Genomic DNA, 108129 nt, shown 5'->3' with positions numbered 1-108129 from the left:
AATTCCCACGGTGCGCTGACGGCCACGGCATCACGCTGATAACGCCCGGCTTCCTCCGTATTCAACACGCCACGGCGCAGGGCCGCGGCGATGCACACCACGCCGTCGAGGTTTTGTTCGGTGATAAAGGTTCGCCACTGCTTGGGCAGGTCCAGCTCGTCCTGCGGCGTGACCACGGCGTCGGACGCGTTGTGGACCCCGTCCTGATAGAAAAACAGCCGGACAATTTCATGCCCGCCGGCCAGCGCAGCCTGGGCGAACAGCAGGGCGCGGCGCGAGGAGGGCGCATGGGCGGCGGAAAACAGCGCAATGGCGAACTTCATGACGGACTCGATCAGCAAAACTGCGGCCATGATAAAGCTTTCTCGGCGGGGCGGCGAAGCGGATGTTTCCCGCGCCCGTCTCGATGCGAGCAGGTGTCCTTCAGCGTGGCATGTAGCCCAGTTGCCAGCGCCGCGGAATCTTCAGGGTCAGCAGCCCCAGTACGGCGGCGAACAGACCGCTGACCAACATCGCCTTGAGTCCCAGATGATGTTCCAGCACCGCCCCCAGAATGGCGCCGACCAGCATCCCGCTCCACGGCACCAGTTGCACCCGCCAGCCACTTCGCCGTTCGCCGAGCACCCACCGGCCCAATCCTCGACCGAATCGGGACAGGGCGCCGGTGACGTACGTCAGCCCGACCGGCAGACCGTTCACTTCTTCCACCGCTGCGTTGAGCATGCCCATCGCAATGATCGCCGCCAGCAGGGCCGGCAGTTGCGTGTCAAAGGGCCAGGCTGCCAAACAGAGCAGAGCGGCGATGGATAGCAGCAACGGCAGCGCCCGCCGACCACCCAGCCGGCTGACCACGACCCCGAGGGCATTGCCGACAATGAACGTCGCGACCAGCAGGATCAGCCTTAACGTCAGTGCGCTGTCGCCATCGCTGATCGCCACCGCCAGCCGCGTGGTGTTGCCGCTCATGAAGGAAACGAAATCGCCGCTGGCCATGAAGCCGATAGCGTCGGTCATGCCGGCCAGTACCGACAGGCTGGCAACCAGCGCCAGGCCTACACGGCCGCGCCATTTCTGTATATGAAGATGTCCGGGGCTGGCGCGGTGGGTCGAGGTGGAAGGCAGCATCGAGGCAGCATCCTTGAGCGGGGTTTACGGTTCTATGCCATACAGATCGCAATATTCCAGCCAGTCCATGCCGGCCATTTCCGCCACTTCGCGATGCACTTCCAGGCGTTGCGCCTGATACTCCTCGGGCGTCGCGGCGGTGAGTTGCAGCGTCAGTTCCCAGGCGAACAAACCCTGGCTTTCGGCCTCGGCTTCGAAGGCTTCGTGCAGACGTTCTTCGCGGTACTGCGCCTGGGTTTCGCCCTTGGCCTGGGCCAGCAGCGGGTTGAGGTGGTCAAGGGCTTCGCGCAGTTCCGGGCGCGCATCGAGAAACAGTTTCAGGGCCTGTTCGTGTCGCTGGTCAGTAGGCGCCATGGGCTTTCCTTGTAAGGCTGATGACCGTTAATGTGCCGCAGCGGCCGGCATGTGTCGCGCTCTAAATGCAGTAAAGCAGAACGATTTTTGGCGTTGCGGTGATACAGTCCGCTTTTTTCCGAATGAGCGAATGCAATGCGAATGCTGATGGTAGCGCTGGCGGCAACCCTGCTGGCCGGTTGCGCGGGTTCGGCGATGGAAGACGCCCGCACGCAAACCCCTTACAAGACCCTGAATTCGGACAAACCCGAAAAAGTCGTGGCCCAGTGCGTGCAATTCGCCTGGCAGGACGAAGCGGTGTTCGGTGTGGACGCGGCGGCGTATCTGCAACCGGGCAAGAAGGGCGGTTCGACGGTCTATACGCGCTCGGCGGAGTCGTTTGTCGACTTGACCACGGATGCGTCCGGCACGGTTTTGAATTACTACGCGCAGAAGGATGATTTTGTGGCCCAGCGCCGCGTGGCGGTGGGGGGCGGGGGCGACCTGTCTGTAACGGGCGGCTGAATGCGTTGACGCTACGCGACCCTCGCCAGCCTGCGGGCGAGGGTCGCTGAATTCAATCAATCAAACGCTTCTGGAAGAAGTGCCGCTTGTGCCCCAGCGGATAATCCACAATCTCGCCACACTCGGTATACCCCAGTTTTTTGTAGAACCCGGGCGCCTGAAAATCAAAGGTATCGAGCCAGATCCCCACGCAGTCTTTTTCCCGAGCGAATTCCTCGACCATGTTCATCAGCTTCGAGCCGATGCCCTGTCCCCGGCCTTCTTCCGGCACCGCCAGCAACTCGATAAACAGCCACCGATAGAACGTGTGCCCATAAAGGCCACCAAGGATCGCGTCGTTATCGTTGCGCACCAGCAACGCGACCGGTTCGTACAGCGAAGGCCCGGCTTTGGCGATGTTGTGGGCACGCAGGGGCGCCAGGATGGCTGCGCGCTGTTCTTCGGTAGGGTCCTGTGACAGCTCGATCCGCAACGTCATGTTGTCTTCCTTGTAGTAATGAATCGGCAGCCTAGCGCGCCGCAGCCGATTGAAGCAATCGCTTGGAACCGTCGCTGCTGCGCCGGGGTCTAGCCCTTTAGGGCGTCCATCCGGAACGCGTTTGCCTGGGAGATTCCATGAACATTTTCGAAGCCCTGCGTGAAAGCCACGATCGTCAGCGGACCTACGCGAAATCGTTGATCAAGACCAGCGGTGACACCCCGGAAAGGGTCGAGGCCTACAAGCAACTCAAGGCTGAGCTTCAGGCTCACGAAACGGCCGAAGAGCGCCATTTCTATATCCCGCTGATGGAGTTCGACAACGGTGTCGACCTCAGCCGCCATGCCATCGCCGAGCACCATGAAATGGACGAAATGATGGAAGAGCTCGACGAGACCGAGATGTCCAGCCCGGCCTGGCTGGCCACGGCGAAAAAGCTCTCGGAGAAGGTCCATCACCACCTGCAGGAAGAGGAGCAGAAATTCTTCCAGATGGCCGGCAAGCTGCTCGACGACAAGCAAAAGGAACAGCTCGCCGGGCAGTATCAAAAGGAGTTCGAGGCGCAGCTTCCCTGAGCCGGTGAATGCAGGTTTTTGTAATGACGCGGTGTAGTCTTTTTGCCATGCGACGGGTGAGCGTCGTCGCAATGTACTGTGTTTATATACAGTGTTTTCGGCGTTTTTCGAGTTTCGTCGAGGCAGACTGCGACAAAACCGCCGATGGACAAAAAATCCCCCTCCGTTAGCTTGAAGGCCTCTCCTCGGACAGGAGAGTTCTTAAATCAACGGAGTGAAAAACATGAACCAACCACAAGCTCAAACCCAACTGCGACACGGTCGCGTCATTTCCCCTGCAAGCCGCGGCGCGGTGGCCATCGAGCAAGGATTGCTCGGCGGCTGGCAGGTCAATGAAATGGAAGGCGGCAAGAACTTCCCGGCACTCGCGGCCGGTCCGTTCCCGGCGCCCTTCGAAAGCGACAACCCGAGCGTCGTACCGCCGGCTGACGGCTATATTCTCAGTGGCGGCAAGAACGACGCACGTGACTGTGTGAACTTCACCGCAGAAGAAATGAGCAAGAAACTCGGGCGTCCGTTCTCCTGGCCGCTGCTCAATGTCACCCCCGGTCAGACCCTTGAGGTCAAGTGGGAGTACACCGCGCCGCACACCACCCGCGGTTATCGCTGGCTGATCACCAAGGATGGCTGGGACCCGAAACAACGCATCAGCCGAGCGCAACTGGAGGCGCAACCGTTCGCCGAGGATTTCTATCCGCAAGTGCCGTACTACAGTCATTCGGCGGAATTGAAAGCCAAGGTCAACCACGCCGTGAAACTTCCGGACAACAAGCAGGGTCATCACGTCATCGTCCTGATGTGGATCGTCGCCAACACCGGCAACGCCTTCTATCAGGCCTTCGATGTGGACTTCAAATAAGCCCGCAACGTCAAACCCACACGTTCTGAAGGATTAGAACATGTCAAACATCGACTTCACCCTAATGAAAAACCAGGCCAGCGACGCGGCGTCGCTGATGCCAAGCCTTGCCGGCAAGAAGATCCTCATGGGCTTCTGGCACAACTGGCCGGCCGGCCCGAGCGACGGTTACCAGCGCGGTCAGTTCGCCAACATCGCTCTGGAAAACGTGCCGAAGGAATACAACGTGGTCGCGGTGGCCTTCATGAAGGGCAGCGGGATACCGACCTTCAAGCCGTTCAACGTTTCCGATGCCGAGTTCCGCCGTCAGGTCGGCGTGCTCAACAGTCAGGGGCGGGCCGTGCTGATTTCCCTGGGCGGTGCCGATGCGCACATCGAGTTGCGCGCTGGTCAGGAGCAACCGCTGGCCAATGAAATCATCCGTCTGGTGGAAACCTACGGCTTCGACGGCCTGGACATCGATCTTGAACAGAGCGCGATTGATTTCGCTGCCAACAAGACCGTCCTGCCGGCCGCGCTGAAACTGGTCAAGGATCACTACGCAGGCCAGGGCAAACATTTCATCATCAGCATGGCACCGGAGTTTCCGTACCTGACCGCCTCCGGCAAATACGTCGGTTACCTGCAGGCGCTGGAAGGCTACTACGACTTCATCGCTCCGCAGTTCTACAACCAGGGTGGCGACGGGGTCTGGGTGCCGGAAGCCAATAACGGCAACGGGGCGTGGATCGCCCAGAACAACGACGCGATGAAAGAGGACTTCCTCTATTACCTGACCGAGAGCCTGGTGACCGGTACTCGCGGCTTCACCAGGATCCCGGCAGACAAGTTCGTCATCGGCCTGCCGTCCAACGTCGATGCGGCCGCCACCGGTTACGTGATCGACAAAACCGTGGTCGGCAACGCGATGAAACGCCTGGCGGTCAAAGGGCATCCGATCAAGGGCCTGATGACCTGGTCGGTGAACTGGGACAACGGCACCAGCAAGGATCGCGTGCCGTACAACTGGGAATTCAGTCGGCGTTATGGACCCCTGATTCACGGGGCGCAGTCTGCGGCGCAGGGCACTGATACAGCAACGGTGAACGTGGCGCATCAGTAGTCAATGAAGGAAAAGCCCGGTAGCGCTGCCGGGCTTTTTTTTCGTCGGCGGTTCGCATCATTTCACCTACCATGGCCATCTTCCGATGACAAAAAAGGATCAGGCGTCATGTCCAATACAGCCGAGCGGGTCAACATCGTCGATACCCAGGTGTTGTCCCACGACTGGTATCTGCTGAAGAAAATCACCTTCGACTATCACCGCAACAACGGTGACTGGCAGCGTCAGACGCGCGAGGTCTACGACCGTGGTAATGGCGCGGCAATTCTGTTGTTCAATCGTGAAAAACGTACGGTAGTGCTTACTCGACAGTTTCGCCTGCCGGTGTTCGTCAACGGTCACGACGGTTTGCTGATTGAAGTGGCGGCCGGACTGCTCGAAGGCGCGGCGCCGGAGCAGCGCATCCGCGACGAGGCGGAGGAGGAAACCGGTTATCGCGTGCATGACGTGAAGAAGGTCTTCGAGGCTTACATGAGTCCGGGTTCGGTGACCGAGAAGTTGCACTTTTTCATTGCCGAGTACGATGCTTCGTCAAGGGTCAGTGAAGGGGGCGGTCTGGAAGAGGAAACAGAAGAACTTGAAGTGCTGGAGTGGCGTTTCGACGACGCGCTGGCGGCGTTCCAGCGGGGTGAAATCTGCGATGCCAAGACCATCATGCTGTTGCAGTATGCGGCGATGAATAACCTGTTTGGCGGTTAGAACAAGTCACCGGTTTTACCGATGTCTGACCACTGGCCACCTTCCAGGGTCAGCAGACGCTCCTTGGCTTCCAGGCCTCCGGCAAAACCGGTCAGTTTGCCTGAGGCGCCGATGACCCGATGGCACGGCGCAATGATCGAGATCGGATTGCGCCCGTTCGCCGCGCCGACGGCGCGCACCGCACTCGGGTGGCCGATCTGTTCGGCGATCTGGCTGTAGGTGCGGGTTTCGCCAAACGGAATGGTCAGCAGCGCGGCCCAGACCTTTTTCTGGAACTCGGTGCCGGCAAAGTCCAGCTCCAGATCGAACGCGTTTCGCGTTCCTGCAAAATATTCTTCCAGCTGTCGCGCGGTTTTCATCAACACCGGATTGTCCGGTGCTTCGCTCATCGGTCCCAGTCGCACCCGGTTCGGTTTGTCGTTTTCCCAGAGGATGGCGGCCAGACGTGAGCCGTTCGCGACCAGCTTCAACTCGCCGACGGGCGAGGGCAGGGTGATGAACGTGTAGGCCATGGGAAAAACTCCGGTACGGGGGCGAAAACTGCGCCCAGCATACTGCCGGATCAGGGAGGCGCAAACCGTAATCGCGACCATACTGGCTGATGCTCTTGAAGCGCTTTCCTACCTTATAAAAAGAAGAGACCGACTCATGAAGTACGAACCTTTTGCCAAATCGCTGATTGCGACCTCGTTGGCGCTCAGTTGCCTAATGGCCCACGCCGCCTCGGTTGCCCCGGTTGCTGCCGAAAACGGCATGGTGGTCACCGCCCAGCACCTGGCCACTCACGTGGGTGTCGACGTGTTGAAAAGTGGCGGCAACGCGGTGGATGCGGCGGTCGCCGTGGGCTATGCACTGGCGGTGGTTTACCCGGCGGCGGGCAACCTCGGTGGTGGTGGTTTCATGACCATTCAACTGGCGGACGGGCGCAAGACCTTCCTCGACTTCCGCGAAAAAGCCCCGCTGGCCGCGACGGCCAACATGTACCTCGACAAGGACGGCAACGTCATTCCGGACCTGAGTACCCGTGGCCACCTCGCGGTCGGCGTTCCGGGCACTGTGTCCGGCATGGAGCTGGCGCTGAGCAAGTACGGCACCAAACCGCGCAAGGAAATGATCGCCCCGGCCATCAAACTGGCCGAAGACGGGTTCGAACTGGAGCAGGGCGACGTCGAGCTGCTGGAATACGCCACTGACGTGTTCAAGAAGGACATCAAGGATTCCGGTGCGATCTTCCTGAGCAACGGTGAGCCGATGCAAGTCGGGCAGAAACTGGTGCAGAAGGACCTGGGCAAAACCCTGCGCACCATTTCCGAAAAAGGCGCCGACGGTTTCTATAAAGGCTGGGTGGCCGACGCCATCGTCACGTCCAGTCAGGCCAACAAGGGCATCATCACCCAGGCCGATCTCGACAAGTACAAGACCCGTGAACTGGCCCCGGTGGAGTGCGACTATCGCGGCTATCACGTCGTATCGGCACCGCCGCCAAGCTCCGGCGGGGTGGTGATCTGCCAGATCATGAACATTCTCGAAGGCTATCCAATGAAGGATCTGGGCTTCCATTCGGCCCAGGGCATGCACTACCAGATCGAGGCAATGCGCCATGCGTACGTGGATCGCAACAGCTATCTGGGCGACCCGGATTTCGTGAAGAACCCGATCGAACACCTGCTGGACAAGAATTACGCGACCAAGCTGCGTAACGCGATCCAGCCGCAGAAGGCCGGTGTGTCGGCGGAACTCAAACCCGGCGTCGCGCCCCATGAAGGTAGCAACACCACGCACTATTCGATCGTCGACAAGTGGGGCAACGCTGTATCGGTCACCTACACCCTCAACGACTGGTTCGGCGCGGGCGTGATGGCGAGCAAGACCGGGGTGATCCTCAACGATGAAATGGACGACTTCACCTCCAAGGTCGGCGTGCCGAACATGTACGGCCTGGTGCAGGGCGAAGCCAACGCCATCGCTCCCGGCAAGGCGCCGCTGTCTTCGATGAGCCCGACCATCGTCACCAAGGACGGCAAAGTGGTGATGGTGGTCGGTACGCCGGGTGGCAGTCGCATCATCACCGCGACCCTGCTGACCATGCTCAACGTCATCGACTACGGCATGGGCCTGCAGGAAGCGGTCGATGCGCCGCGCTTCCACCAGCAGTGGATGCCGGAGGAAACCAACCTCGAAGACTTCGCCGCCAGCCCCGACACGAAGAAGATTCTCGAGAGCTGGGGCCACAAGTTTGCGGGCCCGCAGGACGCCAACCACATCGCCGCGATTCTGGTCGGTGCACCGTCGTTGGGTGGCAAACCGGTCGGCAAGAACCGCTTCTACGGCGCCAACGATCCACGGCGCAACACCGGGTTGTCATTGGGTTACTGAGCAGAGTAAAAAGGGGGCGGGCACACGTCCGCCCCTGTCTCAAGGACCGATCAAGGAAGGCTCACCATGACCACAGCATTGCTGATCATCGATGTCCAGCGCGCCCTGTGCACAGGCGAATACGAGTGCCACGACGCAAAACGGGTAATCGACACCATCAACGGCCTCAGCGCCCGCGCTCGCAAGTCGGGCATTCCGGTGGTGCTGATCCAGCACAACGAAAAGGATAGCCCGTTCGCTCACGGTGCCGAAGGCTGGCAACTGGCTGACGGCCTGGTCACCGCGCCCGGCGATCTGCGCGTCGACAAGACCGCCAACGACTCGTTCTACCAGACCAATCTGCAGAAACTGATCCCCCGGGAAGACTTCGACCGCCTGGTGATCTGTGGCATGCAAACCGATTACTGCGTCAACGCCACCGTGCGCCAGGCCCATCAACTTGGCTACGACGTGGAGCTGGCGGCCGACGCCCATACGACGGTCGACAACGGCAACATGAGCGCCGAAGACATCATCGCCGAACACAACAAGGACTGGGCGCACCTGACCGGTTCCGTGGCGCGGATCGATGTTAAGCCGGCGACCGAGATCACATTCTGATGCTTGCTTGTACAAGAGCCCGGTTGCCCGCGAGCAAGCAGTGAAAAATCCAGAGCATCGATAGCCCGGGCCCGGCATACTGCCGCCGCCTCAGGAATGGAATCTGTCGATGCTCGTTTTCAATCTCTGTCACGCCTTGCTGCTGACGTCTTTAGTATTTGCTACCGCCTCCCACGCTGCCAGTTTTGACTGTGCTGGCGCTTCCGGCCCGGTTGAAAAAGCCGTTTGTGCGGATCCGTATACTTCGAGTCTCGATGAGAAACTCGGGGCGCTCTGGCGGACAACGTTGGCGCAGGTGGCTGACCCGCAAGCGCTCAAGGCCGATCAAAGAGCATGGTTGAAGAACCGCAGCCTTTGTGGCGCTGACCCGGCGTGCTTGGCTCGTGAATATCTGATGCGCCTGACTGAGCTGAAATATGCACCCAGAACGTTCTCATGGGATGCCACCTGGCAGTTGATTCCTCACGGGGTGAACTCGGCATCCGAAGTGATCATCAAGCGTCAGGACGCCATACACGTCCGCTTTGGGATTTCAGCACAGGAGGGCGCCAACTCTGGTGAACTGGAAGGTGTTGCTGTGTTGAACGGTGATGAAGCCCGTTTCGAAGAGGGTAGTTGCACGCTTGTTTTTCGAGCGATCAATGGTGTACTGGACGTCACACAGAATGGCGATGACGTTGATTGCAGTGCCGGTATGGGTGTCTTTTACTCAGGTCGTTATGTGGCGGCTGACAAACCACTTTCGATGAATTACAACCTGTTGAGCCTTGGACTTGCTCGTACGCAGCAAGAGGATCAGGCGATGCATAAACTGCTCAACGGTGATTATCAGACGCTGGTGGACCGTACGAGTACCATGACCGTCGGCGACCCGGCGGTTGACGTGCCTGATGCAGAGGTCATCGAGATGTGGGTGCGCGGACTGGGCAATATGAACGCGGCCATTCTGATGCGTGCGGCCAGTCACCGTTTCTGGGTGCTGATGTTGGTATCTGATAAAGAGGGCCGCACGCGAGCCCGTTACTACGCCAATGTACCGGAATGGAAAAAGCGCCTGCCTGCTCAGTTCCAGGCATGGTACGAGCGGATGGAAGGCGACCGCGCACTGCCGCTGGATTTCATGCCCTGACGCTTCAAGTCGCAAACAGTACGCCGCGGATTTCCCCCGCCCGCGGTGCCACTACCCCCTCCAGCACCAACCGCGTAATCGTCTCCGCCGCCACCGCATAATCCTCATCCTGCGGCACCTCCCGTCCGGTGATACGGCCCATCTCCCAGCCAATGTTGGTGTAGGTGCGCGTCGCCGACCAGATAAACAGCATCAGATGCTCGGGATCCACCGGCGCCAGCAGCCCGCGGTCGATCCAGCTGCGCAGGCACTCGACATTGCGCCGGGCTTCGCCGTGCAGCAGGTCGCGGCATTCGTCGGGCAACTGGCGGCCGCCGAGCAGCAACTCACCACTGAAAACCTTGGCGATTGCCGGATGCTCGCGGGCGATGCGGATGCGGGCGGCAACGTAGGCGCGCAGGCCAATCAGTGGGTCGTCGCTTTCGCGCAGCACCGCCGAGGCTTCCAGCAACGGTTCGACGAAGCCGAGCAGCACTTTGCCGTAGAGGTTTTCCTTGCTCTGGAAGTAGTAATAAAGATTGGCCTTGGGCACACCGGCGCGGGCGGCGATGTCGCGGGTCTGGGTCGCGTCGAAGCCGTTGGCGGCGAATTCTTCACTGGCGGCGGCCAGGATCAGTTGCTGGTTGCGTTCGCGGATGCTGCTCATGGACGGCATGGAGGGTCTGGCCATTTCGGGTTCGCAATATACAAAACTATATAGCGATTAGGCCAGCGAACTCGCTCCTCAGCGCTATGCTGGTTTCAATTTCAGTAACCTCAGGAAAGTGACAATGACCCTTCAGGCACTGCGCGCCACGACGATTCACCTCGACGCGGTGGCGAAGCTGTTCGACGGCTATCGCGGTTTTTATGGCCAGCCGTCAAATCTCAAGCAATCGCGGGCCTTCATCGCCGAACGCATGGCCCGCAATGAATCGGCGATTTTTCTGGTTGAGGATGAAAGCGGTGAGGCGCTTGGATTCGTCCAGCTATACCCGACGTTTTCTTCGATAGACGCCCATCGCACCTGGCTGCTCAGCGATCTGTTCACTACGCCAGCCGCCCGGGGCCGTGGAGTGGGGCGATTATTGATGAACACCGCCCGCGACTTTGCCATCGAAACCGGCGCCAAGGGCCTGGTGCTGGAAACCGCCACCGACAATTTCACAGCCCAGGGTTTGTACGAATCACTCGGTTGGATACGTGACACTGGCTATTACACCTACCTGCTGGACTTGCGGCAGGGGTGATCCGGTCTCAGCCGACCTGAGCCAGCAACCGCTCGATCTGCGCCAGCTCCCAGGTGCTGAGCAGGCTGACCGGGTCGGTGCCGAAACGCTGAGTCGTGTCGAGTCGCCACACCCGATCTTCCGGGCAGCGGCATTGCAGGCAGTGGTGCAGGCGCTGACCGTCAAAGTCGAGCAACAGCTGCCAGCCGTCGATCTCGACCGAGATCTGGACGGGCCCGGATTCCTGCGCAATATGCTGTAGCGCGCAAACCTCCAACGCCGCATCGCGCAAGCGCTGGCAGACTTCGCGAGTGGATAGCGGTGACATGTTCAAACCCGTTGCTCGATGAAGCGCGCAAGCATAGAGCGCCAACCCGTTCCTGTCAGCGATCACTGGCCCACGCCGGTGCATTTGCGTAACATCTGCAACCCTCTTTTTCCGCGGCGCTCTTTTGCGCCAATGCATGCGGCCGCGCCCGTCGGCCGCTCTGTCAGGTAAGCCATGAAACCGATTCGTCTGCGCGCCGATGTCCTGGCCGGACTCACCACCTCGTTTGCCCTGTTGCCCGAATGCATTGCGTTTGCGCTGGTGGCCCACCTCAATCCGCTGATGGGCCTGTACGGCGCCTTCATCATTTGCACGCTGACCGCGCTGTTCGGTGGCCGGCCGGGCATGGTGTCCGGAGCGGCCGGTTCGATGGCGGTGGTGATCGTCGCGTTGGTGGTGCAACACGGTGTGCAATATCTGTTAGCGACGGTGTTGCTCGGTGGCTTGATCATGATGGCGTTCGGGCTGCTGCGGCTGGGCAAACTGGTGCGCATGGTGCCGCACCCGGTGATGCTCGGGTTCGTCAACGGTCTGGCGATCATCATCGCGCTGGCGCAACTGGAGCATTTCAAGAGCGGTGAACAGTGGCTCAGCGGCACGCCGTTGTACCTGATGACCGGGCTGGTGCTGCTGACCATGGCCATCGTATATATATTGCCGCGCCTGACCCGCGCCGTGCCGCCGGCGCTGGTGGCGATTCTCGGCGTCGGTTTGCTGGTTTACCTGCTCGGCCTGCCGACCCGCACCCTCGGCGACATGGCGCACATCGCCGGCGGCTTGCCGACCTTCGCGCTGCCGGACATCCCGTGGACGCTGGACACCCTGCGCATCATCGCGCCCTACGCGATTCTGATGGCGCTGGTCGGCCTGCTGGAAACCCTGCTGACCCTCAACCTCACCGACGAAATCACCGAAACCCGTGGTTATCCGGACCGCGAATGCGTGGCGCTGGGCGCGGCGAACGTGGTCTCCGGTGCATTCGGCGGTATGGGCGGCTGCGCAATGATCGGCCAGACCGTGATCAACCTCAGTTCCGGCGGGCGCGGGCGTTTGTCCGGGGTGGTGGCCGGGGTTTTGATTCTGCTGTTCATTCTGTTTCTGTCGCCGCTGATCGAGCGGATTCCGCTGGCGGCGCTGGTGGGCGTGATGTTCGTGGTGTCGCAGCAGACGTTTGCCTGGGCCTCGTTGCGGATGCTGAACAAAGTGCCGCTCAACGATGTGCTGGTGATCATCGCGGTAACCACCATCACGGTGTTCACCGATCTGGCCACGGCAGTGCTGTGCGGGATCATTATCGCGGCGCTGAATTTTGCCTGGCAGCAAGCGCGCGAGCTTTACGCCGATGAACATCTGGAAGCGGACGGCAGCAAACTCTATCGCCTGCACGGTACGCTGTTCTTTGCCTCGACCACGCCGTTCCTCAATCAGTTCGACCCGGCCAGTGACCCGCAACGGGTGACGCTGGATTGCCGGCACCTGAGCTTTGTCGATTACTCGGCCATCGCCGCGCTGAAAACCCTGCGCGAACGCTATGCCAAGGCGGGCAAGCAGTTGCAGGTGTTTCACCTGTCAGAGCGCTGCAAGAAGTTGCTGAAACGCGCCGGGGTCGATCACGACTGAGATCGACCCCGATCACTGGTCAGGCATCGATGGCGGGGAAGTCGATATCGGTCAGCGCCACGTTGTTCAGGTAGTTGGTGAGGGTTTGCGCGGCGATGACGGCGATCACTTCGATGATCTTCTTGTCGTCGATGCCGGCAGCGCGGGCGGCGGCAATCTGCTCATCGTTCAGATGACCACGGGTTTCGGTCAGTTGATGGGCGAGGGTGGCAAAAGCATTCAACCGACCGTGACGCGCTTCGATGATTTCTTCTGCTGCCAGCCCGGCCTTGCTGGCGAACAGGGTGTGCGCCGCCAGGCAATAGTCGCAACCGTTGACTTGCGAGGTGGCCAGATACACCGCCTCTTTTTCCTTGGCGCTCAGTGAGGTCTTGCCCAGAGTGGCGGAGATTTGCACGTAGGCATCCAGCGCGACAGGTGCGACGGCGAGGGTCTTGAACAGGTTGGGCAGGAAGCCGATTTTTTTCTGCACGCCTTCGAGTGTCGGGCGAGTGGCGTCGGTGGCGGTTTCGAGGCTGAGAGGGGCGATGCGGCTCATGGTGATTCTCCGAAATTCCGGTGCGAAGTGCGCCGGGGATGGAGTGAATGCTACGGAGCGCGGCTGGTGCTTTGGGTGCAAATCGTCGAGGATATGCGACAGATCGTCCAAACCTGTCCTTGCGAGAATCAGTCATGGATCGCCTTTCTACGTTGCTCAGCCACTTCGGCGTCAATGCCGGCACCTTCCACAGCGGCACGTTCTGCGGGGTGAGCGCCTACGGCGGCGATCAGGTGTGCGGGCATGTGCACCTGTTGCAGGCGGGGGAGCTGTTGCTCAAACCCGGGAGTGATCCTGAAATTTCGCTCAACGAACCGACCCTGATCTTTTTCCCCCGTCCCATGGCCCATCGCTTGTTCGCCGATGAAGGCATGGGCACGCAACTGGTGTGCGCTTCGCTGACCTTCGACGGCGGTGCGGGCAATGCTTTGGCGGCAGCGCTGCCGGATTATCTGGTGCTGAAACTCGCCGACCTCCCGGAAATGGCCAACACCCTGGAGTGGCTGTTCAAAGAAGCTTTCGACGGACACTGCGGGCGCGAAGCGGTGATGGACCGATTGTTCGAATTGCTGGTGATTCTGTTGTTGCGCCATTTAATCAGCAGTCGCAACCAGCAGCCGGGCATGATGGCCGGGCTGGCCGATCCGAAGATTTCCCGAGCCTTGAACCTGATGCACGACCAGCCGGCCAAGGCCTGGAGTGTCGCCGAGCTGGCGAGTGCCGCCAATCTGTCCCGCGCCGGTTTCGCCGAACACTTCCGGCGGGTGGTGGGGCAGACGCCGGTGGATTATCTGGTGAGCTGGCGGATCAGCCTCGCGCAGAAACGCCTGCGTGAGGGACGGCCGATTGCGTTGATCGCCGAAGAGGTCGGTTATGAAAGTCCGTCGGCGCTGGCCCGGGCGTTTCGGCGCAAGACCGGACTCAGCCCGCGAGAATGGAAATCCGGCGCGAGCTGAAAACTATTTGGCGAATTTCTTCGCCCCGGCCACGCACAGGATCACCCCCAGCGTCACCACCAGCATGCTCACGCTGACATGTTCATGCAGCAAGGTCGCGGCCAGTGCCAGGCCGAAAAACGGCTGCAGCAATTGCAGCTGCCCGACCGCCGCAATCCCGCCCTGAGCCAGCCCGCGATACCAGAACACAAAACCGATCAGCATGCTGAACAGCGAAACGTACGCGAGGCAAACCCACGCCGACACGCTGATACCGCTGAACGAGGCGGGCGCCAGCCATACGCTCAGCACGGCCATCACCGGCAACGACAGTACCAGCGCCCAACAGATCACCTGCCAGCCGCCGAGGGTGCGCGACAGTTTTGCGCCTTCGGCGTAACCGAGGCCGCAGGCGAGGATCGCTGCCAGCATCAATAGATCGCCGGTGGGCGAGGCGGTCAGCCCTTGTGAGATCGCAAAACCGACCACCAGCGAACTGCCCAACACCGAAAAAATCCAAAACACCGGACGTGGCCGCTCACCGCCGCGCAGCACGCCGAAAATCGCCGTCGCCAGCGGCAGTAGTCCTACAAACACAATGGAATGCGCCGACGTCACGTATTGCAGCGCCAGGGCTGTCAACAACGGAAAACCCACAACCACGCCCAGTGCGACGATCAGCAATGACAACCACTGGTCCCGCGCCGGACGTCGTTCGCGAAACAGCCACAACAGGCACAACGCCAGGGCGCCGGCGATGGTCGCGCGGATGACGGTGAGAAACACCGGGTCGAATTCCAGCACCGCCAGCCGCGTGGCGGGCAGCGAGCCGCTGAAGATCACGACGCCGATAAAGCCATTGATCCATCCGCTGGTTTTTTCCAGGGCCGGGGTGCCGAGTTGGGTGGTTCGTTCCATACGCATTGCGCTCAGTGGTGGGTTGCGTTGAAACAATCCTAGGGACGAGAATCAGCACAATCAAAGAATTGTCATGGATACAGCCCCACATGCCGCGCTCCCGTTACAAGACCCTCGTCGACACCTATGCCGCCGACATTCGCTCCGGTCGCCTTTTGCCCGGCACTCGCTTACCGACTCACCGGCAACTGGCAGCGAACGAAGGGCTGGCGCTGGTCACCGCCTCGCGCGTATACGCCGAGCTTGAGGCCATGGGCCTGGTCAGCGGCGAAGCCGGGCGCGGCACGTTTGTGCGGGAAACGTCGTTGTTGCCGGGGCAGGGCATCGACCAGAAAGACGTCGCGGTCGGCATGATCGATCTGAACTTCAACTACCCGTCATTGCCGGGGCAGGCCGAGCTGCTGCGCACCGCGTTGCGGCAACTGGCGCTGTCCGGCGACCTCGAGGCGCTGCTGCGCTATCAGCCCCACGCCGGTCGCCAGCATGAACGGGCCTCGGTGGCGCGGCACCTGCAAACACGGGGTTTGAGTGTCGACGCCGAGCAGGTGTTGATCGTCAACGGCGCCCAGCAAGGGCTGGCGGTAACGCTGATGGCGCTGCTCAAACCCGGTGATGTGATCGCCGCCGACGCCTTGACCTACTCCGGATTCAAAGTACTGGCCGAAGCGCTGCACCTGGAAGTGGTGGCGATTCCCGTCAATGAGCAGGGCCCCGATCTGGCGGCCCTCGACAAACTCTGCCGCCAACGACCGGTGCGTGCCGTGTACAGCATGCCGACCCTGCACAATCCATTGGGCTGGGTAATGCCTCTGGCACAGCGCGAGGATTTGATCGCGATTGCCCGCCGGCATGATCTGACGATCATCGAAGACGCGGCCTACGCCTTTCTGGTCGATAACCCGCCGCCCCCGTTGGCCGATCTCGCGCCGGAACGCACTGTCTACGTGTCGGGCCTGTCGAAAAACATCGCCACCGGCCTGCGTGTCGGCTTCATTGCCGCGCCGGTCGAGCAGGTGGCGGCGCTGGAGCGGATCATCCGCGCCACCACCTGGAACACCCCCGGCGTGATGACCGCTATCGCCTGCGGCTGGCTCGACGACGGCACCGTCACCTTGCTTGAAGCGCAAAAGCGCAGCGACGCCCAGGCTCGGCAAGCTCTGGCTACGCAGATTCTGGAAGGCCTCCCAACCGTGGGCCATTCCTCTTCATATTTCCTTTGGTTGCCGCTGCCGGAAGACGTGCGGGCCGACCACATCGTGGTCGAGTTGATGCACGAGCAGGTTTCCGTCACCACCGCAGAACCCTTCACCGTGTCCACCCATGTGCCGCACGCGATTCGCCTGGCGCTGGGATCGGTGGACATGCTTGCCCTGCGTCAAGCCTTGCTCAAAGTTCGTCAGGTCGTGGGCGCCTACCTGTAGCGCAACTTGCCGCGCACGATTACCCTTGGCGCCGCCGAAGATCTGGAATTCCCCGATGAAAAACGCTGCATTAACGCTCGCCCTGATCCTCAACGCAGGCCTGCTCAGCACGCCAGCACTGGCTGCCGGTGACGCCGAGGCCGGCGCCAAAATCTTCCCGCGCCTGTGCGGCGGCTGCCACCAGGTCGGCGAATCCGCCCGCCCGGGTTTCGGCCCGGAACTCAACGGCATCATCGGCCGCCCGGCGGGGACGTCGGCGAATTACGTGTATTCCGACGCGATGAAAAACTCCGGCCTGGCCTGGGATCGGGAAACGCTGACGAAGTATCTGAAGGATCCGAAGGGCGTGGTGCCGGGGACGCGGATGATCTTTTGGGGGCTGAGTGATGAAGAGAAGATCGATAATTTGTTGGCGTATCTTCAGACCTTTTCTCAGCAATGAAGCGTCTGTGCGGGAGCTGCGCAATGCAGTTCCCGTTCACTGTGAAGAACTGCCAGCAGCGATTGCCCGGTTGATGACACGGTTCTGGACCCGGTTGAAGACCAACACCTGATTCAATCGCGGGTCAGCCGAGTCCGTTAACTTCGGTGAGTGACGTCTGGCAGGCTACGCGATTACGACCCTCGGCTTTCGCCTGATACAACTGTTGATCAGCACGTTTGAGCAGTGCTGTCGGAGCGTTGTCGGCCGGGTCGGCCAGGCCGACACCGATGCTGACCGTCACCGCGCCGACCGCTGGAAAGGTCGCTGCGGCAATCGCTGATCGAATCTTTTCGGCGACGATATCGGGCGTATCGGGCTTGGCGATTTCCGGCAGCAGCACCGCAAATTCTTCGCCTCCGTAACGGGCGACAAAATCCGTGCTCCGGATGCTGATCTGGATCAGCTGCGCCAGTTGCTGCAGTACGTCGTCGCCGGCCGCATGGCCGTGAGTGTCGTTGATGTGCTTGAAGTGATCGGCATCAATCAGAAGCAAAGCAAACGGCCGCCCGGTACGACGAAACAACAGGCTGTATTCTGTGAGTTTTTCGTCGAAGCGGCGGCGGTTGTAGACACCGGTCAAGCCATCGTGAGTAGCGAGGTTCAGCAGCTCGGCGTTGGCCAGGGTCAGGGCCGCCGTGCGTTGGGCGACGGTGGCTTCGAGCGATGCGTTGGTCTCCTGCAGCTCACGTTCCTTGGCGAGCAGCGACTGAGTCATGGCATCGATCGACTGGCCGAGCTGGGCAATTTCCCGCACGGGATGCCGGAGCGGAAAGTCCGCACCAGGCTGGTTGTTCTGCACTTTTTGGGCTGAACGCGCGAGGTGCTCGATGGGTCGGCTCAGGTACAGCGCCAGGTAATACGCAACCAGTCCGAATGCCACGGCGGCGAAAACCCCCAGCAACAGCAATTTATAAAACAGCAGTCGCGCCGGTTGCAGCGCAGTGTCCAGTGGTTGACGCACGGCAATCGACCACGACAGCGCGGTGCCCGTAGGCGTCGGCACAGTCACCTCGCTGGTCAGGTACCCGTTGCCGACGACCCAGCCCGGGGACTTCTGATCCTTGGCCGGCATTTGTTGACCAACCAGCGCTTCCGGGTACAGCACCTTGCCGTCGTGATCGATGATCAGCGCTTCGATATCCGGCTCCGCCCCCTTGTGCGACATCGCTGCCGATTCGACGATGTGCGTGACCCAGCTCCAGTGCGCATGGGCGCCGAGCACACCGATCACCTGGCCATCGGCGTTGCGGATGGGCGCGGCGAAGTCGATGAAGCGCAGTGGCTCGCCGTTGGGCAGACCCGGCAACAGTTTCGCCAACAAAACGGCTTCGTGCGGATCGCCGGTGTATTCCCCGCGCAGACCGGCCTGAAACCATGGGCGCTGTAGCACGACCTGACCTACCAGCAAACCGTTGACTGCCTGATGCACACGCCCCTGAGCATCGGTCACCCCCATCCACGCATATTCGGAGCGGGCTTCGGTGCGCAGCTGCATCGATTTGAGAATTGCCGGATTGTCCAGATCGCCGCGTTCCAGATGCGGCGCCCGGCTGAGCAGATAGACCTCCAGTTGCCGCTCGCGCAACTGCTCGCCCAGCAGCGTCGCCGCCGACCGCGCGGTACTCAGCAGCGCATTGCCGCTGGCGCGTTTCATTTGCTCAGTGGCGATATCACCGACGTAAAAGCCCACGCTCAATAGCGTCAGCAGAGACAAACCGGCAAACCAAAGGGTCAGGTGGCTGCGCAGACTGGCTTTGAGCATGGAGAAATGTCTGTTTTTATTGAAGTGGCGCCATGGTATGCGACATCGCGGACGGGCTGCCAGCAAGGCGTTTAATGAAAATCTGCCGAGGCTGATGTCAATGAGCTACTGCGTTCGGTAAAGTGTGCCCCGCCCGAGAGACGGATCCCGGGCGTTTACCCATGGAGTCTTGCAGTGAAATACCTCAGCAAAGTCGTCGCCGCCGCACTGTTCGGTGTGGTTCTGGCAGGTTGCACCGGCACCCCGATGAACACCAGACAATACGACAGCAGCCAATACACCGTGATTGGCCACAGCGAAGCCACCGCCACCGGCCTGCTGCTGTTCGGCGTCATCCCGATCCAGCAGAACAACCGCTTCGTCCGCGCCCAGACTGCCGCGATCAAAGCCAAGGGCGGCGACGCCATGATCAACACCCAGGTTCAGGAAAACTGGTTCTGGGCATGGGTCCTGACCGGTTACACCACCAAGATCTCCGGTGACGTGGTCAAACTGAAAACCGTGCAATAAGCGCCGGTTGGACGTGAAAAAGCCCGGCTGATCAGGCCGGGCTTTTTGTTTGTGCAGCGGTAGAGCATTTGATTCATGCGACGCGGCGTTCGATCAAACGGTCGGAACCACCTTCAGCGACGCGGCGTTCGATCAAGCGATCAGCGCCACCTTCAGCGACGCGGCGTTCGATCAAACGGTCGGAACCACCTTCAGCGACGCGGCGTTCAATCAGACGATCGGAACCACCTTCAGCAACACGACGTTCGATCAGACGATCAGAGCCACCTTCAGCAACGCGGCGTTCGATCAGACGGTCGGAGCCACCTTCAGCCACACGACGTTCGATCAGACGATCCGAACCACCCTCGGCCAAGCGACTTTCAATCAACCGGTCCGAACCGCCTTCGGCGATCATGGTGTGGGCGGGTTTGGCTGCAAAAGCGTTGACTGCAAGAACCGAGAAAGCGATGCCGAGAAGGATTTGGCGTTTCATGATCGTGTGCTCCGGGGTGTTGTTTGTTTGGTATGGAGCCGATGTTACGCCGCGGATTTTTGATGAGAACTTCATTGAGCTGATGGTGACTATCGACGCCAGCAATGAATGCCAAGACCCTTGTTCTAGGGCACCAGCGGCCGAATGCACAGCTCTCCGGTGGCGCGGGTCAGGGCCAGATCATGCAGCGCATCACGGGTCAGGCCGGTACGCGCCTTGGCCAGCCACGCCAAGCAGTTCGGATCGTGACGGTAGGGTGTGAAGTCGGCGTATTGCTGCAGCAGACGGGTTTGCAACTCGTCCAGACGCGGGCGAATCTGCGTGCCCAGATCCGGTCGCGGCGTGTCCGGCGCGGCACCGGCCGCTTGCCATTGTGCGAGCAAACCGTACTGCACCAGTTTGTTGGCCTCCATCTGCGCGGCAATCAATTGCGCGACGTCTTCCGGATCGAGCTTGCGTTCGGCAGCCAGCTTGCGGGCGTTGTCGATCACCTGCGCCTCACGGGGACTGTCCTGGATCGGCTTGCCGCTGTCCCATTTGGTCAGGGCGACGAGGTCGCCGATGTTCAGGCGTTCGTTCAGGGTGTTCACCAATCCTTGCACCACTTCGGGCGAGGGCGCGGGGCCGGCGTGGACGCTCGTCGCCAGAGCGGTCAATAAGGTGCAACTCAGCAGAAACGGGGAACGGCGCATGGGAGGGATTCACTTCCTGTCGTGATGGAGAGGCTTTGCAGATTGGTCGGGGTGCAGATTACGAAGTTTTAATGCAAACGGGTACGACCTGAACGGCATTGCATACCTTAGACTCTGTCATCAGCTCCCACCCGAGACGGACCCTCAATGCAAACCCCCGCTCAATCCCCCCTCTGGAAAACCTACCTGCTGTTCCTGGCCCCGATGGTGCTGTCGAACTTCCTGCAATCGATGTCGGGCACGGTCAACAGCATCTACATCGGCCAGATGCTCGGTACGCAGGCGCTGGCGGCGGTGTCGGGGATGTTTCCGATCATCTTTTTCTTTATCGCGCTGGTCATCGGTCTGGGCGCCGGGGCAGGGGTGTTGATCGGTCAGGCGTGGGGGGCGCGTGAGTCGCACATGGTCAAGGCGATTGCCGGTGCGACGTTGTTGCTGGGGGTGTTGATCGGGCTGGTGGCGGCGGTGCTGGGCAGTGTGTTTGCGCGTGAGGCCTTACAGGGTTTGGGCACGCCGGCGGATGTGCTGGATGATGCGGTGGCCTATGCCCGGGTGATGATGTGGACCTTGCCGGTTGTGCTGGTGTACGTGTTGTTCACCCAGTTGTTGCGCGGGGTGAGTGACACGCTGTCGCCGATGCTGGCGCTGTTGCTGTCGACCGTGGTCGGACTGGCGCTGACCCCGGCGTTCATTCGCGGCTGGTTCGGCTTGCCGCAACTGGGGATTCAAAGCGCGGCGTTCGCCGGTCTGGCCGGTACGCTGGCGGCGATGGCGTGGCTGTCATGGAGCCTGATCCGCAAGGGCCATCCGCTGGCGCCGGATCGCGAGTTCTTCGCGGCGCTGCGACTGGACGGCGCGATTCTCGGCAAGGTGTTGCGCATCGGTCTGCCGACCGGGGTGCAGATGATCGTGCTGTCGCTGTCGGAGCTGGTGATTCTGGCGCTGGTCAACCAGCACGGCTCGCAGGCGACGGCGGCGTATGGCGCGGTGACGCAGATCGTCAATTACGTGCAGTTTCCGGCGCTGTCGATTGCGATCACCGCGTCGATCCTCGGCGCCCAGGCGATCGGTGCCGGACGGCTTGAGCGGATGGGGCCGATCCTGCGCACCGGGCTTTGGATCAACGTGTGCCTGACGGGTGGTTTGATCCTGGCGGGTTACCTGTTGTCGCACTGGTTGCTCGGGCTGTTCCTGACCGAAGACTCGACCCGGGTGATGGCCGAGCATCTGTTGCACATCATGTTGTGGAGCCTGCTGATCTTCGGTTTCCAGGCGATCATCGGCGGCATCATGCGCGCCAGCGGCACGGTGCTGGTGCCGGTGGGCGTGGCGATCATCTGTGTGCTCGGCGTGCAGTTGCCGGCGGCCTACTGGCTGGACGGGCAGTTCGGTTTGCAGGGCGTGTGGATGGCGTTCCCGATTGCGTATCTTGGGATGCTGGTGCTGCAGACGCTGTATTACACGCGGGTCTGGAAGCACCAGAAGATCGAGCGGTTGGTGTGACGGACTGATCCGGTTGGGCGTTGGCGGAACTGGCGCAAGTGACGGATGTTTGCTTAAGTCATTCGAGCCCCATCGGGCGCCGGAGCATTGCATGTCGATTCGATTGTTGTTGGCGGCCGCGTCTTTCCTGACCTTCATCCCTGCTGCGAATGCGGTGGAGTACACCCGGGTCAACACCACCGCCAGCCAGATCAGTTTCACCTACAACCAGATGGGCTCGCGGATGTACGGCACCTTCGGCAAGTTCGACGCGATGCTGGATTTCGACAGCGACAACCTGGCCAGCGCCCGCACCACGCTGCACATCGACCTCACCAGCATCGACGCCGGCAGTGAAGATGCCAACACCGAGCTGGTGAAACCGGCATGGTTCGACACCGAAAAATTCCCGGTGGCGGTGTTTGAATCGACCCGCTTCAGTCCGGCCGGCGACAACCGTTATCTGGTCGACGGCCACCTCACCCTCAAAGGCATCACCCGTGAGGTGCAGGTGCCGGTGCAACTCAAACCCGACAGCAGCATCGGCATTTTTGACGGCGAACTGGTACTCAAGCGCGACGAGTTCGGCCTTGGCGCGGGGGAGTGGGCGGACACCGTGGTGTCGAAGGACATCGACATCAAGTTCAAGGTCGTTGCCCCCGCGCAGTGAAGGGCCTCAATACGCCCGCCAATGTCCCGGCATCCAGCGCCATTGGTTGTCGGCCCAGCGGTAATGCCCGGCGACCCAGTGATAACCCGGCGCAGGCATGACCGGAACCACTTCGACGATCGGTGGTGGCCGATGCGGGCGAACCGGTTCGACGACACAGCCCGACAGGGTAATCGCCACCAGCGCGGCAGCGAGCAAGCATTTCATTGTTTTCGCGCAACGCAGAACGTTCATGGCAGCTCCTCAAGGCGTGCGTCGGAAAATGAACGCAGCTGAAAAATTGGACGCCAAGTCGGCGAAAGATCCGTTCTCGGGCAGATGAAATTTTTGTCAGGCTTGCACAGGGTATTATGTCGCGGTTCGCCGGTCGCTCAACCTACCCGGCAACTTGTGTTTTACCGCCGGAGTTCCCCCGCCATGCCCCGCATCACCCACTACAAATCCCCATGCCCCGAAGGCGTCAACAGTCAGATCCTGCAGATGGTGGTCGACAACCTGACCGACATCAGTGCCATCGGTCTCGGCCCGAGCAACCTGCTGTACAACGTCTATCAGTACGCGGTCGGCTACGAGGTGCATCTGTATCTGGAGGCGTTGAACGGCGAGAAGGGCACCGAGGTGGAACTGCTGGTGGCCACCGATGACGATGACCCCGAGCAGGTGATCGGCTTCCTGTTGTACCTGCCGGTGCAGGGTGATTGGGAGGCGTGCAACGTGGCCTATCTGGCAGTGCGCGAGGGGCATCGACGTCAGGGCGTAGCCCGTTCGCTGATCGCGGACATGGTGGCGCGTTACCCCCATGCCGAGCTGACCTGCAGCGTCGGCAAGGTGCCGTATTTCGAGGCGCTGGGCTTTGAAGTACTGGGCCAACTGGAGACGCAGGTGCTGATGAGCACCCGGCACTACCGCAGCAACGGGCTGCGCGGTTTTATCGACACGACGCCGATCTACCGTTCGCTGGAAGTGCAGCAGATCCACACCTACTTGCTGCAAAAGCACGGCAAGCGCGCAATGCTCGATGCCGAGAAACAGCGCGACCGGCATCTGGATCAGGTCACCCGCCGCACCGAAGAATTTGTTCGTCAGCGCCTGACCGTTCACTGATCCCTTCTCTTTGAAACGACGAAAGCCCTTGTTGCGATCAGCGCAGCAAGGGCTTTTTTTTGTGCCGGTGATTTCAGGACAGTTTCACGTTCATGGTGATGCGCGCCGTGAACACTTTCCTGCCTTCGGCGTCGTGGACATCCACCGGTACGATCTTGTCGCCTTCGGTCTGCCAGTCCAGTCCTTCGCCGTTGGCCACGGCGGTCACGTCGGTCTTGGCCTTGGCCAGGTATTCGACGGTCATGCCTTTTGGAATCCAGCGCGCGCCGGCGGGAATCGACACGTCGGTCATCATCCCGGCCGCCAATTCGGCAGCGTTGCACAGGGCGATGGCGTGCACGGTACCGAGGTGGTTGGTGATCTCGCGGCGAAACGGCACTTGCACCTGCGCCGAACCTGCCCGCAACTCGGTCACCAGCGGATTGATGGTGCTGAAGTACGGCGCGACCTGGCAGGCCATCTGGCTGAACGCCTGGGAGCCGACGCTGTTGAACATGCTGAGAAACTGACTCATGGATGAAGCCTCGCAGTAAATGGATTTACAGAATCATGTTCCGCTACAGAATATTGTTCTGTAACGGAACGGTATTCTGTCCGCGGGAAATCTGTCAACCTGTGCGTGTTTCGATCATCGGCACGGATGTGCCCTTTACCCGGATTTTCAAGGCTCATGGACACCGCAGATCTACTCGAACGCAGCTACCCCGGCCGCCGCGCCGAACTCAAGCGCGACATCTTTCGCAAGGCCCTGCGCCTCTTCAACGAGCAGGGCATCGAGGCCACTACCATCGAAATGATCCGTGCCGAGTGCGACACCAGTGTCGGGGCGATCTACCACCATTTCGGCAACAAGGAAGGGCTGGTGGCCGCGCTGTTCTTCACCGCGCTGGAGGATCAGGCGCGCCTGCGCGACGCCTATCTGGCTGACGCGACGACCACCGAAGAGGGCGTGCAGGCGTTGGTCTACAGCTATGTGGATTGGGTCGAGAACCAACCGGAATGGGCGCGGTTCCAGTATCACGCGCGTTATGCCGTGACCCGGGGGCCGCACAAGGATGAACTGGCCGAGCGCAACAAGACCCGCAATCTGGGCCTGCGTACCTGGCTGGCCGAGTCCGGGCGCGTGGCTGAGCTCAATGAATGCCCGGCGGAACTGCTGCCATCGCTGATCGTCGGTCAGGCCGACAGCTATTGCCGCGCGTGGTTGTCCGGGCGAGTGCAGGGCAGTCCGAAGGCTTATCGCGAATTGCTGGCCCAGGCCACGTGGCGTTCGATCCGCCGCGAACCCGAACGCTGATTTTCAGAGACAAAAAAAGAGCCTCAAGACTCTTTGATGGGGAGGAAGTAGAGCCCGCGAGGCTCAAGATGCGCATGAAGCCAGGTGCGGGCTTGATTGGGGTTCAGAGCACCCGCACCTACGCAACGGCTTGGCGGACCAAGCGACTGCGTAGTTCCATCGTAGGAAGGTGGGCTGATGCGCTCAAGTACCGTCAGTCACCTGCCTGGGTAGCGCGTGCGGCGGCTCTTTCGACCATCGCAATGATGGTTGCCAACAGCTCGTCACGGGCCTGTTCTGCGCTGATTTCGTCGGTGGCCGCCGCTTGTGACAGGGCTTCAGCGGCGCCGAGCATGGCGCGCAATCCTGCCTGTCCGATCTCTGCGCCGTCAGCGAATGGCGACAGCACATTGCGGCATTTCTCCAGAAAGATCGCCTCGTATTCGCGCTTGATCTTCTCCAGTTCCGGCGTGCTTGCCAAGGCGGCAATCACCCCCGGAATCTCGTTGCCCTGGGTCAGCACGCAATCGACATACGCCGTGGCAATCACCGTCGCAGTGCCGCTCAAGGTCGCTTCGGCATTGGCCAGTGCTGCGTCCATCACCGCCGTCTGGCGTCGGTCGAAATCCTGATACAGCGCTGCGAGCAGACCGGCGCGGGTGGTGAAATGGTCGTAGACCACCGGTTTGGTCACGCCGGCCTTTTCCGACAGATAACCGAGGGTCAGGGCATCGGTGCCTTCTTCGCGAATCAGTTGCCAGGCCATGTCGAGCAACTGGCGCTGGCGGTCTTCCCGTGACAGGCGTCGACGGGGTTGTGCGGGTTCTGGGATTTCAGTGGTTGACATCGCTTATATACCAAACGTAACTTACTGAAGGTAACTTACTAGTAGTAGCTTACCAATCGTAGCTTTTCGCAAGGGTAAGCCCTTGGTCAGCAATCACCAACCGGAGATTTCCCGATGCACGCACTGATTGTTGTCGATCACGATGATCCACGCTCACTGACTCACGCGTTGGCGCAGCAGATTGCCAAAGGCCTGTCGGAAAGCGATCCCTCCAACACCTTCGAAATCGCCGACCTGCACGCCGAGGAATTCGATCCGCGCTTCGGCGTGGCTGACTGGGCGGTGCATCACCGCGAATCCGCGCCACCGCAAGACGTACTGGACGAGCAGGCGCGCATCGACCGAGCCGATGCGCTGGTGCTGGTTTATCCGGTGTTCTGGTGGTCGATGCCGGCGCTGCTCAAGGGCTGGATCGACCGGGTGTTCAGCAATGGCTGGGCGTACGATTTCGACGGCGACAAGACGCTGAAAAAACTCGGACGATTGCGCGTGCACCTGGTCGGACTCGGCGGAGCGGATGTGCGCACTTACGAGCGCCACGGCTACGGCGCGGCGATGAAGACGCAGATCGATCACGGCATTTTCGACTACTGCGGGGCGACAGTGGCGGGCTCGGCGTTGTTGCTGGAGTCCGAGTCGAGCGATCCGGCGATGCAGTTGCAGGCGGCGCGCGAACTCGGACTTGGGTTGTTCCGCTGAGTGTCAGCGAGCACCCGGCCAGCCGGCTTTTTCCAGGGCGGCCAGCAGGGTGGCGGCATCCAGCCCCGGCACCGAATGCCCGTTGCCTTCGGTGCTGTCGCTGGCAAGCAAGGCGTTGATGATCGCTTCTTCCACAGCCTCGGTCGCTGCCAGAAACAGCTCGCTGATGTGATCGTTGTTGACCATCCGCAAGCCGTTGCAGGTCGACGCGCCTTTGCCTTCGTAAGCGGCGGGCGGGATATGACCGTTGCCGGTGGCGAAGGCGATAAAGATGTCGCCGCTGTGATCCTCATTGCCGCCGCCGGTGCGCGCCAGACCGAGGCTCGCCCGTTGCGCCAGTCGCGTGCATTGATGCGGCAACAGCGGTGCATCGGTGGCGAGGGCCACTACGATCGAGCCCATGCCCGGATGTGGCAACGAAGCGCGCAGGAACGGCGAATCCACCTGTTCCATATATCGCCCGACCGGGTAGCCGTCGACTCGCAACTCGCTGCGAATCCCGTGGTTGGCCTGGACGATGGCACCCACTGTCCAGCCACCCTGAGCCTTGCTCAAGCGGCGTGATGCGGTGCCGATCCCGCCCTTGAATTCATGACAGATCATGCCGCTGCCACCGCCCACCGCGCCTTCCTGCACCGGGCCGTCAGCGGCGTTGCTCATCGCTTCGGCCACATGCTTGGGCTTCACATGAAAGCCGTTGATGTCGTTGAGCAAGCCATCGAAGGTTTCCAGCACCACCGGCATGTTCCAGTAGAGACGACCGTCATCCGGTTGCTGCGCGCGATCCAGTTCGATCAAGGCATCGCGCACCACGCCGAGGCTGTGGGTGTTGGTGAAGGCGATCGGACTGGTCAGCAGGCCGGCTTCGCGAATCCATTCAAGTCCCGTGGCATCGCCATTGCCGTTAAGCACATGGACCCCCGCGAAACACGGCTGGGCATTGGTCGAACCGGCGCGTGGTTCGATCAGGGTGACGCCGCTGCAAATGTCACGACCGCTGGCGGCGCGGCCGCGTACGTTGCTATGGCCGATTCGTACACCGGGTACGTCGGTGATGGTGTTGAGCGGGCCAGGCTGCAATTGACCGATGCGGATATGGAGATCGCGGGCACGTGGTTTCATTGATGTTCTCTCTGTTGAAGGCAGTGATTCGAGGGCTTTTATTGACCGTTCTTGACCTTGCTCCACACCCGCGTACGCACCCGCTCGGTGGCTTTGGGCAAAGGTTCGAGGGTGTACAACGTGGCCATCGCCGTGGCTGACGGGTACACCGCCGGGTTGTCGCGGGTGGTCTGGGCAACCAGCGCCGTGGCGGCGCGATTGCCGTTGGGGTAGGACAGGTGATCGCTGACCGGCGCAATCACATCGGGCCGCAGCAGGTAGTCGATGAACGCGAGACCCTGAGCCGGATGCGGTGCGTCCTTGAGCAAGACCAGTGTGTCGAACCACACCGGCGCGCCTTCCTTCGGCAGGCTGTACTGGATTTTCACGCCGTTGCCGGCCTGCTCGGCGGTGGTCCTGGCTTCGAGCATCGCGCCGGACCAGCCGACCGCCACGCAGATGTTGCCGTTGGACAGATCACTGATGAATTTCGAGGAGTTGAAGTAGGCAATGTGCGGGCGCAGTTTCAGCAGCAGCGCTTCGGCTTTCTGATAGTCCTCGGCGTTGGTGCTGTTCGGCGGCAGGCCGAGATAATGCAGCGCGACCGGGAGCATTTCCGACGGCGAATCGAGCATCGCCACACCGCATTCGCCGAGCTTGGCCAGGTTCTCTTCCTTGAACACCAGGTCCCACGAATCCACCGGGGCCTTGTCGCCCAGCACGGCGCGCACCTTGTCGACGTTGTAGCCGATGCCGTTGGTGCCCCACAGATAAGGTACGGCGTACTGGTTGCCGGGGTCGTTATTGGCCAGTTTGTTCAGCAGGTCGTTGTCGAGGTTCTTCCAGCCGGGCAGTTGGTCGCGGGGCAGCGGGGCGAGGGCGCCGGCCTTGATCAGGGTCGGCAGGCTGAAATTGCTCGCCACCACCACGTCGTAGCCGCTGCGGCTGGTCATCAGTTTGCCTTCCAGGACTTCGGCGCTGTCGAAGGTGTCGTAGACCGGTTCGATACCGCTGTCACGCTTGAAATCATGCAGGGTGTTCGGGCCGATGTAGTCGTACCAGTTATAGACATGCACGCTCGGCGCATCGGCTGCCTGCGCACTCAGCGCCGCGGACAAAATGCCCATCAGACCCAGGTTGATATACCCACGATGACCACGCATGATGCGGCACTCCTGGCCTGTTGGCAGGCCGGTGATGAACAGGAGTGGTCAGCCTATCGGGCGGGCCGCGCCGCACCCATTCCCATCATGGGTTACTCAAAAGGGGTAGAGCGTGGACGCGTTGCTGCAGGAATTGCCGGTGCATCAGAGCCTGTCGCGGGTGTTCGCCACGGTCGGTCAGGACGGTTTCTGGCGCGCGCTGGTCGATACGCTGCGGTTGCTGGTGCCGCTGGACAATGCGCTGGTGGCGGTGATGCAGACGGGGCGCCCGCCGCAATTGCTGATCGACTTCGACAGTCAGGGCCGCGCCGACGAGCAGGAAGAACTGGCCGGTTACTGTGCCGGCATGTACCTGCTCGATCCGTTCTATCAGGCCGCCTGCGCCGGGATCGCCGATGGTTTGCACAGCCTCGCGTCGGTTGCGCCGGACCAGTTTCTGCACAGCGAGTACTACCAGAGTTACTTCCGCTCGGTGGTCGGCGCAGATGAGCTGCAATTTCTGGTCAACCTCGACGACGGCGTGCTCGGATTGTCGATGGGCCGTTCGACGGCGTTCAGTTTGCAGGAGCAGGGGCGCCTGCTCTGCGTGCGGGATTGGGTGCTGTCAGCGATGCGTCGGCATGTGCAGTTGATGCCGCCGCAAGGTGCGGCGGTCGAGGCGCCGGTCGGCGATATTGCGGCGCTGCTCGACCGCTTCGACGCCCGTCTGACCGCGCGCGAGATCGATACGGCGCGTCTGATTCTCCAGGGCTTTTCCAGCAAGGCCATCGCCCAGCACATGAACATTTCGCCGGAGACCGTGAAGGTGCACCGGCGCAATCTCTATCACAAGCTCAACGTCACCGGGCATGGCGAGTTGTTTGCGCTGGTGTTGCGGCCGCGCTGAGCGGGTCAGCCGATCTGCTTGAACAGCAGCGCCTTCAGACCGCTTTCAGGGTCGATATCCGGAAACTCCGGCGGGTTTTCCAGCCGTTGTTCGAAGCGCAGGCTCGGCGCTTCCTGGGTCACGCCATCGATCAGGAAGTCCGAACCGAACGAAGGGTCGTTCATGCAGGCCAGCACCGTGCCCTGCGCCGTCAGCAATTCCGGCAGACGACGCAGCACGCGCTGGTAATCCTTGGTCAGCAGAAAACTGCCTTTCTGGAACGACGGCGGGTCGATGATCACCAGATCATAAGGGCCGCTGTTGATTACCTTGCCCCAGGATTTGAACAGGTCGTGGCCGAGGAAACTCACCTTGCTCAGGTCATGCCCGTTCAGCCGGTGATTGTCGCGGCCCCGGCTCAACGCGGCGCGGGACATGTCGAGGTTGACCACATGGCTGGCGCCGCCCTCGATGGCCGCCACCGAGAAGCCGCAGGTGTAGGCGAACAGGTTAAGTACCCGTTTGCCCGCCGCCTGTTCGCGCACCCAGTTGCGCCCGTAACGCATGTCGAGGAACAGCCCGGTGTTTTGTTTGCGGCCCAGATCCACCCGATATTTGAGTTCGCCCTCGACGATGGTCATTTCGTCGATTTCTTCACCGAGCAGCCATTCGGCGGTGCTTTGCGGCAGGTAACGGTGCTGGATCAGCAAAGTGTGGGCGCCGGACTGCTGCCATGGCGCCGAACCGGTGATTTCAAGCAACAGACGCTTGAGGTCTTCCAGCTGCGAAGCCTCGGGCTCCTTGAACAACGACACCAGCACCACGCCTTGCAGCCAGTCCACGGTGACTTGCTCCAGCCCCGGCCAGCAACGCCCGCGCCCATGGAACAGGCGCCGGGTTTCGGCGGGTGCCGACGTCAGCGCGTTGAGCAGGTGGGTATGGAGAACGGCGAGGGCTTGAGGGTTCATCAATCAGGATCGGCCAGCAAAAGGGCGCGCATTTTAACCGCAATTACGCGGCGGCGACTGCCCGTTGACCCAGTGTTATCGAAAAGACCTGTATCAAAAATGAATTTCTGTAGAAGGTGCTGCTCATACCTGATAAGCAGCGGATTCAAGCCGCTAAATCGTTCATGCAATTCAGGGAGTGCCAGTTCATGTGTCCAATTTCCACGTCGAGCGCGCACCTTCCTGGCGGGTTGATTCTGGTAGTCGAGGATGATCCGTTGATTCTGGAGTTTCTGTGCGAAATTCTTCAGGAGGAAGGTTTCAAGGTCGAGCCGCAGACCAGTGCCGATGCGGCTTCGCAATACCTGGAAGAGCACGCGCCCGAAGTCGCGCTGCTGCTCACCGACATCACCATGCCCGGCACCCTCAACGGGGCGGACCTGGCCAATCTGGTCGGCGAGCGCTGGCCGGACAAACCGGTGATGGTCATGTCCGGTTATGAAACGCCGGAAACCTCGGGCGTGAAGCATCCGGTGGCGTTCATCAAGAAGCCGTGGGCCATCGGCCAGTTGCTCGACTGTGTGGACGGTGCGTTCAAGTCCAAGGCGCCGCGTCTGCACTGAAGCGTCCCGCAAGTGCTACATTGCCGGGCAACGTTGCCCGGCCCCTTGCGAGGAAGTGATCTTTTGTCTGCTCACGATGCTGTTTTCAACCGCGCGTTCGGCGCGTTCCTGTTCGACATGGACGGCACCGTCCTCAACTCCATCGCCGCCGCCGAGCGGATCTGGTCCGCCTGGGCCGTGCGCCACGGGGTGAACGTCGAAACGTTCCTGCCGACCATCCACGGCGTGCGCGCCATCGACACCATCACGCGTTTGAACCTGCCGGGCGTGGACGCCGAGGCGCAAGCAGCGCTCATCACCGAAGCGGAAATCGAAGACGTCGAAGGCATTGTCGAGATCCCCGGCGCGGCAGCGTTTCTCAAATCGTTACCGGCGGATCGCTGGGCCATGGTGACCTCGGCGCCACGGGATCTGGCATTGCGGCGGATGGCGGCGGCGGGTATTCCGGAGCCTGCGGTGATGATCACCGCTGAAGACGTGACCGCCGGCAAACCGGATCCGGCCGGTTATCGACTGGCCGCCAAACGCTTGGGCCTGGAACCGGCGGACTGCCTGATTTTCGAAGACGCCACCGTCGGTATTCAGGCCGCTGAAGCCGCCGGTGCGCCGTTGATGATCATCACCACGACTCACCAGCATCCGTTTGAAACTGCACACGCGACCATCGCCAGTTACCGCGACATTGCGCTGAGCATCGACAGCGACGGCCAGTTGCGCCTGCAACGTCAATAAACTCCGGGCACCAAGCGCCAGCTGCGGGCGCAATAGGCGTCGTATTCGGCACCGAACTGCGTGCGCAGCAGGGCCTCTTCGGAGTGGATGCGGGCGATCAGCGGGATCAGCGTCAGCGCCGCGAGCAACAGGCCGACCACCGAGCGAAACGCCAGCGCCCAACCGATCGCATTGATCACCAGCCCCAGATAACTGGGGTTGCGCAGATGCCGGTAGATGCCTTCGGTGACCAACCGGTGCCCCGGCTGAATCGCCACCAACCCGCTGAACCGATGGCCCAACACAAACACAGGCCACAAGCGCAACCCGCCACCGACGATAAACAGCAACGCGCCCAGCCAACGGGTACCTTCGCGGCCGATGGTCCAAAAGCCGATGCGGTCGCAGTAAGCCGGCAGAAAGGCACTGACCAATCCGATTACGGCGAACGCCGGAATCACCCAGCGATTGGCCCGGTCCTCGCGCTCGCCGGTGCTCAGATTCACTTCCGTGAACAGCGACGCCACCACCATGGCCAGCGTGGCCAGGGCCACCACGACCAACGCGCCGTGAGAAAAAAACACCGCCACGCCACCGATGCCCCACATCGCCAGGCCCAGATAGGCGAGGGTGGCGAGCACGGCGACCACGGTCATTTGCGCAGACATTTTCATAAGCACCTCACGGCTGTTCCGTTCAGTGTAGATCCCGGCACGATCCCCGGCGTTTAGCTGGTGGCAGGGGCGTGGACTAAACTTCAGGCAGAGACGTTCCGATCATCCGAGCCGCCGCTTCGCGAGTCCGCCATGCTGCACATCCGCACGCCGCTGATCCTCCATCCGACACTGTCGACCGCGTCCCGGCGCATCTGGCTGAAGCTGGAAAACCTGCAACCGTGCGGCTCGTTCAAGCTGCGTGGCATGGGCTTGTTGTGCAGTCAGGCAGCGGCGCAGGGCAAGCGCAAGGTCGTGTGTCCGTCCGGCGGCAATGCCGGACTGGCCACGGCGGTGGCCGCCGTCAGCCTGGGCCTGCAAGCCTGCATCGTGGTGCCGCACACCACACCGGAAGCGACCCGCGCACGTATTCGCCGCACCGGCGCGGAGGTTATCGTCCACGGCAAAGTCTGGGACGAGGCCAACCAGCGAGCGCGGGAACTGGCCAGCGCGGCAGACACCGAATACGTGCCGGCCTTCGACCACCCGGTACTGTGGGAAGGGCACAGCACGATGGTCGACGAAATCCTCGACGACTGCCCGCAGGTCGATACTGTGGTCACGTCGGTCGGCGGCGGTGGTTTGCTGGCGGGAATTCTCACCGGGCTGCTGCGCCACGACCGCCGCGACTGCCGCATCGTCACCTGCGAAACCGCAGGCGCCGCCTCGTTCGCCGCCGCCGTCCAGGCTGGCCATCCGGTGCGTCTGAGCCGTATCGACAGCGTCGCCACCTCCCTCGGCGCCGCCCAGGTGGCGGCTTGGCCGGTAGAGCATATCGGCGAGTTCGATCATGAGTGTCTGGTGCTGTCAGATGACGACGCGATCATGGGCGTGGTGCGTTATGCCAGTGATCTGCGGCAGTTGGTGGAGCCGGCGTGCGGGGTTTCGCTGGCGGTGGCGTATCTCGACCATCCGACGCTGGCGGGGGCGCATGATGTGGTGGTCATTGTTTGTGGCGGGGTGAGTATCAGTGCGCAGCTGGTGGCGGGGTGGGCGCGGTTGGGATCTTGAATGCTCATGGATTCCGTGTCGACCGCTGGCCCTCACCCCAGCCCTCTCCCGGAGGGAGAGGGGGCCGACCGAGGTGTCTTGAGAGGTACATCGACCTGATGCACCGAGTCGATTATGGATTCCAAGCATTGGCCTGAGACACAGATTCGATTATGGGTTCCGGGACTGTCGTGCATTCTGCGTCGACCGTTGGCCCTCACCCCAGCCCTCTCCCCGGGGGAGAGGGAGTCGACCGAGGTGTCTTAAGAGGTACATCGACCTGAAAAACCGAGTCCATTATGGATTCCAAGCATCGACCTGAAAAACCGAGTCGATTATGGATTCACCGCAGATTTTTCAGGTCGATGTATTCCGACAATATCCCCCGATCGGCTCCCTCTCCCTCCGGGAGAGGGCTGGGGTGAGGGCGCTTTTCGGATCAGGATCGCGCTCTCAAAACCTCCGCAACCCGCACAATCTGCTCCAGCACATCCCCCATCTGCCGAATCACCTCCAGATTGCTGAACCGCACCACCTCAATCCCCAGCCGCTGAAGATAAACCGTACGCCGCCGGTCATGAATTTCTCCCGTCTCCTCAAAATGCTGCCCCCCATCCAGCTCCACCGCCAACTTCAATTCCACACAATAGAAATCCAGCACGAACGGCGGAACCGGCACCTGCCGGCGAAATTTCAGCCCCGCCACCTGCCGCGCCCGCAGCTTCTGCCAGAGCAGTTGTTCGCAGTCCGTCTGGGAGGTGCGCAAGTGGCGGGCGAACTGGCGTTGGGCGAAAGTAGGGCGATTTTGCATGCTTCACGTCCTTGTGAAGGGGATGGAGATTTCACTGTAGACCCGACCAATAGTCAGCACCACCGCCATTCCCGCGAGAGAGGTCTATCCTAGGCGGAGCCCTTTTTCGTGCCTACGGTGACCCGCGATGATCAATCTGGCCACGGCCCATCTGCTCACGGACTACAAGACCTGGGCCAATCAGCGTCTGTTCGACAGCCTGCAAGCGCTGCCGGCGGGGGAGACGACGAGGGAGCGCAAGACGGTTTTCAAGAACATGATCGGTACGCTGAACCACATCTACGTGGTCGACCGGATCTGGCAAGCGCACCTCGAAGGGCGCGAGCACGGTTTCACGACGTCCCATGATCTGGTGCACGCCGATCTCGGCGAGTTGCGTCAGGCCCAGCAGGAAGTCGACGGCTGGTATCGCACCTGGAGCGCGCAGCAGACCGAAGCCTCGCTGAACCGCCCGATCGATTTCAAATTCGTGTCCGGCGATGGCGGCACCATGAATGCCGGGGCGATCCTGATGCACGTGATCAACCACAACAACTACCACCGTGGCTGGGTGGTGCAGATGTATTTCGAGATCCCGCAGATGCCGCCGATGACCGACCTGCCGGTGTACCTGCGCGAGGTCGATCCGGGGTTCAAGCCGATCAGTGCGCCTGTGGCGGAAGAGGCGCCGACATGTGATGGGCAATCAGCGAGCGCAGCCAGCGTTCCGCCGGATCGTTGTCGTTGACCCCGTTCCAGACCATCGACAGCTCCGACGGCACGATGTCGAACGGCGGGTCGTCGGCACGCAACACGCTGCTGCCTTCGACCAATGCGCAGGCGGCGAAGTCCGGCACGGTGGCGAGCATGTCGGTGCCGGCCAGAATCGCCCGCAGCGGAGCGAATTGCGGCACCGCCAGCACCACGCGCCGGGCGCGGTTGATTCGCGCCAGATCGTTGTCGATAGCGCCGCCCAGATCCCCGGAAAACGACACCAGCGCATGGGGTCGTTCGCAGTATTCGTCGAGGGTCAGTGCGCCGGGACGATCATCGCCGCGCAGGATCTTGCAGCGCAGGTCCCGCAGCTTTTTGCGTTTGGCATTGGCCGGCAATTCGGTGGTGTAACTGACGCCGACGGAAATTTCCCCGGACGCCAGCATCGACGACATCAGCAGGAAATTCACCCGGCGGATCACCACCACCACGTCCGGTGCTTCTTCGCGCAATTGCTTGAGCAGCGGCGGCAGCAGGCCGAACTCGGCGTCGTCCGACAGACCGATGCGAAACACGTCGCGGCTGCTCAGCGGGTCGAAATCCTTGGCCCGGCTGACCGCCCCGGAGATGGTGTCCATCGCCGGCTGCAATTCCTTGAGAATCGCCAGCGCCCGCTGGGTTGGTTCCAGCACGCGGCCATTGCGCACCAGCAACGGGTCGTCGAACAGGTCGCGCAGTTTCGCCAGTGAAGCACTGACGGCGGGCTGGCCGAGGAACAGCTTTTCCCCGGCGCGGGTCAGGTTCTTTTCGAACATCAGGGTTTCGAAAATCACCAACAGGTTCATGTCCACGCGACGCAGGTCATTGCGGTTCATGCCGGAAGACTCGCTGGTTTTTTGAGTCTTCTCAGTAAAGCAGCAAAGTCTCGCGCTGTCGGGTCACTGGGCGGGATCGACCCCGGTCAAAACCTTGCGAAACGTTTCCACCAGCGGCCGCAGGTTGATCCGGTGCCACGCCGCCCACAACGGCGTGGTGAACGCCAGCCACGGCACTTCCCGCAGCACCACGCCCGGCGGTGCGTTATGGCTCAGGCCTTTCTGGATCATCGCTATACCCAGCCCCGAGGCCACCAGCCCCAACGCGGTAAATGGCTCCGAGGCCTGCATCCGTACATCCGGGGTGAAACCCGCGCGGATGCAGGCGCTGACGAACTCATCGTCAGCGCCTTGGCGTGGCTGCACGCCGATCCATTCCTGATCGGCGAGATCCGCTGGGGTCAGCGATGGCAGTTTGTTGAGCGGGTGATGTTCGGGCAGCGCCAGCAGCATCGGGTCGTCCAGCACCTGAAAGCCCAGCAGGTCGGGGTCGTCGATCGTCGGCGGCTCACTGACCAGCGCGATGTCGAGGCTACGCTGACGCAGGCCTTCCAGTTGTTCGGCGGAACTCAGGTTGTACAGCGCGACATGCACGTTGGGCCGATCGACTCGCAGCACGCGCAAGGCATTGGGCAAGACCCCGGCGTGCATCGCGTTCTCGATGTAGCCGATGCACAGGCCGCCTTCTTCGCCACGGCCCAGGCGTTTGCCGAGGGATTCCAGGCGGTTGGCGTGGGTCAGCAGGGCGCGGGTTTCGGCGAGAAAGGTCTGGCCGTCGCGGGTCAGGCGGATGCGCTGCTGGCTGCGTTCGAACAGGGTCAGGCCCAGGCGTTCTTCGAGCTGGGCGATCTGCCGGCTCAGGGGCGACTGGGAAATGTGCAGGCGCTCGGCGGCGCGGCCGACGTGTTCTTCCTCGGCGACGGCGACGAAGTAGCGCAATTGGCGGATGTCGATCATGTCAGACCTTCAAGGACTCAAGTTCTACGGATTATGTCTTGGACGGTCTGAGTGGCGCAATCTAGGATCTGCTCAACGGTCAACACCGACCACGAACTACGAGGACAGCATCATGAGCTTGAAAGACAAACTCCCCGGCCAACTCGGCTTTGGCACCGCGCCACTGGGCAACATGTTCCGCGCCATTCCTGAAGAAGAAGCCCAGGCTACCGTGCACGCGGCGTGGGATGCCGGCGTGCGTTACTTCGACACCGCGCCGTTCTACGGCTCGGGCCTTTCGGAAATCCGCCTCGGCGAAGCACTGTCCCGCTACAAGCGCGACGACTATGTGCTCAGCACCAAGGTCGGCCGGGTAATTCTCGATGAAGTCGAAGACGCCGCCGCCCGGGATCTGGGCGAGAAAAGCGGGGTGTTCGAGCACGGTCGCCCGAACAAGATCGTCAACGACTACAGCGCCGACGCCACGTTGCGCTCGATCGAAGACAGCCTCAAGCGTCTGAAAACCGATCGCCTCGACATCGTCTGGGTCCACGACATCGCTCAGGATTTCTACGGCGACCAATGGCTCGAGTATTTCAATCAGGCACGCACCGGCGCCTTCAAAGTCCTGACCCGCCTGCGTGAAGAAGGCGTGATCAAGGGCTGGGGCCTGGGCGTGAACAAGGTTGAACCGTGCGAGTTGACGCTGGACCTGACCGAGGCGCAGCCTGACGGCTTCCTGCTGGCCGGCCGCTACACCTTGCTTGACCACGACCGTGCCTTGCAGCGTTTGATGGATTCGGCCCGGGCGCAGAACGTTGAAATCGTTGTCGGCGGTCCATACAGCTCGGGGATCCTGGCCGGCGGTGCGCACTTCGAATACCAGAAAGCCAGTCCTGAAATCGTTGCCAGAGTCGAGCAGATCAAACGCATCGCTGCCGCCTACGGCGTCGATGTCAAAGCGGCTGCACTACAATTCTCGCTGGCCAATCCGGCCGTGGCGGCAGTGATTCCCGGCGCGAGCAAACCGGGGCGCATCGCTGAAGATGTGGCGGCGCTGTCGGCGGTCATTCCGGCCGGTTTCTGGCAGGCCATGCGTGAAGCGAAACTGGTGTCCGAACGTGCACCATTACCCATCGACGAGGTGAAAGCATGAAGATCGATCTGAGCGGAAAACTGGCGATTGTCAGCGGCAGCACGGCGGGCATCGGTTTGGGCATCAGCCAGTCGCTGGCCGAGGCGGGCGCCACGGTGGTGGTGATCGGTCGCGACGCGGCCAAGGTCGAGCAGGCGCTGGCAAGCATTCGAGACAAGGTGCCGGGCGCGCAACTGCGGGGTCTGACGGCGGATCTGGGCACGGCCGAAGGCGCGCAGAAACTGTTCGCCGCTGAGCCGAAAGCCGACATCCTGGTGAACAACCTCGGCATCTACAACGCCGTGGATTTCTTCGATGCGCCGGACGATGAGTGGACGCGCTTCTATGAAATCAATGTGATCTCCGGCGTGCGCCTGTCGCGGCATTACGTGCCGGCGATGGTCGAGCAGGGCTGGGGCCGGGTGATCTTCCTGTCTTCGGAATCCGGCGTGGCCACCCCGGCCGACATGATCAACTACGGCGTGACCAAAAGCGCCAACCTCGCGGTGTCCCATGGCCTTGCCAAACGCCTGGCGGGCACCGGGGTTACGGTCAACGCGATCCTCCCGGGGCCGACCTTCACCGACGGTGTCGAAGAAATGCTCAAGGATGCCGCCGCCGAATCTGGGCGCAGCCTGCGGGACGAGGCTGACGCCTTTGTGCGCCGGGCCCGTCCGAGCTCGATCATCCAGCGCGTGGCGGATGTCGAAGAGGTCGCGCACCTGGTCACCTACATCGCTTCACCGCTGTCCTCGGCCACCACCGGCGCCGCTTTGCGGGTCGATGGCGGCGTAGTCGACAGCCTGACTATCTGAATTTATCGAGAGAGACTTTTTATTTATGGCAACAGCATCAGCAACGATCGACATCCCGGCTTCGGCCGATCAGGTCTGGCAATTGATTGGCGGCTTCAACACCTTGCCGGACTGGCTGCCGTTCATTCCCAACAGCGAACTGAGCGAAGGCGGACGTGTGCGCACCCTGCAAACCGCTGACGGTGGCGTGGTGGTCGAGCGTCTGGAAACGTTCGATAACGCGGGCAAAACCTACAGCTATTCGATCGAGCAGGCACCGTTTCCGGCCACCGATTATCTGGCGACGATTCGCGTTGAAGCCCAAGGGCAGGGCGCGAAGGTGACGTGGTCGGGACGCTTCACGGCCAAGGGCGTGAGTGATGAGGAAGTGGTGGCGCTGTTCAGCGGGATCTATCAGGGTGGGCTCGAAGCGCTGCGCGCCAACTACCCAACATAACCCGTAATGATCGTTCCCACGTCGAGGCGTCGAACCGTCTGCGTGGGAATGCCTCAAGGGACGCTCCGCGTTCCAGCTCTGGAAGGGACGCGGAGCGTCCCGGGCTGCATTCCCACGCAGAGCGTGGGAACGATCTATCTCAAGACTGTGAAATCAGGCTCTGCCGACAATCCAGCACCAGCTTCGCCCCGCCCAGATCACTGCGTCCTACCTCAAGACTGAACCCATGCAGGTTGACGATCGCCGCGACGATCGACAGTCCCAGGCCAAAGCCATTCTGCAATTGCCCGCCCTCGGCGCGGTAGAACCGCTGGAACACCGCCTCCCGTTCCGACTCGGGAATGCCGGGCCCGGAGTCATGCACTTCGATCCGCGTATGCCCCGCATCATTGACCCCGCGCAACACCACCGTGCCACCGGCCGGGGTGAACTTGATCGAGTTGCTCAACAGGTTCGCCAGCGCTTCAAACAGCAACGCCCGATCGCCGTTCAGCATCGGCAGAGTTTCCGGCATGTTCAGCTCGAAGTGCAGCTCGTCGTCTTCGGCCAGCGGCAGATAGAACTCGTGCAGTTCCTGCAGCAACAACACCGGATCAAGCTCGACAAAACCCGAGCGCCGCTGACGATCCTCCAGTTCGGAAATCCTCAATAAACCGCGAAACCGCGCCATCAGCGTATCGGCCTCGGCCAGCACCAGATCCAGTTGCGCCGCTTCCGGCGAGCCTTCGCCGGCCTGCTGCTGCATGCGATACAACTGCGCGCGCAAGCGGGTCAGCGGGGTGCGCAGGTCATGGGCGATGTTGTCGCACACGCCTTTGACTTCGTTCATCAAGCGCTCGATGCGATCGAGCATGGCATTGACGATGGCGGCGAGCATGTCCAGCTCATCTCGGCGATTGGACAGTGGCAAACGGTGGGTCAGATCGCCGGCGACAATCGACTGGGCGCTGGCCTGGATCGCCCGGATCCGTCGCAGTGGCCGACGACGCAGCAAATGCCAGCCGATGATCCCCGGCACAATCGTCAGCGACACGCCCCAGAGCAGCGCATGCAGAATGATCTTCGTCACCGCGAACAGTGAGCCGTTGTCGCGCAACAGCACCAGCCAGCGGCCGTCGCGGGTCGGGGTGGCTACCGCGTCGCAGCTGTCGGCGGGCAGGGTCGGGTCGTCGGAGTCGGCGCATTCGCTGAGCATGTGGATCTTGCCGTCCAGCGGCAGGCCCTCGGGGATCCTCTGCAACGCGCCACCCAGGTAACGGTGCTGAGCGTCGAACAGACCGTAGGCGTCGATGCCACGAATGTCGAAGGTCATGCTGGCGGCGAGCGCGTCTTCCAGCTGATCGCCGCGAAAGTGCGAAAACAGATGCTGACGTTGCATCAGCGAATGTTTGGCCAGATTGTCGAGATAACCGGACACCTCGAAGTACATGACCCCCATGAGGATCGCGCTCCAGGCCACGAACAACGAACTATACAGCGCCAGCAAGCGGCTGCTGGAGGAGCGCCAACCGTCAGACGGGTTCGGCAATGACATAACCCGAGCCTCGCACCGTGCGGATCAGCGGGACGTTGCCCGGCGGGTCGATCTTCTTGCGCAGGCGGCCGATGTGCACGTCGATCAGGTTGGTGCCGGGGTCGAAGTGATAGCCCCAGACCTCTTCGAAAATCATCATCCGCGACAGGATCTGGCCGCTGTTGCGCATCAGGAATTCCAGCAATTTGTACTCGGTCGGCAGCAGCGTCAGCACCTGTTCGGCGCGGCGGGCTTCGTGGCTGATCAGATCGAGTTGCAGATCCGCCACCTGCAACGTGGTCGGCTGGGCGCCATTGCTGTTCTGGCGACGCAGCAATACTTCGACCCGGGCGGCCATTTCATCGGTGGCGAACGGTTTGGTTAGGTAGTCATCGCCGCCGGCGCGCAAGCCGCGCACGCGCTCGTCGACATCGGAGAGGGCGCTGATCATCAGGATCGGCGTGGCCACGCCCATGGTGCGCAGGGTGGTGACGATGGCCAGGCCATCAAGCTCCGGCAGCATGCGGTCGAGGGTGATCAGGTCGTAGTTGCCGCTGACGGCGCGGTCCAGGCCTTCACGGCCGTTGTCGACCCAGTCCACGTCGAGGCCGTGGCTGCTCAGTTCGGCGACAATTTCCCGGGCGGTCACGGCGTCGTCTTCGATGGTGAGGATGCGAGTCATGGTGGGCCTGCTGGTCTGTTCAAACGCAATGGCAGCATTTTGCCAAGATTTTGCGCCGGCGCTTTAAATTAACTTTCATGTTTTAGCGGATACAAACGCCACGGCCGGGCTTTTGTGCCAATGCATAAAACCCGCTGTTATCGACCCGTTGTTGCAATTTGCATGGTCTTAGGAAGTTCAGACTTTTTAAGCTATTGAATTCAAACGATTTATTTAATGTGGGCGACTGGCACGGTCACTGCAATTCCTCTGATGACGAGTTGTAACACCATTTTTCATGCCTGGAGCACTACAACAATGAATAGATCCTCTGATGGGTTTTATCCTGCCTACGAAGGAGAGTCGAGCAACGTCTCGGGGGTGTCCTGGGGCGCGATCTTCGCAGGGGCTGCCGCTGCGGCGGCACTGTCGCTGATTCTCGTGCTGCTGGGCTTCGGTCTGGGCTTTTCCGCCGTTTCCCCGTGGGCCGGGGAGGGCGTCAGCGCCAAGGGCCTGGGCATTTCAACGATCATCTGGCTGGCCGCTACTCAAATCATCGCCTCGGGACTGGGTGGCTACATCGCCGGTCGCCTGCGGGTGAAATGGGCCAACATGCACGGTGACGAGGTGTATTTCCGCGACACCGCCCATGGCTTCCTTTCCTGGTGTGTAGCGACGCTGGTCACCGCAACGCTGGTGGTCGGCTCGGTCAGCAGCATCGTCAGCGGCGGCGTGCAGGCCGGTGCGAGTGTTGTCGGCGGCGCTGCCGGTGCCATGACGCAAGCGGCCGGCACGGCGGCCGGCAACACCGACAGTGACCAGTACGGCTACTTCGTCGACAGCCTGTTCCGCGACGATCGTCCCGCCGCCGTCAGCGATGACGCCGCCCGTGGCACCGTGACCCGGATCTTCGCCCAAAGCCTGGCCAACGGTCAGCTCAGCGCCGAAGACCGGACCTACCTCGCGCAACTGGTCGCTCAGCGTACCAACCTGACCCAGGCCGACGCCGAACGTCGGGTCGATGAAATCTACGCCCGTACCCAGAAAGCCATCGCCGACGCCAAGCTGAAAGCGCAACAAGCCGCCGACACCGCCGCCAAAGTCGCTGCCTGGACCACGCTGTGGATGTTCATCGCACTGTTGGCCGGTGCGTTCTTCGCCAGCCTCTCGGCCACCTTCGGCGGTCGCCGCCGGGATGCGGTCGAGTACGTCGAAGTCGAAACCTACACCACGACCACGCTGCCGCCAGTCCGTTAATCAAGGAGAACCACCATGCGCTCACTACTGCTGTTTTTCCTCGGTGTTCCAATCCCGATCATCATCCTGATCGCCCTGTTCGTGCACTGATTCCTTGAGGCACATGCCTTGGCCGCTTCCACCTTCGGGTTGAAGCGGCTTTTTGCTTTCTGCGCGGGGCCGAAGGCGCAGAACCGACCAGTCATTTCCATGGCCTGGATCAATATTCGTCGGCGCAATATCCCCTACCGTGAAATTTCCAGGCCCTTGCCGCTGGATCGACTACATTGCTTGCGCGCACTTTGCTGCGCGAGCGGAACCAACCTGCCGGCCCGATAGAGAGCGATAAACCCCACGAGCCGGCGAGGTGTAGTGCAGCAAGGAGCTGTTTCAACCTCACCTGAACCTTTTCACGGATGATCATCGCAATGCACTGCCTAGAAAGAACCTTCGATATCCAGCCCTTGGCACAGGCGGATATGACTGTCCACATCAACGGCCAGCCGGTCACCGCCGCCATCGGCGAAACCGTGCTCAGCGTCATTCAGTCCCTCGGCGTGCGCCAGGTCGCGCGCAACGATCACAACCAGATCAGCGGTGCCTATTGCGGCATGGGCGTGTGCCAGTGCTGCCTGGTGAAAATCAACGGCCGGCACAAGCGTCGAGCCTGCCAGACCGTGGTGCGCGACGGCATGCTGATCGAGACCCAAGTCAACCGCATTCACGGGCAGGAGGTGGTATGAGCCTGCATCCGGTGATCGTCGGCGGTGGCCCGGCGGGAATGGCCGCGGCCATCGAACTGGCCCTGCACGGGGTGCGCTGCACCTTGTTTGAAGAGGCTTCGCGCCTGGGTGGCGTGGTCTATCGCGGGCCGCTGCGTGACGGCGTGCAGCTGGATTACCTGGGGCCGCGCTATTCCGAGGCGCTGGGCAAACTGCACGGTGATTTTCAGGAGCAGTCCGGGCTGATCGACGTGCGCCTCAACCACCGCGTGGTCGGCGCCGAAGGCACGCGCTCGCTGGTGGTGCTGGACGGCGACGAGCGTCTGCACGAAATCGAATACCCGCAGTTGCTGCTGGCCGCCGGTTGCCATGAACGCAGCGTGCCGTTTCCAGGCTGGACGCTGCCCGGCGTGATCATGCTCGGCGGCCTGCAATTGCAGATCAAAAGTGGCGTGGTCAAACCGCAGGGGCCGGTGGTGATTGCCGGTACCGGGCCGCTGTTGCCGCTGGTGGCGACCCAGTTGCATGCGTCGGGTGTGAGCGTGGCCGGGGTCTACGAGGCCTGCGCATTCGGCAAGATCGCCAAGGAAAGTCTGGCACTGCTGAACAAGCCGCAACTGTTCCTCGATGGCTTGAGCATGCTCGCTTATCTGAAACTGCATGGCATCCCCATGAACTACGGCTGGGGCGTGGTCGAAGCGCACGGCGAAGGCGAACTGAAAAGCGTCAGCGTGGCGCCGTACTCGGCAACGTGGGAGCCGGACATGAGTCGCGTCGAACGCTTCGAGGCGAAGACACTCGCGGTCGGCTACGGCTTCATTCCGCGCACGCAACTGAGTCAGCAAATGGGCCTGGATCACGGCTTCAGCGACGACGGTTACCTGCGCGCCAACGCCAACATCTGGCAGCAAAGCAGCGAGCCCCACGTGCATCTGGCCGGTGACATGGGCGGGATTCGCGGCGGTGAAGCGGCGATGCTGGCCGGCAAGATCGCGGCGACCTCGATCCTGCTGCAACGCGGTGTGCTCGAAGAGGAACTGGCGCGCGTCCGTCGCGACCGTTATCTGGGCAAACTCAAAGCCATCGTGCGCTTCCGCGCGGCGGTGGATCGCTACACCGAACGCGGCGTCGGGCAGACCGCATTGCCGGCTGCCGACACGGTGATCTGCCGCTGCGAACACGCGACCCGCGCCGACATCGACCGCGCGCTGGAGCAGGGCGTACAAGACATCGCCAGCCTGAAAATGCGCACCCGCGTAAGCATGGGCGACTGTCAGGGGCGGATGTGCGTCGGCTATTGCAGCGACCGCTTGCGTCAGTCCACCGGGCGCAAGGATGTCGGCTGGCTGCGGCCGCGCTTCCCCATCGATCCGATTCCTTTTTCCGCGTTCCAGTCCCTCGGCACGGAGGCCGTTTCCCATGAGTAAGTTCTATGACGTGGTCATCGCCGGCGGCGGTGTGATCGGCGCGTCCATCGCCTACCAATTGTCCAAGCGCAAAGGCCTCAAGGTTGCGCTGATCGACGCCAAGCGTCCGGGCAACGCGACCCGCGCTTCGGCCGGTGGTTTGTGGGCGATTGGCGAGTCGGTGGGATTGGGTTGCGGGGTGATTTTCTTCCGCATGATGTCGGCCAACCGCAAGCGCGAAACCCAGGGCGCGGCGGTGGCGGTTGACTCCAGCACACCGCACATCCTGCCGCCGTCATTCTTCGATTTTGCCTTGCAGTCCAACGCGCTGTACCCGGCGTTGCACCGTGAGCTGCGTGACAATCACGGGATGGATTTCAAGTTCGAAAAGACCGGGCTCAAATTCGTGATCTATGACGATGAAGACCGGTTGTACGCCGAGCACATCGTCGGCTGCATTCCGCACCTGGCCGATCAGGTGCGCTGGCTGGATCAGGCGGCATTGCGCGAGTCAGAGCCGAGCGTCAGCCATGAAGCGCGCGGGGCGCTGGAGTTTCTCTGCGACCACCAGGTCAGCCCGTTCCGCCTGGCCGACGCCTACACCGAAGGTGCCCGGCAGAATGGCGTGGACATGTACGTCAACACCAACATAGCCGGCGTGCTGCATCACGGCTCGCGGGTGACTGGCGTACAGACGGCCGAAGCCGGGGTGTTTCACTGCAAGACCCTGATCAACGCCGCTGGCGCTTGGGCGGCGGATTTGAGCGAGTGGGCCACGGGCATTCGCATTCCGGTGAAACCGGTGAAAGGCCAGATCCTGCTGACCGAGCGCCTGCCGAAAATCCTCAACGGTTGCCTGACCACCAGCGATTGCTACATGGCGCAGAAGGACAACGGCGAAATCCTGATCGGCAGCACCACCGAGGACAAGGGCTTCGACGTCACCACCACCTGGCCGGAAATCGCCGGGCTGGTGCAAGGCGCGGTGCGTTGCCTGCCGGAACTGGCGGACATCAACCTCAAGCGAACCTGGGCCGGGCTGCGGCCGGGCTCGCCGGATGAGCTGCCGATTCTCGGGCCGATGGCCGGGGTAGAGGGTTATCTCAACGCCTGCGGGCATTTCCGCACCGGGGTGCTGACGTCGGCGATCACCGGGGTGTTGCTGGACAAACTGGTCAACGATGAACCGCTGCCGCTGGACATCACGCCGTTTCTGGCGGACCGGTTTGAAGTAGCGCCGGCCAAAGAAGAGAGGGAGCTGGAGATAGCCTGAGCCTGCTGGCTGTGATCGTTCCCACGTCGAACCGTCCGCGTGGGAATGCAGCCCGGGACGCTCCGCGTCCCTTCCAGAGCTGGAACGCGGAGCGTCCCTTGAGGCATTCCCACGCAGAGCGTGGGAACGATCATCAACTCTGAAAACGTCAGGACTTGCCCGATTGCTCTTCCAGTTGATCCGACTCGAACAACCGGGCCAGTTCCGCCCGCGCTTCCTGCGCGGTCTGCAGCACTTTGGCCGCGTCGTCGTACACCGCGTGTTGAGCCTCGAGTACCTGTTCGTCATGGTGCTTGAAGCGCTTGATCCGCGCATCGGCCTGGGCCTGGGTCAAGCCAAGGCCAACCAGGGTGCGGCGGCTCATTTCCAGGCTTGAGTAATAGGTCTCCCGGATCGGATCGGCCCCGACATCCACCAGCCGATGCACATGCTGCCGGTTACGCGCCCGGGCGATGATCTTCATGTCTGGATAGAGCTTGCGCACGATCTCAGCGGTCTTGATGTTGGTTTCCGGATCATCCGTGGCAATCACGAAGTACTCCGCTTCACCGACCTTGGCCGCACTGAGGATTTCCGGACGCATCGGGTCACCGTAGAACACCGGTACGCCACCAAAACTGCGCGACAGTTCGATGGTTTCCACCGAGGTGTCCAGCGCCACGAACTTGATGTTCTGCGCCCGCAGGATCCGCGCCACGATCTGACCCATCCGGCCCATGCCGGCGATCACCACTCGCGGGGTTTCGGTTTCGATCTGGCGGAATTTCTCCGGCACTTCCACTGGCTGCACCTTGGGGCTGACCAATCGTGCGCAGATCAGCAGCAACAACGGCGTAACCGCCATCGACAGGGTGATGGTGAGTACCAGCAGGTCATACAGACGCGGTTCGAACAGGCCCTGATCGCGGCCGATCTTGAACACCACAAACGCGAATTCACCGCCCGCCGCCAGCACGATGCCTAGGCGAATCGCACTGACCTTGTTCAATCCACCGGCCAGACGTCCGACCACAAACAACAACGGCAACTTCAGGGCGATCAGCAGCAACGTCAGGCCCAGCACCGTGATCGGCGCGCTGAGCAGCAGACTGAGGTTGGCGCCCATGCCGACGCTGATGAAAAACAACCCGAGCAGCAGGCCCTTGAACGGCTCGATCTGCGCTTCCAGCTCATGGCGATATTCCGAATCCGCCAACAGCAACCCGGCAAGAAACGCGCCCAACGCCATCGACACACCAACCATGTCCATCAGCCACGCGGTGCCGATCACCACCAGCAACGCGGTGGCGGTGGAGACTTCCGGCAGACCGGTTTTCGCCACGATGCGGAACACCGGACGCAGCAGATAACGTCCGCCGATCACTACCACGGCAATACCGCCAAGCACCTGCAAACTGTGGCGCACGTCGTCGGCAGTGCTGGTGTGGTGATCGACCCCCGCGAGCATCGGCACCAGCGCGATCAACGGGATCGCGGCAATGTCCTGGAACAGCAGAATCGCAAACGCCAGCCGACCGTGAGGGCTGGTCAGTTCCTTGCGTTCAGCGAGGCTTTGCAGGCCAAACGCGGTGGACGACAGCGCCAGACCCAGGCCCAAGACAATCGCGCTGTTCAACGGCTGGCCGAACACCGACAGCGCCAGCACACCAATCACCGACCCGGTCAGCAGCACCTGCGCCAGACCCACGCCGAACACCGATTTGCGCATCACCCACAACCGTCGCGGCGACAGCTCAAGGCCGATGATGAACAACAGCAACACCACGCCCAGTTCCGAGATATGGCTGACGCTTTGCGGATTGCCGATCAGGCCCAGCACCGACGGGCCGATGATCACCCCGGCAAACAGATAACCGAGCACCGCGCCCAGTTGCAGGCGCTTGGCCAGGGGAACGGTAAGCACGGCGGCCAGGAGAAAGACGACGGCGGCTTGCAACAGATTGCCTTCATGGGGCATGAGCGGAACTCCAGTAACGCGGTACGGCGGGGGGCGACAAGGATAAAGGCTGAAATGATTGCAGATCCAGCGCAGAGCCTGATTGAGCAGATGTGCTTCTGTAATAATTTGCATCAATTGGTTACATTTATAGCCTCAGCGAATCAATTCCTTCCGAGTTTTCCATGGCCATCAACTTCGACCTCAACGACCTGCAAGCCTTTCGCGCCGTGGTCGAGCAGGGCAGTTTCCGCAAGGCCGCCGACACCGTGCGCCTGTCGCAACCGGCCCTGAGCCGGCGCATCGAAAAGCTCGAAGACGCCCTCGGTGTGAAGCTGTTCGAACGCACCACGCGCAAGGTCAGCCTGACCCAGGCCGGACGCGGTTTCATGCCCAGCGTCGAACGTTTGCTCGACGATCTGGACGTCGCGTTGCTCGGCATCAGCGAAGTCGCCTCGAATCGGCAGGGCCATGTAACCGTCGCCTGCGTACCGTCGGCGGCGTATTACTTCATGCCGAGCGTGGTCGCGCGCTATCACCAGCAGTTCCCGCGAATCAAAGTCAAAGTCCTCGATTCCAGCGCCCACGACGTGCTGAGCGCGGTGGTCAATGGCGAGGCGGATTTCGGTCTGAGCTTCATGGGCACCCAGGAGGCGGGCGTGGATTTCGAGCCGCTGGTACAGGAAAGCTATGTGGTTGCCTGTCGCCGCGATCATCCGCTGGCCGGGCGCAGCAGCGTGACCTGGGACGAGTTCTACCGGCAGGATTACATCTCGCTGGACAAGACTTCCGGCAATCGTTTTTTGCTCGATCAGGCCCTGGCCAAAGTGGTGCCGCAGCGCCCGAGCATCTGCGAGACGCGGCATGTGACGACCATGATTGGTCTGGTGGAGGCGGGGTTGGGCGTGGCGGCGGTGCCGTTGATGGCGATGCCGGCGGCGGATCATCCGATTCTGACGCGGGTGCCGCTGACCGATCCGCAAGTGATGCGCAGTGTCGGCATCATCAAACGCCGGGGTCGTACGCTGACCCCGGCGGCACTGGAACTGGAGCGGCTGGTGGTGGAAATGAAAGTCCAGCCGCCGACGGTCAGCGCTTGACCGAATCCAGCCCGGTGGCCTGCACGTCAGCCTGGGCGGCAGGTGCGGCGAGATAAGCGAGCAACGCCTTGGCTTCCTGCGGATGCTGCGCACCCACCGGAATCCCCGCTGCAAACCGCGTTACCGACTGCACCGTTTCAGGAATCTTCGCCACAAAACTCACCCCCGGCACCGGCAGCAATTCGCTGACCTGCTGGAAGCCCAGTTGATAGTCGCCGGTGGCGACCACCGAGCCGACCGGGATTTTCGGGATCATCTTCGCCTTCGGTTTCAGCTGATCTTCGATGCCGAGTTTCTTGAACAATTGCTGCTCGATGTACACGCCGCTGGCGCTGTCGGAGTAGGCCACCGACTGGGCGTCGAGCAGGGTTTTCTTCAGGGCGTCGACGTTGCTGATGTCCGGTTTCGGCGCGCCTTCGCGCACCACCAGGCCGATCCGCGAATCCGCCAGCTCCACACGCGAAGCCGGGTCGACCTTGCCTTGCTTGATCAGATCATCGAGGGCGTAGCCGACCATGATCACCACGTCGGCCTTTTCACCACGGGCGAGGCGATTGGGGATTGCCTCCGGCGCCTTGCCCATCGACGGGCCGAGTTGGGTGTCCAGCGTGTTGCCGGTGGCGGCGGCGAATTTCGGCCCGAGGATCTTGTAGGCGGCGGTGAAACCGCCGGAAGTCATGACCCGCAGTTCTTCGGCCTGGGCCGCAACGTTGAACGCAAGACCGGCGAGCAGGGCGGTAACGGTAAACAGTTTTTTCATGGTGATGTTCTCAGGCAGTAACAGGTTGCAGACGACCGCCGGCCCGGCGATACAGATAAAGCGTCGCGCACAATGCGCAGAGCGCGCCGATGCTCATCCAGTAACCCGGTGCGGCTTTGTCGCCGGTGTACTGGATCAGGAAGGTCGACATCGCTGGAGTGAATCCGCCGAACACGGCAGTGGCGAGGCTGTAAGCCAGGGAGAAACCGGCCACCCGCACTTCCACCGGCATGATTTCGGTCAGCGCCGGAATCATTGCGCCGTTGTACAGGCCGTAGATAAACGACAGCCACAACAGCGACAGCAGCATGTGGCTGAAGCTCGGCGCCTGCACCAGATACGACAGCGCCGGATAAGTGGTGGCCAGCGCCAGCAGCGCCATGGCGATCAGCACCGGACGGCGGCCGACGCGATCGGACAACGCGCCGCCAATCGGCAGCCAGAAGAAGTTGGAAACACCCACCAGCAGCGTCACCAGCAACGCATCCGATGTGCTCAGGTGCAGCACGGTTTTACCGAAGGTCGGTGCGTACACGGTGATCAAGTAGAACGCGGTGGTGGTCAAGGCAACCATCAGCATCCCGCCCAGCACCACGCCCCAGTTCTGGCCGAGGGTGCGGAACACTTCCTTCATGCTCGGACGGTGTTTACGGGCGGCGAACTCCTCGGTTTCCGCTAGATTGCGTCGCAGAAAGAAGATGAACGGCACGATCATGCAGCCGACGAAAAACGGAATACGCCAGCCCCAATCGGCGACCGCTTCCGGCGCCATCCATTGGTTCAAGCCGTAACCGAGCGCGGCGGCGACGACGATGGCCACCTGCTGACTGGCCGACTGCCAGGCGGTGAAAAAGCCTTTGCGACCGGGCGTGGCGATTTCGGAGAGATACACCGAAACCCCGCCCAGTTCCGCACCGGCGGAGAAGCCTTGCAACAGCCTTCCGATCAACACCAGCGCCGGGGCGAACAGACCGATGGTTTCGTATCCGGGCACCAGCACAATCAAGATCGTGCCGCTGGCCATGATCGACAGGGTGACGATCAGACCTTTGCGCCGACCGACGTCATCGATGTACGCGCCGAGCACGATGGCCCCCAGCGGACGCATCAAAAAGCCTGCGCCGAACACTGCGAAAGTCATCATCAGGGACGCGAACTCACTGCTCGCCGGAAAGAACACCGCCGCGATCTGCGTGGCGTAGAAACCGAACAGAAAGAAGTCGAACTGTTCGAGGAAGTTACCCGAGGTCACCCGGAAAATGGCGCCGGCCCGCGAGCCGCCGTGTGGGATTGAGGCTGTCATAGAAAAGTACTCCACCGCTTTTATGACGTGCGCGACGGGGAGGCGGCGCACGGTTCTTATTGGGGCGGATAGTGGCGCGCAGGGATCGATTTGTTAATTGCATTGTTGGCATGGATTGATGCGCTATGCAGATCAATGGCGTGCTATGGCAGCTGTTTTGGCGTCGCTGCCTGTACGGTTCTGGCTACCATCGAGTCTTGCGCTGGTGCGGCGATGTTCACAAAAGTCCCGTCCCAGTCAGGGTCTATCCTGCGAATGCGTTCACGCAGATCCGGATGGCCCGAGAGCAGAAGAGAGCTGGAAGTGCCAGGGCCGAAAAACAGGTGGCTGAACTCGGCGGTACGGGCGGCCTTGAGGGTCGAGCCCATTTTGTATCCGCCGATTTTCTTCAGTGCCCCGGCAATACTGTCGGGGTTGCGGGTGTATTGCACGGCGGTCGCATCGGCCAGGAATTTGCGTTGCCGGCTGACTGCAGCCTTGATCAGGTTGCCGAAGAACGTCCCGGAGAATCCGACAATGCACAGCGCAGTGCCAAACATGCTGACCAGAATGGTCGGTTGCTTACGATTGGCAGATGAATGTGGTGTGTCCTCAAGACCGCGCAAGAGATGGTTTCCGGCCAACCCGATCACCATGATCCCGTGAACGATCGCGACCAGTTGGGTGTTCAGGCGCATGTCGCCGTTATAGATGTGGCTGAATTCGTGGGCGATCACGCCTTGCAGTTCATCGCGTGACAACAGGCTTATCGCACCTTGAGTGACGCCGATCACTGCATCCTGAGGGGTGAAACCGGCGGCAAATGCATTGATGCCCTGATCCGGCAAGAGATACACGCAAGGAACGGCGGTGCCAGAGGCCAAGGCCATTTCCTCCACTACGTTGACCAGGCGGCGCTCTTCCAGAGTTCGCGCGTCATGGTTGATCAGACGACCACCCAAACGGCGCGCGACCACTTTTCCGCCCCCTGTCAATTCGACGTATTTGAACAGTCCGCCGAGCAACACAACACCCGTTACCAGCGCTGCAATGATCGCGAAAAACTGCCAGTTTTCCGCCAGATCCTCGAGCGTTTTGCCGTACGAGATCGGCAGAATCAGGAGCATGAAGGACACAAGAATCAAGCCGAGTACGGCGAGAAACATCAGGATCACGAGCTGCACCGAGCGACGTTTGGCCCGGCACTGTTGTTCAAAGAAATTCATCTAGCCATCCGTGGACGTGGAGTCTGAATCAATCCGCCGTTGCCGCCATCTGATCAGGCACCGGTTTGCCCGCTGCGGCAGCCGTCGTAAAACTCCCATCCCACTGCGGATCGATTCGACGAATCCGCACGCTCAGATCAGGGTGGGTCGCAAACATCCGGCTCAGCCAACCTGAGCCGCCGGTGCTGAAAAACAAATGACTGAACTCGGCGGCACGGGGCGATCTGATTACCGAGCCTTGTGCATGGGCGCCGATTTTTTTCAGGGCACCGACAATGCTTTGCGGATTGCGCGTGTACTGCACCGCGCTGGCATCAGCGAGGAACTCACGCTGACGACTGACTGCGGCCTTGATCAGATTGCCGTACAGGTTTCCGATCAACCCGGCCACGCACAGTGCGGCACCGAGCGCAAAAACCACCAGCATCAATCGCACGTCGCGTTTGTCGCGCTTGAGCAGGCTGGCCAGTATGTAAGTGCCGGCCAGCCCCAGCACCAACAGGCCGTGTACCACCGCCACCAGTTGCGTGTTGAGGCGCATGTCACCGTTGAAAATGTGGCTGAATTCGTGGGCGATCACCCCTTGCAGTTCTTCCCGGGTCAGCAGCGCCACCGCGCCACGGGTCACACCAATGGCCGCGTCCTCCGGTGTAAATCCGGCCGCGAAGGCGTTGATGCTTTCGTCCGGTAACAGATACACCGCCGGCATGCAGGTGCCGGAGGCAATCGCCATTTCTTCGACGACGTTCATCAACCGCTGCTCGTCCAGGGTACGCACATTGCCATTGAGCAGGCGGCCACCCAGTTTCTCCGCGACGACCTTGCCGCCCGCCCGCAGTTGCCGATATTTCAGCAGACCGCCAATCACCACGATGCTGCTAATGAACGATGCGATAACGGCCATTGCCAGAAACGCGTCCGCCAGCGTGCCAGTCCCGCTCAGGTAATCCTCAAAACCATTGAAGACGAAGGGCAGGCTGGTCATCCCGATCAGCATGACAATCGCCAGAATCATCATGCACACCAGCCGTTGCGTCTGGTTTCGGGCCTGGGTTTGTCGTTCGAAAAAGTTCATCGAGCCATCCATGGAGAGAAGAAGTCAGAAAGAAACGTTGGGCGCGGTCTTGATGGCCAGCGTATCGGCAAACTTCAACGGAACCGCATCCTCGCGATGGCCAAAACTGGCCGCCAGCAGCACCGCCGGAAAGCTCTGCTTGAGCGTGTTGTAGGCCATCACCGCATCGTTGAACGCCTGCCGCGCGAAACTCACCTTGTTTTCGGTGCTGCTCAGCTCTTCGCTCAGTTGTTGCATGTTCTGCGAGGCCTTGAGTTCCGGATAAGCCTCCAGCGTCAGGTTCAAGCGACCCACCGCGCTGCTGAGTGCGCTGTCCGCCCGCCCCAATTGCGCGATGTTCTGGGCGCTGCCCGGTTTCGCCTGTGCAGCCTCAAGTCCGGCCACGGCGGCATTGCGTGCGGCGATCACCGCTTCAAGGGTTTCGCGCTCATGGGCCAGATAACCCTTGGCAATGCTGACCAGATTGGGGATCAGGTCATAGCGGCGTTTGAGCTGCACTTCGACCTGGGCAAATGCGTTCTTGATCTCGTTGCGCCGGGCAACAAGCTTGTTGAAAAGATTGACAGCGTAGAGCCCCAGCAGCGCAAGCAATACCAGATTGACGATGAGGTAGATCTTCACGGTGATGTCCTTATTCACTCGGCAGGGGCGCGCGATCTTATCGCAAATGGATGCCGTTGACTGTATTCGCCCGGTGGCGGACGAGCCCGGATCGCGTTCCGGGGCGCGACTACAATCTCCGGTTCAGCTTCATCAAAAAACAAGGAATGATTCCAGAACCCCGCAGTCGGAGTTCAGGTATCACACATTTCAGGAGGTTCACCGATGAACAACAAGACCCTAATCGCCAGCCTGGCCCTCGTCGCCGGCATCGCCGGGATCAGCCCTCTCGTTCAAGCGGCGCAAACCTCGAACGACACCGTCGAACAATCACCGACCGGCAACCGCGAACTGAACGTCAACGACCGCGCCCCGGATATCTACCAGCGCAGCGAAAAAGCCATCAAAAACTGGAAACAGAAAGGCCTCAAGCAGCCGGAACCGCAGGCGCAGTGGGTACAGATCAACGATAAATACGTGATGGTGATGATCACCAACGGGACGATTGTGGCGATTCAGCCGGTGGAGCGCTGACCTCAAGCAACAATTGGCCATGGACGGTTGATTGCATTCGAGCGCCGTTCCGGTAAAACGCGAGGGGCGTTTCGAGTGACTGGATGTCAGGAGCAATAGGTTGGATAAGAAACCCCTTTACCGCAAAGAAAATACGACCACCCATAACGTCCGTCGCAACAATCCCGGCGGACATTACCGGCATCAGCGAAACACCAAGGCTGAAATCAACAGCGAGGCTACACGCGGTTCGATGCATGGCATCAAGCATCATGGCTACGATTACACGCCGTTGTTTCGCTTTCTGTTGTCGCGTGTCGGCGGTGACTGGGACGAGATTTTCAGTGAATCCGTTTCGCGGCTGGATCGGCAGGAACCCGTGTTCTGGATGGTCGCTCTGCATGAACATGAGCGAAGGGATGTGGTGGGGGTGGGTGAGTCCAGCATCTACAGCGGGTTATACGTCGATGAGAACAAGCGCCTGCAAATCGTCAATCCCGCCCTGAAAGCCGAAGACATGACGCCCAGTTGCCAGTGCTGCACGCATACCTTCAATGGCGTTGTGTTCGGTACGCCCGAGCGCTGAAATTCAATCAGCCCGGCCATGACTCAGCGTCTGCCCGCCACCCAACCGATACTGATTGTTCCCGCTGCGTTTGGCCTCGTACATCGCCAGATCCGCAATGTGCAGCAGCCGGTCCATGGTCGGTGCGTGGTCGGGGAAGACGGCGACGCCGAGGCTGGTGCCGATGTGGCGTTGGTCGTTGCCGATGGGAATGGGCGGGGACAGTTCGATGAAGATCTTCTGGCAGATACTGCGCGCTTCGTCCTGCAGGTTCAGGCCGGGGGCGAGGCCTTGCAGAATGACCACGAACTCGTCGCCGCCGATACGCGCAACGGTGTCACTGACTCGCAGGATGCGTTTCAGGCGGGTGGCGGTGGTGATCAGAACGCGGTCGCCGGCGGCGTGACCGTAGCGGTCGTTGATCCCCTTGAAGCCGTTGAGATCGATGAACACCAGTGCCACCCGCGTTTCGGTCATGCGGGCATGTTCGAGTGCTTCCGATAGCCGTTCTTCCAGCACCAGGCGGTTGGGCAGGCCGGTCAACGGGTCGAAATGAGCGAGGTGCTGGAGGTAGCTGGCCGAGGCCTTTTCTTCGGTAATGTCGCGCACCACGCCCATCATCTTGATCACCGCGTCGTGATCGTTGCGCACCACATTGCCGGTTTCCCGCAGCCAGCGGATTGTGCCGTCGGGCCAGACCACGCGGTATTCCTCATCGTGGTTTTCGCCAGTCTCCAGGCATCGCAATTCCCCCGCGCGCACCCTGGCGCGGTCATCGGGGTGTACGCAGGAACAGAACAGCGCGTAGGAGGGTGTCACTTCGCCGATCTTGAAGCCGAACATGCCGAATATTGCGTCGGACCAATAGAGTCGATCCGTGTCGACTTCCCAATCCCAAGTGCCGATCCGCGCAAAATACTGGCTGCGCTTGAAGCGGTCGGCGTCGCCATCCTGACGGATGTTCTGGCCCTCGGCGGCGCGGGTGAGCAGTTCGCGATACTCGGCGAGTTGCTGACGAAGCTCGCGCACTCGGCGGATCAGAACGGCGATCACGACCAACAGCACAACGACAATGGCGAAGCTGATCCAGAGTTGAGTCATTCAAGCGTCGCTGTCATGGCGTATCGATCAGGATTGGTAGCGGGTGGCCATCATCCATCACGGCCGACGTAGGGTCAAACGGTTGCCAATGGCCGGTATTTCTGGGAAAACGGCGGCCAGCGGAACAATAGAGCGAATGTTATGAATGATGAACTGCAGATAATCGATCTTCAGCCCGGCGACGGAAAAGCCGCCGTCAAAGGCGCGTTGATCACCACCCAATACACCGGTTGGCTGGAAGACGGCACCGAATTCGATTCGTCCTGGAGCCGGGGCAAGCCGTTTCAGTGCGTGATCGGCACGGGCCGGGTCATCAAGGGTTGGGATCAAGGGATCATGGGCATGCAGGTGGGTGGCAAGCGCAAGCTGCTGGTGCCGGCGCATCTGGGTTACGGCGAGCGGACGATGGGCAAGATTCCGCCGAATTCGAATCTGGTGTTCGAGATTGAGTTGCTTGAGGTTTTGACGCGGGAGGATTGAAGCTCGTGGGTGAGTACGTTGTGATGAGGGGCGTTCCTGATCACAACGTCCTGCATGCAAGGGCCCGATGAATCAGGTAAATGCCTCAATGTCGTCAAGCGTGTCTGCGATCACGCCTTCCAGGGAGGGGAATCTTGTCTTTGCTTCTTCCAGGGCCGCGAAGGCAATGTCTTTGTCCAGTTTGCCGTGCCTTCGAGCAATGTGGCCCAAAGCGGTAATGGCAGATGCGACAACCGACTCATTGCTGCTGGCGAAATACTTCAGGCAGGTTTGCTGAGCCCAGATTCTGTCTGATTCGTTCAAGCCAATAGAAATCAATCCAGCGACAACATTCCTTTCCACGCCGCTTTCAAGAATCCTCACTGCTTCATCGTGGTTCACTGTTGGTTCTTGATAGAAAAGACTCAACTATTCCCGAACCCCGATAAAAAGATCTAGTTCAGTTGGTAGGTGTTCATTAAGGACTGACGCAATTTGCCGGACCTGACCGTCATTCAATAACCATTCTCCGGCCTCGCTTTCTTCCAGGCTTTCCCAACCCAGCAACGCTAAAACCGCAGCTTCTGCCTCAGGCTTCACCGTCAGTTCAAACTTCAAAGAGTCGTCCTCTTCATCACCTTTCAAAAAGCCACTTATCCATAAAAACATTAAAAGCCTCCTGTATTACTTCGGGGTAGATCTCTCGGGGTCTGCGGGATCTATTTGTTCACCGGTTTCGTGGTTGAATTCACCAAGGTGTTTGCCTTGTTTGTTGTAAAGCTCAATAGCGCCAGTCTTGCTATCCCATTCATATATTCGCCCCTTCCGGTCCTTCCAGCGGCTTCGCTTGCCTCCTCCACCCTGAACGCTGCTTTTTGATTTGACTGGTTGGGCATCCGGGAATGCGGGCAGTGTGCGTGGGGGCCTGTGGTATTTGATATCACCGCCCAGTGCTGGCCTGGAGAGCACAACATACAGAGGCTGCACCCCGGAGTCAGCCGGAAACACAAGGATGAAATCCTCGTACTCCGGCGGATAGATCGGGTTGACGATGATTTTGTCTGCTTGCTCAGTCGGCGGATAAATCCAGATAGTCGGAGTTTGTGGGGCACCTTCCAGCGGTGGGATACCCGAGGTGCTGGATGAATCGACGGCAGGCGTCCAGGTCAACGTGACGCCATTGCCAAAGTCAGCCACTTGGCGAGAGCCTTGGGCTGTGAACTGCACAACCGGAATCATTTCCCAGTCAGGGCGCTTTTGAGTGTTGTACCCGTACCCTTTGAGACTGCCATCGGGCTGTTGCTCTACCTGTAGTCGAATACGTGTTCGGCCTTCCTTCAGCGATCTGAGCTGTTCTTCGGTATAGAGTGAACTGTCACCAAGATTGGATGGCCACAAAAGTGCAACCATGCCCGCTAAAGCACCTGCGGCAACACCGCCCGTGATTGCGCCCACACTGGATATGGTGCTTGTGCTGGTGCCAATAGAAGCCGAGCCTCCCAAGAGAAGCGTGCCTATAGCAGACGGTAACTTGGCACCACCTATTCTTTTGAGGGTGATATTTCCCGCCGCGTCTAATTCGCGGCCACCGAGCAAGGTGAATGCTCCAAAGTCAGCCAGTCGTTCGACCGGGATAAACCCTGCGGGGCTTTCATGGTTGATGACGCCGTCGGGGAGGTTGCAGCTCTTGGTAAATACACACCCTAGGGCGCTGTGTTGATTCGGTTGTTGAGACTGCCGAAGAAAGCGATCTTCGTAGGCTTGTTGCCTGGCCTGCATCTCGTCGTACTTTTTTTGTCTGGCGTTCTGCTCTGCCAGTTCGGTAGCAGTCATGTAGCGGGTAGTGATGTGGTGCCCGTCGCCTGAGGGGGGATTTTGTATTCGGGGAATATCTGATTTTCGAGCCATGAGCGTCCTTGTTCCAACTTTTAAAGCGTTGGGAACGCTATCTGAATGAGCATTTGAAAGATGTAGGACGGTTCTGAAGCTCAAACGGTTGTTACAAAATGACGCTCTCGGCAAGATCCGTGGAGCGATTTCTTATGAGTTGTAAACACAAAACCCGCTGCCTCCCTCAACGGAGGCAGCGGGTTTTTTCTTGCCTTATGCCCCAGGTGTTACGCAGCCATCGCCATCTCATCCAGCGTCGCGGCAACCGTGCCGGTCAGGCTTGGAAATCTGCGTTTTACGCTGGTGAGTGCCGGCAGCAGGCGGGTGTGGTCCAGTTCGCCATGGTCTCGGGCGAGTTGGGTGAGGGCGGTGAGTGCGGCGCTGACGATGGATTTCCGTTCGCTCTCGAGCAGTAGCAGACAGGCTTTCTGGGCCCATTGGCTGTCTTTCTCGTTGAGGCCGATGGAGATCAGGGCGGCGATGATGTGTGCATCGGATTTGCTTTCCATGGGTGTTCCTCAGGTCGTGGCATCGAGAGTGTCCAGCGCCCGGTTCACAGCCAGTTCGCCACACATCACCACTTGGGCGATGCCCAGCACAGTGTTGCGGTAGGGCGGGTCCAGCAGCGCGGCGAAGTTGCTGAGCATCACGCTTGCCGAAGTCATCGATTCGCAGGCGTGGGCCAGCAGGGCATGCTGATCCAGGTCGGGGGCGACGAGGAACATGCGGCCGGGGCAGTGCTGTTTCGGGGCGGTGGGTTTCAGGTAATGGTCGAGGGCGCGCTCGGCGGCTTCGTGGAGTTTTTTTGAGTCTGTTGTGGAGTAAGGAGAGGTTGGGTCGGACTCGTTGGGTACGTCAGTTTCGGGTGGATCGGGAACGTATTTGAACATTTGCTGGGTAACCTCAAAATGAGGCTGACACGTTCTTGCGACTAAACAATAGGTGGCAGCTGTACGCAGGTTAGTCGACCAGTACCCAAGCATTACCGGCGCACCCGAAGGCGCCCTGCGCACAGCTACCATTGAGTACAGGCGTAGAGATACCTGACTGAATGACAGTTTGCGAACTTGAGAAAAAGCACCGAGCGACTAAACCCGTTCACTGACCATTCAGTGATGCGAATCAAGTTACTGGCAGGCCCCAAGCTGCACAAGCCGGCGGATTCTGGCGTAGTTGTAGGCAAAGGCGCAAGGCGATGTAGCCTCTCGGATGAGGGCAAAATGATGCTTCATTTTTCAGTCCGCCATCGCGAGCAAGCTCGCTCCCACAAGGGTTCTGCGTCGGCATATCAGGTGCGCTGGCTCGCGAATTTCTACTTTGTGATACCAAATGTCAGATAAGCCAATTCAAACTTGATTTATATCGGTTTCGATATAGTCTGCTGGTATGTGATCGCTGCCATTCCTTGCAACACACCTGTGCAACACGATTCCGTCCGGGCTATTACGCTTTTCCTTCCAACACAGGAGAAGCCAATGCCAAGACACAAGGACGTGGTATTTGTCGGGAGTGCGCTCAAGGATCTGAGAGCTTTTCCCCTCGATGCTCGCAGAGCTGCCGGATTCCAATTGGATCTGTTGCAGCAGGGTGACGAACCCTTTGACTGGCGCCCCATGAAGACCGTCGGGCGGGGCGTCAATGAAATCCGAATCACCGAGGATTCAGGAGCGTATCGAGTGTTTTATGTGGTCAACCGGCCTGACGCGATTTATGTGCTGCACGCCCTGCAAAAGACCACGCGCAAAACCGAGACGCGAGACATAGAACTGGCACGGGCCAGATACCAGGAAATAGGTTGAACCATGACGGATCATCAAAACTCTTCCCAGCGTTTCGCAAGCGTCTGGGATGCACTGGAAGACACGCCGCAGGAAGCGGCCAACATGCGCCTGCGGGCCAAGCTGATGCGCACGTTGTGCGAAACGATTCGTGCCTGGGAGCTTCCGCAGAAGGAGGCGGCCAAGCGTCTAGGCATCACCCAGCCGCGCCTCAACGACGTACTCAACGGCAAAATCGACAAGTTCTCTCTGGATGCGCTGGTCAACCTGTCGGCTGCAGCGCAACTGGACGTAGACCTCTGCTTCTCGTCGTCTTCGCCACTGCAATGGGCCTGACAGACGAGGGTTCCCAACGATCCTGCCTCTGAAACACCTTCCAGAGGCGGTTGCCGACTGACGCTCCGCCTCAATCCTTTCACGTCAAAAATTCAAGCTGCGACGGATGGTCGAAAACAGGCCTTGCCCCTCTCGATCGGAACAGCGACTATGCTCGCCATATAGGGGTGGGGGGTATAGGTATGTCGCACACGCACGAACACAAAGGCGAGTTGCTCAACCGGGTCCGGCGTATTGCCGGGCAGGTTCAGGCGGTTGAACGGGCGCTGGAGTCCGAGGCCGATTGTGCCAAGACGTTGCACCTGATGGCGGCGATTCGCGGCGCGGTCAATGGCTTGATGGAGCAGTTCATCGAGGCCCACGCCCGCGAGCATGTCGCCCGTCCCGACCTTAGCGACAAAGCCCGCGCCCAGGGCGTGGAAGAGTTGCTGCTGGCCATCCGCCGATATTCCAAGTGAGCGCCGACATCATGACCCTCAAGGTTGATGACTTTTCCCACAACCACCAGTTTCTCGGTGCTTCGCACGATGAAAACGCCCGCCGTACCCTGTGGGTGGTGGTGCTGACTTTCGTGATGATGATCGGCGAAATTGCCGCCGGTTATCTCACCGGTTCCATGGCATTGCTGGCCGACGGTTTCCACATGGCGACCCACGCCGGCGCCTTGGGCATCGCGGCGGCGGCCTATGGTTTTGCGCGGCGTAACGCCAACAACCGACGCTACAGTTTCGGCACCGGCAAGGTCGGTGATCTGGCGGGTTTTGCCTCGGCGATGGTGCTGGGGCTGGTGTCGCTGGGGATTGCCGGGGAATCGGTTTTCCGTCTGTTCCAGCCAACCAGTGTGGCGTTCGGCGAAGCAACCTTGATTGCCGTGGTCGGCCTGGGCGTCAATCTGCTCAGCGCTTTTCTGCTGGCCGGTCACCACAGCCATCACGACCACGGCCATAGTCACGACCACAGCCACGATCATGGCCATCACCACCATCACGACAACAACCTGCGTTCAGCCTACGTGCACGTATTGGCGGACGCGTTGACATCGGTGCTGGCGATTGCCGCGCTGCTGGCCGGTCGCTATCTGGGCTGGGTGTGGATGGACCCGGTGATGGGCATCGTCGGTTCCGTCGTCATCGCCAAATGGGCCTGGAACCTGATGCGCGACAGCGCCGCCGTGTTGCTCGACACCACCGATGAACCCGTGGCCGAGGAGATCCGCGAACTGCTGGAAACCTCCGATGATGTGCGCATCAGCGATTTGCACGTCTGGCAGGTCGGCCCGCAGGCGCGGGCGGCGATTGTCAGTGTGGTCGCGGTGGCGGGCGTGACTGCCGACGCGATCCGTGAGCGCCTGGCGCCGGTGCATGAGCTTTCGCACCTGACCATCGAATTGCGCAACGCTTAAGGCTGCACCTCGCTGAACATCGGAACTCGTCCATTCAGCGAAGGCCGGTAGTGCCACGTGAATCTTCCCGGATCAATGTTGCGGGCGAGGATTTCAGTGAGCGTGGCGCTGGCGATCGTTATTGCCAGCGTCTGTCCGGGACATTGATGCCGACCGCTGCCGAACGTGAAGCTGCGTCGGTTCGGGCGATCCACCCTAAAGCGATCGGGGTTTTCATTCAGTGCCGGGTCACGATTGGCCGAGGCCAGCAGCACCAGAATCACGTCGCCGGCTTCCAGCCGCACGCCGTCGATTTCGCAGCTGTTCGCCATAAAACGGCGAGTGTTCTGTACCGAGGGATCAAAGCGCTGGACTTCAGCGAGCAACGAATCCACTGACGCCACGCGTAATTCAGGCTGACGCTGCAAAGCCACCAACGCATTACCGATAAGCCCCGCGGTAGCCTCGAACGTCTGCGAACAGAGGCCGATCAGGTTGGCGAGCAGTACGTCCTCATCACCGACAAAACGCTGTTGGATGTCGGCGAGAAACGGGTTCGGGTCCGCCAGCAATTCAATGAAGTATCCGCGCAATTGCTCCGCCGCCCGATGGGCAGCCGCCAGTTGCAGGTCATTGCTCAGCGGCGACAGACACGCCGCGAAATCCGCCGTCAGTTCACTGATTACGCGTGCCTGCGCCGGGGTGAATCCGAGCAGCGATGCAACCACGCACACCGGGCCGCGAAACATGGCTTTATAGAGGCCGTCGGCATCGTTTGTGATCAGCCGCGCGGACACCAGCGCGCTGACTTCTTCCCGATCAATCAACCCCAACGGCGGCTCGATGGCTGAGCGCGGGCAGCGCTGAGCTTCACCGTCATTCATGCGCATCAACTGGCCGAACACCTTGCCCGCCATGCCATCGGCGATGGCTTTGGGCACCGGCTCCTGCACCGGACGCACCCGGCAATCCGGATGCGCCAACACAGCGCACACCGCGCGGGCGCTGCTGGCCACCCACAGTTTCAGTCCGTGATGAAAGGTCAGCCCGCCCGCCGCGCGCAGTTCGGCGTAGTAGGGGTAGGGATCGGCGTGAGTCGCCGCGATGATCGGGTCCATGGATCGCAACCTTGTCGGTGGGGAAAGTGTTGCTACTATCTCCAGTCCTTGAGGGCGATGATTCGTCCGGGAGCGAAATATGCACGCAGAACACCAAGACATCGGCGTCTTGCAAGTGGCCGCCGCCATCGCGGAACCGGCGCGAACCAAAATGCTGTGCTCGCTGATGGACGGCCACGCCCGCACCGCCACCGAGCTGGCGACCCTTGCCGAAGTCAGCGCCTCGACCGCCAGCGCACACCTGGCCAAGCTCAAGGATCTGGCCTTGGTGCGCCTGCATGTGCAGGGCCGCCACCGTTATTACAGCCTCGCCGACAAGCGCGTGGCCCAGGCGCTGGAAGCGCTGATGGTGATCGGTCAGAACCCCGCACCGACCTTCAAACCGCACACGCCGGATCGCCTGCAATTCGCCCGCACCTGCTACGACCACATGGCCGGGACGCTGGCGGTGTTGTTGCATGACCGGTTGCTGGAGGGCGGTTGGCTGGTGGAAACCGATGAGCAGGTTTATCGCCTCAGTGACAGCGGCGAGGCGTTTTTTGAAGGGCTGGGCATTGAGGTCAAGGATCTGTCGACGATGCGCCGCCGCTTTGCCTGCCCGTGCCTGGACTGGAGCATGCGCCGGCCGCATCTGGGCGGTTCGCTCGGGGCGGCGTTGTTGCAGGCTGCGTTGAAGCGCAAATGGGTGACGCAGGATCTGGACAGTCGCGCGCTGACATTGACGGTGCAGGGGCGCCGAGAATTGTCATCGCGCTGGGGGCTGGTTTTGCCCGAAGCCGGGCGGGATTCGTCAGGTCGCCAGTTGGCTGATTCCACGCCCGGATCGGTGCATGCGCGTTAGCTCAAGGTGTATCCGCTGTCGACCACCCAGTCCTGACCGATGACGCCGCGTGCGCCATTGCCCAGCTGGAACAGAATGACGTCGGCCACTGCCGCAGGTTCGAGGAATTGTCCGCCCAATAGTCGTTGGTTGACGCCTCGGGCTACGTCGCCGAGCGCTTCGTCGCTCAAGCCCAGTGTCGACCAGATCGGCGTTGCGGTCGGGCCGGGGGAGACGCAATTGATGCGCACGCCGTGGGGTGCCAGCTCGACCGCGAGGGTTCGGGCGTGGGCGATCAATGCTGCTTTTGATGCGATATAGGCGGCCAGTCCCGCGAAACTGATTCCGGCCAGAAAAGTACCGATGAACACCACTGACGCCTTGTCTGCAAGGTGCGGGCGCAGGGCGGCCAAGGTGTTCAGGGCGCCGGCGCCGTTCACTGCCCATTGGCGATCGAACGCCGAACTGTCGAGCCCGTCAGCGAGCTCCGCAATACCGGCGTCAGGGATTACGAAATTCACCGGACCGAGGCGTGCAGCCTGTTCGGCCAAAGCGTTTAGGTCGGAAGCTTGAGTGACATCGCCGGGTTTCCACACCAGTTGCTGCGAATACCGCTCAAGCAGTTCGGCCAGTGCGCCGAGTTTTCGCGACATGGCCAATACGCGCGCGCCTTGATTGAGCAGGCGTTCGGTAGCGGCCAGGCCTATGCCCGAACTGGCACCGGTGATGACGGCAAGCTTGCCCTGAAAAACATGATCCATGTTCGACTCCCGTTTTTGGTCTTCAGCCAAATGGCTACGGGAGACCAGTCAATTTTCGGGCCATGCCGGACAGCCTTTAATATCAAGGGCTGCGCAGGGTTGATGGTCATTATGACGCTTGTGGAATCGAGTCAATCTGACTGCTGCCGAGTCAAATTGACCTGACTCCTGCGGTGCGACATTCCGACGAAGAGCGGCATTGCACCTTGTATGAGCCAATCGCTCTCTATACTGTATATGCGAACAGTATCGAGTCCGTGCCATGCAAATCATTGACAAGCTCAGCATCCTCGCCGACGCCGCCAAGTACGACGCTTCTTGTGCGAGCAGTGGCGCGCCCAAGCGCAGCTCCGAGGGCAAAAGCGGGCTGGGATCAACCGATGGCATGGGCATCTGCCACAGCTACACGCCGGACGGGCGTTGCGTGTCGCTGCTCAAGATTCTGCTGACCAACTTTTGTCTCTACGACTGCCAATACTGCGTCAACCGGCGCTCCAGTGACGTGCCGCGTGCGCGTTTCACGCCCGAGGAAGTGGTGACGCTGACCCTGGATTTCTACCGGCGCAATTGCGTCAGCGGGTTGTTTCTCAGCTCGGGGATCATTCGTTCGGCGGACTACACCATGGAGCAACTGGTGCGCGTCGCCAAGCTGCTGCGCGAAGAGCATGAGTTCCGTGGCTACATTCATCTCAAGACCATCCCTGATGCGGATCCTGCGTTGATCGAAGAGGCCGGGCGTTATGCTGACCGTTTGAGCGTCAACATCGAATTGCCCACCGATGCCAGCCTGCAAACTCTCGCGCCGGAGAAGCACATCGGCTCGATCAAGCAGGCGATGAACACCATCTACACCGGTGTGCAGACCGTGCTCAACGAACCTCGCGCACCAAAGTTCGCCCCGGCCGGGCAGAGCACGCAAATGATTGTGGGTGCCGATGACACCGACGACAGCACCATCCTGCACAGCGCACAGGCGCTCTACGGCAACTTCCGTTTGCGCCGGGTCTATTACTCGGCCTTCAGTCCGATTCCCGACAGTCCTAAAAGTGTGCCACTGGCCGCACCGCCACTGATGCGCGAGCACCGGTTGTATCAGGCGGATTTTCTGTTGCGCGGTTATGGCTATACCGCCGGTGAGTTGCTTACGGGGCCGGGCAATCTGGCTTTGGACATCGACCCGAAACTGGCCTGGGCGCTGCAGAATCGCGAGGTGTTTCCGCTGGACCTCAATCGCGCCGAACCGGCGTTGATTTCACGCATTCCCGGCATCGGCCTGCGCACCACCGAACGTCTGGTGGAACTGCGTCGGCAGCGGCGCATTCGCTACGAAGACGTGGCGCGCATGCGCTGTGTGCTGGCCAAGGCCAAGCCGTTCATCATCACCAGCGATTACCACCCGCAGCAGGCCGAGGTCACTAGCCAGATGCTTTATCAGCAGTTGCGCGACCGACCAATGCCGCAACAGATGGGGCTGTGGGGATGATCAATCTCGACTGCGACGACCTGTTCGACACCTGGCGCCAGCAGGCGCGCTGGCTGCTCAGCCATGAAATTGATCCGAGTCTGGTGAGCTGGGCGTCGGAAGTGGTAAGTGATCTGTTTGCCAGTGACGTGTCAGTGCCCGAAGGGCAGGGGCCGTTTCAGGCACGGATTCCGCGTGCGTTGCTCGACACCCTGGAACAAGCGTCGCGATACCGTGGCGATCAGCGCTGGAGTTTGCTGTATGAAGTGCTGTGGCGAGTCAGCCACGGCGACCGCACGGCAATGATGGCCGGAGACAAACTGGGCAGCGAGTTGCAGCGGCGGATCAAGCAGGTGCAGCGCGAAGCCCATCATCTGCATGCGTTCGTGCGCTTCATCGAGCGCCCGCCAGAGCTGCCGGGCCCGCAATACGTCGCATGGCACGAACCGGCCCACGACATTCTGCACAGCGCCAGCGAACACTTTATCGGGCGCATGGGCCGGCATCGCTGGCTGATCGCCACGCCTCGCGACGGGGTTTATTACGATGGTGAACAACTGATCCATGAACGTCAGTGTCCGCTGGAGTGGCAGCAACTGGCGCAGAATGTCGACGATCCCCACGGTGACTTGTGGCTGACGTACTACAGCCACATCTTCAACCCGGCGCGTTTGAACGAGAAAGTCATGCAGGGGCATTTGCCGACGCGGTTCTGGAAGAACCTGCCGGAAGGAGAGCTGATTCCCGGATTGATTACCCAGGCGCGAATGGGCAAGCAGCAGAACGGACAGGCGAGCGGGATTGCCGGTCGCGCGGGCAAGCGGATTGCCATGAAGGCCACCGAGCCAAACGAATAAAAAAGCCCCCATCGATCACTCGATGGGGGCTTTTGTGCATCTGGCCGTCAGGTCAAACCTTGACGATCCAGCCTGCTGGCGCTTCGACGTCGCCAGTCTGTACGCCGGTCAGCTCTTTGTAGAGCTTCTGGGTCACAGGGCCGACTTCGGTTTCGCTGTGGAACACGTGCAGGTGGTCGTTGTAGCTGATGCCGCCGATTGGGGTGATCACCGCCGCAGTACCGCAGGCACCGGCTTCCTTGAAGTCCGACAGCTTGTCGATGAACACGTCGCCTTCGACCACTTCCAGGCCCAGACGGGACTTGGCCAGTTCGATCAGCGACAGACGGGTGATGCCTGGCAGTACCGACGGCGAGTTCGGGGTCACGAACTTGTTGTCGTGGGTGATCCCGAAGAAGTTGGCCGAACCGACTTCTTCGATCTTCTTGTGGGTCAGCGGATCCAGGTAGATGGCGTCAGCGAAGTGCGCTTTCTTGGCCTGGGAGCCCGGCATCAGGCTGGCGGCGTAGTTGCCACCGACCTTGGCGGCACCGGTGCCTTGTGGAGCGGCGCGGTCGAAGGTGGAGATCTGGAAGTTGTGCGGGGTCAGGCCGCCCTTGAAGTAGGCGCCGACCGGGATCGCGAATACCGAGAAGATGAACTCCGGTGCGGTACGCACGCCGATGTTGTCACCCACGCCGATCACGAACGGGCGCAGGTACAGCGCGCCGCCGGTGCCGTAAGGCGGGATGAAGCGCTCGTTGGCGCGAACCACTTCCTTGCACGCTTCGATGAACTGCTCGGTGGACACATGCGGCATCAGCAGGCGGGCGCAGCTGCGCTGCATGCGCGCGGCGTTCTGGTCCGGACGGAACAGGTTGATCGAGCCGTCCTTGCAACGATAGGCCTTCAGGCCTTCGAAGCATTGCTGGCCATAGTGAAGGGCAGTGGAGCCTTCGCTGATGTGCAGCACGTTGTCTTCGGTCAGGGTGCCTTTGTCCCACTCGCCATTGCGAAAGTACGACAGATAGCGTTTGTCGGTCTTGATGTAGTCAAAACCCAGCTTGTCCCAGTTGATGCTTTCGTTACCCATGACACCCTCTATCACTGAACAACCGCCGAAGCGGTTCAAGGCTTCTGACGTTTTTTTGGATGGGCACAACAATACTTCATTCTTGAGCGGTTTCGCAGCCCGAAATCTCTGCCTTTGATCGTTCCCACGCTCTGCGTGGGAATGCAGTCCGGGACGCTCTGCGTCCCAACAGCCGAACGCGGAGCGTCCGTGGAGGCATTCCCACGCGGAGCGTGGGAACGATCTGCGACCGAGCGTTACAGGTGCAACGCGTGGCCGAGGGCACGCAACGCCGCTTCCTGCACCGCTTCGCCCAGGGTCGGGTGCGCATGGATGGTGCCGCCGATGTCTTCCAGTCGCGCGCCCATTTCCAGGCTTTGCGCGAACGCAGTCGACAATTCCGATACCCCGACACCCACCGCCTGCCAGCCGACAATCACATGATTGTCCCGACGGGCGACCACCCGCACGAAGCCGGTTTTCGATTCCAGCGTCATCGCCCGGCCATTGGCCGCGAACGGGAAGTTCGACACGATGCAGTCAAGTCCCGCCGCCTTGGCCTCGTCCGGGGTCTTGCCGACGACCACCAGCTCCGGGTCGGTGAAGCACACGGCAGCAATGGCGGTCGGGTTGAATTCGCGGGTCTTGCCGCTGATCAGCTCGGCAACCATCTCGCCCTGAGCCATGGCGCGGTGGGCCAGCATCGGCTCGCCGCTCAGGTCGCCGATGGCGTAGACGTTGCGCATGCTGGTCTGGCAGCGGCTGTCGATCTTGATCGCCGAGCCGTTCATGTCCAGGTTCAACGCTTCAAGGTTCCAGCCCTGGGTATTGGGTTTGCGACCAACGGCCACCAGCACCTGATCGGTTTCCAGGTTCAGGGTGTCGCCGTTCGGATCGCGCACCTGCAACGTGCCGTCGAAGCCCAGCACGCTGTGCTTGAGGTACAGCTTCACGCCCAGTTGCTTCAGCGCGTCGTGCACTGGTTGGGTCAGTTCGGCGTCGTAGGCCGGCAGGATCCGATCCTGCGCCTCGACCACACTGACCTCGGCGCCGAGCTTGCGATAGGCAATCCCCAATTCCAGACCGATGTAACCACCGCCCACCACGATCAGGCGTTTCGGCACCGACTTCGGCGCCAGCGCCTCGGTGGACGATATGATCGGCCCGCCAATCGGCAGGATCGGCAGATTGACGCTTTTCGAACCGGTGGCTAGCACCAGGTGTTCGCACTGGATGCGGGTGTCGCCGACTTCCACGGTCTTGCCGTCGATGACCTTGGCCCAGCCATTGATGACCTGAACCTTGTTCTTCTTTAGCAACGCGGCGACGCCGGTGGTCAGGCGATCAACGATGCCGTCCTTCCATTCGACGCTCTTGGTGATGTCGAGGGTCGGCGCCGAAACGCTGATGCCCAGTGCCGAATGCTGGTTGTGATGCTGAGTCTGGTGAAACTGTTCGGCCACATGAATCAGTGCTTTTGACGGAATGCAGCCGATGTTCAGGCAGGTGCCGCCCAGCGATTCGCCCTCGACCAGAATGGTCGGAATGCCCAGTTGCCCGGCGCGAATGGCCGTCACGTAACCGCCGGGGCCGCCGCCGATGATCAGCAGCGTGGTGTTCAGAGTTTGCATGCCATCACTCCACAAACAGGGTCGCGGGTTGTTCGAGCAAGCCACGAATGGCCTGGATGAAGAGCGCCGCGTCCATGCCGTCGACCACGCGGTGATCGAAGGAGCTGGAGAGGTTCATCATCTTGCGGATCACCACTTGGCCTTTGACGACCATCGGGCGTTCGACGATTTTGTTGACGCCGACGATCGCCACTTCCGGCAGATTCAGCACCGGGGTGCTGACGATGCCGCCGAGGGCGCCGAGGCTGGTCAGGGTGATGGTCGAGCCGGAGAGTTCATCGCGGCTGGCTTTGCCGTTGCGGGCAGCGTTGGCGAGGCGGGAGATTTCCGCCGCGCTGTCCCAGAGGCTGCGCGCTTCGGCGTGACGCACCACCGGCACCATCAGGCCGACATCGCTTTGGGTAGCGACGCCGACATGCACCGCGCCGAGGCGGGTGATGACCTGGGCTTCGTCGTCGTAACGGGCGTTCATTTGCGGGAAGTCGCGCAGGGCGACGACCAGTGCGCGCACGAGGAACGGCAGCAAGGTCAGCTTGCCACGACTCGCGCCGTGTTTTTCGTTTAGGTGGGCACGCAGCTCTTCAATCGCGGTGACGTCGATTTCCTCGACATAACTGAAGTGCGCGGCACGCTGAGTGGCGTCCTGCATGCGCTGGGCAATCTTGCGGCGCATGCCGATAACCTGAATCTGCTCTTCATCGTTGCGCTGGGTGTACGCGGCGGCGACCGGCGCCGAAGCTTTCGACTGACCTTGCGCCAGATAGGCGTCGAGGTCTTCGTGCAACACGCGACCGGCCGGGCCGGAACCGCGCACCAGACGCAATTGAATGCCCAGGTCCAGCGCATGCTTGCGCACGGCCGGCGAGGCCAGCGGACGCTCATCGGCTTGGCGAGCAACCATCGGACCCTGGCAAACGGCAGCTGCCGGACGTGGTGCGGCGGGAGCAGGTTTGCTTTCAACGACAGCTTCAACTTTGGTTGCGACTGGAGTTTCTTTCGCCGCCACAGGTGCCGGTTTGTCCGACTCCTTCAGATTGCCTGCGCCTTCAACCTCGATGCTGATCAGAATACTGCCGACCGCCATCACTTCACCCGGCTGACCGCCCAGCGCAATCACCTTGCCGTGGACTGGCGACGGAATGTCGACCATTGCCTTGTCGGTCATCACATCCGCCAGCACCTGATCTTCAACGACCAGATCGCCGACCTTGACGTGCCACTGCGACAGTTCTACTTCTGCGATGCCTTCGCCGATGTCCGGCATCTTGATAACGTGCGTGCCCATTCAGACCTCCATGACCCGTTTCAGTGCCGCGCCCACTCGGGACGGCCCAGGGAAGTACGCCCACTCCTGCGCGTGCGGGTAGGGGGTGTCCCAACCGGTGACGCGTTCGATCGGCGCTTCCAGGTGGTGGAAGCAATGCTCTTGCACCAGCGACACCAGTTCGGCGCCGAAACCGCAGGTGCGGGTGGCTTCGTGAACCACCACGCAACGGCCGGTTTTCTTCACGGATTTGACGATGGTTTCCAGGTCCAGCGGCCACAGGCTGCGCAGGTCGATGACTTCGGCGTCAACACCGCTTTCTTCAGCCGCAACTTGCGAGACGTAAACGGTGGTGCCGTAGGTCAGCACGGTCACGTCCTTGCCCGGACGGGTGATGGCGGCCACGTCCAGCGGCACGGTGTAGTAACCGTCCGGCACTTGCGCGGCGGGGTGTTTCGACCACGGTGTTACCGGGCGGTCGTGGTGGCCGTCGAACGGGCCGTTGTACAGGCGTTTCGGCTCGAGGAAGATCACCGGATCATCGTTTTCGATGGAGGCGATCAGCAGGCCTTTGGCGTCATACGGGTTGGAAGGCATGACCGTGCGCAGACCGCAGACTTGAGTGAACATCGCCTCGATGCTCTGGCTGTGGGTCTGGCCGCCGTAGATGCCGCCGCCGCAGGGCATGCGCAGGGTCATCGGGGCGGTGAACTCGCCGGCCGAGCGATAACGCAGACGGGCGGCTTCGGAAATGATCTGGTCGGACGCCGGGTACACGTAGTCGGCGAACTGAATCTCGGCGACCGGACGCAAACCATAAGCGCCCATGCCAACGGCGACACCGACGATGCCGCTCTCGGAAATCGGCGCATCGAACACCCGCGAGGTGCCGTACTTGGTCTGCAGGCCTTCGGTGCAACGGAATACGCCGCCGAAGTAGCCGACGTCCTGGCCGAACACCACAACGTTGTCGTCACGCTCAAGCATCACATCCATGGCCGAGCGCAGGGCCTGGATCATGGTCATGGTGGTCGTGGTCATGGCGGTTTCCAACTGAATATTGTTGTTGTGATCGTTCATGTCAGATCCCCAACTGCTGACGCTGGCGCTTCAAGTGCTCAGGCATCTCTTTGTAGACGTCTTCGAACATGGTCGCGGCGCTTGGAATCTGGCCGCCGGCGAGGGTGCCGTACTGTTCGGCCTGTTTCTGTGCAGCGATCACTTCGGCTTCAAGCTCGGCGCTTACGGCGGCGTGCTCTTCTTCCGACCAGTGGCCGACCTTGATCAGGTGCTGTTTCAGGCGGGCGATCGGGTCGCCCAGCGGGAAGTGGCTCCAGTCGTCGGCAGGACGGTATTTGGACGGATCGTCGGAAGTCGAGTGTGGGCCGGCGCGGTAGGTGACCCATTCGATCATGGTCGGGCCGAGGTTGCGGCGAGCGCGTTCTGCAGCCCAGGCGGAGGCGGCGTAGACCGCGTAGAAATCGTTGCCATCGACCCGCAGGGAAGCGATGCCGCAACCGACGCCGCGTCCGGCGAAAGTGGTGGCTTCACCACCGGCGATGGCCTGGAAGGTCGAGATCGCCCACTGGTTGTTGACCACGTTGAGGATCACCGGCGCACGATAAACGTGGGCGAAGGTGAGGGCGGTGTGGAAGTCCGATTCGGCGGTGGCACCATCGCCGATCCAGGCCGAGGCGATTTTGGTGTCGCCCTTGATCGCCGAGGCCATGCCCCAGCCCACGCCTTGAATGAACTGAGTGGCGAGGTTGCCGGAAATGGTGAAGAAGCCTGCGTCCTTGACCGAGTACATGATCGGCAGTTGACGGCCCTTGAGCGGATCGCGCTCGTTGGACAGCAGTTGGCAGATCAGGTCGACCAGCGGTACGTCGCGGGCCATCAGAATGCTTTGCTGGCGGTAGGTCGGGAAGCACATGTCGTCGATGTTCAAGGCCAGGGCCTGGGCGCTGCCGATGGCTTCTTCGCCAAGGCTCTGCATGTAGAACGACATTTTTTTCTGACGCTGGGCGACCACCATTCGGTTGTCGTAGATCCGGGTCTTGAGCATGGCGCGCATGCCTTTGCGCAGGATCTCGACCGGCACGTTTTCAGCCCACGGGCCGAGAGCGTTGCCCTGGTCGTCGAGCACGCGGATCAGGCCACGAGCCAGGTCGGCAGTGTCGGCCGGTTCAACGTCGATGGAAGGTTTACGCACCGTGCCCGCATCGGTCAGATGCAGGTAGGAGAAATCGGTTTTGCAGCCTGGGCGGCCCGAGGGTTCAGGGACGTGCAGACGCAGCGGTTCATACGCTTGGGTCATGGCTTCTACGCTCGATCTTGTGAATTTCTTGTAGTGAGCTGGCAGTCATTCTTCGATAAAAGAAATCTTGTCCTACAACAATCATAGGCCCGGGCAAGAAGAATATTTCTCTCTGTTTCGTTGCGCTGAAGATCATTTGCAGATAGACATTCTGCATAAACATAAAAAACAGGTGGTTTTGTCTCATGCGCAAACTGGACCGTACCGACATCGGCATTCTCAACAGCCTTCAGGAGAACGCGCGCATCACCAACGCCGACCTGGCCCGTTCGGTCAATCTGTCGCCGACGCCGTGCTTCAACCGGGTCAAGGCAATGGAAGAGCTGGGGCTGATCCGCGAGCAGGTGACCCTGCTGGACGCCGACCTGCTGGGGCTGCACGTCAACGTGTTCATCCACGTCAGTCTCGAGAAACAGGTAGAGGAAGCGCTGCAGCATTTCGAAGAGGCGATTTCCGACCGCCCCGAAGTCATGGAGTGCTACCTGATGGCCGGCGACCCGGACTATCTGATCCGCGTGCTGGTGCCGACCATTCAGGCGCTTGAACGCTTCATGATGGACTTTCTGACCAAAGTCCCCGGCGTGGCGAACATCCGGTCAAGCTTTGCCCTCAAGCAGGTGCGCTACAAAACGGCACTACCATTACCGGCCAATGGCCTGATCCTCGGGAGCTGAGTGCTCAGCCCTGATCAGAGATCGGCATAGCCGTAATCCAGACTTGCCGTGTTCAAGGTCTGTTCCACCCTGAAAGGCTGAAGCCAGGGCGCAGGTTCATTGTCCGGATTGAACATCAGCGTTGAACCGAGCATCCCGTGTGGTGCGTTCTCGGGAAATGCGATCACCGGCTCGGTCGGGTGTTTGCGCTTCCAGCGCTCCCAGAGAAAGTCGAGATAACAGTGGTGCAAGAAGAACAACGGATCGTTGGGAGAGGAGGCTTCGCCCATGTTGCCTCCAACCCAGGCATGCACATCGTTGTGCATCATTTCCGTCAGATTTTCCCATCCGGTCGGTTCGAGCCAGTAGGGCGTTCTGTTCAATAAGGTTTCGACATCCAGCGCAGAGGGGAGCGGTGAGGGGCCTGCTCCGAAGTTGCGCCGCAAGCCAGGATCTCCTGTCTCACCATCCCAGACCTTTATGCCGAATAAACGACGCTCGAGGGCAAACGGGCCAATGGTTACCCGCTGGTTTTGCGTCGGGTCGCCATCTCTGCCCATGAAATCGTCAGTAAAGGGGTCATCCGCACCATTCATGCTCCAGTTCCAGTACGGCAGCGTGATGGTCGGGTTGTCTGCGGCGGCTTGCAGTTCAAGCTCGAACTGGCGAATCAGGACGCGATGCCAGGGAAAAAACAAAGGGGTTCCATGGGGGTTGGGGAAGATCGGGTTACCTCGTCCCATGGAATTCTTGTGGATCTGTACAAAGTCATCGTAGCGACTCTGCTGGCCCGGGCGCAGCACGCTGGGCGTCTGGTTTTTCAGTATCAGAATGGCATTTACGAAGGCGTTTTTCTGCTCCGGTGCCAAGTCTCGGTGGTTACGGCGAATATCCATATTGCCAAATCTCCATGGGTTGATTACCCCATGAAGTCTGCCTGTCGGCCAAGATTACGCCCAGTTCATGGGGTCCGACGTGACAGGTACGAATCCCCTTGTTTCCGGTTCCTTCAATGATTTTTTCTTACACGGAGTTGATCGGAATCTTCAGGTAAACAACGCCATTGCCTTCCGCCGGTGGAAAATTTCCTGCGCGCACATTCACCTGAATCGCCGGCAGCAACAGCGTCGGCATGCCCAACCCTGCATCGCGCTTGGTGCGCATCTCGACAAACGCGGCTTCGTCGACGCCGTCATGCACGTGGATATTGCTTTTGCGCTGTTCACCCACTGTGGTCTGGCACTGCGAGTCGCGACCTTGCGGCGGGTAGTCGTGGCAGACGTAGAGCTTCACGCTGGCGGGGAAGGCCAGCAGTTTGTGAATCGAATTGAACAATTGATGGGCGTTGCCGCCGGGAAAGTCGCAACGGGCGGTGCCGACGTCGGGCATGAACAGCGTGTCGCCCACCAGGATCTGTTCGCCGTCGATCAGATAAGCCATGTCCGCCGGGGTGTGGCCGGGAACGTGCAGGGCGGTGGCCTTGAGATTGCCGATCCTGAACGATTCGTTCGGTGCGAACAGGTGATCGAACTGCGAGCCGTCGACGCGAAATTCCGGTTCCAGGTTGAACAGCGCCTTGAACACGTTCTGCACTTTGCTGATCGATTCGCCAATCGCGATTTTCCCGCCCAGTTCCCGGCGCAGATAAGGCGCGGCGGACAAGTGGTCGGCGTGGGCGTGGGTTTCCAGCAGCCACTGCACTTGCAGGTTATGGGCGTGCACGAAGGCGATGATCTTGTCCGCCTGAGCCGTGCAGGTGCGGCCGGCGGCGCCGTCGTAATCAAGCACCGGATCGACGATTGCGCACTGCCCGCCGTCGGCCTCGTAGACCACGTAGCTGTAGGTCGAAGAGGCGGGGTCGAGGAAAGCTTCAATCAGCGCGGGCATGTACGCGGTCCTGTGCAGGAAGGTGAAAAGTCAGGTTGCAACACTTTATGTAAACACATAATGTCCGCAGCTTAAGTGACGTTGAAGGCATCCTGCAAATGCAATCCAGTCTGACCGAATGTGAAGTCGCCCAGCTGAGGGCCTCGGCCTCCAAGGCCTGTTCGCTGCTCAAGGCCCTGGCCAACGAGGATCGGCTATTGATCCTGTGCCAGTTGACCCAGGGCGAGCGCAATGTCGGCGAGCTGGAGAAAATGACCGGCGTGCGTCAGCCTACCCTGTCCCAGCAACTGGGCATCCTGCGCGATGAAGGGCTGGTCGCGACCCGTCGTGAAGGCAAGTACATTTTTTACGGTCTCGCCAGTCACGAAGTGATCCAGGTGATGAAAACCCTTTCCGGACTCTACTGCGGAGCCGTGCTCAAAAGCTGGGCGCAATAGACCCGGCTATCCTTGCGTGCAGCCATAAGGAACAAACAATGAACGATCAACACTGGGGCCCATCCATCAGTGCGGACATCGTGGTCATCGGCGGCGGCACTGCCGGCATCGGTTTTGTCGCGAGCCTGCTCAAGCGCGATCCCGGCCTGAAAATCACGGTGATCGAGCCGAGCACCCTGCATTACTACCAGCCGGCGTGGACGCTGGTCGGCGGTGGCGCCTTTGATGCCAAAGACACCGCCCGACCGATGAACAAGGTGATGCCGCGTCAGGCCACCTGGATTCAGGCAGCCGTGACCGGCATCGACCCCGACCAGCGCCGTCTCACCCTCAACGATCAACGCACGGTCATTTATCAGAACCTGATCGTCTGCCCCGGCCTGCGCCTGGCGTGGGAGAAGATCGAAGGCTTGCAGGACAGCCTCGGCCAGCACGGCGTCACCTCCAACTACAGCTATCAGCACGCGCAATACACCTGGGATCAGGTGCAGAAACTGAGCGGCGGCAAAGCGCTGTTCACCCAGCCGCCGATTCCGATCAAGTGTGCCGGCGCGCCGCAAAAGGCGCTGTACTTGTCCTGCGATCACTGGCTCAAGCGCAACGTGCTGAGCAAGGTCGAGGTCGAGTTCAATCTGGCCGGAGCTGCGTTATTCGGTGTGCCGACCTTTGTGCCGCCGCTGATGAAGTACATCGACAAATACAACGCGCGGTTGGCGTTCAATTCCAATCTGGTGAAGGTCGACGGCCCGGCGAAAACCGCCTGGTTCGACGTCAAGGATGCGGAGGGTAACGTCACCCGCCAGGCCAAGACTTTCGATCTGCTGCACGTCGTTCCGCCGCAGGTTTCACCGGATTTCATCGCGCAAAGTCCGCTGGCCGATGCCGCCGGCTGGTGCGAGGTCAACCCGCACACCCTGCAACACCCGCGCTATCCCGAAGTGTTTGCCTTGGGCGATATCTGCGGCACCACCAATGCGAAAACCGCCGCGGCAGTGCGCAAGCAAGTTGTGGTGGTGGCGGAAAACCTGCTGGCGGTGCGCAAAGAACTGGCGCTGCCGTTGAAGTACGACGGCTACGGTTCCTGCCCGCTGACGGTGGAGAAGGGCAAGGTGATCCTCGCCGAGTTCGGCTATGGCGGAAAACTGCTGCCAACCTTTCCCCTCGACCCGACCGTGCCGCGCCGCTCCGCGTGGTGGCTGAAGGCGACGTTGCTGCCGTGGTTCTACTGGAACGGCATGCTCAAGGGCCGCGAATGGCTGACAAGCCTGTCCAGGATCGACTGAGAACACTCTATGTTGCTGGCAAGCCTGTTTGGCGTGGTGATGGGATTGATCCTCGGTATGACCGGGGCCGGCGGCGGGATTCTCGCCGTGCCGGCGCTGGTGCTCGGGCTGGGCTGGACGATGACGCAGGCGGCGCCGGTGGCGTTGTTTGCGGTGGGTAGCGCAGCGGCGGTCGGCGCGATCGATGGTTTGCGCCATGGTCTGGTGCGTTATCGCGCGGCGCTACTGATCGCGGCGCTCGGCGCGGTGTTTTCGCCGGTGGGCATCTACTTCGCCCATCAGTTGCCGGAAAAGGTCCTGATGATCCTGTTCAGCCTGCTGATGGTGATGGTGGCGTGGCGCATGCTGCGCCGCGAACGCCAGCAGCAGGGACCCAGCGATCATGGCCACGCCAGTTGGGGCCAGAAGAACTGCATGCTCAATGAGCAGACCGGCCGTTTCGACTGGACCGCCAAATGCACCGCGACCCTCGCGGCACTGGGCGCGGTCACCGGCGTGGTGTCCGGGTTGCTGGGGGTTGGCGGCGGGTTTCTGATCGTGCCGGCGTTCAAGCAACTGACCGATGTGCAGATGCGCGGGATCGTCGCCACGTCCTTGATGGTCATCAGCCTGATTTCCGCCATCGGCGTGATCGGCGCGTTCCATGCCGGGGTGCGGATCGATCATCTTGGCGCGTCGTTCATCGTGGCCAGCATCGTCGGCATGATCATCGGCCGCAAACTCTGCGCGCGGGTGCCGGCGAGGACGTTGCAGGTGGGGTTTGCCAGCGTATGTCTGGTGGTCGCCGCTTACATGTTGCTGTGTGCGTGAGACAAAACCTGTGGCGAGAACCAGGCGCCCTCGCCACAGCGTTAGCGTTACAACACCAGATGCGGTAACCACAGCGACAGCGCTGGAACGTAGGTCACCAGCATCAGCACCAGGAACAGCACGGCGTAGAACGGCAGCAGCGCCTTCACCGTACTTTCGATACTGACCTTGCCCACCGCCGAACCCACGAACAGCACGGCGCCCACCGGTGGCGTTATCAGGCCGATACCGAGGTTGACCAGCATGATCATGCCGAACTGCACCGGGTCGACGCCGATACCGAGGATCACCGGCATCAGGATCGGCGTGAGGATCAGGATCAGCGGCGCCATGTCCATCACGGTGCCGAGCAACAGCAGCATGACGTTGATGCACATCAGGATCACGTAGCGGTTGTCGGACAGGGTCAGGAACAGCGTGGTGATCTTCGCCGGGATCTGCATCAGGGTCATGATGTAGCCGAAGCTGGCGGCGAAGCCGATCAGGATCATCACGATGGAAATGGTGCGCACCGTGCGATGCATCAGTTTCGGCAGCTCACTCCATTTGTAGTCGCGGTAGATGAACATGGTGACGAAAAACGACCACAGCACGGCGATGGCCGCCGACTCGGTGGCCGTGAAGATCCCCGACAGAATCCCGCCGAGAATGATCACCATCGCCATCAGCCCCCACAGCGCTTCGCCGCAGATCTTCAAGGCTTCGCGCAGCGGGATCACTTCGCCTTTGGGATAGTCGCGTTTGCGCGCGAAAATCAGGCACAGCACCATCAGGCACGCGCTCATCAGCAGGCCCGGCACGACACCCGCCATGAACAGCGAAGCGATGGACACGGTGCCGCCAGCCGCCAGCGAGTAGAGCACCGAGTTGTGACTCGGCGGGGTCAGCAAGGCCTGTACCGAACCACTGACGGTCACCGCCGTGGAGAAGTCCCGGGGATAGCCCTTGCGCTCCATTTCCGGGATCAGTACCGAACCCACCGACGCGGTATCGGCCACCGACGAGCCGGAAATCGCACCGAAAAAGGTCGAGGCCATGATGTTGACCAGCGACAGGCCGCCCCGCACGAACCCCACCAGCACCCCGGCGAACGCCACCAGCCGTCGCGACATGCCGCCCTCGGCCATGATCGCGCCGGCCAGCACGAAGAACGGAATCGCCAGCAGCGAGAATTTGTTCACCCCGCCCGCCACCTGAATCATCAAGGCCTGGAACGGGATGTCGATCCACCACGCGCCGATCAGCGCCGACAACCCGAGCGCATAGGCAACCGGCATGCCGATCAGGATCAGTGCGATAAAACTGCCCAGCAGAATCAATGCGTCCATCAGGCAGCCCCTTCGTTTTCTTCAACCAGGTCGAACCGCACCACGCGGCGATTGCTTTGATCGCCGAGCAACAGTTTTTCCAGCACGAAAATCAGCGTCAGCGCACCACCCACGGGGATCGGCATGTAGGTGATGCCGACCCGCAATGTCGGCAGGGCGCTCATGAACTGGTTCCATGTCGACAGGCACAGCTTGGTGCCCCAGATGGTCATGAACAGGCAGATGGTGCCCATGAGCACTTGCGAAACGATGCTCATGGTTCGGCGCATCTTCGGTTGCAGGCGGTCGGTGACCATCGCCACCGCCATGTGCGCACCGGCGCGATAGCTGGCGGCGGCACCGATGAAGGTGAAGACCATCATCAGCAGGATGGCGGTGGGCTCCGGCCAGCTTGAGCCGGTGCCGAGGACGTAACGGGCGAACACGCCCCAGGGAATGATCAGGGAAATGGTCAGCACCGACAGACCGGCGACCCAGATGCAGGCCATGTAAATCCGGTCATTGATGCGCAGCAGCAAATTCTTCATCGGGTTCCACCGTAACCGGGCAGGCGTGAGCGTCGAGCGACGCCAGCGCTGCCGGGCCTTGTATTGAGGGCAGGGAGGTTACTGAACGGCTTCGATGCGTTTGATCAGGTCGACGTAGGGCGCGCCGTATTTTTCGCGGATCGAAGCGGTGGCCTCGTAGAAGGGTTTCTTGTCGACGGTGATGAACTCGACGCCGGCGGCCTTGAGTTTCTCTTCACTGCTGGCCGACTTGGCATCCCACAAGGTGCGCTCTTGGGCCTGCGCAGCCTTGGCGGCTTTCTTCACCAGGGTCTGCTGATCGGGGCTGAGTTTTTCCCAGGTGATTTTCGACATCACGATGGGCTCGGGCAGGATCAGGTGCCCGGTCAGGCTGTAGAACTTGGCGTTCTGGTAGTGGTTGTGTTCAAGCAGGGTCGGCGGATTGTTTTCCGCGCCGTCGATAACGCCGGTCTGCAGCGCACTGAAGATTTCGCCGGTGTCCATGGCGATCCCGTTGCCACCCATGGCGTTGATGGTTTCGATGAACATCGGGTTGCCCTGCACACGGATTTTCATACCCTTGAGGTCTTCGAGGCTGCGCACCGGTTTCTTGGTGTAGATGTTGCGCGTGCCGCCATCCATCCACGCCAGCGCCACGAGGTTGAATTCGGAGTTAGTGATCTTGTCGAGGATTTCGTCACCGATTTCACCGTCGATGATCTTGCGCATGTGCGCCTGATCACGGAACACGAACGGCATATTGAACACGTTTACGTCCGGCACCACCGGACCGACGATACCGAGGCTGACGCGGGCCATCTGGATGGCGCCGACCTGAGCCTGTTCGACCACTTCCTTTTCCGAGCCGAGCACGCCGCCAGGAAACATTTTGAAGGTCAGCTTGCCGTCACTTTCGGCAACCAGGGTCTTGCCCAACTGTTCTTCAGCGACCACGGTCGGATAACCGGCGGGATGGATGTCGGCGAATTTGATTTCCAGCGCATGGGCGGCGCTGCCGAAGGTGAGCGCGAGGGGGAGAGCGGCGGCGAGCAACGTGCGTTTGAAGTCCATGAGGGGTTCTCCAGTCTTGTTATTTTTGTGTTCAAGGCACAGCGATGCAGCAGGGGGTTACAGCAGGTCGTCGAACAATGGCTCCGGCAGGCCTTTTATGCCGGGGTTGAGGGCGAACACGCCGCCGGCCAGCGATTGCGGATCCTGGTCGTCGCCGGGGCGGATCGAGGTCACGAACAAAGTGTCCATCCGGCTGCCACCGAAGGCGCACATGGTGGGTTTTTTCACCGGTACCTGCAGCGAGCGGTCAAGGCGACCGTCGGGGGTAAAACGATGGATCAGGCCGACGTCGTTGGCGCAGATCCAGTAGCAGCCATCGGCATCCAAGGCAGCGCCGTCGGGGCGGCCATAAAAATGGTTCATGTCCACGAACACCCTGCGGTTGGAGGGTGTGCCTGTCTCGGTGTCGTAATCGAAAGCCCAGATCAGTTGCACGTTCGGGTGCGAGTCCGACAGGTACATGGTTTTGCCGTCCGGGCTGAAGCCCAGACCGTTGGGCACGATGAAGCCATCAAGCTGTGCCTCGATCACGCCTGTTTGCCCGGCACCGTAACGATAGAGCCGGCCCTCGGGCAGATTCAGGCCCATGTTCAGCACCATGCTGCCGGCCCAGAACCGGCCCTGACGGTCGCAGCGACCGTCGTTCAGACGCATGTCCTGACGGCTGTGTTCCACGGTCGCGAGCAGGTCGCTGTCGAGGCTGCCATCGCCATTCGGTTGTAAATGAAAGAACCCACTCTCCATCCCGGCAACCCAACCGCCCTCGCTGTGGCGGGCGATGCAGGCAAGCATTTCGGGAGTCTTCCAGGCATGGACGTGGCCAGTGTCGGCGCTCCAGCGTTGCAGACCACCGTTGGGGATATCGACCCAGTACAAGGCGTTTTCCTGTGGCACCCAGACCGGGCTTTCACCGACCGCGTTGCGGGCGTCGACGATCAATTCGGCTTGCATACTCATTCCCTTGGTTTGTGCTTTTGGAGACGGACAAGCGCAGCGATCAATCGCCGAACGGGCCGGCCGCAACGAAGGCGCCGCCCTGATAGATCCGCGCCGGGTCATCGCTGGCGGGCATCGGCTGCGCTTCGACCTTGTCGCGAAACACTTCGGAGGTGTCCTTGGCCTCGAAGCCGAGGTGGCTGGCGAAGCGGTTGTCCCACCACACATCCTTGTTGGCGGACATGCCATAAACCACGGTGTGGCCGACGTTGGGGGTGTACAGCGAACGCTCGAGCAGTTGGGTGAGGTCGTCGAAGCTCAGCCAGGTGTGCATCATTCGGCGGTTCTGCGGTTCGGGAAACGACGAGCCGATGCGGATGCTGACGGTTTCGATGCCATAGCGATCGAAGTAGAAACTGGCCATGTCTTCGCCGTAGGACTTGGACAGACCGTAGTAGCCGTCGGGGCGACGAGCAGAGCTGGCGTCGAGGTGTTCGTTCTGTTTGTAGAAGCCGATGACATGGTTGGAGCTGGCGAAGATCACCCGCTTCACACCGTGTCGGCGTGCCGCTTCATAGATATGGAATACGCCGCAGATGTTGGCGCCGAGGATTTCTTCGAAGGGGCGCTCCACCGAGACACCGCCGAAGTGCAGGATCGCATCCACGCCTTCGACCAGCTGATGCACGGCAGCTTTGTCGGCGAGGTCGCAGAGCACGATTTCTTCGCGGTCATCGATGGCCGGGGCGAGGGCAGCGATGTCCGACAGGCGCAGTACGTTGGCGTAGGGGCGCAGACGTTCGCGCAAGACTTTGCCCAGGCCACCGGCGGCGCCGGTCAGCAGCAGGCGATTGAACGGAGTTGGGGCGGTGGGGGTGGACGTCATGGCAATCCCTTACACGTTGTTATTAGGTTTGTTGTAGGTTGTCGTATGACTGCGCTGAAGTATCGGTAGGGTTTCCGGAACTTGTCAACGCGACTTTCGGTGTAAATGACGGAAGGCTGATTCACCTTCCGCTCATGCCATGTTCGGGTCTACAGCAAGGAAATCGGGTAACTGATGAAGATCCGGTTCTCGTCGAATTCATTGGTGCTGAAGTCCCGGCGAATCGTCGCGTTGCGCCATTTGACGTTGAGGTTCTTCAGCGGGCCGCTCTGCACGGTGTAGGCCAGTTCCGATTCGCGACCCCATTCCTTGCCATCGGTGATGGTGCCGGTGTGCACGTTGTCGCCGCTGATGTAGCGGTTCATCAGCATCAGCCCGGGGACGCCGAGGACGACGAAGTTGTAGTCGTGGCGGATCTGCCAGGAACGCTCCTGCGCGTTGTCGTAACTGGCGTTGTAGCTGTCGTTGGCCAGGGTGCCGCCGCTGGTGCCGTTGACGCGCATCCAGGCATCGTCGCCGCTGAGCTTTTGCAAGCCGATGTAGAACGTGTTGCCGCCGTACCGGGCCGAGAGCATGGCGAAAGCGGTTTTGTTGTCGAGGTCGCCGGCCTGGGCGCTGCCGTCTTCCTTGCCGGTGAAGAATCCGAGGTTGGCGCCCAGTGTCCAGTCGCCCAGCGGCTGGCTGTGGCTGAGGTTGAAGTACTGCTGCTGGTAGATGTCGCTGAGTTCGGCGTACCACACACCGACAAGGGTGCGTTTGTCGTTGAAGGTGTATTCGCCGCCACCGAAGTTGAAGCGGTCGGACGTGAATGCGCCGCGGCCGTTCATCGACATGTCTTCCATGCTGGCATCGTTGCGCGGGCTGTTGCCACGGAACTGGCCACCGTAAAGGGTCAAACCATTGATTTCGGTAGAGGTGATCTGGCCGCCGCGAAAGGTCTGGGGCAGGGAGCGACCATCATCCGAGCGCAGGATCGGCAACACCGGCATCCACTCGCCGACCTTCAATTCGGTCTTCGACACCTTGGCCTTGAGCGCCACGCCCAGTCGCCCGAAATTGTCCGCCGGGCGCCCGTCATCGTGGATCGGCAACAGCTGCGTACCGCCCGTGCCTTTGCCGCCATCGAGCTTTTGCGAGTACAGCCCCAGTACGTCCAGACCAAAGCCGACAGTGCCCTGGGTGAAACCGGATTTGGCGTCGAGGATGAAGTTCTGCGTCCATTCTTCAGCCTTGCCCTGCGGATAGTTCGGGTTGACGAAGTTGCGATTGAAGTAGGCGTTGCGCAGGTTCAGGGTGGCTTTGCTGTCTTCGATGAAGCCCTCGGCGTCTGCGCTCATTGGCAAAACCAGGGCGAGGCTGCCGCAGCCGATCAGGCTCAGGGTGGAACGCGGGCGGGGGGTAGAAAAACGGGACGTGCGGACGGAATTGCAGACGAATGTGCTCACTGTGACGCTCCCTGTTTCATTTGTTGTTTTTATTATTTGTTATACGTCGTCGTACAACATGGTTGCGGATATTTGCGAGGTTTTCCGGAAAAGTCAACAGGGCGTCGTACGATGACTTCCCGTGAGCGAGCAGCCCTCCAAATGCTGTGAGGAAGGCTGCTTCGGGCCGCTTTTATTGGTTGTAGAGCGCCTCCGTGTTATCGATCAGTGGATTTTTTTCGGTCAGCACGATCTGCGCGATCTGATCCTTGCGCATGAAACTCACCTTCGGATGCGACTGGGCGTACCGGATGAAGCGTTCCATGGCCTCGACCATCGCCGGAGTACCGCCGATGCGGTCGTGCAGACTCACCGACATCATCCGCCGCTTGCTCGCGCCTTCGGCGTAGAGGCGATCGAATTCCAGCACCAGTTGCTGATAGAACTGCTCGGCAGAGAAATGCCGGCCCTCGACCAGCACGATGTCGTTGTTGCGCAGGGTGTACGGCACCACGGCGAATTTGCGTCCACGAACCATGGTCACGAACGGCTCGTCACGGCTGACGTCGTCGATGTGATAGGTGAAGTTCAGATCTTGCAGCACCTTCAGCGTATTGGGGCTGCGGCGCAGCCAGTTGGCGTTGTAGCCGACCGAGCGCTGGCCGGTGATTTTCTCCACCGCTGCGACACCGTCTCCGATGAACTGTTTTTCCTGGGCGTAGTTCATGTTGTACGAATCGGCCCAGCGCATGCCGTGGGCCGCCAGTTCATGACCGCGCTCGGCAATCGCCTTGGCCAGTTCCGGGTGCTTGAGCGCCGCTTCGCCGACCACGTGGGAGGTCACTTTGATGCCGGTGCGATCCCACAGATCGAGCATGCGCCACAGGCCTTCCTTGTAGCCGTAATCAAACCAGGTCTGTGCCGGCAGGTCCGGGTAGCCTTTTGGCAGCGGTGTGCCGGAGAACGGGCTTTCAGCGCCTTCGGGCTGGCCGCCGGTTTCGAATTGCATCGACACCGAAATCACCAGTTGCGAGCCGTCCGGCCATGGGCGTTCCTGGGCAAAGGCGAGGGCGGGCAGCAACAGCGTGGCGGCCAGCAGGTTTTTCAGCAGACGCGGGGAGCGTTGCCAGCGGGGAGTGGTCATATCGGGCACCTTGCAGGTTGAGAAGTGAAACAAGGTTGGCATTCGCCAGGCCCGGGAAAAATCCGCTGCGGGCGAGATGACTTTTAAACAAAATTTACGAATTGCGATGCACGAATTTCTGGTGGGAGCGAGCAGGCTCGCTCCCACAGGGATATGTGTTTGGCTGCAGTTTTGCGGCAAACTCAAGCCATCACCGTATAAGGCCAATCAATGAACCAATACGCCCCGCGCAACTGGCAGCCGCACGAGAAGCCCAGTCTGCCCGGTTCCCCCTCGACGCCGCTGCATTCCAACCCCAAGCGCCTGGCTTATGCGCTGGTGGGCGTGCTTGTGGCGGTGACCGGTGGGCTGGGTAATGCGCTGGTGGTCGCCAACCTGCCTTACCTGCAAGGCGCGCTCGGGGCGACCACGGCGGAGATGGCCTGGCTACCGGCGGCGTACGTGATGACCAACGTGTCGATGAACCTGCTGCTGGTGAAGTTTCGCCAGCAGTTCGGCTTGCGCGCGTTCACCGAGGTGTTTCTGGTGCTGTATGCGCTGGTGACCTTCGGCCATCTGTTCGTCAATGACCTGAATTCGGCGATTGCCGTGCGTGCGGCCCACGGCATGGTCGGCGCGGCGTTGAGCTCGCTGGGCCTGTATTACATGGTGCAGGCGTTCCCGGCCAAATGGCGGATGAAGGCGCTGGTGCTGGGCCTCGGCACTTCACAGCTGGCCTTGCCGCTGGCGCGACTGTTTTCCGAAGACCTGCTGCAGATCGCCGAATGGCGCGGCCTGTACCTGTTCGAGTTGGGCATGGCGTTGCTGTCGCTGGGCTGCGTCCTGATGCTCAAACTTCCGCCGGGTGACCGGTTCAAGACTTTCGAACCCCTCGACTTCCTGACGTTCGCGATCCTTGCGACCGGCGTTGCGCTGTTGTGCGCGGTGTTGTCCTTGGGGCGGATCGACTGGTGGCTGGAGGCCGACTGGATCGGTATCGCACTGGCCGCTTCGATTGCTCTGATTCTCGCGGGGCTGGCCATCGAACATAACCGCAGCAACCCGATGCTGATGACCCGCTGGCTCGGCAGCGGGGTGATGATCCGCCTGGCGCTGGCGGTGATCCTGATTCGCATGGTGACCTCGGAGCAATCCACTGGCGCCGTGGGCTTCATGCAGAACCTGAACATGAGCAGCCAGCAACTTCATAGCCTGTATGTGGTGATGCTGATCGGCAGCGTCGCCGGGCTGCTGACCAGTGCGCTGACCATCGACCCGAAACACCTGCTGATGCCGCTGATCATTTCGCTGGCGTTGATGGCCACCGGCTCGATCATGGACAGCTCATCGAATAACCTGACCCGCCCCGGCAACCTGTATTTCAGCCAGTTCCTGCTGGCGTTCGGCAGTACCTTTTTCCTCGGCCCGACCATGGTGCTGGGCACGCGCAACGTGCTGACCAACCCGCGCAACCTCGTGAGTTTTTCGGTGTTGTTCGGGATCTGCAACAACCTCGGCGGTCTGATCGGCGCGGCGTTGCTGGGGACGTTCCAGATCGTGCGCGAGAAGTTTCATTCCAGCCACATCGTCGAGCAACTGGTGATGTCTGATCCCCGCGTCGCCGCCCGGGTGCAGAGCGGCGGGTCGGCGGTCGGCTCCGTGATTGCCGACCCGAGTCTGCGCAATCTGCAGGGCATTCGCAGCCTGGCCAACGCCGCTACCCGCGAAGCCAACGTACTGGCCTATAACGATGTGTTCATGCTGATCGCGGTGATCGCGATCCTGACCATGATCTGGATTTCCATCCGTGCGCTGTGGCTGATCAGCACCACCAAAGCCGTCGCCCCGACACCTTCCGTACCTTCCAGCGGTGCCACTTCTTCATGACCGAACCGACTACCACGACCACCAATGCCATCGCCGCCACCCCTGAAGGTGTGGCGCCGCCGTCATCACCGAACACCGAGCCGCGCTCGTTGCGGGTGCGGATCATCTCATCGCTGGGGTTTGCCGCGATTGCTATCGTCGGCGTGCTGATCGTGCTTTACGCCTGGCAGCTACCGCCGTTCAGCAGCGCAGTTGAGACCACCGAAAACGCCTTGGTGCGCGGTCAGGTGACGATCATCGGCCCGCAGCTCAGTGGCTATGTGTTTGAAGTGCCGGTGCAGGACTTCCAGTTTGTGAAGGAGGGCGATTTGCTGGTGCGTCTCGATGACCGCATCTATCAGCAACGCCTCGATCAGTCGCTGGCGCAACTGGCGGTGCAGAAGGCCTCACTGGCCAACGTGGTGCAGCAGCGCAACAGCGCCGAGGCGACGATCAAGTTACGTCAGGCGGTGGTGGCCGACAGCGAAGCGCAGCTACGCAAAAGCGAGGCGGATCTGCGACGCAACAAAGCGCTGGTCAATGACGGCTCCGTGTCCAAGCGCGAGATGGACGTGGCGCTGGCCGCCAACGCCCAAAGCATTGCGGCGGTGGCGCAGGCCAAGGCCAATCTGGAAATCGCCCGGCAGGATCTGCAAACGGTGATCGTCAATCGCGGCTCTCTGGAAGCGGCGGTGGCCAGCGCCGAGGCGGCGGTGCAGCTGGCGCGGATCGACTTGTCCAACACCCGGATCATTGCTCCACGTGACGGTCAGTTGGGGCAGATTGGCGTGCGTCTGGGTGCTTACGTAAACTCCGGGGCGCAGTTGATGGCGCTGGTGCCGAACCAGAAATGGGTGATCGCCAACCTCAAGGAAACCCAGATGGACAATGTGCGCGTCGGGCAACCGGCGAGCTTCACCGTCGATGCCTTGAACCACCGTAAATTCACCGGCCACGTGCAGCACATCTCGCCGGGCACCGGTTCCGAATTCGCGTTGTTGCAGGCTGACAATGCCACCGGCAACTTCGTGAAAATCGCCCAGCGAGTGCCGGTGCGCATCACCATCGATCCGGATCAGCAGGAGAGCGAGCGCTTGCGGCCGGGGATGTCAGTGGTGGTCAGCATTGATACGGCGGCGGGCGACACCCAGAAACACTGACCTCAGGCGGCGATCATCGGCGGCAAGGTGCCGAGCACGGACACCGCCGCCACGGCGCCGATCCCCAGCAGCCATTCAAGCATCACGCTGTGCTTGAGGGTGTCGAGCCGTTGTTCACAATCGTTGATCCGCACGCGATTGAACAGCGCCAGTGCAAGCATGCCGGACACCAGCAGCGCCTTGATCAGCAGTATCAGGGCGAATCCCGAGAACAGCGGTGTCGGCCACCATTGGCCGGTGAGCACGCGCACGTTGATCAGCCCGGTGATCAGCAGGCCGGCGACCAGTGCGTAACCGAGTCCGCTGAAACGCTGCAAGATTTCGCGCATGTCTTTGTCAGGTTGGCGCAGGATCATCACCAGCATCAGCAGCCCGCCGAGCCAGGCGCCGACACACGTCAGGTGAATGACTTGATTGAGGATCAGCATTTGCCCGCTGAAGCCATCGAGCATCGCCCCGTGTCCGACCGGTGCCAGCGTCATCAGCAGCAGCGCGCTCAGGCCCAGCCGCAATGGCCGGTTCGAACGCCACGGCGTAAACAGCAACGCCAGCAACAGCGCATTGATCAACAGATGCCAGCGCCAGACCTGACCGAAAAACGTATGACCGAGAACCAGCTCGACGGTGGCCGGATCAAAAGCGGCAGCCGCCGAACCGGCCATGCTTGCAGTAATCAACAACGCCCAGATGACGCCGCTGAGCAGGGCAATCGCCACCAGCCAGCGAGCCAGTCGCGCCAACTGCCGATCCAGTGCCGGCGCTTCACCCTTGAGCAGCAGCGGCCGGAACAGCCAGGCCCCGAACAGCATCAACACCACGATGAAATGCGGGAACCGGCACAGCACCAGCGCTTCACTCATGAATTACTGGCCAACCTTGAACTGATAGGCGCCTTCGCTTTTGTGCGTGTCGACCGACACCGCATGCCATTCGACCTTGTATTCGCCAGCGGTCAGTGGTGCTTCGGGGGTGACGATCAGGGTTTTCTTGTCACCTTCGGTGGTCAGCGGTTTGACTTTCACCGGCTTGCCGTCGTGGGTCACGGTGACTTTGGTGAAGCTGGCTTCGACGCCTTCGGAAAACACCAGACGCAGATCCGCCGGTGCCGCGACGGTGCTGTCGGCGGCCGGGGTCTGGCTTTTCAGATGGGCGTGGGCGAAGGCCTGGGAAGTGACGATCAGCGAGGCCAGCAGCGCGCCGGTGGTGAACAGTTTTTTCATCGACATGGAACGATTCCTTTCAGTGAAATGGCGGGCTGAGTATAGGACGTGGATCACAGGGCTTTCAGGCGCATGTGAATGACCGGAAAGGGCCGGCCTTCGCCGTCGAGTGCCGAGCGGCCGATGTCTTCGAATCCGTAGTGCCGATAGAAGCCGTGGGCTTGCGGGTTCTGTTCGTTGACGTCGACCTTCAGCAACGGGCGCCGGACGTGGTCGAGCAAGCGCCGGCCGATACCCTGGCCACGCTGAGCCGGGTCAATGAACAGCATTTGTACGGTGTCGTCATCGGTGGCGATGAAGCCTGCCGGGGAGTGGTCGGGGTTCTCGAAAACCTGCACATCCAGCGCGGGCAGGTAGGTGTCACGCACCAGCGGGAACAGCCGATGGATGTCATCTTCCGGGAGGAAGTCGTGAGTGGCGCGGACCGAGCGTTCCCACAGTGCGGCGAGCTGCGGATCATCCGCAGCGATGCGCTTTCGAATGGTCATGGACAGATCCTTCAGTGTCTGACGGGGAGAAGGAGGGCGATCCTAAACCAGAAAAAAGCCCAAGTGTGTGAAGAATCGTTCTCGGCTGTCGCCCCTTGCCCAGAGCGGATGCTAGTCTTCAACAACGTTGTCTTCAGGGAGCCCTCATGGGCAATCACAAGATCGAAATCCGCCGCACCAACGTCGACAAGATCCTGCTGGCGGCGGAAAAAGTCTTCGCCGAAAAAGGTTTCGGCGGCACCGCCATGGCGGACATCGCGGCTGAAGTGCAGCTGCCGCGATCCAACCTGCATTACTACTTTTCGACCAAGAGCGAACTGTACAGCGCAGTGCTGTTCGACCTGCTGGAAGTGTGGAAGCAGGACGCGCTGTGCTTCGAGATGTTCGACGATCCGCGCGTGGTGCTCAGCAGCTACATCCGCGCCAAGATGAACCACTCGCGCAGCCGGCCTTACGGGTCGAAAGTCTGGGCCAACGAAATCATCCACGGCGCCCCGACCCTCGGCGAGGCGCTGGATGTGAGCCTGTATGACTGGGCGAAGATGAAGGAGGCGAAGATCCGGCAGTGGGTGGAGGACAAGCGGATTCTGCCGGTGGAGCCGTCGAGCCTGCTGTACATGATCTGGGCCTCGACACAGCACTATGCCGACTTCGATCATCAGGTGAATATTTTGAATGAGCACCAGCCGCTGTCGGACATGCAGTTCGAGCGGGCGGTGCAGACGGTGACTAGCGTGATTTTGCGGGGGATCGGGTTGGAGCCCTGAAAGTCAAAAGCTGGCCCTCACCCCAGCCCTCTCCCGGAGGGAGAGGGGGCCGATCGAGGTGTCTTGCGAGCTACATCGACCTGCAAGACCGGGTCGGTTATGGATTCAAAGCGCAGCTCTAGCAGCTTCGGTTATGGATTCAACGCAAGACTTTCACGTCGGTGTAATTCATCAATATCCCCCAATCAGTCCCCTCTCCCTCGGGGAGAGGGTTAGGGTGAGGGGACTTCTGGATCAGCAGGCAATCTAGACAGCAACGTGATACGGATTCCTCGGATCATGATTCCAGTCCAGAAACGGCTTGCCCGTCTCCATCGGCACCATCTCGATGCAATCCGCCACCGGGCAAGTGATCTGGCACAGATTGCACCCCACACACTCATCATCGATCACTTCATATTGATGCGTGCCATCGGCCTGTTTCAGGCTGCTGATCGCCTGGTGTGAAGTGTCCTCGCAGGCAATGTGGCAACGCCCGCAACCAATGCACGCCTCCTGGTCGATCTTCGCAATCACCTGATAATTGATGTCCAGGTACTTCCAGTCCGTGGTATTGCCCACCGCGCGCCCGGAAAACTCGGCAATGCTGGCGTAACCCTGGCTGTCCATCCACCGCGACAGGCCATCCTTCATCTCATCGACAATCCGGAAACCATGCAGCATCGCCGCCGTGCATACCTGCACCGCGCCGCTGCCCAGTGCGATGAACTCCGCCGCATCACGCCAGCTGCCAATACCGCCGATGCCGCAGATCGGCAGGCCCTGGGTCTGCGGATCACGGGCGATTTCCGCGACCATGTTCAGCGCGATCGGCTTCACTGCCGAGCCGCAATAACCGCCGTGGGTACTTTTGCTGCCGACGGTGGGCAGGGCGACCATGTGTTCGAGGTCGACGCTGGTGATCGAGTTGATGGTGTTGATCAGCGACACTGCATCGGCGCCGCCCCGATGCGCGGCGCGGGCGGCGACGCGGATGTCGGTGATGTTCGGTGTGAGTTTGACGATCACCGGCAGCGAGCAATAGGTCTTGCACCAGCGCGTAACCTGCTCGACGTACTCCGGCACCTGACCGACCGCCGCGCCCATGCCGCGCTCGGGCATGCCGTGGGGGCAGCCGAAGTTCAGCTCGATGCCGTCAGCGCCGGTGGCTTCCACCAGTGGCAGGATGTGTTTCCACGACTCTTCGACGCACGGCACCATCAGCGACACGATCAGCGCGCGATCCGGCCAGTCCTTCTTCACCTGGGTGATTTCCCGCAGGTTGATTTCCAGCGAACGGTCGGTGATCAGTTCGATGTTGTTGATGCCCAGCACTTCGCGGTTGGCGCCGTAGTGCGCCGAATAACGCGACGACACGTTGACCGCCGCCGGGTCTTCACCCAGGGTTTTCCAGACCACGCCGCCCCAGCCGGCCTCGAAGGCGCGCACCACGTTGTAGGCCTTGTCGGTCGGCGGCGCGGAGGCCAGCCAGAACGGATTGGGGGCTTTGATACCGGCGAAGACAATCGAGAGATCGGCCATTTACGCAGCCTCCACATTAAGCATCAGTTGAGCGTTGATCGCCTCGGCGGCGCGCTTGCCGTGTTGCACCGCTTGCACGGTCAGGTCCTGATCGAGGCTGGTGCAGTCGCCGCCTGCGTACACACCGGGGATACTGGTGCGCAGGTTTTCATCGACCTGGATGCGTTCGCCCTGACGCTTGAGTTCGCGGGCCAGCGGGTCGGCGAGGGCGCTGCCGTCGAAGGCCTGGCCGATGGCTTTGAAGATCGCATCGGCGGCCAGTTCGAACGTCTCGCCAGTGGTTTGCAGACGACCTTCCACCAGATGGGTGCGGGCGAAACGCATGCCGCGCACCTTGCCTTGAGCGTCGAGCAGCACTTCGTCCGGTTGCGCCCAGGTCAGCAGCCGCACCTGATTGGCCTTGGCGATGTCCTGTTCATGGCCGGTGGCGCCCATGTCCGCCGCGCCACGGCGATAGACCAGGTTGACGTCGCGGGCGCCGAGGCGTGCCATTTGCACGGCCATGTCGATGGCGGTGTTGCCAGCGCCGAGGACGATGCAGTGTTCGGCCAGCGGCAGTTGCGACAGGTCATCGGCCTGGCGCAGTTCGCGGATGTAGTCAGTGGCGGCGAGCAGGCCGGGGGCGTCTTCGTGGGGCAGGCCGAGTTGCTTGCTGGCGTTCAGGCCGAGGCCGAGGAACACCGCGTCGAATTGTTGGTGCAGTTCGCTGAGAGTCAGATTCTCACCGAGTTTCTGGCCGTGACGGATTTCGATGCCGCCGATTTGCAGGAGGAAATCCAACTCCTTCTGTGCATAGTCGTCGACCAGTTTGTACTTGGCGATCCCGTATTCGTTGAGCCCGCCAGCCTTTTCCCGTGCCTCGAAAATCACCACGTCGTGACCGTGCATGGCGCTGCGATGCGCGCAGGACAAACCCGCCGGACCGGCACCGACCACGGCGATGCGTTTACCGGTGGCGGCGGCGCGCTGGAACGGGTGCTCGGTAAAGTGAGCGTTGTCCACGGCATAGCGTTGCAGCAGGCCGATCAGCACCGGCGCGCATTCGTGGGCGTTGTTGCGCACGCAGGCTTGCTGGCAGAGGATCTCGGTCGGACAGACCCGCGCGCAGCTGCCGCCGAGGATGTTTGCCGAAAGGATTTTCTGCGCGGCGCCTGGCACGTTGTCCTGATGGATATTGCGGATGAACGACGGAATGTCGATCTCACTCGGGCACGCATTCACGCACGGCGCGTCGTAGCAGTACAGGCAGCGTGAGGCTTCCAGATGCGCCTGACGGTCGTTGAGCGGTGGCGCCAGATCGGTGAAATGGCCGGCGAGGGCGGCCGCACTTTCGTGCGGGTGCGGGAGATGGTTCAGGGTCTCGATCACGGTTTTTTGCCTCACGGTTATTTGAGGTTTTCTGCCTCTGTCGGGCAGTGGTTTTTTGTGTTGTGTTTGATAGTTCCCACGCTCCGCGTGGGAATGCAGCCCGTGACGCTCCGCGTCACTGGACGCAGAGCGTCCCTTGAGGCATTCCCACGCAGAGCGTGGGAACGATCATCGGCAATCAGGGAATCAGCGCTTGACGGCCACAGGCCTGTGCAACTCAGCCCGTTTGCTCAGCAAATCAAACACCGCCGGATACGCCGGCCGTTCGATATACCGCCCGGCCCCACGCTCGGCGCGCAGGTCGCCGTCGGCCCAGACCACCCGGCCCTGGCTGACGGTATGGCTCGGCACACCGGTCACGGTCTTGCCTTCGAAGATGTTGAAGTCCACCTGCTGATGGTGGGTCTTGGCGGAGATGGTGCGGGTGCCTTGCGGATCCCACAGCACCAGGTCGGCATCGGCGCCGACGCGGATCGCGCCTTTGCGCGGGTAGAGGTTGAAGATCTTCGCAGTGTTGGTGGAGGTGAGGGCGACGAAGTCCTGCATCGACAACCGCCCCGAGTTCACCCCTTCATCCCACAACACCGCCATGCGGTCTTCGATGCCGGCGGTGCCGTTGGGGATCTTGCTGAAGTCGTCACGGCCGGCGGCTTTCTGCTCGGCGCAGAAGCAGCAATGGTCGGTGGCGGTGGTGTGCAGATTGCCGCTCTGCAAACCATGCCACAGCGCGTCCTGATGCCCGCGCGGGCGGAACGGCGGGCTCATCACGTAACCGGCGGCGGTCTGCCAGTCCGGGTGCTGATAGACGCTGTCGTCCAGCAGCAGATGCCCGGCCAACACTTCGCCGTAGACCGGTTGGCCCTTGCTGCGGGCGTAGGTGATTTCGTCGAGGGCCTCTTTGGTCGAAACATGCACCAGGTACAGCGGTGTGCCGATGGTTTCAGCGATGCGGATCGCCCGGCTCGCGGCTTCGCCTTCGACCTGCGAGGGCCGCGACAGCGGATGTGCTTCCGGCCCTGTGATGCCTTGGGCCATCAACTTGCGTTGCAGGTGATAGACCAGCTCGCCGTTTTCCGCGTGCACGGTCGGCACGGCGCCGAGTTCCAGGCAGCGCTCGAAGCTCGCCACCAGCGTGTCGTCGGCGGCCATGATCGCGTTCTTGTAGGCCATGAAATGCTTGAAGCTGTTGATCCCGTGATGGCTGACCAGCTCGGCCATTTCCTCCCGCACCTGCTCGCTCCACCAAGTGATCGCGACGTGGAAGCCGTAGTCGGAAGCGGATTTTTCTGCCCAGCCACGCCACTGGTGAAAGGCTTCGAGTAGCGACTGCTGCGGATTGGGAATCACGAAATCGATGATCGAAGTAGTGCCACCGGCCAGGCCAGCCGCGGTGCCGCTGTAGAAATCTTCGCTGGCCACGGTGCCCATGAACGGGAGTTGCATGTGGGTGTGCGGATCGATGCCGCCGGGCATCAAATATTGGCCGGTGCCGTCGAGCACTTCGGCGCCGGCGGGAATATCCAGGTTTTCACCAATGGCTTTGATCACGCCGTCAGCGCAATAGACATCGGCGCGATAACTTTCATCATGGGTAACAACGGTGGCGCCACGGATCAACAGAGACATTCCGAGTTCCTCGCAGGCATGACCGACTTGTGCCGGTTCTAGTGTTTTATTGTTCGCAGCGCCAAATGCGTAATCTTGTCAGCGCTGTCAGGAATAGACGCTAGTCGCAGTTCTGCAATTGATCAAGATTATTTTTTATAAGCTTATTACTGTTTTAAATCGTTGATAAATAACGATAAAAATACAAAATCACCAAAATGGTGAGGCGCTTCACCATTTTGACGCACTTGACAGGTTGGAAATATGAGCAAGATTTCCTATGTGAAATCAGCCGCTTGAAGTTGAGCTGCGGGTGACGCGTTCTGAAGAAAAATAATGCAGTGCACCAGATTGAGTCCTGACAGTTCGGACAACTTGCCTGGCATTTAGCCTGAGTGTTCAGTCAAGTTTTCGCGGCCTCACAAGGTGAATAATTAAAACTGATAAACATCAGTCGGTTACAAAAAAATAGAAGCACGGCCCGATGCGAAAGCGGGGCACCCGGCACGTTTATTGATGCCGCCGCTGACACCATGGCCGGTGCATGAAAGTTGTCAGTTCCTCCGGCCATCGTCCGGCTCGCACCTGCGTGTGCAGCCGCCTGATGAGCAAAAAAATAATCAGAAGAACAGTGGAGCGGCCATGCAACAGAACAGATCGCAAGTGACCGAGCGCGACGGCTTGTTCGAACTCGAAGCCGGCAGCGACGTCCTCGACAGTCCCCGTTACAACCACGACATGGCACCGACCAAGGTGCGCGAACGAACCTGGAACAAATGGCACATCACCGCGCTGTGGGTCGGCATGTCGATCTGCGTGCCGACCTACACCCTCGGCGGCGTCCTCACCGCGTATTTCGGCCTTAGCGTCGGCGAGGCCTTGCTGGCGATTCTGTTTGCCAACGTCATCGTCTTGATTCCCCTCACGCTCAACGCGTTTCCCGGCACCAAGTACGGGATTCCGTTTCCCGTGCTGCTGCGCTCGTCGTTCGGGATTCTCGGCTCCAACGTGCCGTGCCTGATCCGCGCGCTGGTGGCGTGCGGCTGGTTCGGCATCCAGACCATGTTTGGCGGGCTGGCAATTCACCTGTTTCTCGGCTCGGTGTTCGAGGGCTGGAAATCCCTTGGCGGGACGGGGGAGGTGATCGGTTTCATGGTCTTCTGGGCGCTGAACCTGTGGGTGGTGATCCGTGGCGCCGAGTCGATCAAATGGCTGGAAACCCTGTCGGCACCGCTGCTGGTGGCGGTCGGCATCGGGTTGCTGGTGTGGGCCATGCCGAATGTTTCGATGACTGAACTGCTGGCGATTCCGCCGAAGCGTCCCGAGGGCGCGAGTGTGGTCAGTTACTTCGCCGCCGGGCTGACGGCGATGGTCGGTTTCTGGGCCACCCTGTCGTTGAACATTCCCGACTTCAGCCGTTATGCCCGCAGCCAGAAGGATCAGATCCTCGGGCAGATTTTCGGCCTGCCGCTGACCATGTTCCTGTTCGCCGCACTGGGCGTGGTGATGACCGCCGCCTCGGTGAAACTGGTGGGCGTCAGCGTCTCCGATCCGGTGACTTTGATCGGCCACATCCAGAGCCCGGTATGGGTCGCGGTGGCCATGGCGCTGATCATCATCGCCACGCTGTCGACCAACACCGCCGCCAACATCGTTTCGCCAACCAACGACTTCCAGAACATCGCGCCCAAGGTGATCAACCGCACCAAAGCGGTGATTCTCACCGGGTTCGTCGGGCTGGCGCTGATGGGCCATGAGCTGCTGAAAAAGCTTGGGCTGATCGTCTCCGATGTCAGCCTGGAAACCGTGTATTCGAACTGGCTGCTGGGCTATTCCAGCCTGCTCGGGCCGATCGCCGGGATCATGGTGGTGGACTATTTCCTGATCAAGAAACAGCAACTGGACCTGGCCGGCCTGTACCGCGACGACGTGTACCCGGCGTGGAACTGGGCCGGGTTCATCGCCTTCGGCGTGCCGGTGGTGCTGACCTTGCTGTCGCTGGGCAGCAGCGCGTTCAGCTGGTTCTACAGCTACGGCTGGTTCACCGGCTCGGCGCTGGGCGGGTTGATCTATTACGGGTTGTGCGCGATGCGTGCGACGCCGGTGGCCGTCAAATCGCCATTGTAATTCCCATAAGAACTGCCTGAGGAGATCCCCATGAACGCAGCCGTAGACGTTCTGCAATCGACCCATCAGCATATCAACCGCGACCGCTTGTGGGCGTCGCTCATGGAGCTCGCCAAGCTCGGCGCCACGGTCAAGGGCGGGGTCTGTCGCCTCGCGCTGACCGACCTCGATCGCCAGGCCCGCGACCTGTTCGTGCAGTGGTGCAAGGACGCCGGTTGCAGCGTCACGGTCGATGAAGTCGGCAACATCTTCGCCCGTCGTCCCGGCCGTAATCCGAACCTGCCGCCGGTGATGACCGGCAGCCACATCGACACCCAGCCCACCGGCGGCAAGTTCGACGGCTGCTTCGGCGTGCTGGCCGGGGTCGAGGTGCTGCGCACCCTCAACGACCTCGGCGTGGAAACCGAGGCACCGCTGGAAGTGGTGGTCTGGACCAACGAGGAAGGCTCGCGCTTCGCCCCGTGCATGATGGGCTCCGGCGTGTTCGCGGAGAAGTTCACCCTCGAAGAGACCCTGGCCAAGGTCGATGCCGACGGCGTTACGGTCGGCGAAGCGCTGAACGCCATCGGCTACGCCGGGCAGCGCAAGGTCAGCGGGCACAAGGTCGGCGCCTATTTCGAAGCACATATCGAGCAAGGCCCGATCCTTGAGGACGAACAGAAAACCATCGGTGTTGTGCTCGGCGCACTGGGGCAGAAGTGGTTCGACCTGAAACTGCGCGGCGTCGAAGCCCACGCCGGTCCGACCCCGATGCACCTGCGCAAGGATGCTCTGGTCGGCGCCTCGGTGATCGTCGGCGCGGTCAATCGCGCGGCGCTCGGGCACCAACCCCACGCCTGCGGCACCGTCGGTTGCCTGCAAGCCTATCCGGGTTCGCGCAACGTCATTCCCGGTGAGGTGCGCATGACCCTCGACTTCCGCCACCTGGAACCGGCACGCCTCGACTCGATGATCGCCGAGGTCAAGCAAGTCATCGAAGCCACCTGCGAAGAACACGGCCTGACCTATGAATTGACCCCGACCGCTGACTTCCCGCCGCTGTACTTCGAAAAAGGCTGCGTCGAAGCCGTGCGCGGCGCCGCCAAAGGTCTGGGCCTGTCGCACATGGACATCGTCAGCGGCGCCGGCCACGACGCGATTTTCCTCGCCGAACTGGGTCCGGCCGGGATGATCTTCGTACCGTGCGAAGGCGGCATCAGCCACAACGAAATCGAAAACGCCGCGCCGGACGATCTGGCGGCCGGCTGTGCAGTGTTGCTTCGCGCGATGCTGGCAGCTTCGGCGGCGGTGGCCGGGGGGCAACGCGCGGCGTGAACACGGACAGAGCTGGATGGGTCGGCAAAACATTCTATTGCCAGGCAAAGCTTTACCTGTGGGAGCGAGCTTGCTCCCACAGTTTTTGCACGTTGGCTTGCGACTACCCAGGTCTTTCGTTGGTGTTCGCCGAACCTTTGCGACGGTCACTGCCGTTCGGGTTGCCAACGTCCAGCAATCGCCTTTCCACCAGCACATTCTCGAGCGCCTGGCGTTCGGCCGGCGCCATCTGGTGCTCGCGCTTTTTCAGCTCCAGCAGGATGGGGCTGGACCAGGTGCGATAGGTCTGTTCGATGAGGCGGCGGGATGTCATCAGTCTCTCCTTGATCAAGAGCCCGGTGTAACCGGCAGGGGCTCAATCCGATGAGGTACTAACGTTAGTCGACAAAAGCGCAGGGCGCTAATGCCGCCGGCGGGAGCCGACGAGGCGAATCGTCGCACCGTCGCTCCCACCGGTCATCCATCAATCGTCGACCTTCATCATCGCCTGCACACCCTCCCAGGCCTCGGCCCGCATCCGTTCGATATCCAGCCCCGGAATCACCCCGTTGTCGACGACGATCCGCCCACCCACCAGGCTGTATTTCACGGCAATCGGCTCACCCGCGACGACCGGTGCGACGGCGCTGTCGTGGAAACCGTAGAAGCGTGGGTGGTCGAGACTGTAGATCACCAGATCCGCTGCCTGGCCGACTTCCAGCGTACCGACCGCGCCGAGGCCGAGCACTTGCGCGCCGCCGGCTGTGCCCCAGTGAATGACGTCTTCGGCGGTGGTGGCGGAGGCGCCTTGTTCGGCGCGGTGGATCAGCCAGGCGGTGTTGGCTTCGCCGACCATGCTTCCGGATTCGTTGGAGGCCACGCCGTCGACGCCGAGGGAGATCGGCACGCCGGCCTCATACATCTGCGGGATCGGTGCGACGCCGCTGCCCAGCCGGGCGTTGCTCACCGGGCAGTGGGAGACGCCGGTGCCGGTCTGGGCGAGCATGCGGATTTCCCCCGGTTGCAGGTGCACGGCGTGGGCGAACCAGACGTCCGGGCCGAGCCATTCGTGTTCGGCGACGAATTCCACCGGCAGGCAGTTGTACTTGTCGCGGCAGAAGTTCACGTAGTTTTCGGTTTCAGACAGGTGCGTGTGCAGGCGCAATCCCATGCCTCGGGCGGTGTGCGCCAGTTCGCGCAACAACGTTGGCGGTAGCGAGAAGGTCGGCGTGGTTGGCGCCACCACCACCCGGCGCAGAGCATCCGGGGTGTCCTGGTGGTAGCGCGATTTCAGCCGTTCGATATCGCCGACCATTTGCCCCAGGGATTCCGGTTGCAGCGCGGTTTTCGAGAAGCCTGGGTGTGCGCTCGCCGACTCCAGCGCACCGCCACGGCAGAGCACAAAACGCAGGCCGAATTCCTCGGCTAGGTCGAACAGCAAGTCGCCGGTCTCGGTGCTGCCGTGGGCGTGGTAGAGGTAATGGTGATCGGCGCAGGTGGTGACGCCGGACAGCAGCAGTTCGACCATCCCCAGCCGTGCGGCGATCCGCGCCAGTTGCGGGGTGAAGCGGTTCAGGCGCGGATAGGGCACGCTGGCCAGCCAGCCTTGCAGGTCCTGATTCAAACCTTCGGGCACGGCTTTGAGCAGGTTCTGGAACAGGTGATGGTGGGTGTTGATCCAGCCCGGGTAGACCACCGAATTTCGCGCGTCGATCACTCGCTCACCGGGTTGCGGCTCAAGGTTGGCGGACATTTCCGCGATCCGGCCGTTGACCACGCGGATGTCCACCGCGCCGGCCCGGGCACGGGGGCCGCGCAGGCCGGTCATCACCGCGACCGGGTGCTTGATCAGGATGTTTTGAAGTTGAGTCATGGGCAGCTCCAGTCAGAGGATGTGCGAGGCGGATTTGCCGGGTGTGGTTTCTGGCACGCTGACGCCGTTGAGCGCCGCGTTGAGCAGCACCGACACCAGGCAGGCGATGACCACGCTGCTGTGCAGGAACGGCTGTGACCACTCGGGCAGTTGTTTGAACAGGGTCGGGGCGAGCACCGGCACCAGGGCGGCGGCGATGGTGAAACCGACGATCAGCACGTTGTAGCGATTGCGTTCGTAATCGACCTTGGCCAGGGTCTGGATGCCCGCCGCCGCGACCACGCCGAACATCGCGATGCCGGCACCGCCCAGCGCGGCGGTCGGCATCGAGGCGATGATCGCCCCGGCTTTCGGCACCAGCGCAATCGAGCACATCAGCAGACCGCTGATCGCCACCACCCAGCGGCTGCGCACGCCGGTCAGGATCACCAGACCGACGTTCTCCATGAAGGCAATGAACGGAAACGCGGCGAACATCCCGGCGATGGTGCTGGCCAGGCCATTGGCGCGCAGGCCGTTGATCACCTGTTTGTCTTCCACCGGTTTGTCGACAATGTCTCCAATGGCCACGAACAGCCCCATGGATTCGACCATCTGCACGATCATCACCACCACCATGGTGGCGATGGGGATCAGACTGAAGGTCGGCAAGCCGAAGTAGAACGGATAGGGCACGGTCAGCCACGGCGCGTCCTCGACGCTGTGAAAGTTGCCCATGCCCAGACCGTAAGCCAGACCGGCGCCCACCAGCATCCCCACCAGCACCGCCATGTTGCGCAGCAACGGGCTGCCATAACGGTTGACCAGCAGGATGGTCAGCAACACCACCACGGCCACGGCGAGAAACGCCGGCGCGCCGAAGTTGCTCGCGTTGCGCCCGCCGCCGACCCATTCATAGGCAATCGGGAACAGCTGCAGACCGATCACCGTGACGATGCAGCCAGTTACCACCGGCGGGAAAAACCGTCGCAAGCGGCCCACGAACGGCGCGATCAACATGGTGAAAATCCCCGCACCGATCACCGCCCCGCAGACCCCGGCGAACCCCACCTCCGGGTTGCTGCCGATGGCGATCACCGGCCCGACGCTGCTGAACGCCACGCCTTGCAGAATCGGCAGGCGTACGCCGAACTTCCAGAAACCGACGGTCTGCAACAGGGTGGCGATGCCGGAGCAGAACAGCGTGGTGCTGATCAGCACCACCGTGTCGGCGTGGGACATCTTCAAGGCACTGGCAACAATCAACGGCACGGCGATGGCGCCGATGTACGAGACGGCCATGTGCTGCAGGCCGAGGGTGAGCATCTGTCGCACCGGCAGGACGCGGTCGACAGGGTGGACGGTGGAGGAGGAACTGGCTGACGACATGGGGAATCACCTCTAGCTGTTGTTATTCGGTACAGAGGGGTATTCGTTCTGTGTGCCCGGAACCGCCATCCACCGGCTCCGATGCCGGGTTTCAGCCGGCCAGGCAGGCGGCGAAGCCCTGGTTCAGCGCCGCCCGATCCAGGTCGCGGCCGATGAACACGATCTTGCTCGAGCGCGGCTCGCTGCCCCACGCCGTCGAGGCGCGGAACTCCACCAGGCTGTGCACGCCTTGCAGCACGTAGCGCTGGTCTTCGTTGGCCACCGCCAGCACGCCTTTCATGCGGTACAGGTTGTCGGCCTGGGAACTGCGCAACTCGCTGATCCAGCGGTGGAACGCCATCAGGTTGACGGCGCCGTCCACGGCGATGCCCACCGAGGACACGCTTGGGTCGTGCTCGTGATCGGGTTCTTCAGCGTGATGGTCATGCTCGTGGTGATCGTGATCGTGCTGATCCGCGCCGATTTCCATCAGCTTCTGCGTGCATTCGAAGGCGCCGATGCCGAGGATCTTCGACAAGTCGATCTGTGCGTGGGTCGAGGTCACCAGATCCGCCGTGGCGTTCAATCCGCGGATCTTGCCGCGCAGGGTTTCCACCTCTTCGGAACTGACCAGATCAACCTTGTTGATGACGATGCGGTCGGCGCAGACGATCTGATCCACCGCCTGATTGTCGACGCCGTCCAGTTGCAAGTCTTCCAGGTGCTGGGCGATGTGTTTGGCATCGACCATGGTCACGATGGCGTCGAGTTCGACTTCCTCGGCGATCGGGTCGTTGATGAAGAAGCTCTGGGCCACCGGGTACGGGTCGGCCAGGCCGCTGGTCTCGATCAGGATATGGTCGAGCCGCACCGGACGCGCCACCAGTTCGCGGACGATCCGCACCAGATCTTCGCGGACTTCGGCGGTGCAGCAGACGCAGCCGTTGACCATTTCGTAGATCTCTTCGGTCTCGGAACTGAGCACCAGATCGCCGTCGATGCCGACTTCGCCGAACTCGTTTTCGATCACCGCGATCTTGCGGCCGTGGTTCTCCTTGAGGATGTAATTGAGCAGGGTGGTTTTGCCGGCACCGAGGAATCCGGTGAGGATGGTGACCGGGATTTTGGTGTTCGGGGTCGGGGCGTTGAAGGGGGTGTTCATGTGAGGCTCCTTGGTAGTGATAGACCGGTGCACGATGAAGGGGAGTGAGGCTGGATTTGGCTGGGGGCCGGGGTTTCACCCCAGCGCAACGCGGTGCCGGCATCGAGGCCGAACAGGTCGAGGACGCGGCCGAGGCTGTGGTCGACCATTTGCGCCAGGCTGTCTGGGCGGGCGTAGAAGGCCGGTACCGGCGGGGCGATGATGCCGCCCATCTCGGTGACGGCGGTCATGTTGCGCAGGTGGGCGAGGGTCAGTGGCGTCTCGCGAGCCATCAGCACCAGGGTGCGGCGCTCCTTGAGGGTGACGTCGGCGGCGCGGCCGATCAGCCCCGATGAGGTGCCGGTGGCGATCTCCGCCAGCGTCCTCATTGAACACGGCGCGACCACCATGCCCAGGCAGCGGAACGAACCGCTGGCGATCCCGGCGGCCACGTCGTCGGCGCGGTGGTAATGGCTGGCGAGGGCGGTGACGTCGGCCAGTTTGTAGTCGGTTTCGTGGGCCATGGTCAGCAGCGCGGCGCGGCTGATGATCAAGTGGCTTTCGATGTTCAGCTCGGCCAGCAACTCCAGCAGGCGCACGCCGTAGATAAACCCGGACGCGCCGCTGATGCCGACCACCATCCGCTGGCGGTTCACGATGGCAGACCTTCAAGCAGTTGCCGCGCGCGTTCGAGCACGTCCTGATCGAGCTGCGCCTTGACCCCGTCGAACCCCGAGCCACGCGTGGCATCCAGCCCCATGCGCGAGGTGGTGCCATTGACCGAGGACGACGGATCCAGGGGGCTGCCGGGCAAACCGTCGATGGTGAAAATGTCGAGGTGCGGCTGGAAATGCGTGGCCAGCGCCCACAACACCTGGCTGTCGTCGGTGAGGTCGATATCGCTGTCCACCGCGATCACGGTTTTCAGGTACGGATCCCAGCCGAGCAGGGCCAGCATGATCTGCCGGGCCTCGCCGTCGCGGCTCTGGTCCAGCGCCACGTAGCAATGAAAATGCGTACCGGAGTTCGGGTAATGCACGGCGGTGACGGCGGGGAAACGTGCCTTGAGCTTCTCGCTCATTTCCGCTTCGCGAGGCAGCCGCGCCAGGGTCAGGTGCTCGGCGTAACGTCCGCCCATCACGTCCACCAGCCAAGCGTCCTTGCGCCGCAACAAGGTGTCGACGCGCAGCACGTTGTTGGTCGAGCGATCCGAGGAATAACCGCTGAATTCGCCGAACGGGCCTTCTTCGGCATAGGCCGTCGGGTCTATCGTGCCTTCGAGTACGAACTCGGCGTAAGCCGGCACGCCGATGCCGTAGCGCGGGGTCTTGACCAGTTCCAGCGGCGCACCGAACAGCCCGCCGGCCACCGCGCGTTCATCGCTGCCATAGGGCAGCCGTGCAGCAGCGGCGAGCATGAACAGCGGATGCGCGCCGACGACCATGGCCACGCGCAGTTCTTCGCCGCGTTCGCGGGCGGTCTGCAGCATCCGCCACAGATGCCCGCGTGAATGCAGGCTGGTAGCCAGGGCCTGACGGGCGTGACGCATCGAGCGGTGGTAGCTCATGTTGGCGATGCCGGTCTGCGGGTCCTCGGCGATGATGATCGCGTTGGTAATGTACGGGCCGCGATCACTGTCGAAATGCTTGAGCATCGGCAGTAGCGCCAGGTCCAGGGTTTCGCCTTCGAAGACTTCATCGATTATCGGGCCGGTTTCGACGTAGCGCGGCGCGATCGGCTGGTTGGCGCGGGTCTGGAAGGTTTCGTGCAACTGCGCGGCACTGACGCCGAACAGCCGGGCGATGCGCCGACGGGAGGCGAACAGATTGGTCGCCACCGGCACACCGAGGTTGCCGACGTTTTCGCAGATCAGCAGCGGATCGCGGCCCTGAGCGGCGAGGGCATCGACCAGGGCGGTGACGTCCTGATCGGCAGAAAGGGGTTGGGTGATGGTCAGCACATCGTCCGGGTACTGGCGGCGATAGGCGTCGATGAATACGTGAAAATCCTGAGAGTCGCCGAGCGTCGAACGGGTCATGGTTTCACCTCGTAAAAAGCAGGCGCGCAGGGGTGAGGCTGGCGTTCGATCGACAAGCCGTTGGCCTGCCGGTCGAGCGAACGCCGGATCATCTTCGCGCCTGTAAAGTCGCTGTGTGGCTGGGTTGAAGCCGGGTCAGACCCTGTTTAGAGGTAGGTCGTGGTCAGGCGAATGTCCGCTTCGGCCAGATCCTTGGGCGGCGGGGTCGGTTCGATCCCGCACAACCGGGCGATGTTGTTGCCCAGGTAATCCTCAAGGTGATCCTCGTCGATCCCCAGGCCCTGCGGCGCCGGCGAGCACAACACTTCCAGCTCGCGCAGCCACATGCCCGGTTCGTTCGGCGGCGAGTCGGTGCCGAACACGATCTTGTTGCGCGGCAGCTCCTTGGCGAACTCGACGATCCGCGACTGGAAGCACCAGCCGGATTCGCAGTACACGTTCGGCGTGTCCATCGCCATCCAGAACGCTTCGAACGAGTAGTTGCCGCCGGTCTGGATGCCGAAGTGACCGATGATGAAATTGACCATCGGGAACTCGCGGATGATCGGGTAGAACATCGTCGGAATGGTGTACGGGCCGTCACCGGTGTGGATCAGCACCACGATGTTGTACTTGGCGCAGACCTTCATCGCCGGACGCAGCCAGTCGAGTGCGCGATCCGGGCGATAGCCGTGCATGTTGGCGTGCAGCTTGAGCATCTTGAAGCCGTATTCCTTGATATGGAATTCCAGCTCTGCCGCACCGTTTTCCGGTCCCCAGCGCGGGTTGAAGTTGAAGTTGCCGATGAACCGGTCCGGGTACTTCACGCACAGTTCGGCGACGTACGACATGTAGTCGCGCACGCCCTCGCGGCCACGGCGGTTGCCGTCGCGATAACCGGTGTTGCCCGGTGGCGGCTGGATGAATCCCATGTCGATCCGGCGCGGCTTGCCGTTGATCATGTACGGGCCGTCCATCAGCTTGAGCATGCGCTCGCCGGTGAACGGTTCGCCGGTGTGGCGCCAGGCCTCGTCGACCAGATTGGTGGGGTGCAGATGGGTGTCGATGATCATCGGTTCAGCTCCTGGCCAGTTGGGTGGTGACGGGGCGCTTGAGTTGCGCCTCTGCTTCGGAAACGGAACGCGGCGGCGGGGACGGCTCGAGGCCGATCATCCGTGCGGTGTTGTTGCCCAGGTAGTCTTCGAGGGTGTCTTCGTCGAGGTTAAGGCCCTGCGGCGGCTCGTGGCAGAGCACTTCGAGCAGGCGCAGCCACATGCCCGGTTCGTTCGGCGGGGTGTCGGTGCCGAACAGGATCTTGTGGGTCGGCAGGACCTTGGCGAACTCGACGATCCGCGATTGCAGGCACCAGCCGGACTCGCAATAGACGTTGGGCAGCTCCATCGCCCACTGCATCGGTTCGAACACGTAGACGCCGCCGGTCTGCACGCCGAAGTGGGCCATGATGAAATCGACGTTGGGGAACTCCTTGATCATCGGCACCCATTCCGACGGGATGCTGTAAGGCCCGTCGCCGGTGTGCAGCTTGACCGGGATGCCCAGCTCGGCACATTTCTCGAAGGCCGGACGCACCCAGTCCAGCGCGCGGTCAGGACGGTAGGCGTGCATGTTGGCCTGCATCTGCACCATCTTGAAACCGTGTTCTTTCACGTAACGCTCGATCGCCTCGACGCCGTTTTCCACGCCGCAGCGCGGGTTGTAGACGAAGCAGCCGATGAAGCGGTCCGGGTAGGTCTGGACCATTTTCAGGGTGTAGGCCATGTAGGCGTCGATGGATTCGCGGCCCGACAGCTCGCCGTCGGTCCAGGTGTAGATGGTGTTGCCCTGCGGCGGCTGGATGAAGGCTTTGTCGATGCGGCGAGGCTTGCCGTTGACCATGTACGGGCCATCCATCATCTCCAGCAGACGCTCGCCGGTGAACGGGTCACCGTCATGCCTCCAGGCGAGGTCCACGAGATCCGTGGGATAGCAGCTGATATCGATGATCATTGAAGTCGATCTCCTGATAGCGGGGAAGGGAGCCTTGTGGCTCACAGCATCCACGTCCCGGGCAATCGACCGTTTCTATGCGCAGCACTCGCGCATTCCCTCGCCTGTTCGCATCCGGCCCGGGTGGGTGGTTGCTTGAGGCGAGTATTGGAAGGCGGGGGAGGGTTCGTACAATATTAATTGGGTGGGGTGGTGATACTTCTGGGATATAGGGGAAGATCAAAAGCCTGCCCTCACTGTAGAGACCGGTACATCCTTTACACATTAGACCGGGGACATCGTTTACACCTTTTACAGGCTTGATACG

The 108129-nt window shown here is 61.2% G+C and carries 116 protein-coding genes and 1 pseudogene (1 of these 117 only partly in view); 51 read left to right on the top strand and 66 right to left on the bottom strand.

Annotation, left to right across the window (positions count from 1 at the left end; genetic code table 11):
* The 3 genes from tusD to AC07XZ_RS24590 all read right to left on the bottom strand — a co-directional run.
* Nucleotides 1-323, bottom strand: the 5' portion of a protein-coding gene (gene tusD, locus AC07XZ_RS24600; RefSeq protein ID WP_045121864.1) for a sulfurtransferase complex subunit TusD. 70 nt of this gene lie to the left of the window's left edge; 323 of the gene's 393 nt are visible here — the first part of the coding sequence; the start codon lies at nt 321-323; its stop codon lies off the left edge, out of view.
* A 100-nt stretch (nt 324-423) separates the two neighbouring features.
* Nucleotides 424-1125, bottom strand: coding sequence for a YoaK family protein (locus tag AC07XZ_RS24595; RefSeq protein ID WP_007958213.1), 702 nt, complete (start codon nt 1123-1125; stop codon nt 424-426).
* 24 nt (nt 1126-1149) lie between these two features.
* Nucleotides 1150-1479 (bottom strand): DUF6388 family protein, encoded by a 330-nt coding sequence (locus AC07XZ_RS24590; protein WP_007958215.1) that lies wholly within the window; start codon nt 1477-1479, stop codon nt 1150-1152.
* 135 nt (nt 1480-1614) lie between these two features.
* On the opposite strand from AC07XZ_RS24590, the gene AC07XZ_RS24585 reads away from it, so the two are divergent.
* Entirely contained in the window at nt 1615-1983 is a 369-nt protein-coding gene (locus AC07XZ_RS24585; RefSeq protein ID WP_102687825.1) for a hypothetical protein, read from the top strand.
* Between the two features lie 52 nt (nt 1984-2035).
* On the opposite strand, the gene AC07XZ_RS24580 is transcribed toward AC07XZ_RS24585, so the two are convergent.
* A complete protein-coding gene (locus AC07XZ_RS24580) occupies nt 2036-2461 on the bottom strand; it encodes a GNAT family N-acetyltransferase (protein ID WP_102687824.1) in 426 nt (141 codons plus the stop codon).
* Nucleotides 2462-2598: 137 nt separating this feature from the next.
* Between AC07XZ_RS24580 and AC07XZ_RS24575 the strand changes: the two genes are divergently transcribed.
* From AC07XZ_RS24575 to AC07XZ_RS24560, 4 genes and pseudogenes are all read left to right on the top strand, one after another.
* A complete protein-coding gene (locus AC07XZ_RS24575) occupies nt 2599-3036 on the top strand; it encodes a hemerythrin domain-containing protein (RefSeq protein WP_007958228.1) in 438 nt (145 codons plus the stop codon).
* 223 nt (nt 3037-3259) lie between these two features.
* Nucleotides 3260-3895, top strand: a complete 636-nt coding sequence (locus AC07XZ_RS24570) for a lytic polysaccharide monooxygenase auxiliary activity family 9 protein (protein ID WP_102687823.1) — start codon at nt 3260-3262, stop codon at nt 3893-3895.
* Between the two features lie 40 nt (nt 3896-3935).
* A pseudogene (locus AC07XZ_RS24565) lies at nt 3936-4958 on the top strand (chitinase); the annotation flags it as partial.
* Between the two features lie 147 nt (nt 4959-5105).
* On the top strand, nt 5106-5696 hold the full coding sequence (locus AC07XZ_RS24560; protein ID WP_102687821.1) for an NUDIX domain-containing protein: 591 nt from the start codon (nt 5106-5108) through the stop codon (nt 5694-5696).
* Here AC07XZ_RS24560 and AC07XZ_RS24555 read toward each other — a convergent pair.
* On the bottom strand, nt 5693-6208 hold the full coding sequence (locus AC07XZ_RS24555; protein ID WP_011334927.1) for a methylated-DNA--[protein]-cysteine S-methyltransferase: 516 nt from the start codon (nt 6206-6208) through the stop codon (nt 5693-5695). The genes AC07XZ_RS24560 and AC07XZ_RS24555 overlap by 4 nt on opposite strands.
* 136 nt (nt 6209-6344) lie before the next feature.
* Here AC07XZ_RS24555 and ggt point away from each other — a divergent pair, with 136 nt between their 5' ends.
* The 3 genes from ggt (at nt 6345) to AC07XZ_RS24540 (ending at nt 9801) form a co-directional block, all read left to right on the top strand.
* Entirely contained in the window at nt 6345-8072 is a 1728-nt protein-coding gene (gene ggt / locus AC07XZ_RS24550; protein ID WP_085746000.1) for a gamma-glutamyltransferase, read from the top strand.
* A 66-nt stretch (nt 8073-8138) separates the two neighbouring features.
* Nucleotides 8139-8672, top strand: a complete 534-nt coding sequence (locus tag AC07XZ_RS24545; RefSeq protein WP_102687820.1) for a cysteine hydrolase family protein — start codon at nt 8139-8141, stop codon at nt 8670-8672.
* Between the two features lie 109 nt (nt 8673-8781).
* Entirely contained in the window at nt 8782-9801 is a 1020-nt protein-coding gene (locus AC07XZ_RS24540) for a lysozyme inhibitor LprI family protein (RefSeq protein WP_102687819.1), read from the top strand.
* 4 nt (nt 9802-9805) lie between these two features.
* On the opposite strand, the gene AC07XZ_RS24535 is transcribed toward AC07XZ_RS24540, so the two are convergent.
* Entirely contained in the window at nt 9806-10447 is a 642-nt protein-coding gene (locus AC07XZ_RS24535) for a TetR/AcrR family transcriptional regulator (protein WP_102687835.1), read from the bottom strand.
* Nucleotides 10448-10571: 124 nt separating this feature from the next.
* On the opposite strand from AC07XZ_RS24535, the gene AC07XZ_RS24530 reads away from it, so the two are divergent.
* Complete coding sequence (locus AC07XZ_RS24530) at nt 10572-11030, top strand: GNAT family N-acetyltransferase (RefSeq protein ID WP_102687818.1); 459 nt, start codon at nt 10572-10574, stop codon at nt 11028-11030.
* Between the two features lie 7 nt (nt 11031-11037).
* Here the strand turns inward: AC07XZ_RS24530 and AC07XZ_RS24525 are convergent, their stop codons facing one another.
* Nucleotides 11038-11337, bottom strand: a complete 300-nt coding sequence (locus AC07XZ_RS24525) for a DUF7693 family protein (protein WP_102687834.1) — start codon at nt 11335-11337, stop codon at nt 11038-11040.
* Between the two features lie 174 nt (nt 11338-11511).
* Here AC07XZ_RS24525 and AC07XZ_RS24520 point away from each other — a divergent pair, with 174 nt between their 5' ends.
* Nucleotides 11512-12957 carry a SulP family inorganic anion transporter gene (locus tag AC07XZ_RS24520; RefSeq protein WP_102687817.1) on the top strand — a complete coding sequence of 482 codons (1446 nt, stop codon included), beginning with the start codon at nt 11512-11514 and terminating at the stop codon, nt 12955-12957.
* A gap of 19 nt (nt 12958-12976) precedes the next feature.
* Here the strand turns inward: AC07XZ_RS24520 and AC07XZ_RS24515 are convergent, their stop codons facing one another.
* The gene (locus AC07XZ_RS24515) at nt 12977-13495 is read right to left on the bottom strand and encodes a carboxymuconolactone decarboxylase family protein (RefSeq protein WP_102687816.1); all 519 of its coding nucleotides are present in this window, start codon (nt 13493-13495) and stop codon (nt 12977-12979) included.
* A gap of 134 nt (nt 13496-13629) precedes the next feature.
* Here AC07XZ_RS24515 and AC07XZ_RS24510 point away from each other — a divergent pair, with 134 nt between their 5' ends.
* A complete protein-coding gene (locus AC07XZ_RS24510) occupies nt 13630-14451 on the top strand; it encodes an AraC family transcriptional regulator (RefSeq protein WP_102687815.1) in 822 nt (273 codons plus the stop codon).
* A gap of 3 nt (nt 14452-14454) precedes the next feature.
* Here AC07XZ_RS24510 and AC07XZ_RS24505 read toward each other — a convergent pair whose 3' ends face one another.
* Nucleotides 14455-15348: a DMT family transporter gene (locus tag AC07XZ_RS24505; protein ID WP_085746006.1), complete on the bottom strand. Its 894-nt coding sequence runs from the start codon at nt 15346-15348 to the stop codon at nt 14455-14457.
* A gap of 89 nt (nt 15349-15437) precedes the next feature.
* On the opposite strand from AC07XZ_RS24505, the gene AC07XZ_RS24500 reads away from it, so the two are divergent.
* Nucleotides 15438-16769, top strand: coding sequence for an aminotransferase-like domain-containing protein (locus AC07XZ_RS24500; protein WP_102687814.1), 1332 nt, complete (start codon nt 15438-15440; stop codon nt 16767-16769).
* A gap of 55 nt (nt 16770-16824) precedes the next feature.
* Nucleotides 16825-17211, top strand: coding sequence for a c-type cytochrome (locus AC07XZ_RS24495; protein ID WP_085746008.1), 387 nt, complete (start codon nt 16825-16827; stop codon nt 17209-17211).
* A 124-nt stretch (nt 17212-17335) separates the two neighbouring features.
* On the opposite strand, the gene AC07XZ_RS24490 is transcribed toward AC07XZ_RS24495, so the two are convergent.
* Nucleotides 17336-19015 (bottom strand): sensor domain-containing diguanylate cyclase, encoded by a 1680-nt coding sequence (locus AC07XZ_RS24490; protein ID WP_102687813.1) that lies wholly within the window; start codon nt 19013-19015, stop codon nt 17336-17338.
* A gap of 174 nt (nt 19016-19189) precedes the next feature.
* Between AC07XZ_RS24490 and AC07XZ_RS24485 the strand changes: the two genes are divergently transcribed.
* On the top strand, nt 19190-19525 hold the full coding sequence (locus tag AC07XZ_RS24485; RefSeq protein WP_102687812.1) for a hypothetical protein: 336 nt from the start codon (nt 19190-19192) through the stop codon (nt 19523-19525).
* Between the two features lie 73 nt (nt 19526-19598).
* On the opposite strand, the gene AC07XZ_RS24480 is transcribed toward AC07XZ_RS24485, so the two are convergent.
* Nucleotides 19599-20000 (bottom strand): hypothetical protein, encoded by a 402-nt coding sequence (locus AC07XZ_RS24480; protein WP_102687811.1) that lies wholly within the window; start codon nt 19998-20000, stop codon nt 19599-19601.
* A 125-nt stretch (nt 20001-20125) separates the two neighbouring features.
* Nucleotides 20126-20692 (bottom strand): chorismate mutase, encoded by a 567-nt coding sequence (locus AC07XZ_RS24475; protein WP_102687810.1) that lies wholly within the window; start codon nt 20690-20692, stop codon nt 20126-20128.
* 147 nt (nt 20693-20839) lie between these two features.
* Between AC07XZ_RS24475 and AC07XZ_RS24470 the strand changes: the two genes are divergently transcribed.
* A complete protein-coding gene (locus AC07XZ_RS24470) occupies nt 20840-22195 on the top strand; it encodes an MATE family efflux transporter (RefSeq protein ID WP_102687809.1) in 1356 nt (451 codons plus the stop codon).
* Nucleotides 22196-22286: 91 nt separating this feature from the next.
* Nucleotides 22287-22844: a YceI family protein gene (locus tag AC07XZ_RS24465; protein ID WP_102687808.1), complete on the top strand. Its 558-nt coding sequence runs from the start codon at nt 22287-22289 to the stop codon at nt 22842-22844.
* 6 nt (nt 22845-22850) lie between these two features.
* Here AC07XZ_RS24465 and AC07XZ_RS24460 read toward each other — a convergent pair whose 3' ends face one another.
* On the bottom strand, nt 22851-23078 hold the full coding sequence (locus tag AC07XZ_RS24460) for a YXWGXW repeat-containing protein (protein ID WP_102687807.1): 228 nt from the start codon (nt 23076-23078) through the stop codon (nt 22851-22853).
* A 183-nt stretch (nt 23079-23261) separates the two neighbouring features.
* Between AC07XZ_RS24460 and AC07XZ_RS24455 the strand changes: the two genes are divergently transcribed.
* Nucleotides 23262-23948 carry a GNAT family N-acetyltransferase gene (locus tag AC07XZ_RS24455; RefSeq protein ID WP_085746020.1) on the top strand — a complete coding sequence of 229 codons (687 nt, stop codon included), beginning with the start codon at nt 23262-23264 and terminating at the stop codon, nt 23946-23948.
* A 73-nt stretch (nt 23949-24021) separates the two neighbouring features.
* Here the strand turns inward: AC07XZ_RS24455 and AC07XZ_RS24450 are convergent, their stop codons facing one another.
* Complete coding sequence (locus tag AC07XZ_RS24450; RefSeq protein WP_085746021.1) at nt 24022-24462, bottom strand: hotdog fold domain-containing protein; 441 nt, start codon at nt 24460-24462, stop codon at nt 24022-24024.
* A 156-nt stretch (nt 24463-24618) separates the two neighbouring features.
* On the opposite strand from AC07XZ_RS24450, the gene AC07XZ_RS24445 reads away from it, so the two are divergent.
* Nucleotides 24619-25245: a TetR/AcrR family transcriptional regulator gene (locus AC07XZ_RS24445; protein ID WP_085746022.1), complete on the top strand. Its 627-nt coding sequence runs from the start codon at nt 24619-24621 to the stop codon at nt 25243-25245.
* A 193-nt stretch (nt 25246-25438) separates the two neighbouring features.
* On the opposite strand, the gene AC07XZ_RS24440 is transcribed toward AC07XZ_RS24445, so the two are convergent.
* The gene (locus AC07XZ_RS24440; protein ID WP_102687806.1) at nt 25439-26071 is read right to left on the bottom strand and encodes a TetR/AcrR family transcriptional regulator; all 633 of its coding nucleotides are present in this window, start codon (nt 26069-26071) and stop codon (nt 25439-25441) included.
* 114 nt (nt 26072-26185) lie between these two features.
* Between AC07XZ_RS24440 and AC07XZ_RS24435 the strand changes: the two genes are divergently transcribed.
* Complete coding sequence (locus tag AC07XZ_RS24435) at nt 26186-26770, top strand: NAD(P)H-dependent oxidoreductase (RefSeq protein WP_102687805.1); 585 nt, start codon at nt 26186-26188, stop codon at nt 26768-26770.
* A 3-nt stretch (nt 26771-26773) separates the two neighbouring features.
* Here AC07XZ_RS24435 and AC07XZ_RS24430 read toward each other — a convergent pair whose 3' ends face one another.
* Together AC07XZ_RS24430 and AC07XZ_RS24425 are read right to left on the bottom strand one after the other, a co-directional pair.
* Nucleotides 26774-27892, bottom strand: a complete 1119-nt coding sequence (locus AC07XZ_RS24430) for a DmpA family aminopeptidase (RefSeq protein ID WP_102687804.1) — start codon at nt 27890-27892, stop codon at nt 26774-26776.
* Between the two features lie 38 nt (nt 27893-27930).
* Nucleotides 27931-29034, bottom strand: a complete 1104-nt coding sequence (locus tag AC07XZ_RS24425; RefSeq protein ID WP_102687803.1) for a polyamine ABC transporter substrate-binding protein — start codon at nt 29032-29034, stop codon at nt 27931-27933.
* A gap of 112 nt (nt 29035-29146) precedes the next feature.
* Here AC07XZ_RS24425 and AC07XZ_RS24420 point away from each other — a divergent pair, with 112 nt between their 5' ends.
* A complete protein-coding gene (locus AC07XZ_RS24420) occupies nt 29147-29920 on the top strand; it encodes a helix-turn-helix transcriptional regulator (protein WP_102687802.1) in 774 nt (257 codons plus the stop codon).
* A 5-nt stretch (nt 29921-29925) separates the two neighbouring features.
* On the opposite strand, the gene AC07XZ_RS24415 is transcribed toward AC07XZ_RS24420, so the two are convergent.
* Complete coding sequence (locus AC07XZ_RS24415) at nt 29926-30867, bottom strand: class I SAM-dependent methyltransferase (protein WP_085746028.1); 942 nt, start codon at nt 30865-30867, stop codon at nt 29926-29928.
* A gap of 188 nt (nt 30868-31055) precedes the next feature.
* Between AC07XZ_RS24415 and AC07XZ_RS24410 the strand changes: the two genes are divergently transcribed.
* The gene (locus AC07XZ_RS24410; protein ID WP_085746029.1) at nt 31056-31469 is read left to right on the top strand and encodes a response regulator; all 414 of its coding nucleotides are present in this window, start codon (nt 31056-31058) and stop codon (nt 31467-31469) included.
* 63 nt (nt 31470-31532) lie between these two features.
* On the top strand, nt 31533-32201 hold the full coding sequence (locus AC07XZ_RS24405; protein ID WP_102687801.1) for an HAD family hydrolase: 669 nt from the start codon (nt 31533-31535) through the stop codon (nt 32199-32201).
* Here AC07XZ_RS24405 and AC07XZ_RS24400 read toward each other — a convergent pair.
* Complete coding sequence (locus AC07XZ_RS24400; protein WP_085654273.1) at nt 32195-32854, bottom strand: methyltransferase family protein; 660 nt, start codon at nt 32852-32854, stop codon at nt 32195-32197. The genes AC07XZ_RS24405 and AC07XZ_RS24400 overlap by 7 nt on opposite strands.
* Before the next feature lie 132 nt (nt 32855-32986).
* Here AC07XZ_RS24400 and AC07XZ_RS24395 point away from each other — a divergent pair, with 132 nt between their 5' ends.
* Nucleotides 32987-33904, top strand: a complete 918-nt coding sequence (locus AC07XZ_RS24395) for a pyridoxal-phosphate dependent enzyme (RefSeq protein ID WP_102687800.1) — start codon at nt 32987-32989, stop codon at nt 33902-33904.
* A gap of 418 nt (nt 33905-34322) precedes the next feature.
* On the opposite strand, the gene AC07XZ_RS24390 is transcribed toward AC07XZ_RS24395, so the two are convergent.
* Nucleotides 34323-34694, bottom strand: a complete 372-nt coding sequence (locus AC07XZ_RS24390) for an endonuclease domain-containing protein (RefSeq protein WP_102687799.1) — start codon at nt 34692-34694, stop codon at nt 34323-34325.
* A 127-nt stretch (nt 34695-34821) separates the two neighbouring features.
* On the opposite strand from AC07XZ_RS24390, the gene AC07XZ_RS24385 reads away from it, so the two are divergent.
* On the top strand, nt 34822-35421 hold the full coding sequence (locus AC07XZ_RS24385) for a DinB family protein (protein WP_085746033.1): 600 nt from the start codon (nt 34822-34824) through the stop codon (nt 35419-35421).
* Here the strand turns inward: AC07XZ_RS24385 and AC07XZ_RS24380 are convergent.
* Together AC07XZ_RS24380 and AC07XZ_RS24375 are read right to left on the bottom strand one after the other, a co-directional pair.
* Nucleotides 35336-36262: a LysR substrate-binding domain-containing protein gene (locus AC07XZ_RS24380; RefSeq protein ID WP_085602635.1), complete on the bottom strand. Its 927-nt coding sequence runs from the start codon at nt 36260-36262 to the stop codon at nt 35336-35338. The two genes, AC07XZ_RS24385 and AC07XZ_RS24380, sit on opposite strands and share 86 nt — an antisense overlap.
* Nucleotides 36263-36325: 63 nt before the next feature.
* Entirely contained in the window at nt 36326-37219 is an 894-nt protein-coding gene (locus AC07XZ_RS24375) for a LysR substrate-binding domain-containing protein (RefSeq protein WP_102687798.1), read from the bottom strand.
* Nucleotides 37220-37331: 112 nt separating this feature from the next.
* On the opposite strand from AC07XZ_RS24375, the gene AC07XZ_RS24370 reads away from it, so the two are divergent.
* Genes AC07XZ_RS24370 through AC07XZ_RS24360 form a run of 3 tightly spaced genes read left to right on the top strand, consistent with a single transcriptional unit; the run spans nt 37332 to nt 39584 of the window.
* Nucleotides 37332-38354 (top strand): aldo/keto reductase, encoded by a 1023-nt coding sequence (locus AC07XZ_RS24370; RefSeq protein ID WP_102687797.1) that lies wholly within the window; start codon nt 37332-37334, stop codon nt 38352-38354.
* A complete protein-coding gene (locus AC07XZ_RS24365; protein WP_007952959.1) occupies nt 38351-39148 on the top strand; it encodes an SDR family NAD(P)-dependent oxidoreductase in 798 nt (265 codons plus the stop codon). Before AC07XZ_RS24370 ends, AC07XZ_RS24365 begins: the two co-directional genes overlap by 4 nt.
* Nucleotides 39149-39173: 25 nt before the next feature.
* On the top strand, nt 39174-39584 hold the full coding sequence (locus AC07XZ_RS24360) for an SRPBCC family protein (protein ID WP_102687796.1): 411 nt from the start codon (nt 39174-39176) through the stop codon (nt 39582-39584).
* Nucleotides 39585-39723: 139 nt separating this feature from the next.
* Here the strand turns inward: AC07XZ_RS24360 and AC07XZ_RS24355 are convergent, their stop codons facing one another.
* Both AC07XZ_RS24355 and AC07XZ_RS24350 read right to left on the bottom strand, forming a co-directional pair.
* Nucleotides 39724-41118 (bottom strand): sensor histidine kinase, encoded by a 1395-nt coding sequence (locus AC07XZ_RS24355; RefSeq protein WP_102687795.1) that lies wholly within the window; start codon nt 41116-41118, stop codon nt 39724-39726.
* Entirely contained in the window at nt 41096-41779 is a 684-nt protein-coding gene (locus tag AC07XZ_RS24350) for a response regulator transcription factor (RefSeq protein ID WP_007952956.1), read from the bottom strand. Before AC07XZ_RS24350 ends, AC07XZ_RS24355 begins: the two co-directional genes overlap by 23 nt.
* 297 nt (nt 41780-42076) lie before the next feature.
* On the opposite strand from AC07XZ_RS24350, the gene AC07XZ_RS24345 reads away from it, so the two are divergent.
* From AC07XZ_RS24345 to hcnC, 4 genes are all read left to right on the top strand, one after another.
* Nucleotides 42077-43015: a hypothetical protein gene (locus AC07XZ_RS24345; protein WP_102687794.1), complete on the top strand. Its 939-nt coding sequence runs from the start codon at nt 42077-42079 to the stop codon at nt 43013-43015.
* A 407-nt stretch (nt 43016-43422) separates the two neighbouring features.
* Nucleotides 43423-43737, top strand: coding sequence for a cyanide-forming glycine dehydrogenase subunit HcnA (gene hcnA, locus AC07XZ_RS24340; protein ID WP_102687833.1), 315 nt, complete (start codon nt 43423-43425; stop codon nt 43735-43737).
* Nucleotides 43734-45143, top strand: a complete 1410-nt coding sequence (gene hcnB, locus AC07XZ_RS24335; RefSeq protein ID WP_102687793.1) for a cyanide-forming glycine dehydrogenase subunit HcnB — start codon at nt 43734-43736, stop codon at nt 45141-45143. The genes hcnA and hcnB overlap by 4 nt, the downstream gene beginning before the upstream one ends.
* Nucleotides 45136-46395, top strand: coding sequence for a cyanide-forming glycine dehydrogenase subunit HcnC (hcnC, locus tag AC07XZ_RS24330; RefSeq protein WP_102687792.1), 1260 nt, complete (start codon nt 45136-45138; stop codon nt 46393-46395). Before hcnB ends, hcnC begins: the two co-directional genes overlap by 8 nt.
* 148 nt (nt 46396-46543) lie before the next feature.
* On the opposite strand, the gene AC07XZ_RS24325 is transcribed toward hcnC, so the two are convergent.
* Nucleotides 46544-48352, bottom strand: coding sequence for a monovalent cation:proton antiporter-2 (CPA2) family protein (locus tag AC07XZ_RS24325; RefSeq protein ID WP_102687791.1), 1809 nt, complete (start codon nt 48350-48352; stop codon nt 46544-46546).
* Between the two features lie 164 nt (nt 48353-48516).
* Between AC07XZ_RS24325 and AC07XZ_RS24320 the strand changes: the two genes are divergently transcribed.
* A complete protein-coding gene (locus AC07XZ_RS24320; protein ID WP_007952946.1) occupies nt 48517-49431 on the top strand; it encodes a LysR family transcriptional regulator in 915 nt (304 codons plus the stop codon).
* On the opposite strand, the gene AC07XZ_RS24315 is transcribed toward AC07XZ_RS24320, so the two are convergent.
* From AC07XZ_RS24315 to AC07XZ_RS24295, 5 genes are all read right to left on the bottom strand, one after another.
* Nucleotides 49421-50191 carry a substrate-binding domain-containing protein gene (locus AC07XZ_RS24315; protein WP_102687790.1) on the bottom strand — a complete coding sequence of 257 codons (771 nt, stop codon included), beginning with the start codon at nt 50189-50191 and terminating at the stop codon, nt 49421-49423. The genes AC07XZ_RS24320 and AC07XZ_RS24315 overlap by 11 nt on opposite strands.
* A gap of 10 nt (nt 50192-50201) precedes the next feature.
* Complete coding sequence (locus tag AC07XZ_RS24310) at nt 50202-51494, bottom strand: MFS transporter (protein WP_085746043.1); 1293 nt, start codon at nt 51492-51494, stop codon at nt 50202-50204.
* 143 nt (nt 51495-51637) lie between these two features.
* Nucleotides 51638-52699 (bottom strand): M48 family metallopeptidase, encoded by a 1062-nt coding sequence (locus tag AC07XZ_RS24305; RefSeq protein WP_102687789.1) that lies wholly within the window; start codon nt 52697-52699, stop codon nt 51638-51640.
* A gap of 28 nt (nt 52700-52727) precedes the next feature.
* Nucleotides 52728-53774, bottom strand: coding sequence for a M48 family metallopeptidase (locus AC07XZ_RS24300; protein WP_102687788.1), 1047 nt, complete (start codon nt 53772-53774; stop codon nt 52728-52730).
* A 24-nt stretch (nt 53775-53798) separates the two neighbouring features.
* Entirely contained in the window at nt 53799-54395 is a 597-nt protein-coding gene (locus AC07XZ_RS24295; RefSeq protein WP_102687787.1) for a LemA family protein, read from the bottom strand.
* 204 nt (nt 54396-54599) lie between these two features.
* Between AC07XZ_RS24295 and AC07XZ_RS24290 the strand changes: the two genes are divergently transcribed.
* The gene (locus AC07XZ_RS24290) at nt 54600-54908 is read left to right on the top strand and encodes an RcnB family protein (protein ID WP_064597595.1); all 309 of its coding nucleotides are present in this window, start codon (nt 54600-54602) and stop codon (nt 54906-54908) included.
* Nucleotides 54909-55008: 100 nt separating this feature from the next.
* Complete coding sequence (locus tag AC07XZ_RS24285) at nt 55009-55473, top strand: hypothetical protein (protein WP_102719550.1); 465 nt, start codon at nt 55009-55011, stop codon at nt 55471-55473.
* Nucleotides 55474-55476: 3 nt separating this feature from the next.
* On the opposite strand, the gene AC07XZ_RS24280 is transcribed toward AC07XZ_RS24285, so the two are convergent.
* Entirely contained in the window at nt 55477-56553 is a 1077-nt protein-coding gene (locus tag AC07XZ_RS24280; protein WP_102687785.1) for a sensor domain-containing diguanylate cyclase, read from the bottom strand.
* Between the two features lie 141 nt (nt 56554-56694).
* Between AC07XZ_RS24280 and AC07XZ_RS24275 the strand changes: the two genes are divergently transcribed.
* The gene (locus AC07XZ_RS24275; RefSeq protein WP_007952931.1) at nt 56695-57033 is read left to right on the top strand and encodes an FKBP-type peptidyl-prolyl cis-trans isomerase; all 339 of its coding nucleotides are present in this window, start codon (nt 56695-56697) and stop codon (nt 57031-57033) included.
* 72 nt (nt 57034-57105) lie between these two features.
* Here AC07XZ_RS24275 and AC07XZ_RS24270 read toward each other — a convergent pair whose 3' ends face one another.
* From AC07XZ_RS24270 to AC07XZ_RS24250, 5 genes are all read right to left on the bottom strand, one after another.
* Nucleotides 57106-57414: a hypothetical protein gene (locus tag AC07XZ_RS24270; RefSeq protein ID WP_240664954.1), complete on the bottom strand. Its 309-nt coding sequence runs from the start codon at nt 57412-57414 to the stop codon at nt 57106-57108.
* 27 nt (nt 57415-57441) lie between these two features.
* Complete coding sequence (locus tag AC07XZ_RS24265; protein WP_011334842.1) at nt 57442-57681, bottom strand: pyocin S6 family toxin immunity protein; 240 nt, start codon at nt 57679-57681, stop codon at nt 57442-57444.
* A gap of 15 nt (nt 57682-57696) precedes the next feature.
* Nucleotides 57697-58920 (bottom strand): colicin E3/pyocin S6 family cytotoxin, encoded by a 1224-nt coding sequence (locus tag AC07XZ_RS24260; RefSeq protein WP_102687783.1) that lies wholly within the window; start codon nt 58918-58920, stop codon nt 57697-57699.
* 209 nt (nt 58921-59129) lie between these two features.
* Nucleotides 59130-59411, bottom strand: coding sequence for a hypothetical protein (locus AC07XZ_RS24255; protein WP_102687782.1), 282 nt, complete (start codon nt 59409-59411; stop codon nt 59130-59132).
* Between the two features lie 9 nt (nt 59412-59420).
* The gene (locus tag AC07XZ_RS24250; RefSeq protein WP_102687781.1) at nt 59421-59792 is read right to left on the bottom strand and encodes a DUF6124 family protein; all 372 of its coding nucleotides are present in this window, start codon (nt 59790-59792) and stop codon (nt 59421-59423) included.
* A 585-nt stretch (nt 59793-60377) separates the two neighbouring features.
* Between AC07XZ_RS24250 and AC07XZ_RS24245 the strand changes: the two genes are divergently transcribed.
* The 4 genes from AC07XZ_RS24245 to dmeF all read left to right on the top strand — a co-directional run bounded on the left by AC07XZ_RS24245 (nt 60378) and on the right by dmeF (nt 62418).
* Nucleotides 60378-60701 (top strand): type II toxin-antitoxin system RelE/ParE family toxin, encoded by a 324-nt coding sequence (locus AC07XZ_RS24245; RefSeq protein ID WP_102687780.1) that lies wholly within the window; start codon nt 60378-60380, stop codon nt 60699-60701.
* 3 nt (nt 60702-60704) lie between these two features.
* Complete coding sequence (locus tag AC07XZ_RS24240; protein ID WP_096822566.1) at nt 60705-61016, top strand: helix-turn-helix domain-containing protein; 312 nt, start codon at nt 60705-60707, stop codon at nt 61014-61016.
* 182 nt (nt 61017-61198) lie between these two features.
* The gene (locus AC07XZ_RS24235; protein ID WP_102687779.1) at nt 61199-61474 is read left to right on the top strand and encodes a metal/formaldehyde-sensitive transcriptional repressor; all 276 of its coding nucleotides are present in this window, start codon (nt 61199-61201) and stop codon (nt 61472-61474) included.
* Nucleotides 61475-61485: 11 nt separating this feature from the next.
* Nucleotides 61486-62418, top strand: a complete 933-nt coding sequence (gene dmeF, locus AC07XZ_RS24230) for a CDF family Co(II)/Ni(II) efflux transporter DmeF (protein ID WP_102687832.1) — start codon at nt 61486-61488, stop codon at nt 62416-62418.
* Here the strand turns inward: dmeF and AC07XZ_RS24225 are convergent.
* Nucleotides 62415-63515, bottom strand: coding sequence for a cytochrome P450 (locus AC07XZ_RS24225; RefSeq protein ID WP_102687778.1), 1101 nt, complete (start codon nt 63513-63515; stop codon nt 62415-62417). The genes dmeF and AC07XZ_RS24225 overlap by 4 nt on opposite strands.
* Nucleotides 63516-63594: 79 nt before the next feature.
* Here AC07XZ_RS24225 and AC07XZ_RS24220 point away from each other — a divergent pair, with 79 nt between their 5' ends.
* A complete protein-coding gene (locus tag AC07XZ_RS24220) occupies nt 63595-64356 on the top strand; it encodes an ArsR/SmtB family transcription factor (protein WP_102687777.1) in 762 nt (253 codons plus the stop codon).
* On the opposite strand, the gene AC07XZ_RS24215 is transcribed toward AC07XZ_RS24220, so the two are convergent.
* Nucleotides 64353-65096, bottom strand: a complete 744-nt coding sequence (locus AC07XZ_RS24215) for an SDR family NAD(P)-dependent oxidoreductase (RefSeq protein WP_102687776.1) — start codon at nt 65094-65096, stop codon at nt 64353-64355. The two genes, AC07XZ_RS24220 and AC07XZ_RS24215, sit on opposite strands and share 4 nt — an antisense overlap.
* 262 nt (nt 65097-65358) lie before the next feature.
* Between AC07XZ_RS24215 and AC07XZ_RS24210 the strand changes: the two genes are divergently transcribed.
* Both AC07XZ_RS24210 and AC07XZ_RS24205 read left to right on the top strand, forming a co-directional pair.
* Nucleotides 65359-66579, top strand: a complete 1221-nt coding sequence (locus AC07XZ_RS24210) for a putative DNA modification/repair radical SAM protein (RefSeq protein ID WP_074688836.1) — start codon at nt 65359-65361, stop codon at nt 66577-66579.
* Nucleotides 66576-67415 (top strand): TIGR03915 family putative DNA repair protein, encoded by an 840-nt coding sequence (locus AC07XZ_RS24205; RefSeq protein ID WP_102687775.1) that lies wholly within the window; start codon nt 66576-66578, stop codon nt 67413-67415. Before AC07XZ_RS24210 ends, AC07XZ_RS24205 begins: the two co-directional genes overlap by 4 nt.
* Nucleotides 67416-67467: 52 nt before the next feature.
* Here AC07XZ_RS24205 and AC07XZ_RS24200 read toward each other — a convergent pair whose 3' ends face one another.
* From AC07XZ_RS24200 to AC07XZ_RS24180, 5 genes are all read right to left on the bottom strand, one after another.
* Nucleotides 67468-68487: a branched-chain amino acid aminotransferase gene (locus AC07XZ_RS24200; protein WP_011334831.1), complete on the bottom strand. Its 1020-nt coding sequence runs from the start codon at nt 68485-68487 to the stop codon at nt 67468-67470.
* 236 nt (nt 68488-68723) lie between these two features.
* Entirely contained in the window at nt 68724-70097 is a 1374-nt protein-coding gene (lpdA, locus tag AC07XZ_RS24195; protein WP_102687774.1) for a dihydrolipoyl dehydrogenase, read from the bottom strand.
* A gap of 4 nt (nt 70098-70101) precedes the next feature.
* Complete coding sequence (locus AC07XZ_RS24190; protein WP_102687773.1) at nt 70102-71382, bottom strand: dihydrolipoamide acetyltransferase family protein; 1281 nt, start codon at nt 71380-71382, stop codon at nt 70102-70104.
* On the bottom strand, nt 71383-72441 hold the full coding sequence (locus AC07XZ_RS24185; RefSeq protein WP_007952909.1) for an alpha-ketoacid dehydrogenase subunit beta: 1059 nt from the start codon (nt 72439-72441) through the stop codon (nt 71383-71385).
* A 1-nt stretch (nt 72442) separates the two neighbouring features.
* A complete protein-coding gene (locus tag AC07XZ_RS24180) occupies nt 72443-73678 on the bottom strand; it encodes a 3-methyl-2-oxobutanoate dehydrogenase (2-methylpropanoyl-transferring) subunit alpha (RefSeq protein ID WP_007952906.1) in 1236 nt (411 codons plus the stop codon).
* Between the two features lie 185 nt (nt 73679-73863).
* Here AC07XZ_RS24180 and bkdR point away from each other — a divergent pair, with 185 nt between their 5' ends.
* Nucleotides 73864-74352 carry a Bkd operon transcriptional regulator BkdR gene (gene bkdR / locus AC07XZ_RS24175; protein ID WP_085602691.1) on the top strand — a complete coding sequence of 163 codons (489 nt, stop codon included), beginning with the start codon at nt 73864-73866 and terminating at the stop codon, nt 74350-74352.
* Nucleotides 74353-74366: 14 nt separating this feature from the next.
* On the opposite strand, the gene AC07XZ_RS24170 is transcribed toward bkdR, so the two are convergent.
* Both AC07XZ_RS24170 and AC07XZ_RS24165 read right to left on the bottom strand, forming a co-directional pair.
* Nucleotides 74367-75227: a tyrosinase family protein gene (locus AC07XZ_RS24170; RefSeq protein ID WP_102687772.1), complete on the bottom strand. Its 861-nt coding sequence runs from the start codon at nt 75225-75227 to the stop codon at nt 74367-74369.
* A gap of 127 nt (nt 75228-75354) precedes the next feature.
* Nucleotides 75355-76218, bottom strand: a complete 864-nt coding sequence (locus AC07XZ_RS24165; protein WP_102687771.1) for an MBL fold metallo-hydrolase — start codon at nt 76216-76218, stop codon at nt 75355-75357.
* A gap of 98 nt (nt 76219-76316) precedes the next feature.
* Here AC07XZ_RS24165 and AC07XZ_RS24160 point away from each other — a divergent pair, with 98 nt between their 5' ends.
* Genes AC07XZ_RS24160 through AC07XZ_RS24150 form a run of 3 tightly spaced genes read left to right on the top strand, consistent with a single transcriptional unit; the run spans nt 76317 to nt 78748 of the window.
* Nucleotides 76317-76655: an ArsR/SmtB family transcription factor gene (locus AC07XZ_RS24160; protein ID WP_007952897.1), complete on the top strand. Its 339-nt coding sequence runs from the start codon at nt 76317-76319 to the stop codon at nt 76653-76655.
* A gap of 38 nt (nt 76656-76693) precedes the next feature.
* On the top strand, nt 76694-77938 hold the full coding sequence (locus AC07XZ_RS24155; RefSeq protein WP_085746065.1) for an NAD(P)/FAD-dependent oxidoreductase: 1245 nt from the start codon (nt 76694-76696) through the stop codon (nt 77936-77938).
* 9 nt (nt 77939-77947) lie between these two features.
* Nucleotides 77948-78748: a sulfite exporter TauE/SafE family protein gene (locus AC07XZ_RS24150; RefSeq protein ID WP_085746066.1), complete on the top strand. Its 801-nt coding sequence runs from the start codon at nt 77948-77950 to the stop codon at nt 78746-78748.
* 47 nt (nt 78749-78795) lie between these two features.
* Here the strand turns inward: AC07XZ_RS24150 and AC07XZ_RS24145 are convergent, their stop codons facing one another.
* The 7 genes from AC07XZ_RS24145 to AC07XZ_RS24115 form a co-directional block, all read right to left on the bottom strand.
* Nucleotides 78796-80076, bottom strand: a complete 1281-nt coding sequence (locus AC07XZ_RS24145; RefSeq protein ID WP_102687770.1) for a TRAP transporter large permease — start codon at nt 80074-80076, stop codon at nt 78796-78798.
* On the bottom strand, nt 80076-80603 hold the full coding sequence (locus AC07XZ_RS24140) for a TRAP transporter small permease (RefSeq protein ID WP_085746068.1): 528 nt from the start codon (nt 80601-80603) through the stop codon (nt 80076-80078). The genes AC07XZ_RS24145 and AC07XZ_RS24140 overlap by 1 nt, the downstream gene beginning before the upstream one ends.
* 78 nt (nt 80604-80681) lie before the next feature.
* Entirely contained in the window at nt 80682-81653 is a 972-nt protein-coding gene (locus AC07XZ_RS24135; RefSeq protein ID WP_102687769.1) for a TRAP transporter substrate-binding protein, read from the bottom strand.
* 57 nt (nt 81654-81710) lie between these two features.
* Nucleotides 81711-82604, bottom strand: coding sequence for an SMP-30/gluconolactonase/LRE family protein (locus AC07XZ_RS24130; RefSeq protein ID WP_102687768.1), 894 nt, complete (start codon nt 82602-82604; stop codon nt 81711-81713).
* Between the two features lie 46 nt (nt 82605-82650).
* Entirely contained in the window at nt 82651-83475 is an 825-nt protein-coding gene (locus tag AC07XZ_RS24125) for an NAD-dependent epimerase/dehydratase family protein (protein ID WP_102687767.1), read from the bottom strand.
* A gap of 149 nt (nt 83476-83624) precedes the next feature.
* Nucleotides 83625-84920 (bottom strand): OprD family porin, encoded by a 1296-nt coding sequence (locus tag AC07XZ_RS24120; protein WP_102687766.1) that lies wholly within the window; start codon nt 84918-84920, stop codon nt 83625-83627.
* Between the two features lie 172 nt (nt 84921-85092).
* Complete coding sequence (locus AC07XZ_RS24115; protein WP_064380537.1) at nt 85093-86043, bottom strand: polysaccharide deacetylase family protein; 951 nt, start codon at nt 86041-86043, stop codon at nt 85093-85095.
* Nucleotides 86044-86253: 210 nt separating this feature from the next.
* On the opposite strand from AC07XZ_RS24115, the gene AC07XZ_RS24110 reads away from it, so the two are divergent.
* Both AC07XZ_RS24110 and AC07XZ_RS24105 read left to right on the top strand, forming a co-directional pair.
* A complete protein-coding gene (locus tag AC07XZ_RS24110) occupies nt 86254-87909 on the top strand; it encodes an MFS transporter (protein WP_102687765.1) in 1656 nt (551 codons plus the stop codon).
* On the top strand, nt 87906-89048 hold the full coding sequence (locus AC07XZ_RS24105; protein ID WP_039767224.1) for an HlyD family secretion protein: 1143 nt from the start codon (nt 87906-87908) through the stop codon (nt 89046-89048). Before AC07XZ_RS24110 ends, AC07XZ_RS24105 begins: the two co-directional genes overlap by 4 nt.
* A 2-nt stretch (nt 89049-89050) precedes the next feature.
* On the opposite strand, the gene copD is transcribed toward AC07XZ_RS24105, so the two are convergent.
* Genes copD through AC07XZ_RS24090 form a run of 3 tightly spaced genes read right to left on the bottom strand, consistent with a single transcriptional unit; the run spans nt 89051 to nt 90756 of the window.
* The gene (copD, locus tag AC07XZ_RS24100; protein ID WP_102687764.1) at nt 89051-89908 is read right to left on the bottom strand and encodes a copper homeostasis membrane protein CopD; all 858 of its coding nucleotides are present in this window, start codon (nt 89906-89908) and stop codon (nt 89051-89053) included.
* Nucleotides 89909-89911: 3 nt separating this feature from the next.
* Complete coding sequence (gene copC, locus AC07XZ_RS24095; protein ID WP_102687763.1) at nt 89912-90274, bottom strand: copper homeostasis periplasmic binding protein CopC; 363 nt, start codon at nt 90272-90274, stop codon at nt 89912-89914.
* Nucleotides 90275-90321: 47 nt separating this feature from the next.
* Nucleotides 90322-90756, bottom strand: coding sequence for a GNAT family N-acetyltransferase (locus AC07XZ_RS24090; RefSeq protein ID WP_085648338.1), 435 nt, complete (start codon nt 90754-90756; stop codon nt 90322-90324).
* A gap of 146 nt (nt 90757-90902) precedes the next feature.
* Between AC07XZ_RS24090 and AC07XZ_RS24085 the strand changes: the two genes are divergently transcribed.
* The gene (locus AC07XZ_RS24085; RefSeq protein WP_007952885.1) at nt 90903-91523 is read left to right on the top strand and encodes a TetR/AcrR family transcriptional regulator; all 621 of its coding nucleotides are present in this window, start codon (nt 90903-90905) and stop codon (nt 91521-91523) included.
* Between the two features lie 246 nt (nt 91524-91769).
* Here AC07XZ_RS24085 and preA read toward each other — a convergent pair whose 3' ends face one another.
* The 3 genes from preA to hydA all read right to left on the bottom strand — a co-directional run bounded on the left by preA (nt 91770) and on the right by hydA (nt 96038).
* Nucleotides 91770-93044, bottom strand: a complete 1275-nt coding sequence (gene preA / locus AC07XZ_RS24080) for an NAD-dependent dihydropyrimidine dehydrogenase subunit PreA (RefSeq protein ID WP_102687762.1) — start codon at nt 93042-93044, stop codon at nt 91770-91772.
* Entirely contained in the window at nt 93045-94412 is a 1368-nt protein-coding gene (locus AC07XZ_RS24075) for an NAD(P)-dependent oxidoreductase (RefSeq protein WP_102687761.1), read from the bottom strand.
* 186 nt (nt 94413-94598) lie between these two features.
* Complete coding sequence (gene hydA, locus AC07XZ_RS24070; RefSeq protein ID WP_102687760.1) at nt 94599-96038, bottom strand: dihydropyrimidinase; 1440 nt, start codon at nt 96036-96038, stop codon at nt 94599-94601.
* 621 nt (nt 96039-96659) lie between these two features.
* Here hydA and AC07XZ_RS24065 point away from each other — a divergent pair.
* Together AC07XZ_RS24065 and AC07XZ_RS24060 are read left to right on the top strand one after the other, a co-directional pair.
* Nucleotides 96660-98144 (top strand): NCS1 family nucleobase:cation symporter-1, encoded by a 1485-nt coding sequence (locus tag AC07XZ_RS24065; protein ID WP_007952877.1) that lies wholly within the window; start codon nt 96660-96662, stop codon nt 98142-98144.
* A gap of 30 nt (nt 98145-98174) precedes the next feature.
* The gene (locus tag AC07XZ_RS24060) at nt 98175-99458 is read left to right on the top strand and encodes a Zn-dependent hydrolase (RefSeq protein WP_085746081.1); all 1284 of its coding nucleotides are present in this window, start codon (nt 98175-98177) and stop codon (nt 99456-99458) included.
* A gap of 103 nt (nt 99459-99561) precedes the next feature.
* Here AC07XZ_RS24060 and AC07XZ_RS24055 read toward each other — a convergent pair whose 3' ends face one another.
* The 8 genes from AC07XZ_RS24055 to AC07XZ_RS24020 form a co-directional block, all read right to left on the bottom strand.
* Nucleotides 99562-99771 (bottom strand): hypothetical protein, encoded by a 210-nt coding sequence (locus AC07XZ_RS24055; RefSeq protein ID WP_102687759.1) that lies wholly within the window; start codon nt 99769-99771, stop codon nt 99562-99564.
* Between the two features lie 150 nt (nt 99772-99921).
* Nucleotides 99922-101310 (bottom strand): amidohydrolase family protein, encoded by a 1389-nt coding sequence (locus AC07XZ_RS24050; protein WP_102687758.1) that lies wholly within the window; start codon nt 101308-101310, stop codon nt 99922-99924.
* A 12-nt stretch (nt 101311-101322) separates the two neighbouring features.
* Complete coding sequence (locus AC07XZ_RS24045; protein WP_007952866.1) at nt 101323-102678, bottom strand: nucleobase:cation symporter-2 family protein; 1356 nt, start codon at nt 102676-102678, stop codon at nt 101323-101325.
* Between the two features lie 91 nt (nt 102679-102769).
* Nucleotides 102770-103819 carry a CobW family GTP-binding protein gene (locus AC07XZ_RS24040; protein WP_102687757.1) on the bottom strand — a complete coding sequence of 350 codons (1050 nt, stop codon included), beginning with the start codon at nt 103817-103819 and terminating at the stop codon, nt 102770-102772.
* A complete protein-coding gene (locus AC07XZ_RS24035) occupies nt 103816-104439 on the bottom strand; it encodes a UbiX family flavin prenyltransferase (protein WP_102687831.1) in 624 nt (207 codons plus the stop codon). The genes AC07XZ_RS24040 and AC07XZ_RS24035 overlap by 4 nt, the downstream gene beginning before the upstream one ends.
* An 11-nt stretch (nt 104440-104450) precedes the next feature.
* The gene (locus AC07XZ_RS24030; protein WP_102687756.1) at nt 104451-105836 is read right to left on the bottom strand and encodes a UbiD family decarboxylase; all 1386 of its coding nucleotides are present in this window, start codon (nt 105834-105836) and stop codon (nt 104451-104453) included.
* Between the two features lie 146 nt (nt 105837-105982).
* Nucleotides 105983-106888 (bottom strand): amidohydrolase family protein, encoded by a 906-nt coding sequence (locus AC07XZ_RS24025; protein WP_007952854.1) that lies wholly within the window; start codon nt 106886-106888, stop codon nt 105983-105985.
* A 4-nt stretch (nt 106889-106892) separates the two neighbouring features.
* Entirely contained in the window at nt 106893-107822 is a 930-nt protein-coding gene (locus AC07XZ_RS24020; protein ID WP_007952852.1) for an amidohydrolase family protein, read from the bottom strand.
* Between the last annotated feature and the right edge of the window lie 307 nt (nt 107823-108129).

The organism is Pseudomonas sp. GW458-11-26-14-LB4, from assembly GCF_059423925.1.
The sequence above is the reverse complement of the archived record's forward strand: the minus strand, read 5'-3'. Positions and strand labels throughout refer to the sequence as shown.

What these genes read in the sequence shown, in the direction of transcription:
- AC07XZ_RS24595 (WP_007958213.1), bottom strand. Translation starts at nt 1,125, where the DNA reads ATGCTGCCTTCCACCTCGACCCACCGCGCCAGCCCCGGACATCTTCAT.
- AC07XZ_RS24590 (WP_007958215.1), bottom strand. Translation starts at nt 1,479, where the DNA reads ATGGCGCCTACTGACCAGCGACACGAACAGGCCCTGAAACTGTTTCTC.
- AC07XZ_RS24585 (WP_102687825.1), top strand. Translation starts at nt 1,615, where the DNA reads ATGCGAATGCTGATGGTAGCGCTGGCGGCAACCCTGCTGGCCGGTTGC.
- AC07XZ_RS24580 (WP_102687824.1), bottom strand. Translation starts at nt 2,461, where the DNA reads ATGACGTTGCGGATCGAGCTGTCACAGGACCCTACCGAAGAACAGCGC.
- AC07XZ_RS24575 (WP_007958228.1), top strand. Translation starts at nt 2,599, where the DNA reads ATGAACATTTTCGAAGCCCTGCGTGAAAGCCACGATCGTCAGCGGACC.
- AC07XZ_RS24570 (WP_102687823.1), top strand. Translation starts at nt 3,260, where the DNA reads ATGAACCAACCACAAGCTCAAACCCAACTGCGACACGGTCGCGTCATT.
- AC07XZ_RS24560 (WP_102687821.1), top strand. Translation starts at nt 5,106, where the DNA reads ATGTCCAATACAGCCGAGCGGGTCAACATCGTCGATACCCAGGTGTTG.
- AC07XZ_RS24555 (WP_011334927.1), bottom strand. Translation starts at nt 6,208, where the DNA reads ATGGCCTACACGTTCATCACCCTGCCCTCGCCCGTCGGCGAGTTGAAG.
- ggt (WP_085746000.1), top strand. Translation starts at nt 6,345, where the DNA reads ATGAAGTACGAACCTTTTGCCAAATCGCTGATTGCGACCTCGTTGGCG.
- AC07XZ_RS24545 (WP_102687820.1), top strand. Translation starts at nt 8,139, where the DNA reads ATGACCACAGCATTGCTGATCATCGATGTCCAGCGCGCCCTGTGCACA.
- AC07XZ_RS24540 (WP_102687819.1), top strand. Translation starts at nt 8,782, where the DNA reads ATGCTCGTTTTCAATCTCTGTCACGCCTTGCTGCTGACGTCTTTAGTA.
- AC07XZ_RS24535 (WP_102687835.1), bottom strand. Translation starts at nt 10,447, where the DNA reads ATGAGCAGCATCCGCGAACGCAACCAGCAACTGATCCTGGCCGCCGCC.
- AC07XZ_RS24530 (WP_102687818.1), top strand. Translation starts at nt 10,572, where the DNA reads ATGACCCTTCAGGCACTGCGCGCCACGACGATTCACCTCGACGCGGTG.
- AC07XZ_RS24525 (WP_102687834.1), bottom strand. Translation starts at nt 11,337, where the DNA reads ATGTCACCGCTATCCACTCGCGAAGTCTGCCAGCGCTTGCGCGATGCG.
- AC07XZ_RS24520 (WP_102687817.1), top strand. Translation starts at nt 11,512, where the DNA reads ATGAAACCGATTCGTCTGCGCGCCGATGTCCTGGCCGGACTCACCACC.
- AC07XZ_RS24515 (WP_102687816.1), bottom strand. Translation starts at nt 13,495, where the DNA reads ATGAGCCGCATCGCCCCTCTCAGCCTCGAAACCGCCACCGACGCCACT.
- AC07XZ_RS24510 (WP_102687815.1), top strand. Translation starts at nt 13,630, where the DNA reads ATGGATCGCCTTTCTACGTTGCTCAGCCACTTCGGCGTCAATGCCGGC.
- AC07XZ_RS24505 (WP_085746006.1), bottom strand. Translation starts at nt 15,348, where the DNA reads ATGGAACGAACCACCCAACTCGGCACCCCGGCCCTGGAAAAAACCAGC.
- AC07XZ_RS24500 (WP_102687814.1), top strand. Translation starts at nt 15,438, where the DNA reads ATGCCGCGCTCCCGTTACAAGACCCTCGTCGACACCTATGCCGCCGAC.
- AC07XZ_RS24495 (WP_085746008.1), top strand. Translation starts at nt 16,825, where the DNA reads ATGAAAAACGCTGCATTAACGCTCGCCCTGATCCTCAACGCAGGCCTG.
- AC07XZ_RS24490 (WP_102687813.1), bottom strand. Translation starts at nt 19,015, where the DNA reads ATGCTCAAAGCCAGTCTGCGCAGCCACCTGACCCTTTGGTTTGCCGGT.
- AC07XZ_RS24480 (WP_102687811.1), bottom strand. Translation starts at nt 20,000, where the DNA reads ATGAAACGCCAAATCCTTCTCGGCATCGCTTTCTCGGTTCTTGCAGTC.
- AC07XZ_RS24475 (WP_102687810.1), bottom strand. Translation starts at nt 20,692, where the DNA reads ATGCGCCGTTCCCCGTTTCTGCTGAGTTGCACCTTATTGACCGCTCTG.
- AC07XZ_RS24470 (WP_102687809.1), top strand. Translation starts at nt 20,840, where the DNA reads ATGCAAACCCCCGCTCAATCCCCCCTCTGGAAAACCTACCTGCTGTTC.
- AC07XZ_RS24465 (WP_102687808.1), top strand. Translation starts at nt 22,287, where the DNA reads ATGTCGATTCGATTGTTGTTGGCGGCCGCGTCTTTCCTGACCTTCATC.
- AC07XZ_RS24460 (WP_102687807.1), bottom strand. Translation starts at nt 23,078, where the DNA reads ATGAACGTTCTGCGTTGCGCGAAAACAATGAAATGCTTGCTCGCTGCC.
- AC07XZ_RS24455 (WP_085746020.1), top strand. Translation starts at nt 23,262, where the DNA reads ATGCCCCGCATCACCCACTACAAATCCCCATGCCCCGAAGGCGTCAAC.
- AC07XZ_RS24450 (WP_085746021.1), bottom strand. Translation starts at nt 24,462, where the DNA reads ATGAGTCAGTTTCTCAGCATGTTCAACAGCGTCGGCTCCCAGGCGTTC.
- AC07XZ_RS24445 (WP_085746022.1), top strand. Translation starts at nt 24,619, where the DNA reads ATGGACACCGCAGATCTACTCGAACGCAGCTACCCCGGCCGCCGCGCC.
- AC07XZ_RS24440 (WP_102687806.1), bottom strand. Translation starts at nt 26,071, where the DNA reads ATGTCAACCACTGAAATCCCAGAACCCGCACAACCCCGTCGACGCCTG.
- AC07XZ_RS24435 (WP_102687805.1), top strand. Translation starts at nt 26,186, where the DNA reads ATGCACGCACTGATTGTTGTCGATCACGATGATCCACGCTCACTGACT.
- AC07XZ_RS24430 (WP_102687804.1), bottom strand. Translation starts at nt 27,892, where the DNA reads ATGAAACCACGTGCCCGCGATCTCCATATCCGCATCGGTCAATTGCAG.
- AC07XZ_RS24425 (WP_102687803.1), bottom strand. Translation starts at nt 29,034, where the DNA reads ATGCGTGGTCATCGTGGGTATATCAACCTGGGTCTGATGGGCATTTTG.
- AC07XZ_RS24415 (WP_085746028.1), bottom strand. Translation starts at nt 30,867, where the DNA reads ATGAACCCTCAAGCCCTCGCCGTTCTCCATACCCACCTGCTCAACGCG.
- AC07XZ_RS24410 (WP_085746029.1), top strand. Translation starts at nt 31,056, where the DNA reads ATGTGTCCAATTTCCACGTCGAGCGCGCACCTTCCTGGCGGGTTGATT.
- AC07XZ_RS24400 (WP_085654273.1), bottom strand. Translation starts at nt 32,854, where the DNA reads ATGAAAATGTCTGCGCAAATGACCGTGGTCGCCGTGCTCGCCACCCTC.
- AC07XZ_RS24395 (WP_102687800.1), top strand. Translation starts at nt 32,987, where the DNA reads ATGCTGCACATCCGCACGCCGCTGATCCTCCATCCGACACTGTCGACC.
- AC07XZ_RS24390 (WP_102687799.1), bottom strand. Translation starts at nt 34,694, where the DNA reads ATGCAAAATCGCCCTACTTTCGCCCAACGCCAGTTCGCCCGCCACTTG.
- AC07XZ_RS24385 (WP_085746033.1), top strand. Translation starts at nt 34,822, where the DNA reads ATGATCAATCTGGCCACGGCCCATCTGCTCACGGACTACAAGACCTGG.
- AC07XZ_RS24380 (WP_085602635.1), bottom strand. Translation starts at nt 36,262, where the DNA reads ATGAACCGCAATGACCTGCGTCGCGTGGACATGAACCTGTTGGTGATT.
- AC07XZ_RS24375 (WP_102687798.1), bottom strand. Translation starts at nt 37,219, where the DNA reads ATGATCGACATCCGCCAATTGCGCTACTTCGTCGCCGTCGCCGAGGAA.
- AC07XZ_RS24370 (WP_102687797.1), top strand. Translation starts at nt 37,332, where the DNA reads ATGAGCTTGAAAGACAAACTCCCCGGCCAACTCGGCTTTGGCACCGCG.
- AC07XZ_RS24365 (WP_007952959.1), top strand. Translation starts at nt 38,351, where the DNA reads ATGAAGATCGATCTGAGCGGAAAACTGGCGATTGTCAGCGGCAGCACG.
- AC07XZ_RS24360 (WP_102687796.1), top strand. Translation starts at nt 39,174, where the DNA reads ATGGCAACAGCATCAGCAACGATCGACATCCCGGCTTCGGCCGATCAG.
- AC07XZ_RS24355 (WP_102687795.1), bottom strand. Translation starts at nt 41,118, where the DNA reads ATGTCATTGCCGAACCCGTCTGACGGTTGGCGCTCCTCCAGCAGCCGC.
- AC07XZ_RS24350 (WP_007952956.1), bottom strand. Translation starts at nt 41,779, where the DNA reads ATGACTCGCATCCTCACCATCGAAGACGACGCCGTGACCGCCCGGGAA.
- AC07XZ_RS24345 (WP_102687794.1), top strand. Translation starts at nt 42,077, where the DNA reads ATGAATAGATCCTCTGATGGGTTTTATCCTGCCTACGAAGGAGAGTCG.
- hcnA (WP_102687833.1), top strand. Translation starts at nt 43,423, where the DNA reads ATGCACTGCCTAGAAAGAACCTTCGATATCCAGCCCTTGGCACAGGCG.
- hcnB (WP_102687793.1), top strand. Translation starts at nt 43,734, where the DNA reads ATGAGCCTGCATCCGGTGATCGTCGGCGGTGGCCCGGCGGGAATGGCC.
- hcnC (WP_102687792.1), top strand. Translation starts at nt 45,136, where the DNA reads ATGAGTAAGTTCTATGACGTGGTCATCGCCGGCGGCGGTGTGATCGGC.
- AC07XZ_RS24325 (WP_102687791.1), bottom strand. Translation starts at nt 48,352, where the DNA reads ATGCCCCATGAAGGCAATCTGTTGCAAGCCGCCGTCGTCTTTCTCCTG.
- AC07XZ_RS24320 (WP_007952946.1), top strand. Translation starts at nt 48,517, where the DNA reads ATGGCCATCAACTTCGACCTCAACGACCTGCAAGCCTTTCGCGCCGTG.
- AC07XZ_RS24315 (WP_102687790.1), bottom strand. Translation starts at nt 50,191, where the DNA reads ATGAAAAAACTGTTTACCGTTACCGCCCTGCTCGCCGGTCTTGCGTTC.
- AC07XZ_RS24310 (WP_085746043.1), bottom strand. Translation starts at nt 51,494, where the DNA reads ATGACAGCCTCAATCCCACACGGCGGCTCGCGGGCCGGCGCCATTTTC.
- AC07XZ_RS24305 (WP_102687789.1), bottom strand. Translation starts at nt 52,699, where the DNA reads ATGAATTTCTTTGAACAACAGTGCCGGGCCAAACGTCGCTCGGTGCAG.
- AC07XZ_RS24300 (WP_102687788.1), bottom strand. Translation starts at nt 53,774, where the DNA reads ATGAACTTTTTCGAACGACAAACCCAGGCCCGAAACCAGACGCAACGG.
- AC07XZ_RS24290 (WP_064597595.1), top strand. Translation starts at nt 54,600, where the DNA reads ATGAACAACAAGACCCTAATCGCCAGCCTGGCCCTCGTCGCCGGCATC.
- AC07XZ_RS24280 (WP_102687785.1), bottom strand. Translation starts at nt 56,553, where the DNA reads ATGACTCAACTCTGGATCAGCTTCGCCATTGTCGTTGTGCTGTTGGTC.
- AC07XZ_RS24275 (WP_007952931.1), top strand. Translation starts at nt 56,695, where the DNA reads ATGAATGATGAACTGCAGATAATCGATCTTCAGCCCGGCGACGGAAAA.
- AC07XZ_RS24265 (WP_011334842.1), bottom strand. Translation starts at nt 57,681, where the DNA reads ATGTTTTTATGGATAAGTGGCTTTTTGAAAGGTGATGAAGAGGACGAC.
- AC07XZ_RS24260 (WP_102687783.1), bottom strand. Translation starts at nt 58,920, where the DNA reads ATGGCTCGAAAATCAGATATTCCCCGAATACAAAATCCCCCCTCAGGC.
- AC07XZ_RS24255 (WP_102687782.1), bottom strand. Translation starts at nt 59,411, where the DNA reads ATGGAAAGCAAATCCGATGCACACATCATCGCCGCCCTGATCTCCATC.
- AC07XZ_RS24250 (WP_102687781.1), bottom strand. Translation starts at nt 59,792, where the DNA reads ATGTTCAAATACGTTCCCGATCCACCCGAAACTGACGTACCCAACGAG.
- AC07XZ_RS24245 (WP_102687780.1), top strand. Translation starts at nt 60,378, where the DNA reads ATGCCAAGACACAAGGACGTGGTATTTGTCGGGAGTGCGCTCAAGGAT.
- AC07XZ_RS24240 (WP_096822566.1), top strand. Translation starts at nt 60,705, where the DNA reads ATGACGGATCATCAAAACTCTTCCCAGCGTTTCGCAAGCGTCTGGGAT.
- AC07XZ_RS24235 (WP_102687779.1), top strand. Translation starts at nt 61,199, where the DNA reads ATGTCGCACACGCACGAACACAAAGGCGAGTTGCTCAACCGGGTCCGG.
- dmeF (WP_102687832.1), top strand. Translation starts at nt 61,486, where the DNA reads ATGACCCTCAAGGTTGATGACTTTTCCCACAACCACCAGTTTCTCGGT.
- AC07XZ_RS24225 (WP_102687778.1), bottom strand. Translation starts at nt 63,515, where the DNA reads ATGGACCCGATCATCGCGGCGACTCACGCCGATCCCTACCCCTACTAC.
- AC07XZ_RS24220 (WP_102687777.1), top strand. Translation starts at nt 63,595, where the DNA reads ATGCACGCAGAACACCAAGACATCGGCGTCTTGCAAGTGGCCGCCGCC.
- AC07XZ_RS24215 (WP_102687776.1), bottom strand. Translation starts at nt 65,096, where the DNA reads ATGGATCATGTTTTTCAGGGCAAGCTTGCCGTCATCACCGGTGCCAGT.
- AC07XZ_RS24210 (WP_074688836.1), top strand. Translation starts at nt 65,359, where the DNA reads ATGCAAATCATTGACAAGCTCAGCATCCTCGCCGACGCCGCCAAGTAC.
- AC07XZ_RS24205 (WP_102687775.1), top strand. Translation starts at nt 66,576, where the DNA reads ATGATCAATCTCGACTGCGACGACCTGTTCGACACCTGGCGCCAGCAG.
- AC07XZ_RS24200 (WP_011334831.1), bottom strand. Translation starts at nt 68,487, where the DNA reads ATGGGTAACGAAAGCATCAACTGGGACAAGCTGGGTTTTGACTACATC.
- lpdA (WP_102687774.1), bottom strand. Translation starts at nt 70,097, where the DNA reads ATGCAAACTCTGAACACCACGCTGCTGATCATCGGCGGCGGCCCCGGC.
- AC07XZ_RS24190 (WP_102687773.1), bottom strand. Translation starts at nt 71,382, where the DNA reads ATGGGCACGCACGTTATCAAGATGCCGGACATCGGCGAAGGCATCGCA.
- AC07XZ_RS24185 (WP_007952909.1), bottom strand. Translation starts at nt 72,441, where the DNA reads ATGAACGATCACAACAACAATATTCAGTTGGAAACCGCCATGACCACG.
- AC07XZ_RS24180 (WP_007952906.1), bottom strand. Translation starts at nt 73,678, where the DNA reads ATGACCCAAGCGTATGAACCGCTGCGTCTGCACGTCCCTGAACCCTCG.
- bkdR (WP_085602691.1), top strand. Translation starts at nt 73,864, where the DNA reads ATGCGCAAACTGGACCGTACCGACATCGGCATTCTCAACAGCCTTCAG.
- AC07XZ_RS24170 (WP_102687772.1), bottom strand. Translation starts at nt 75,227, where the DNA reads ATGGATATTCGCCGTAACCACCGAGACTTGGCACCGGAGCAGAAAAAC.
- AC07XZ_RS24165 (WP_102687771.1), bottom strand. Translation starts at nt 76,218, where the DNA reads ATGCCCGCGCTGATTGAAGCTTTCCTCGACCCCGCCTCTTCGACCTAC.
- AC07XZ_RS24160 (WP_007952897.1), top strand. Translation starts at nt 76,317, where the DNA reads ATGCAATCCAGTCTGACCGAATGTGAAGTCGCCCAGCTGAGGGCCTCG.
- AC07XZ_RS24155 (WP_085746065.1), top strand. Translation starts at nt 76,694, where the DNA reads ATGAACGATCAACACTGGGGCCCATCCATCAGTGCGGACATCGTGGTC.
- AC07XZ_RS24150 (WP_085746066.1), top strand. Translation starts at nt 77,948, where the DNA reads ATGTTGCTGGCAAGCCTGTTTGGCGTGGTGATGGGATTGATCCTCGGT.
- AC07XZ_RS24145 (WP_102687770.1), bottom strand. Translation starts at nt 80,076, where the DNA reads ATGGACGCATTGATTCTGCTGGGCAGTTTTATCGCACTGATCCTGATC.
- AC07XZ_RS24140 (WP_085746068.1), bottom strand. Translation starts at nt 80,603, where the DNA reads ATGAAGAATTTGCTGCTGCGCATCAATGACCGGATTTACATGGCCTGC.
- AC07XZ_RS24135 (WP_102687769.1), bottom strand. Translation starts at nt 81,653, where the DNA reads ATGGACTTCAAACGCACGTTGCTCGCCGCCGCTCTCCCCCTCGCGCTC.
- AC07XZ_RS24130 (WP_102687768.1), bottom strand. Translation starts at nt 82,604, where the DNA reads ATGCAAGCCGAATTGATCGTCGACGCCCGCAACGCGGTCGGTGAAAGC.
- AC07XZ_RS24125 (WP_102687767.1), bottom strand. Translation starts at nt 83,475, where the DNA reads ATGACGTCCACCCCCACCGCCCCAACTCCGTTCAATCGCCTGCTGCTG.
- AC07XZ_RS24115 (WP_064380537.1), bottom strand. Translation starts at nt 86,043, where the DNA reads ATGACCACTCCCCGCTGGCAACGCTCCCCGCGTCTGCTGAAAAACCTG.
- AC07XZ_RS24110 (WP_102687765.1), top strand. Translation starts at nt 86,254, where the DNA reads ATGAACCAATACGCCCCGCGCAACTGGCAGCCGCACGAGAAGCCCAGT.
- AC07XZ_RS24105 (WP_039767224.1), top strand. Translation starts at nt 87,906, where the DNA reads ATGACCGAACCGACTACCACGACCACCAATGCCATCGCCGCCACCCCT.
- copD (WP_102687764.1), bottom strand. Translation starts at nt 89,908, where the DNA reads ATGAGTGAAGCGCTGGTGCTGTGCCGGTTCCCGCATTTCATCGTGGTG.
- copC (WP_102687763.1), bottom strand. Translation starts at nt 90,274, where the DNA reads ATGTCGATGAAAAAACTGTTCACCACCGGCGCGCTGCTGGCCTCGCTG.
- AC07XZ_RS24090 (WP_085648338.1), bottom strand. Translation starts at nt 90,756, where the DNA reads ATGACCATTCGAAAGCGCATCGCTGCGGATGATCCGCAGCTCGCCGCA.
- AC07XZ_RS24085 (WP_007952885.1), top strand. Translation starts at nt 90,903, where the DNA reads ATGGGCAATCACAAGATCGAAATCCGCCGCACCAACGTCGACAAGATC.
- preA (WP_102687762.1), bottom strand. Translation starts at nt 93,044, where the DNA reads ATGGCCGATCTCTCGATTGTCTTCGCCGGTATCAAAGCCCCCAATCCG.
- hydA (WP_102687760.1), bottom strand. Translation starts at nt 96,038, where the DNA reads ATGTCTCTGTTGATCCGTGGCGCCACCGTTGTTACCCATGATGAAAGT.
- AC07XZ_RS24065 (WP_007952877.1), top strand. Translation starts at nt 96,660, where the DNA reads ATGCAACAGAACAGATCGCAAGTGACCGAGCGCGACGGCTTGTTCGAA.
- AC07XZ_RS24060 (WP_085746081.1), top strand. Translation starts at nt 98,175, where the DNA reads ATGAACGCAGCCGTAGACGTTCTGCAATCGACCCATCAGCATATCAAC.
- AC07XZ_RS24055 (WP_102687759.1), bottom strand. Translation starts at nt 99,771, where the DNA reads ATGACATCCCGCCGCCTCATCGAACAGACCTATCGCACCTGGTCCAGC.
- AC07XZ_RS24050 (WP_102687758.1), bottom strand. Translation starts at nt 101,310, where the DNA reads ATGACTCAACTTCAAAACATCCTGATCAAGCACCCGGTCGCGGTGATG.
- AC07XZ_RS24045 (WP_007952866.1), bottom strand. Translation starts at nt 102,678, where the DNA reads ATGTCGTCAGCCAGTTCCTCCTCCACCGTCCACCCTGTCGACCGCGTC.
- AC07XZ_RS24040 (WP_102687757.1), bottom strand. Translation starts at nt 103,819, where the DNA reads ATGAACACCCCCTTCAACGCCCCGACCCCGAACACCAAAATCCCGGTC.
- AC07XZ_RS24035 (WP_102687831.1), bottom strand. Translation starts at nt 104,439, where the DNA reads ATGGTGGTCGGCATCAGCGGCGCGTCCGGGTTTATCTACGGCGTGCGC.
- AC07XZ_RS24030 (WP_102687756.1), bottom strand. Translation starts at nt 105,836, where the DNA reads ATGACCCGTTCGACGCTCGGCGACTCTCAGGATTTTCACGTATTCATC.
- AC07XZ_RS24025 (WP_007952854.1), bottom strand. Translation starts at nt 106,888, where the DNA reads ATGATCATCGACACCCATCTGCACCCCACCAATCTGGTCGACGAGGCC.
- AC07XZ_RS24020 (WP_007952852.1), bottom strand. Translation starts at nt 107,822, where the DNA reads ATGATCATCGATATCAGCTGCTATCCCACGGATCTCGTGGACCTCGCC.